The organism is Pantoea sp. AG702, from assembly GCF_003182295.1.
Lineage (GTDB): Bacteria > Pseudomonadota > Gammaproteobacteria > Enterobacterales > Enterobacteriaceae > Pantoea > Pantoea ananatis.
This window is the reverse complement of sequence record NZ_QGTU01000003.1, coordinates 57672-173014: the sequence shown is the minus strand read 5'-3', so window position 1 is coordinate 173014 and position 115343 is coordinate 57672. Positions and strand designations below refer to the sequence as shown.

At 54.3% G+C, this 115343-nt stretch carries 106 protein-coding genes, 1 other RNA gene and 1 pseudogene (2 of these 108 cut by a window edge); 42 read left to right on the top strand and 66 right to left on the bottom strand.

The features are described 5' to 3' along the window. The 3 genes from DFO57_RS10310 to DFO57_RS22590 all read right to left on the bottom strand — a co-directional run. A protein-coding gene (locus tag DFO57_RS10310; RefSeq protein ID WP_110015325.1) for a SulP family inorganic anion transporter crosses the window boundary here: on the bottom strand, positions 1 to 1398 show its 5' portion. It extends 81 nt beyond the left edge of the window; only the first 1398 of its 1479 coding nucleotides appear in the window; it begins with the start codon at positions 1396 to 1398; its stop codon lies off the left edge, out of view. 455 nt (positions 1399 to 1853) lie between these two features. Further along, positions 1854 to 3398: a methyl-accepting chemotaxis protein gene (locus tag DFO57_RS10305; protein WP_013027297.1), complete on the bottom strand. Its 1545-nt coding sequence runs from the start codon at positions 3396 to 3398 to the stop codon at positions 1854 to 1856. A gap of 198 nt (positions 3399 to 3596) precedes the next feature. After that, positions 3597 to 4070 (bottom strand): hypothetical protein, encoded by a 474-nt coding sequence (locus tag DFO57_RS22590; protein WP_146206686.1) that lies wholly within the window; start codon positions 4068 to 4070, stop codon positions 3597 to 3599. 500 nt (positions 4071 to 4570) lie between these two features. Between DFO57_RS22590 and DFO57_RS10295 the strand changes: the two genes are divergently transcribed. Both DFO57_RS10295 and DFO57_RS10290 read left to right on the top strand, forming a co-directional pair. Continuing rightward, positions 4571 to 6499, top strand: a complete 1929-nt coding sequence (locus DFO57_RS10295; RefSeq protein WP_110015323.1) for a methyl-accepting chemotaxis protein — start codon at positions 4571 to 4573, stop codon at positions 6497 to 6499. Between the two features lie 314 nt (positions 6500 to 6813). Then, positions 6814 to 7071, top strand: a complete 258-nt coding sequence (locus DFO57_RS10290; RefSeq protein ID WP_024471114.1) for a hypothetical protein — start codon at positions 6814 to 6816, stop codon at positions 7069 to 7071. A gap of 66 nt (positions 7072 to 7137) precedes the next feature. Here DFO57_RS10290 and DFO57_RS10285 read toward each other — a convergent pair whose 3' ends face one another. From DFO57_RS10285 to DFO57_RS10265, 5 genes are all read right to left on the bottom strand, one after another. Continuing rightward, positions 7138 to 7395 carry a hypothetical protein gene (locus DFO57_RS10285; RefSeq protein WP_019104875.1) on the bottom strand — a complete coding sequence of 86 codons (258 nt, stop codon included), beginning with the start codon at positions 7393 to 7395 and terminating at the stop codon, positions 7138 to 7140. Between the two features lie 88 nt (positions 7396 to 7483). Further along, positions 7484 to 7759, bottom strand: a complete 276-nt coding sequence (locus tag DFO57_RS10280) for a biofilm development regulator YmgB/AriR family protein (RefSeq protein ID WP_015699468.1) — start codon at positions 7757 to 7759, stop codon at positions 7484 to 7486. 142 nt (positions 7760 to 7901) lie between these two features. Beyond that, positions 7902 to 8171, bottom strand: a complete 270-nt coding sequence (locus DFO57_RS10275) for a hypothetical protein (protein WP_110015322.1) — start codon at positions 8169 to 8171, stop codon at positions 7902 to 7904. Positions 8172 to 8312: 141 nt separating this feature from the next. Further along, on the bottom strand, positions 8313 to 8552 hold the full coding sequence (gene ycgZ, locus DFO57_RS10270; protein WP_014604948.1) for a regulatory protein YcgZ: 240 nt from the start codon (positions 8550 to 8552) through the stop codon (positions 8313 to 8315). 269 nt (positions 8553 to 8821) lie between these two features. Further along, complete coding sequence (locus DFO57_RS10265) at positions 8822 to 9130, bottom strand: hypothetical protein (RefSeq protein WP_015699467.1); 309 nt, start codon at positions 9128 to 9130, stop codon at positions 8822 to 8824. A gap of 736 nt (positions 9131 to 9866) precedes the next feature. Here DFO57_RS10265 and DFO57_RS10260 point away from each other — a divergent pair. Beyond that, entirely contained in the window at positions 9867 to 10109 is a 243-nt protein-coding gene (locus tag DFO57_RS10260) for a hypothetical protein (protein WP_014594670.1), read from the top strand. Between the two features lie 617 nt (positions 10110 to 10726). Here DFO57_RS10260 and DFO57_RS10255 read toward each other — a convergent pair. The 3 genes from DFO57_RS10255 to DFO57_RS10245 form a co-directional block, all read right to left on the bottom strand. Then, positions 10727 to 12901, bottom strand: a complete 2175-nt coding sequence (locus DFO57_RS10255; protein WP_110015321.1) for an EAL domain-containing protein — start codon at positions 12899 to 12901, stop codon at positions 10727 to 10729. A gap of 245 nt (positions 12902 to 13146) precedes the next feature. After that, a complete protein-coding gene (locus DFO57_RS10250) occupies positions 13147 to 13386 on the bottom strand; it encodes a hypothetical protein (RefSeq protein WP_014604946.1) in 240 nt (79 codons plus the stop codon). A 422-nt stretch (positions 13387 to 13808) separates the two neighbouring features. Next, complete coding sequence (locus DFO57_RS10245; RefSeq protein WP_110015320.1) at positions 13809 to 15272, bottom strand: methyl-accepting chemotaxis protein; 1464 nt, start codon at positions 15270 to 15272, stop codon at positions 13809 to 13811. Between the two features lie 340 nt (positions 15273 to 15612). Here DFO57_RS10245 and DFO57_RS10240 point away from each other — a divergent pair, with 340 nt between their 5' ends. Continuing rightward, on the top strand, positions 15613 to 17394 hold the full coding sequence (locus DFO57_RS10240) for a GGDEF and EAL domain-containing protein (RefSeq protein ID WP_089517784.1): 1782 nt from the start codon (positions 15613 to 15615) through the stop codon (positions 17392 to 17394). Positions 17395 to 17410: 16 nt separating this feature from the next. On the opposite strand, the gene DFO57_RS10235 is transcribed toward DFO57_RS10240, so the two are convergent. Further along, a complete protein-coding gene (locus DFO57_RS10235; protein WP_014604944.1) occupies positions 17411 to 18988 on the bottom strand; it encodes a diguanylate cyclase in 1578 nt (525 codons plus the stop codon). A 364-nt stretch (positions 18989 to 19352) separates the two neighbouring features. On the opposite strand from DFO57_RS10235, the gene iraP reads away from it, so the two are divergent. Both iraP and ddlA read left to right on the top strand, forming a co-directional pair. Continuing rightward, positions 19353 to 19706: an anti-adapter protein IraP gene (gene iraP / locus DFO57_RS10225; RefSeq protein ID WP_022622436.1), complete on the top strand. Its 354-nt coding sequence runs from the start codon at positions 19353 to 19355 to the stop codon at positions 19704 to 19706. Positions 19707 to 19804: 98 nt separating this feature from the next. Next, a complete protein-coding gene (gene ddlA, locus DFO57_RS10220; RefSeq protein ID WP_029569185.1) occupies positions 19805 to 20902 on the top strand; it encodes a D-alanine--D-alanine ligase in 1098 nt (365 codons plus the stop codon). A gap of 18 nt (positions 20903 to 20920) precedes the next feature. Here the strand turns inward: ddlA and DFO57_RS10215 are convergent, their stop codons facing one another. The 4 genes from DFO57_RS10215 to DFO57_RS10200 form a co-directional block, all read right to left on the bottom strand. Further along, the gene (locus DFO57_RS10215; protein WP_014604943.1) at positions 20921 to 22345 is read right to left on the bottom strand and encodes a GGDEF domain-containing protein; all 1425 of its coding nucleotides are present in this window, start codon (positions 22343 to 22345) and stop codon (positions 20921 to 20923) included. Between the two features lie 261 nt (positions 22346 to 22606). Beyond that, the gene (locus DFO57_RS10210) at positions 22607 to 24082 is read right to left on the bottom strand and encodes a SulP family inorganic anion transporter (protein ID WP_110015319.1); all 1476 of its coding nucleotides are present in this window, start codon (positions 24080 to 24082) and stop codon (positions 22607 to 22609) included. Beyond that, positions 24079 to 24711 carry a carbonic anhydrase gene (locus DFO57_RS10205; RefSeq protein WP_014594678.1) on the bottom strand — a complete coding sequence of 211 codons (633 nt, stop codon included), beginning with the start codon at positions 24709 to 24711 and terminating at the stop codon, positions 24079 to 24081. The genes DFO57_RS10210 and DFO57_RS10205 overlap by 4 nt, the downstream gene beginning before the upstream one ends. 572 nt (positions 24712 to 25283) lie before the next feature. Then, the gene (locus tag DFO57_RS10200) at positions 25284 to 26093 is read right to left on the bottom strand and encodes a 5'-nucleotidase, lipoprotein e(P4) family (protein ID WP_013027315.1); all 810 of its coding nucleotides are present in this window, start codon (positions 26091 to 26093) and stop codon (positions 25284 to 25286) included. Between the two features lie 108 nt (positions 26094 to 26201). Here DFO57_RS10200 and DFO57_RS10195 point away from each other — a divergent pair, with 108 nt between their 5' ends. Next, positions 26202 to 26909 carry a polyphenol oxidase family protein gene (locus DFO57_RS10195; protein WP_015699458.1) on the top strand — a complete coding sequence of 236 codons (708 nt, stop codon included), beginning with the start codon at positions 26202 to 26204 and terminating at the stop codon, positions 26907 to 26909. Between the two features lie 162 nt (positions 26910 to 27071). Then, the gene (locus DFO57_RS10190) at positions 27072 to 29096 is read left to right on the top strand and encodes an NADPH-dependent 2,4-dienoyl-CoA reductase (protein ID WP_110015318.1); all 2025 of its coding nucleotides are present in this window, start codon (positions 27072 to 27074) and stop codon (positions 29094 to 29096) included. Here the strand turns inward: DFO57_RS10190 and rlmG are convergent, their stop codons facing one another. After that, entirely contained in the window at positions 29097 to 30215 is a 1119-nt protein-coding gene (gene rlmG / locus DFO57_RS10185; protein WP_014594681.1) for a 23S rRNA (guanine(1835)-N(2))-methyltransferase RlmG, read from the bottom strand. Between the two features lie 82 nt (positions 30216 to 30297). Between rlmG and DFO57_RS10180 the strand changes: the two genes are divergently transcribed. Then, positions 30298 to 30801: a M48 family metallopeptidase gene (locus DFO57_RS10180; protein WP_014604939.1), complete on the top strand. Its 504-nt coding sequence runs from the start codon at positions 30298 to 30300 to the stop codon at positions 30799 to 30801. On the opposite strand, the gene DFO57_RS10175 is transcribed toward DFO57_RS10180, so the two are convergent. Further along, positions 30798 to 32486: a chloride channel protein gene (locus DFO57_RS10175; RefSeq protein ID WP_110015317.1), complete on the bottom strand. Its 1689-nt coding sequence runs from the start codon at positions 32484 to 32486 to the stop codon at positions 30798 to 30800. The two genes, DFO57_RS10180 and DFO57_RS10175, sit on opposite strands and share 4 nt — an antisense overlap. 135 nt (positions 32487 to 32621) lie before the next feature. On the opposite strand from DFO57_RS10175, the gene DFO57_RS10170 reads away from it, so the two are divergent. After that, positions 32622 to 33602 (top strand): Gfo/Idh/MocA family protein, encoded by a 981-nt coding sequence (locus tag DFO57_RS10170; protein ID WP_105079161.1) that lies wholly within the window; start codon positions 32622 to 32624, stop codon positions 33600 to 33602. Positions 33603 to 33862: 260 nt separating this feature from the next. Continuing rightward, a complete protein-coding gene (locus DFO57_RS10165; protein WP_013027322.1) occupies positions 33863 to 34834 on the top strand; it encodes a TerC family protein in 972 nt (323 codons plus the stop codon). A 54-nt stretch (positions 34835 to 34888) separates the two neighbouring features. Here DFO57_RS10165 and DFO57_RS10160 read toward each other — a convergent pair whose 3' ends face one another. From DFO57_RS10160 to uxaC, 3 genes are read right to left on the bottom strand one after another with little or no spacing between them, the layout of a single operon-like run. Further along, the gene (locus DFO57_RS10160) at positions 34889 to 36379 is read right to left on the bottom strand and encodes a UxaA family hydrolase (RefSeq protein WP_013027323.1); all 1491 of its coding nucleotides are present in this window, start codon (positions 36377 to 36379) and stop codon (positions 34889 to 34891) included. 2 nt (positions 36380 to 36381) lie between these two features. Then, complete coding sequence (locus DFO57_RS10155) at positions 36382 to 37830, bottom strand: tagaturonate reductase (protein WP_110015316.1); 1449 nt, start codon at positions 37828 to 37830, stop codon at positions 36382 to 36384. A gap of 2 nt (positions 37831 to 37832) precedes the next feature. Further along, a complete protein-coding gene (gene uxaC, locus DFO57_RS10150; RefSeq protein WP_019104886.1) occupies positions 37833 to 39248 on the bottom strand; it encodes a glucuronate isomerase in 1416 nt (471 codons plus the stop codon). Between the two features lie 399 nt (positions 39249 to 39647). Here uxaC and DFO57_RS10145 point away from each other — a divergent pair, with 399 nt between their 5' ends. From DFO57_RS10145 to DFO57_RS10095, 11 genes are all read left to right on the top strand, one after another. Beyond that, positions 39648 to 40952 carry an MFS transporter gene (locus tag DFO57_RS10145; RefSeq protein ID WP_013027326.1) on the top strand — a complete coding sequence of 435 codons (1305 nt, stop codon included), beginning with the start codon at positions 39648 to 39650 and terminating at the stop codon, positions 40950 to 40952. 87 nt (positions 40953 to 41039) lie between these two features. Continuing rightward, positions 41040 to 41816, top strand: coding sequence for a transcriptional regulator ExuR (gene exuR, locus DFO57_RS10140; protein WP_019104887.1), 777 nt, complete (start codon positions 41040 to 41042; stop codon positions 41814 to 41816). A 312-nt stretch (positions 41817 to 42128) separates the two neighbouring features. After that, positions 42129 to 42803: a DedA family protein gene (locus DFO57_RS10135; RefSeq protein WP_014594688.1), complete on the top strand. Its 675-nt coding sequence runs from the start codon at positions 42129 to 42131 to the stop codon at positions 42801 to 42803. After that, a complete protein-coding gene (gene mzrA, locus DFO57_RS10130) occupies positions 42800 to 43147 on the top strand; it encodes an EnvZ/OmpR regulon moderator MzrA (RefSeq protein WP_013027329.1) in 348 nt (115 codons plus the stop codon). Before DFO57_RS10135 ends, mzrA begins: the two co-directional genes overlap by 4 nt. A gap of 187 nt (positions 43148 to 43334) precedes the next feature. Next, complete coding sequence (locus DFO57_RS10125) at positions 43335 to 43709, top strand: DUF1090 domain-containing protein (RefSeq protein WP_013027330.1); 375 nt, start codon at positions 43335 to 43337, stop codon at positions 43707 to 43709. A gap of 35 nt (positions 43710 to 43744) precedes the next feature. Then, positions 43745 to 44050: a YqjD family protein gene (locus tag DFO57_RS10120; protein ID WP_014604934.1), complete on the top strand. Its 306-nt coding sequence runs from the start codon at positions 43745 to 43747 to the stop codon at positions 44048 to 44050. Positions 44051 to 44052: 2 nt separating this feature from the next. Then, positions 44053 to 44448, top strand: coding sequence for a phage holin family protein (locus DFO57_RS10115; protein WP_013027332.1), 396 nt, complete (start codon positions 44053 to 44055; stop codon positions 44446 to 44448). Next, on the top strand, positions 44448 to 44732 hold the full coding sequence (locus DFO57_RS10110; RefSeq protein ID WP_013027333.1) for a YqjK-like family protein: 285 nt from the start codon (positions 44448 to 44450) through the stop codon (positions 44730 to 44732). The genes DFO57_RS10115 and DFO57_RS10110 overlap by 1 nt, the downstream gene beginning before the upstream one ends. 202 nt (positions 44733 to 44934) lie before the next feature. Next, positions 44935 to 45345 (top strand): DoxX family protein, encoded by a 411-nt coding sequence (locus tag DFO57_RS10105; protein WP_024471122.1) that lies wholly within the window; start codon positions 44935 to 44937, stop codon positions 45343 to 45345. Positions 45346 to 45550: 205 nt separating this feature from the next. Beyond that, positions 45551 to 46111 carry a cytochrome b/b6 domain-containing protein gene (locus DFO57_RS10100; protein ID WP_024471123.1) on the top strand — a complete coding sequence of 187 codons (561 nt, stop codon included), beginning with the start codon at positions 45551 to 45553 and terminating at the stop codon, positions 46109 to 46111. A gap of 65 nt (positions 46112 to 46176) precedes the next feature. Next, positions 46177 to 46869, top strand: a complete 693-nt coding sequence (locus DFO57_RS10095) for a VIT family protein (protein WP_013027336.1) — start codon at positions 46177 to 46179, stop codon at positions 46867 to 46869. A 33-nt stretch (positions 46870 to 46902) separates the two neighbouring features. Here DFO57_RS10095 and DFO57_RS10090 read toward each other — a convergent pair whose 3' ends face one another. Beyond that, a complete protein-coding gene (locus DFO57_RS10090; protein ID WP_052656059.1) occupies positions 46903 to 47823 on the bottom strand; it encodes a formyltransferase family protein in 921 nt (306 codons plus the stop codon). Positions 47824 to 48080: 257 nt separating this feature from the next. Between DFO57_RS10090 and DFO57_RS10085 the strand changes: the two genes are divergently transcribed. Further along, a complete protein-coding gene (locus DFO57_RS10085; RefSeq protein WP_014604930.1) occupies positions 48081 to 49055 on the top strand; it encodes a glutathione S-transferase family protein in 975 nt (324 codons plus the stop codon). A gap of 89 nt (positions 49056 to 49144) precedes the next feature. On the opposite strand, the gene tdcC is transcribed toward DFO57_RS10085, so the two are convergent. From tdcC to rsmI, 5 genes are all read right to left on the bottom strand, one after another. Then, the gene (tdcC, locus tag DFO57_RS10080) at positions 49145 to 50473 is read right to left on the bottom strand and encodes a threonine/serine transporter TdcC (protein ID WP_013027339.1); all 1329 of its coding nucleotides are present in this window, start codon (positions 50471 to 50473) and stop codon (positions 49145 to 49147) included. Positions 50474 to 50483: 10 nt separating this feature from the next. Further along, positions 50484 to 51473 carry a bifunctional threonine ammonia-lyase/L-serine ammonia-lyase TdcB gene (gene tdcB / locus DFO57_RS10075; protein WP_014594692.1) on the bottom strand — a complete coding sequence of 330 codons (990 nt, stop codon included), beginning with the start codon at positions 51471 to 51473 and terminating at the stop codon, positions 50484 to 50486. 731 nt (positions 51474 to 52204) lie between these two features. Beyond that, the gene (locus DFO57_RS10070; RefSeq protein ID WP_013027341.1) at positions 52205 to 53815 is read right to left on the bottom strand and encodes a glucan biosynthesis protein; all 1611 of its coding nucleotides are present in this window, start codon (positions 53813 to 53815) and stop codon (positions 52205 to 52207) included. 474 nt (positions 53816 to 54289) lie between these two features. After that, positions 54290 to 54665: RNase P RNA component class A (rnpB, locus tag DFO57_RS10065), an RNA gene on the bottom strand. 63 nt (positions 54666 to 54728) lie between these two features. Next, on the bottom strand, positions 54729 to 55589 hold the full coding sequence (gene rsmI / locus DFO57_RS10060; RefSeq protein WP_014594693.1) for a 16S rRNA (cytidine(1402)-2'-O)-methyltransferase: 861 nt from the start codon (positions 55587 to 55589) through the stop codon (positions 54729 to 54731). Between the two features lie 62 nt (positions 55590 to 55651). On the opposite strand from rsmI, the gene DFO57_RS10055 reads away from it, so the two are divergent. From DFO57_RS10055 to dolP, 4 genes are read left to right on the top strand one after another with little or no spacing between them, the layout of a single operon-like run. Beyond that, complete coding sequence (locus DFO57_RS10055) at positions 55652 to 57685, top strand: penicillin-binding protein activator (RefSeq protein ID WP_014604929.1); 2034 nt, start codon at positions 55652 to 55654, stop codon at positions 57683 to 57685. Next, entirely contained in the window at positions 57643 to 58038 is a 396-nt protein-coding gene (locus DFO57_RS10050) for a YraN family protein (protein ID WP_014604928.1), read from the top strand. Before DFO57_RS10055 ends, DFO57_RS10050 begins: the two co-directional genes overlap by 43 nt. A 14-nt stretch (positions 58039 to 58052) precedes the next feature. Beyond that, positions 58053 to 58640, top strand: coding sequence for a DnaA initiator-associating protein DiaA (diaA, locus tag DFO57_RS10045; RefSeq protein WP_013027345.1), 588 nt, complete (start codon positions 58053 to 58055; stop codon positions 58638 to 58640). A 14-nt stretch (positions 58641 to 58654) separates the two neighbouring features. After that, a complete protein-coding gene (gene dolP, locus DFO57_RS10040; RefSeq protein WP_014604927.1) occupies positions 58655 to 59227 on the top strand; it encodes a division/outer membrane stress-associated lipid-binding lipoprotein in 573 nt (190 codons plus the stop codon). A 199-nt stretch (positions 59228 to 59426) separates the two neighbouring features. On the opposite strand, the gene DFO57_RS10035 is transcribed toward dolP, so the two are convergent. Continuing rightward, on the bottom strand, positions 59427 to 60131 hold the full coding sequence (locus DFO57_RS10035) for a pirin family protein (RefSeq protein ID WP_013027347.1): 705 nt from the start codon (positions 60129 to 60131) through the stop codon (positions 59427 to 59429). Positions 60132 to 60260: 129 nt separating this feature from the next. On the opposite strand from DFO57_RS10035, the gene DFO57_RS10030 reads away from it, so the two are divergent. Further along, on the top strand, positions 60261 to 61184 hold the full coding sequence (locus DFO57_RS10030; RefSeq protein ID WP_013027348.1) for a LysR family transcriptional regulator: 924 nt from the start codon (positions 60261 to 60263) through the stop codon (positions 61182 to 61184). 3 nt (positions 61185 to 61187) lie between these two features. Here the strand turns inward: DFO57_RS10030 and DFO57_RS10025 are convergent, their stop codons facing one another. From DFO57_RS10025 to yihU, 17 genes are all read right to left on the bottom strand, one after another. Beyond that, entirely contained in the window at positions 61188 to 63098 is a 1911-nt protein-coding gene (locus tag DFO57_RS10025; protein ID WP_019104891.1) for a transcription antiterminator, read from the bottom strand. A 126-nt stretch (positions 63099 to 63224) separates the two neighbouring features. Beyond that, the gene (locus tag DFO57_RS10020) at positions 63225 to 63965 is read right to left on the bottom strand and encodes a KDGP aldolase family protein (RefSeq protein ID WP_013027350.1); all 741 of its coding nucleotides are present in this window, start codon (positions 63963 to 63965) and stop codon (positions 63225 to 63227) included. 1 nt (position 63966) lies between these two features. Next, a complete protein-coding gene (locus tag DFO57_RS10015; protein ID WP_024471127.1) occupies positions 63967 to 65082 on the bottom strand; it encodes a DgaE family pyridoxal phosphate-dependent ammonia lyase in 1116 nt (371 codons plus the stop codon). Beyond that, the gene (locus DFO57_RS10010; protein WP_072139073.1) at positions 65066 to 66199 is read right to left on the bottom strand and encodes an amidohydrolase/deacetylase family metallohydrolase; all 1134 of its coding nucleotides are present in this window, start codon (positions 66197 to 66199) and stop codon (positions 65066 to 65068) included. Before DFO57_RS10010 ends, DFO57_RS10015 begins: the two co-directional genes overlap by 17 nt. A gap of 54 nt (positions 66200 to 66253) precedes the next feature. Next, positions 66254 to 66898 carry a DUF4310 family protein gene (locus tag DFO57_RS10005; protein WP_013027353.1) on the bottom strand — a complete coding sequence of 215 codons (645 nt, stop codon included), beginning with the start codon at positions 66896 to 66898 and terminating at the stop codon, positions 66254 to 66256. A 13-nt stretch (positions 66899 to 66911) separates the two neighbouring features. After that, a complete protein-coding gene (locus DFO57_RS10000; protein WP_072139074.1) occupies positions 66912 to 67688 on the bottom strand; it encodes a DUF4311 domain-containing protein in 777 nt (258 codons plus the stop codon). A gap of 33 nt (positions 67689 to 67721) precedes the next feature. Further along, a complete protein-coding gene (locus tag DFO57_RS09995) occupies positions 67722 to 68018 on the bottom strand; it encodes a DUF4312 family protein (RefSeq protein WP_013027355.1) in 297 nt (98 codons plus the stop codon). 3 nt (positions 68019 to 68021) lie between these two features. Further along, entirely contained in the window at positions 68022 to 68378 is a 357-nt protein-coding gene (locus DFO57_RS09990; RefSeq protein WP_013027356.1) for an SFCGS family glycine-rich protein, read from the bottom strand. 27 nt (positions 68379 to 68405) lie between these two features. Then, positions 68406 to 68750, bottom strand: a complete 345-nt coding sequence (locus DFO57_RS09985; protein ID WP_110015315.1) for a glycine dehydrogenase — start codon at positions 68748 to 68750, stop codon at positions 68406 to 68408. Positions 68751 to 69044: 294 nt separating this feature from the next. Further along, positions 69045 to 70481: an MFS transporter gene (locus tag DFO57_RS09980; RefSeq protein ID WP_014604920.1), complete on the bottom strand. Its 1437-nt coding sequence runs from the start codon at positions 70479 to 70481 to the stop codon at positions 69045 to 69047. A gap of 45 nt (positions 70482 to 70526) precedes the next feature. Continuing rightward, complete coding sequence (locus DFO57_RS09975; RefSeq protein WP_014594701.1) at positions 70527 to 71921, bottom strand: MFS transporter; 1395 nt, start codon at positions 71919 to 71921, stop codon at positions 70527 to 70529. A gap of 46 nt (positions 71922 to 71967) precedes the next feature. Then, positions 71968 to 72861 (bottom strand): sulfite exporter TauE/SafE family protein, encoded by an 894-nt coding sequence (locus tag DFO57_RS09970; RefSeq protein WP_014604919.1) that lies wholly within the window; start codon positions 72859 to 72861, stop codon positions 71968 to 71970. 14 nt (positions 72862 to 72875) lie between these two features. After that, entirely contained in the window at positions 72876 to 74933 is a 2058-nt protein-coding gene (locus DFO57_RS09965) for an alpha-glucosidase (protein WP_024471131.1), read from the bottom strand. Positions 74934 to 74967: 34 nt separating this feature from the next. Further along, the gene (locus DFO57_RS09960; RefSeq protein ID WP_110015314.1) at positions 74968 to 75816 is read right to left on the bottom strand and encodes an aldose-1-epimerase; all 849 of its coding nucleotides are present in this window, start codon (positions 75814 to 75816) and stop codon (positions 74968 to 74970) included. Between the two features lie 33 nt (positions 75817 to 75849). Next, positions 75850 to 77091: a sulfoquinovose isomerase gene (yihS, locus tag DFO57_RS09955; protein ID WP_028721941.1), complete on the bottom strand. Its 1242-nt coding sequence runs from the start codon at positions 77089 to 77091 to the stop codon at positions 75850 to 75852. 13 nt (positions 77092 to 77104) lie between these two features. Next, the gene (gene yihT / locus DFO57_RS09950) at positions 77105 to 77980 is read right to left on the bottom strand and encodes a sulfofructosephosphate aldolase (RefSeq protein ID WP_110015313.1); all 876 of its coding nucleotides are present in this window, start codon (positions 77978 to 77980) and stop codon (positions 77105 to 77107) included. 23 nt (positions 77981 to 78003) lie between these two features. Next, positions 78004 to 78900, bottom strand: coding sequence for a sulfolactaldehyde 3-reductase (gene yihU / locus DFO57_RS09945; RefSeq protein WP_024471133.1), 897 nt, complete (start codon positions 78898 to 78900; stop codon positions 78004 to 78006). Positions 78901 to 79065: 165 nt separating this feature from the next. Here yihU and DFO57_RS09940 point away from each other — a divergent pair, with 165 nt between their 5' ends. Further along, on the top strand, positions 79066 to 79962 hold the full coding sequence (locus DFO57_RS09940; protein ID WP_013027367.1) for a sugar kinase: 897 nt from the start codon (positions 79066 to 79068) through the stop codon (positions 79960 to 79962). 34 nt (positions 79963 to 79996) lie between these two features. Further along, on the top strand, positions 79997 to 80794 hold the full coding sequence (locus tag DFO57_RS09935) for a DeoR/GlpR family DNA-binding transcription regulator (RefSeq protein ID WP_128574250.1): 798 nt from the start codon (positions 79997 to 79999) through the stop codon (positions 80792 to 80794). A gap of 36 nt (positions 80795 to 80830) precedes the next feature. On the opposite strand, the gene cybC is transcribed toward DFO57_RS09935, so the two are convergent. Both cybC and pmbA read right to left on the bottom strand, forming a co-directional pair. Beyond that, complete coding sequence (gene cybC / locus DFO57_RS09930) at positions 80831 to 81217, bottom strand: cytochrome b562 (RefSeq protein WP_013027369.1); 387 nt, start codon at positions 81215 to 81217, stop codon at positions 80831 to 80833. A gap of 95 nt (positions 81218 to 81312) precedes the next feature. Further along, on the bottom strand, positions 81313 to 82653 hold the full coding sequence (gene pmbA / locus DFO57_RS09925) for a metalloprotease PmbA (RefSeq protein WP_014594708.1): 1341 nt from the start codon (positions 82651 to 82653) through the stop codon (positions 81313 to 81315). A 113-nt stretch (positions 82654 to 82766) separates the two neighbouring features. Here pmbA and yjgA point away from each other — a divergent pair, with 113 nt between their 5' ends. Then, positions 82767 to 83312, top strand: coding sequence for a ribosome biogenesis factor YjgA (gene yjgA / locus DFO57_RS09920; RefSeq protein ID WP_014594709.1), 546 nt, complete (start codon positions 82767 to 82769; stop codon positions 83310 to 83312). Between the two features lie 85 nt (positions 83313 to 83397). Here yjgA and mpl read toward each other — a convergent pair whose 3' ends face one another. Continuing rightward, positions 83398 to 84753 carry a UDP-N-acetylmuramate:L-alanyl-gamma-D-glutamyl-meso-diaminopimelate ligase gene (gene mpl, locus DFO57_RS09915; RefSeq protein ID WP_110015312.1) on the bottom strand — a complete coding sequence of 452 codons (1356 nt, stop codon included), beginning with the start codon at positions 84751 to 84753 and terminating at the stop codon, positions 83398 to 83400. Positions 84754 to 84920: 167 nt separating this feature from the next. Between mpl and fbp the strand changes: the two genes are divergently transcribed. Beyond that, positions 84921 to 85928 carry a class 1 fructose-bisphosphatase gene (fbp, locus tag DFO57_RS09910; protein ID WP_006118345.1) on the top strand — a complete coding sequence of 336 codons (1008 nt, stop codon included), beginning with the start codon at positions 84921 to 84923 and terminating at the stop codon, positions 85926 to 85928. Positions 85929 to 85962: 34 nt separating this feature from the next. Here the strand turns inward: fbp and DFO57_RS09905 are convergent, their stop codons facing one another. Further along, entirely contained in the window at positions 85963 to 87522 is a 1560-nt protein-coding gene (locus DFO57_RS09905; RefSeq protein WP_014594710.1) for a methyl-accepting chemotaxis protein, read from the bottom strand. A gap of 179 nt (positions 87523 to 87701) precedes the next feature. Between DFO57_RS09905 and DFO57_RS09900 the strand changes: the two genes are divergently transcribed. The 3 genes from DFO57_RS09900 to ppa all read left to right on the top strand — a co-directional run bounded on the left by DFO57_RS09900 (position 87702) and on the right by ppa (position 89253). After that, positions 87702 to 88112 carry a lysozyme inhibitor LprI family protein gene (locus tag DFO57_RS09900; RefSeq protein WP_024471137.1) on the top strand — a complete coding sequence of 137 codons (411 nt, stop codon included), beginning with the start codon at positions 87702 to 87704 and terminating at the stop codon, positions 88110 to 88112. Between the two features lie 60 nt (positions 88113 to 88172). Continuing rightward, entirely contained in the window at positions 88173 to 88622 is a 450-nt protein-coding gene (locus tag DFO57_RS09895) for a DUF441 domain-containing protein (protein ID WP_022622414.1), read from the top strand. A gap of 100 nt (positions 88623 to 88722) precedes the next feature. Further along, a complete protein-coding gene (gene ppa, locus DFO57_RS09890; protein ID WP_013027376.1) occupies positions 88723 to 89253 on the top strand; it encodes an inorganic diphosphatase in 531 nt (176 codons plus the stop codon). 423 nt (positions 89254 to 89676) lie between these two features. On the opposite strand, the gene DFO57_RS09885 is transcribed toward ppa, so the two are convergent. Genes DFO57_RS09885 through DFO57_RS09875 form a run of 3 tightly spaced genes read right to left on the bottom strand, consistent with a single transcriptional unit; the run spans position 89677 to position 95515 of the window. Beyond that, the gene (locus DFO57_RS09885) at positions 89677 to 90033 is read right to left on the bottom strand and encodes a gamma-glutamylcyclotransferase (RefSeq protein ID WP_013027378.1); all 357 of its coding nucleotides are present in this window, start codon (positions 90031 to 90033) and stop codon (positions 89677 to 89679) included. A gap of 2 nt (positions 90034 to 90035) precedes the next feature. Next, positions 90036 to 93803 (bottom strand): translocation/assembly module TamB domain-containing protein, encoded by a 3768-nt coding sequence (locus DFO57_RS09880; RefSeq protein ID WP_110015311.1) that lies wholly within the window; start codon positions 93801 to 93803, stop codon positions 90036 to 90038. Further along, positions 93800 to 95515, bottom strand: a complete 1716-nt coding sequence (locus tag DFO57_RS09875; RefSeq protein WP_014594713.1) for an autotransporter assembly complex family protein — start codon at positions 95513 to 95515, stop codon at positions 93800 to 93802. The genes DFO57_RS09880 and DFO57_RS09875 overlap by 4 nt, the downstream gene beginning before the upstream one ends. Positions 95516 to 95678: 163 nt before the next feature. Between DFO57_RS09875 and DFO57_RS22670 the strand changes: the two genes are divergently transcribed. Further along, positions 95679 to 95846, top strand: a complete 168-nt coding sequence (locus tag DFO57_RS22670; RefSeq protein WP_158279690.1) for a hypothetical protein — start codon at positions 95679 to 95681, stop codon at positions 95844 to 95846. 182 nt (positions 95847 to 96028) lie between these two features. Next, entirely contained in the window at positions 96029 to 97348 is a 1320-nt protein-coding gene (locus DFO57_RS09870; protein WP_013027381.1) for a hemolysin family protein, read from the top strand. 32 nt (positions 97349 to 97380) lie between these two features. On the opposite strand, the gene DFO57_RS09865 is transcribed toward DFO57_RS09870, so the two are convergent. After that, positions 97381 to 97587, bottom strand: coding sequence for a DUF1107 domain-containing protein (locus DFO57_RS09865; protein WP_003855513.1), 207 nt, complete (start codon positions 97585 to 97587; stop codon positions 97381 to 97383). Between the two features lie 313 nt (positions 97588 to 97900). Between DFO57_RS09865 and DFO57_RS09860 the strand changes: the two genes are divergently transcribed. Then, on the top strand, positions 97901 to 98458 hold the full coding sequence (locus tag DFO57_RS09860; protein ID WP_024471139.1) for a YtfJ family protein: 558 nt from the start codon (positions 97901 to 97903) through the stop codon (positions 98456 to 98458). 37 nt (positions 98459 to 98495) lie between these two features. On the opposite strand, the gene cysQ is transcribed toward DFO57_RS09860, so the two are convergent. Beyond that, entirely contained in the window at positions 98496 to 99239 is a 744-nt protein-coding gene (gene cysQ, locus DFO57_RS09855; RefSeq protein WP_110015310.1) for a 3'(2'),5'-bisphosphate nucleotidase CysQ, read from the bottom strand. Between the two features lie 294 nt (positions 99240 to 99533). Here cysQ and DFO57_RS09850 point away from each other — a divergent pair, with 294 nt between their 5' ends. Then, on the top strand, positions 99534 to 101474 hold the full coding sequence (locus DFO57_RS09850; protein ID WP_042677605.1) for a bifunctional 2',3'-cyclic-nucleotide 2'-phosphodiesterase/3'-nucleotidase: 1941 nt from the start codon (positions 99534 to 99536) through the stop codon (positions 101472 to 101474). A 36-nt stretch (positions 101475 to 101510) separates the two neighbouring features. On the opposite strand, the gene fklB is transcribed toward DFO57_RS09850, so the two are convergent. Then, on the bottom strand, positions 101511 to 102131 hold the full coding sequence (fklB, locus tag DFO57_RS09845; protein ID WP_014604905.1) for an FKBP-type peptidyl-prolyl cis-trans isomerase: 621 nt from the start codon (positions 102129 to 102131) through the stop codon (positions 101511 to 101513). Positions 102132 to 102351: 220 nt separating this feature from the next. On the opposite strand from fklB, the gene DFO57_RS09840 reads away from it, so the two are divergent. Then, on the top strand, positions 102352 to 103017 hold the full coding sequence (locus tag DFO57_RS09840) for a LysM-like peptidoglycan-binding domain-containing protein (protein WP_024471140.1): 666 nt from the start codon (positions 102352 to 102354) through the stop codon (positions 103015 to 103017). A 34-nt stretch (positions 103018 to 103051) separates the two neighbouring features. On the opposite strand, the pseudogene DFO57_RS09835 reads toward DFO57_RS09840, so the two are convergent. The 6 genes and pseudogenes from DFO57_RS09835 to yjfP form a co-directional block, all read right to left on the bottom strand. Then, positions 103052 to 104014: pseudogene (locus tag DFO57_RS09835) on the bottom strand (DMT family transporter). 122 nt (positions 104015 to 104136) lie between these two features. Then, a complete protein-coding gene (rplI, locus tag DFO57_RS09830) occupies positions 104137 to 104586 on the bottom strand; it encodes a 50S ribosomal protein L9 (protein WP_013027389.1) in 450 nt (149 codons plus the stop codon). Positions 104587 to 104624: 38 nt separating this feature from the next. Continuing rightward, complete coding sequence (gene rpsR, locus DFO57_RS09825) at positions 104625 to 104852, bottom strand: 30S ribosomal protein S18 (protein ID WP_000135199.1); 228 nt, start codon at positions 104850 to 104852, stop codon at positions 104625 to 104627. A gap of 4 nt (positions 104853 to 104856) precedes the next feature. Then, positions 104857 to 105174, bottom strand: coding sequence for a primosomal replication protein N (priB, locus tag DFO57_RS09820; protein WP_199226576.1), 318 nt, complete (start codon positions 105172 to 105174; stop codon positions 104857 to 104859). 6 nt (positions 105175 to 105180) lie between these two features. Beyond that, positions 105181 to 105576, bottom strand: a complete 396-nt coding sequence (rpsF, locus tag DFO57_RS09815; RefSeq protein ID WP_013027391.1) for a 30S ribosomal protein S6 — start codon at positions 105574 to 105576, stop codon at positions 105181 to 105183. A gap of 273 nt (positions 105577 to 105849) precedes the next feature. After that, on the bottom strand, positions 105850 to 106599 hold the full coding sequence (yjfP, locus tag DFO57_RS09810; protein ID WP_014594719.1) for an esterase: 750 nt from the start codon (positions 106597 to 106599) through the stop codon (positions 105850 to 105852). Between the two features lie 156 nt (positions 106600 to 106755). Here yjfP and DFO57_RS09805 point away from each other — a divergent pair, with 156 nt between their 5' ends. Beyond that, entirely contained in the window at positions 106756 to 108687 is a 1932-nt protein-coding gene (locus DFO57_RS09805; protein ID WP_013027393.1) for a methyl-accepting chemotaxis protein, read from the top strand. A gap of 57 nt (positions 108688 to 108744) precedes the next feature. After that, positions 108745 to 109071, top strand: coding sequence for a biofilm peroxide resistance protein BsmA (bsmA, locus tag DFO57_RS09800; protein ID WP_014594721.1), 327 nt, complete (start codon positions 108745 to 108747; stop codon positions 109069 to 109071). On the opposite strand, the gene DFO57_RS09795 is transcribed toward bsmA, so the two are convergent. The 5 genes from DFO57_RS09795 to DFO57_RS09775 all read right to left on the bottom strand — a co-directional run. Continuing rightward, positions 109045 to 110673, bottom strand: a complete 1629-nt coding sequence (locus DFO57_RS09795) for an isovaleryl-CoA dehydrogenase (protein ID WP_110015308.1) — start codon at positions 110671 to 110673, stop codon at positions 109045 to 109047. The genes bsmA and DFO57_RS09795 overlap by 27 nt on opposite strands. A gap of 85 nt (positions 110674 to 110758) precedes the next feature. Continuing rightward, positions 110759 to 111493, bottom strand: coding sequence for a 23S rRNA (guanosine(2251)-2'-O)-methyltransferase RlmB (gene rlmB, locus DFO57_RS09790; RefSeq protein ID WP_028715853.1), 735 nt, complete (start codon positions 111491 to 111493; stop codon positions 110759 to 110761). Between the two features lie 68 nt (positions 111494 to 111561). Continuing rightward, positions 111562 to 113997 carry a ribonuclease R gene (gene rnr / locus DFO57_RS09785; RefSeq protein ID WP_013027397.1) on the bottom strand — a complete coding sequence of 812 codons (2436 nt, stop codon included), beginning with the start codon at positions 113995 to 113997 and terminating at the stop codon, positions 111562 to 111564. Positions 113998 to 114013: 16 nt separating this feature from the next. Next, positions 114014 to 114457 carry a nitric oxide-sensing transcriptional repressor NsrR gene (nsrR, locus tag DFO57_RS09780; protein ID WP_014604899.1) on the bottom strand — a complete coding sequence of 148 codons (444 nt, stop codon included), beginning with the start codon at positions 114455 to 114457 and terminating at the stop codon, positions 114014 to 114016. Between the two features lie 221 nt (positions 114458 to 114678). Beyond that, positions 114679 to 115343, bottom strand: the 3' portion of a protein-coding gene (locus DFO57_RS09775) for an adenylosuccinate synthase (RefSeq protein ID WP_014604898.1). 634 nt of this gene lie beyond the right edge of the window; 665 of the gene's 1299 nt are visible here — the last part of the coding sequence; the start codon falls outside the window, past its right edge; it ends in the stop codon at positions 114679 to 114681.

Genomic DNA, 115343 nt, shown 5'->3' with positions numbered 1-115343 from the left:
GTTCATGCCACGAATCTCGACATCCGCCCCTGTCCGACGGAATTTAACCACCACCCGATCAAGCGCGTTAACAGACGTGATGTCCCAGAAATGGGCATGGGTTACGTCAATCACCACCTTTTCCAGATCCTCCTGAACGTCAAAGCTGCGGACAAAGCGATCGGCGGAGGCGAAAAATACCTGCCCGGTAACGGCGTAATGGCGACAATCGCCTGATCGCGTGGAACTGACCGTCATGAAGCGTGCCACTTTGGTGGCAAAATTTAATGCAGCAATCAGCACGCCCACGATGACGCCAAAGGCAAGATTATGGGTAAAAACCACGACCAGGACGGTAGCTATCATGACGACGCTGCTTGAGAGAGGATGGGTGCGTAACGTCGCCACCGAACGCCAGGAGAAGGTACCTATCGAAACCATTATCATGACCGCGACCAGTGCCGCCATGGGAATCTGAGATACCCACTGGCGCAGAAACACCACCATCACCAGCAACGTGATACCCGCCGTGAGTGTGGAAAGCCGTCCACGACCGCCTGATTTTACATTGATCACCGACTGACCAATCATCGCGCAGCCTGCCATTCCGCCGATGAAGGAGGTACAGATGTTGGCAATGCCCTGCCCCTTACATTCGCGGTTTTTGTCGCTCGCGGTGTCCGTCATGTCATCAATAATGGTCGCCGTCATCATCGACTCCAGCAAGCCAACCACGGCCAGACCTGCGGAGTAAGGCAAAATGATCAACAAGGTGTCCATGTTCAAAGGCACGTCGGGAAGCAGAAAAATGGGCAGGCTGTCAGGCAGTTTGCCCATATCGCCCACGGTTCGCACATCCAGGTGCAGAAACAATGAAACTGCCGTCAGAATCACAATGCAGATCAGCGGTGACGGCAGTGTTTTGTCGAACAGTGGATAAAGATAAATAATCGCCAGGCCGGCGGCGGTGAGCGCATAAACATGCCAGGTGACATGAGTGAGTTCAGGCAACTGTGCCAGGAAAATCAGAATGGCCAGCGCATTAACGAATCCCGTGACCACCGAACGCGACACATAGCGCATCAGGTTGCCGAGTTTACAGTAACCCGCAATGACCTGAAGTACGCCGGTGAGCAACGATGCGGCAAGCAGATACTGCAGCCCGTGCGTTTTGACCAGCGTCACCATCAGCAACGCCATCGCGCCGGTGGATGAGGAAATCATCGCCGGACGCCCACCAAAAAAAGCCATGACAACCGGAATACAGAAGGCGGAGTAAAGACCCACTTGAGGATCGACACCCGCGATGGCAGAAAAAGCGATCGCTTCAGGAATCAGCGCGAGCGCGACAACAATACCAGCCAGCACGTCACCACGGACGTTACCCAGCCAGTCCTTACTCGTCGAGGACAGCAACATAGTATTTTCTCAAATTTTGAATGCAGTTCGCCCAAAAGGGCAGATTTCAGACAGAAAGCGTCACATCCACAGACGGGATGTCAATGAGGTGCGTCCGAATGGGATCGGGACGACAGGGAAGGGATAAAACTCAGGGTGGCGTGATACGCATGACGGTTAAAAACTCCTTATCAGCATGGGCTGGCTGCAGCAAGGCACTGCAGTAACATTGCCGGGTCATCTCAGGCAACGCCCTGTTCAGCTGACTACTTTACACAAAAAATCACCCGCACTGGAAGCCTGAATTTGCCTTACAGCCCAGGCCCTCCCGGCCAGCGGCGGGAGAAATCCTCAATAAGCGCTTGTAAAACTGCTGTTTATTGATTTTATAACATTGCGTGCCGCAGGCGCATATAGCCTGACTGACCGCATAAATGAACGGTCAGCCAGGCGTGACGCATCGCTTCGGCGCGTCGTTACACTCTGAATGCCTCAACCATACCGCGTAATGAATGTGCCTGTTCAGACAGGGACTGCGAAGCAGACGAAGACTCTTCGACGAGTGCCGCGTTATTCTGGGTGACCCCGTCCATCTGGCTGACCGCAATGCTGACCTGAGAAATGCCCTGCATCTGCTCCGAGGACGCCATCGAAATCTCATCCATTGCGCCCGCCAGTTCGTTCACCATGCCCACGACTTTTAAGATGCTTTCACCCGTACCGGCCGCGACGTGCACGCCGCTGTCCACCTGCTCTACGGCACGTTCGATAAGTTCTTTAATCTCTTTAGCTGCGGTGGCGCTTCGCTGCGCCAGCGTTCTGACCTCGCCGGCAACAACGGCAAATCCGCGTCCGTCTTCACCCGCCCGCGCCGCTTCGACAGCGGCGTTCAACGCCAGGATGTTTGTCTGGAACGCGATACTTTCAATCACGCCGGTGATGTCACGAACCTTGGTAGCACTGGATGCGATTTCATTCATGGTGTGAGACATCAACTGCACCTCTGACTCACCAGTGCGTGCCAGGGTTGCAGCCTCTCTGGCAACGGTGGCGGTATGCTGAGCACTGGCAGTATTACTTTTCACCGTCGCGGTCAACTGTTCCATACTGGCCGCCGTTTCCTGCAGGGCTGCGGCCTGCTGTTCAGTGCGTGATGACAGCTCAGTATTGCCCTGGGCGATCTCGTCCGAGGCGGAGGCGACCGAACCTGCCGATTCTTTGATTTGCGTAACCAGACTTCGCAGGCTGGACTGCATGTTAGCCAGCGAGGCAAGCAGGCTGCTGGAATCGTTGTGGCGGAGTATGACTGGCGCTGTGAGGTCGCCGCTGGCGATGGCCGCAGACAGTGCCTGGGCCTGGGCCGGTTCCCCGCCCAGTTGGCGCATCAATACTCGGGTAATGATGAAGCCCGCCGCAATTGAAATCGCCACGGAAAGCGAGGCCAGAATCATTAAGATTGTGGTTGCTCTGTGAACGTTTTGACTGGTGTTTTCAACCGACCGCTCACTGTCTTCCATTTGAATGTTCGTCATTTCCTTGAGGGCCTCCAGCAACTGGCCCTGCAGCGGCCTGACCGTTTTTATCAGGTAGCTTATCGCTTCTTGCTGTTTATTTTGCAGGCCTAACTGCCCTGCGTGATCCAGCACGGCGAGAACGGGGCCTTCGCTGCTGACGATCTTGTCGAAGGCTTCCCGGGCCTGCGGGGTTGAATCTTCGGCGACCATGGCAGCAAGCCGTTCGCGGTTTTCAATATAACGGGCTTTTTGCGTGACAATACGCTGCCATTCCTTCTGCATCTGGTCGGCTTCGGTCAGCAGGGCAAGGTTACGAACGATGACGGCCATATCACGTAACCCGCCGTACATTTCCATCCCCAGACGGTATTTCTTCATTTTGACATTGACGGCGTTGTCCATGCCATTACGGGCATTATTCAGGCCGTTATAGGCCACCGAGGTGCAGATAATGAATAACGTAATCAACAGGCCAAAGCTGATAGTGAGACGCGTAGAGATTTTCATGGGGACTCCTGTTTATGTTAGGAAACAGGTATCGGTTGAAATAATAAAAACCACAGTAAAAAAATCATAAATAATAGTTATAATAATGTAAGTCATTGATAATTATGTTATTATAATAATTTCCTGTAATAATTTGACGAATGCGAATTTATATTCTATCGCGCCATGAAAAAATAAATATCACCAACCAACCCTTTATTAAAAAATATTCCATGCTTCCTTTTCGATTAAGAAAAATAATATAAAACGTCGTTGCTGCGGCATACTCTGCTGATTGATGGGCTTAACGCTATGGATTTTTGCTGTCAGCCGCGATTGTCCGGTCAGGAAGACCCGCAGACTGTCCAGGGAGTGGGTTTGTGCAACGGACAGGATAACGAAAGGATAAGTTACTGGCTGTGCCTGACGATCACCGCTGCGATCATGGCAACGAAACCGGTAGCGATGACGGTTTGGGTTTGGGTTTGGGTTTGGGTTTGGGTTTGGGTTTGGATTGAGGTTTGGATTCGGATTGAGGTTTGGATTCGGATTGAGGTTTGGATTCGGATTGAGGTTTGGATTCGGATCGAGGTTTGGATTCGGATTGAGGTTTGGATTCGGATTGAGGTTTGGGTTTGGATTGAGGTTTGGGTTTGCGGGTGAGATAACAGGAGCCAGACTGCCGCCATTCATAATTAGCGCTGCGCGAGAGAAACTGAGTCGCGTTAAGCGTTATCACTTTAATTTTTATGCATGCGCATGCCAGCATCCCGACAAGGGCGCTTTTTTAAAACACACAGAATAATTAAACGGGGATATTATCGGCACATTTTTTAAAAACTTTACTGTTTTTGTATTTTTTAATAAATGAAAAGGTTTTCATTTATCACAACCCCGGACATACCTATTTATGATTAGCCTGAGGTTATCGAAAAAATATTAATTTGGCTTAACCGGATCCAAAAGAAAATATTGTGCATTTCTAACGTGGAAAATAACACACCACATTCTATAATCTCCTCTACTATGGAAAGTAGAATTTCCCCTGCGCATTTCAACAGACACATAGTGACCTAGAGTCACGCGCAAGGCCTTGATAAATAGAAATTTAACAAAGATTATTATAAATAAATTACACAAATAATATTTGATGGCATTCATCAAAAAACACCATTTCACCTGGAATTCAATAAATGAAAAACATTCTCAATAACATTAGTCTGCCGACTAAATTCCTGATCCTGGGGATTTTCGCGTTGGTATTATTTGTCTTTCCCACCTATTTATTTATCCAGACGGGTAATCAGGCTATTGATGCGAAGAAACAAGAGCTGCAGGGCGTACCGGTCGAAAAAGATATCCTGACGTTGCTTAACCTGATTCAGCGTCACCGGGCTGAAAGTGCAATCGCCATTTCATTGAATAAACCTGATAATGCGCCGCGCCTGGCACTTGCCTCTCAGATAGATACCCTGACAGATACTATTGCCGCAGAATTACGCCAGTATGATGCCAGTGCGCAGCCGACCCAGCGCTTCAACGGCGTCAAAGCCGCCTGGTCTCAGCTTCAGCAAGATGTTGCATCGGGTAAATTGACGCTGGCTACCAGCCTTTCGCATCACGCGCTGCTGATTCAGAACTTACTGGACACCAACCAGGACATTCTTGATTTATATGGTCTTTCTTTGGACGCGGACCTCAATACGTATCAACTTATCATGAGTATCTATGGTCGGTTACCTGAACTGACCGAGACGCTTGGACGCATCAGAGCCAGCGGTACCTCTGTGATTGCCGCGGGTGACAACGCATCCGATTCTTCACGCGGCACGATGGAGTACCAGATTGAAGGGGGTAATGCGGCGCTGGAAAAATTCAGTAATGTGTTAAATAAAGCGTTTGCCGTAGAGCCGGATCTCAAATCTGAATTTACCGCGCTGGCGAATGATGCCTTCCAACGTTCCGCCAGCGTCCTTAAACTGGCTGAAGATGTCTTTATTACAAAACGTGTTCAAATTACCCCTGTTGAATATGTCAAAGACTTCACCCAGGCTATTAACACTTATAACGATCTTGGTATGAAACTCAGCCAGCAGCTGGGAAAAACACTGAACGACCAAATCGACCAACGTCGTCGTTCACAATATATATTGCTGGCTTCACTGATCGCCGTGGCCTTGCTGGCCGTATGTGTGGCGGTGATGATCAGCCGGTCCGTTACCCGTCCGGTAAAAGAAGCGGTTTTACTTGCCAGTAAAGTGGCCGCCGGTGATTTAACGACGACGATTACCGTGTCAGGTAAAAATGAAATTGCTGAGTTGCTCAATGCGCTCTCGCAAATGCAGCAACGTCTTGCGCTTCTGGTATCGAATATTAAAAACAATGCGTCAACCATCGCAAACTCCTCTGAAGAGATTGCGATGGGGAATAACGACCTCTCTTCCCGAACTGAAGAACAAGCGGCCTCACTGGCGGAAACCGCGGCCAGCATGGAGCAGCTCTCTTCAATCATCAAGCAGAATGCTGACAACACGCGCTACGCATCAGATATGGCGGTTTCAGCCACTAACGCAGCGCTGAAGAGCGGCGAAGCGATGACTTCTGTAATGACTACTATGCAAAAAATTCGCAGCAGTTCGGGGCAAATCGAAGAAATCACCTCCGTTATTGACAGCATCGCCTTCCAGACGAATATTCTGGCGCTGAATGCGGCCGTGGAAGCAGCGCGTGCGGGCGAGACGGGCAAAGGTTTTGCCGTGGTTGCCGCTGAAGTCCGGGCGCTGGCCCAGCGTTCGGCCAGCGCAGCGAAAGAAATTAAGGGCCTGATTGAGCAGTCTGTTGGGCATTCGAATGAGGGCTTAATGCTGGCGCAGGATGCCGGCAGCAAAGTAAAACAGAGCGTCGAAGCAATTGAACAGACGTCTCAGTTGATTCGCGATATCTCCTCATCCTCTGAAGAGCAAAGCAGCGGCGTAAGCCAGATAAATATTGCGGTTAATCAGATGGACCAGGTCACGCAGCAAAACGCCGTGCTGGTTGAACAGTCGGCGTCTTCTGCTGACGAGCTGGCAAAACGTGCGAGCGATCTGCGCGACATGGTCTCTGTGTTCCGGACCGCTTAATCTTCTCCTTTTGCCACTGCCGTCAGCCTTTGGCTGGCGCAGTGGCCGTTATAATCCCTCATGCCCGGCGTTAGCCAGGCAACTTTCGACCAGAAAAACAGCGAAATCACACGGATGATTAATTGAATGATTACCGAAAGAAACTTATTCTGTTCGCCGTAAAAAAACAGTAAGCGGTCAACGGCACTCTGCTAATGTCCGAAGGCTGGGGTTGTTGCGGTCCATCGGTGCATTCTCATTTTGATATAGAGCACCTACCCGTTGGGCTAAGCTGTGCTAACCTTCCGGTCTGAGAATCGCCATTCGGGGAGAATATGAACAACGTTTTTGACGAAAAAATGACGGACATCATCATCGGTGAGATGGTGACGCAGCTACTGAATGAGGATGCGGCTATCTCGTGGAGCATTCTCCTTGAGAGGCTGCAACAGTTTCTGGACATCGAGCGGGATGAAACCCGGCTCAGAGCGGCTTTGCGGGCGATGGAGGAGATACGCGCCGAAATGCTGTTACATCCGGCCGAGAACAACGGGGTTGAACCTCATCCGGCAAATCTTCATCAGCTTCACTAAGTATTGAGCAACACGGCTGGACATTCCGTTTACACGTTGTGAGTGGTCTACCGTCTGAACGACAATTTATAATATCGAAACAATGACAGTAATAATCCAGAAGCCACTGCTCTGGCGGATAACCGCCCCATGAGCGACGAGACCGCCACTGAAGATATCTATACCCTGATTGGCAGGATAGTTGCCCATCTGCTCAGGCCAGATGGGGAAATACACCTGCAGGACATACTCAGTTCGTTGCACCACTTCAGCCAGCAAAGTTCCGATAAAGGTGAAAAGCGAGCCTGCGAGGAAGCCATCCGTTTGCTCTCCAGACAGCTCCACTGAGAGACAGTCACTCAGCTCGCTGCCGGGTGTTACCTTATATCGCCAGGCCTGCTAACGCCTCAGAACAGAACCCGGTTTTTTGCCCTTATGCCTGTTCTTCCTGAGAGCACGTGCGGCCGACCACAATCTCAAGGCAACTCCGCAATACATCCAGCTGTACAACATCTTCTGTACTCTCCAGCTCGGCAATCAGATTGATAATAATGGCCTTGCTGGTCACTTTTTGTCCCTGAATGACAATATTACGGATCACTGCATCCAGCACTTCACTTTCAGCCTCAAGTTTATCGCCCGCACCGCGAAAGAGGCGCATAATTTCCGCTTCGGTCGTGCTTTGCTGAGTGTCGATGGTGTTCTGCATGATGCTCTTCTTAATCAATGTCAATTTAGTGGACACGTGGTAATGCCGCGAAGCGGGCAGAAATACAGACGTGTCTGTCCTGGGTAGTGATGATTGCACTACGCATAGTAAAAAAGTTTTTTGAAAAGGCGTGAGACGAGCCTTAATGCTTGCGACTGTTGTCCGGGACGCTTTGACCGAATGCAAGCGCCGCAGAATCAACGGGATCACGCGCGGAGGCAAACTCGCTCTGCACTTCGGCGAGCACCTTTTCAATGGCCTCTTGCCGCCCGGCATCCTTTTCATCTCTGAGCATAGACTTTAGCCTGTTAGCCAGAGTTGCACCGCTGATTCTGTCATTGCTGTCCAGTAGCGCAATCACCGCCTCGCCCATAATGTGCTCTGTCAGTTTCTCAAGTTTGTCTTTCAGCATACCCGCACCTCTGATGACATTGTGCCCATACAACCGGGCAAACCAGCCTCAAACGCTCAGGCTTCTAATGACCTGCTAATTTGGCCGATCAGATTGATGCTGCGAGACGTTATTACCCTTTAACGCAACGCGGCACGAATCTCAGCGGTCAAAAAGCATGCCGATAAGTTTCTGGTAATGCTGCTCTTCTTGAGGCCCGGTCGACTGGCTAAGGCGACGGATCAGCGCGCTGCAAATGGCCTTACGGTTAAGGCTTTTACCTGCATGCAGGATCTCAAGAATGACCTGACCCAGCGTCTCTTTCTCAGAAGGCTGCGTGTCATTGCCGAAGTAGCGCGCAATATCACGGACGGTGTTTGTAGTGGTTTCGTTCTGATGCATGCTAAACCCCCAGATGTGAAATTGAGTGAACTATAACCAAGCCTTGCCCACTAAACTTATACAACATCTGGAAAATTGTACAGGAATTCCGTTTATTCCCTGCGCTGGGAATTGTGCATAAAGTGCTATGCCCTGTATAACAATTACTTGCGTGAGTATCAGATTCTTAACCTTTAGAACGTTACCCACTCTTTAACAGGCAAAGACTGTCTTAGACATTCCTGTTTCATGTCGCAAGGTGAACCTTGTACAAGTCTCTGGCAGCGAAGCTATCTGTCATCGTCCTCATCCGAACGGAATCGGATGACATCATCATTGCGCTTCGCGTTTTCATTCTGGTTCGCCGACATAAGCCACCTCAGACTCGCATTGGGGCGGGCATGCGACTGCCTGAACTGTTTCAGCCAGCTACGGGCAGCAAAAATCTCTGCCAGTCTGTTGTCACAGGTTTCCTCTTCGGCCATCTGGTTGAGCTCTGTGATGAGCGTATCAAAACTTATTTCTTTCTCACCGAGAGCCAGGCTGACCACGGCTTCACCAAGAATGACGTGCTCTTTCTCATCGTCATGAAATAACACTGTATCCTCCTGCTTTATAAATTACATCGTTACTACATAAGCTATTTTAGTGACCCGAGGCCAGATGACAAAAATATTTCCTGGCCATCAGAACAATATTTTACAGGTGCGAATATCTTATATTTTAAATGCTTTTTTTAACCTGATGAAAAACAATCATTTTGTGGGTTAATTTACTTACTAAAATCCTGTAAAAGACTATTCTTAAAGCGCAGCCTGGCTGAAAATGGTCGAACCAAGCCTGACGCTGCAAGGCTTGCGGGTCGGTGGTCATTAACGTCTCGACATCTTTAAAGAGGCAATCTGCGCAGCATTTAACCCTATAACCTGCTTTATTTTATGATTTTCATCTGATAATTTCACTTGTCACTTTTTAAGCGCCCGCTTATCACAGTTTACAAAACCACACTCAATGCAGTGTTATTTTTTTACCGATGCAGAAGACAGGATTTATTGCGGATAACATTTCCCGACGAGGTGACCAGCCCAATTTCCCCCTCCTGCAACGTTCAAAAAATCAGGCAGGTTTCGCGGTGAGTTTGAAAAAAAAATATGCGCGGGTATGCCGGTATTCGTGTTTCTCAGCGTCGTGCAGACATTGTCACACCGGGCCCAGAGAAAGTAAGCCAAACGGCACAGATTTTTGTTAGGGCACGATCGGTAATACTGCTGTACAGCAGCCCCCAGGATCGGTTAACTTGCGCACAACTCTTCCTACTTTACTCAAGGGAACACTATGCGCCAGAACGGTTTACCACCTTCGGGGAAAACCAGCAGTCTGGCCCACTATTTCAGCCAGATTGATCATCCCCACCAGCTCGAAACGCTGGGCAGGATAGCGGTTGAAATACTTCGCGAGAATAAGCCCGTCAGTCGACGGATCATCTGTCTTAAGCTCATCGGTTATCTTGAAAAAGCCACCTGTGAGGAAGACGCTTTGCATTATCGTGAACTACTGGCCATGCTATTCAGTCAATAACACCTGCTAAACCGTGCTTCCATCAATGAGCACGTCAAACCCAACACCGCCCTCTACGTAACATCACGTCGGAATCCGTCTCTCCCTCGCTGCGCTCTGCTGTAAAGCACAGTGCGAGTAGCGGTTTTCAGATGCGCTACGGAGGGCGAGCTCCCCCCTTACGCTTTACGACAAAATGCAAACCCCCTGACGCCGACAAAAAAAATGCCCGCACCTCGTTAAAGGGTCGGGCCGGAGTTCTCAGGGAAATCCTAAATGACTTCCAAACAGCGTTTTTAAATTAGTTCACCATCTGAATTGTCGCCAGTCGAAATCGGACAAATTTTTTCTATAGCTGAAATACGTCTCTAATTTTTTGCTGATAAGTGCCGTCTGACAGTAAGAATTAAGCTTCATATCACATTTTTGCAAAGTCTTATCGGGCCGGTTCCATGTTCTGCCTGGCAAGCCGATAAGGGTAATGTGAGTTGATTATCACAATGATTGTCCTGACCACATGTTGCTTACTTCGGCACCCTTGCGGTGCCGGTTTTTTGTCATGCGTAGGGTCAATAAGTGCCTGGCGGGGTTTGCCAGGCACAGTGAAACGCTATCCCTGGCGGGAACACGGCGAAGGCTTAATTCAACGGGGTGAGATAGAGTTGTTCAAACCGGGGTGCGCTGACCGGAGAGCCCGTCTGATTCCCCTGCAAAACGTCGCATTCAGCCGCGCAAATCAACGCGTGCTGTGCGTCGTTCTCAATGCCCTCGGCGGCCACCGTAATCCCCATATTTTTAGCCAGTGACGCGATAGCGTTGATTAACAGCCGGGTTTTGTTGCTCTTCTCCAGTTGCAGAGTCAGTGATTTATCAATCTTAAGCCCCGCGACGCAGCGATGTTGTAACAGGCTCATTGAGGCAAGGCTTCGGCCAAAGTGATCAACGATCAATAATGCTCCCGTCGCCTGAATGGCTTCTAAAACCTGCGATTTGATGTCCACAGTATTGGTCAGCAAGGGTTCGTCCACTTCCAGGTCGATAAAACCTGCGTCATCGCCGGCACACTGACGGATCACCTCTTCAAGGCCAGCCTCCATTAGCTGGCGCGGAAACAGGTTAATACTGACCCGCAGGGACATATTTTGCGCACGCCACTGCTTAACCTGACTGACGGCAGACTGAACAATCCACGTCCCCAGAGTAATGGACAAAGGGCTTTTAATCAGCATATCGATGAAATCAGCGGGAAACAGCAGGCCCCGCGCCGGATGCATCCAGCGTACCAGGGCTTCACAGCCGATTAACTCGCCATTCTGGGCATCAAACCGCGGTTGATAATGCAGAACAAACTGCTGCTGGCGAACGGCGGCTTCCAGCTCACGTTCAAACCGACGCCGCCCCAGTTCCGCCTCACGAAACTCAGACTTAAACAGCACTGACTGGCCTTTGCCGCCTGCCTTAGCCCGGTACAACGCCAGATCGGCTGCTGACATCACCGATGAGGTATCCGTCGCGTGATGGGGAAAACTGGCCACCCCGGTGCTGGCACCGACCGCTATAGTCGAATCCATGTAATGAAAAGGCGTCTGAATCGCGGCGGTGAGTTGCTGGGCAATCTTCATCGCCTCATCGCTACCGCAGGGCAGTAAAACGATAAACTCATCGCCCCCCAGACGAGCGGCGGCGATAGCCTGAGTGCAGACAGCGCGGATTTGCTCAGCCACATGGCAAAGCAATGCATCACCAGCCGCATGACCGCGGGTATCGTTAACGTCTTTGAAACTGTCTAAATCTGTCATCAGCAGCGTATAAGGTACGCCTGATTCAGTTAGTTTGCTGAGCTGCGTCATGAAGGCGCTTCGGCTGGCAAGCCGTGTCAGCATGTCCAGTGAGGCCAACTCGCACAGACGGGCTTCGCTCTCGTAACGAAGCGTCACATCCCGAATGATCATACCGATGTAACGCTCAATGCCCTCCCGCCAGCCGGAAAAAGAGACTTCCGCCGGAAACTCTTCCCCATTACACCGCTTGCCCCAGATCTGCAAGGTACGCGGCGCAGAGATAGCCGCCTCTTCATGTTCAAGGCGCTCAAGCTCATTGCGGTAATCCGTCTGGCAGCGCTCCGGAATGAGTCCGGCAACGTATTTACCCGCCATCTCTTCAGCATCATAGCCAAACATGTTGGTCGCTGCAGGGTTCCAGAAGGTAATCCCCCGGTTCAAATCCGTACAGATAATGGCATCGGGCGAGGTTATCGAGATGGCTTCGAGGCGCTGCTGACTGGCATGACGCAGCACCTCCATACGATGAACTTCCATGCGATCCATGACCAGTGCGGCAAGATCGGTCAGATTCTGACGGTCGGTCGTACTCATCGCGGGGCGTGGATGATTATCGGTCAGACAGAGCGTACCAATGCGATGCCCGTCCGGCGTAATCAGCGGCACACCCGCATAGAACCGGATAAAAGGATAACCCTGCACCAGCGGGCTGTTTGCGAAACGGGGATCGTCGAGCGCATTGGGAACGCAAAGGATATCGTCACTTTCGAGCGTGTGGTGGCAGAACGCGACGCTTCGCGAGGTTTCTGTGATTTGCAAACCATAACGCGACTTAAAAAACTGCCGTTTTTCATCAATCAGCGACACAAATGCGACCGGCACGCTGAACAGTCTGGCCGCCAGGATAGTCAGTCGATCAAAGGCTTCATTGGGCGGCGTATCCATCAGATGGTACTGGGCAAGCGCACGCAAGCGTGCGACTTCACAGCCGCTTTCAGTTGAGTGCTTCAGAGTTTGTCCTCCTGAGGTCATATACTGTGGCCGGGCATCTCACAGTAAAAAGAGGACGCCTGCAATCAGACAGAACCAGGTAACGCACTACACATCAACCTGAAGCCGCAACATAGGTCCGCCTGTACAGCATAATGTCTGAGATCAGAAACCTGTACTGATAACGACATCTACTCTTACATAGTGCCCGATGTTGCAATTATCGTCCGTTCAGGAGCGAACTTCATAGCTAAAACCGTGTTTACGCTTTCAAAGGGTAAAAATCGTCATTTTTTCTGTTGCGGCACCAGTTCGTAATGGGGATGGCGCCCTGCAAGCAGCAGCAGAAGCTCATACTCCCCCTGACTCAGCAGGGCGACCTTGGCGGTGGCCTCTTTGGTTTGCCATGCCCGCAAACTCAGGTCGAAGCGTTCGGCAGCCCCTTCCTGCGACAGGCCAGCGGCAATCCGCAGTTCACGCACGTTATTCTGGACGGTAACGGGCCGTCGGACGATTGAATTTCCCAAACCAGGCTCCCTGTGGATAAAGTAGGGTAACAGGTCGTCAGCCGATCCCTTCGGTGTCCGCTGACACATCTGTCTGCAACCGTTGCAGCACACATTTCATAAGGATTTTTAATCTTATCTGTTGAAATGTCAAACAGGGGGCAGCTCGTCTGTAGGGATTATTTATCTCTAAAAGGAGGGTCAGTTCAGCCCGGCTTATTTTGATTAAGCGAAACGCCTTTATATTTAACTGGCTCAAAATTTTGGTTTTTATTCTGTGTTGTTATTATGTAAGTAAATATTTATCACGGAATGCTCTATTTAATGCAAACAAAAAACCCCGCATCCAATACGGGGTTTTAAAAGGCATCGCGGCAGGTTAGCGCGTTTATAAGGTATCAGGTTGTTCCCAGTCCCTTAATATCTTATGAGACAGGCACGAATTAACGGCCAAACGCGACCCACGCATCATCATCTTTGGTCGGTGCAGAGACGATGTGACGCTTCGCCGGTGCTGGCGTGACTGGGGAAAACTGAGCTGGGGACGTCGCGGGTAGCGTAAACCGCGTGATCACGCTGGTCAGCGTTTCCGTCTGATTATTCATGCTCTCTGCTGAAGCCGATATCTTATGAACCAGCGTGCTGTTTTGCTGCGTCACACGGTCAATCTCGGCAACGGCGATCGTCACCTGAGAAAGGCCCTTGCTTTGCTCTTCGGATGCCAGCGCTATCTGGCTAATCAGCTCGTTAACGCTGCTCACGCTCTGCAGGACCTCTTCCATCGTGCTGCCGGCGCTGTCGGCTGCTCCGCGCCCTTCACCAATGCGCGCGACCGTGTCCGCAATCAGCCCTTCTATCTCTTTCGCCGCTTCGGCACTGCGCTGGGCCAGCGACCGAACTTCGCTGGCAACAACCGCAAAGCCACGCCCCTGTTCCCCGGCACGTGCGGCCTCAACCGCGGCGTTGAGGGCCAAAATGTTGGTCTGGAACGCGATGCCATTAATAGTGGCAGTAAACTGGCGGATTTTTTCAGCCCCCACGGCAAGTCCCGTCATCGCGGTCACTACCGTTTTAACCAGCTGCTCGCCTTTCTGCGTTGTCTGGGCTGTTATACCTGCCAGCTCACGCGCTTCACGACTGTTTTCAGCATTGTGCCGAACGGTGGCCGTCAGTTGCTCCATGCTGGCAGCCGTCTCCTCCAGCGCCGCTGCCTGGGTGGCCGTTCGGTTCGACAGGTCAGCATTCCCTTTCGCAATATCTCCCGCTTCAAAGTTCAAAACAGAGGCGTTATCGCGAATAGCCAGAACGGTATTTAACAAACTTTGTTGCATTTCTTTTAATAAAGGAACCATTTGCCCGACACAATTCCTGCCAAGATCTTCGGGTTCACGGGTCAGATCACCTTCGGCAATCACGCGGAAGTGAGCGCGCAGTTTCGCGACCGGTCGCACCAGGTGCACCACCAGATAACGGTCGCAAAAGAGCAGCAGCGCGGTGACGGCGGCCAGCGTCACCAGAAAGAGATCGACCAGCTTCTGATGCTCATTGCGCAGCGGTGCCTGATCAGCGGAAAGCTGCTGTTCAAGTGCCGTAAGCCGTTCCTGAGCCGCTGCGGGATAATCCTGAGGCGCGCTGGTGAGTGCGGTACGATACCGCTGCCAGTCAGCCTCTGCCGGTGCCTGGGCGGCGATGTCTGCATGCGTAGCCGTTGCGTTAGCCTGCACCTGCAAGCTGGCGCGATTAAGAAAAACCAGCTGCTGAGTCAGGCTGTTACTGCGGCTGGCCTGATGGTCGATTTCATTGATGATGAACGATCCATATGCGCCTGCTAACGCGATAATCATGACAGCAGCGATAAGGATCCAGAGGACAACGCGTCTGATTGTAAAATTTTTTAGAATATTCATGGTATTTCCCCGGTGTGGCGACGTAAAAAAAGCTAAAATAAAATATTCACGGCTAATAGTTGCGAGCAAAACAATAGCGCGCTACTCTTATCTGAGTATTGTGGCAGCGTTATTGAAAAAATAAAAATCAAAAATTGATTAAATGTATGCATCGTCGATAACTAATAAATTCATTAAAGAAAATAAAAAGAGACATAAAACCAGAACGCGCCTATTATTTACCGAGAAAAAAACTATTTTTTATTTTCCTTTCGCCGAGTCCGGCCTCATTCCGGTGTTTTTATTCGACATTTTTTCTTTTTAATTTCGCGCCGTGAGCAATCCGGAGCGGAGGACACACATGCTTATGAATCTCGACGGCGATCATGAACGCCGCACGCGTGCCCTTGAGGCCCTTCGCTACCCCGATGAAAGTCGGGATGATGTGCTGAGAAAATTCGTCAGGCTTGCCAGTCAGGCGCTGAATATTCCCGGAAGCTTTATTTCGGTCATTGATGACGAATTCCAGTACATTCGTGCCTCACACAACTTCAAGCTGGAGCGCTCCTCCCGCGAGGACTCCCTTTGCCGCTTCGCGGTAGACAGCGATGCTGCGGTGGTGGTGCCAGACACGTTTCTGGACAGCCGGTTCGCGGCCCACCCGCTGATCATTGGTGCCCCCTTTATTCGTTTTTATGCGGGCGTACCGCTTAAAAACCGCGATGGCATTAATCTGGGCACGCTGTGTGTGACCGATATTCAGCCGCATCCTTTCACCCCGGCACAAATCACGACGCTGACACTGCTGTCATCACTGGTGATGTCATTTCTGGAAGCGTGGCATTCTGCAGGATTTATCGATCCGGTGACGAATCTGCCAAATCGTCAGCGCCTGATCCGCGACATGCATTATCTGGCGGCTGCCGGTGACACCACGCTGCGTCGCCTGGTCCTGATTGACTGTATAGATATGCCCCGTGCCTATGAACTGGCCCGTTCAATGGGCATGGCCCCGGTCGAAAGCCTGCTTAAAGATGTTGCGACACTGCTGCCTTTACGCCTGCGTCCTGCACCCAGCGATATTCTTTACACCGTGGCGACTGGACGTTTTGCCGTGCTGACCCGGGCGGACAGCCGCATCAGTGCTAACTGGGTGGCCTGCCAGATGGCGGGCATCAGTGCGGACCTGGGTGAAGGCCTCTCGGTGGGGCTGAGTACACACACCGGTGAAGTCGATTTTGTCTCCGGCATTTTCCCCCCTCACGAAACGCTGCGTCAGGCAGTCAGTGCCTTGCATGAAGCCATCGATCGGGGATTGCCCTCTTTACGCTTTAGCGAGGCCACCGACAACAAACGTACCCAGGACTTCACCCTGGTAAACGATCTGGCGAGGGCGTTGCGGGAAAATAGCGGCCTGTATCTGGTTTACCAACCCAAAATTTGCTTACAAAGCGGCAAGCCTATTGGGCTGGAGGCGCTGATTCGCTGGCGCCATCCCGTACACGGTGAACTCTCCCCTGCCTCATTTATTCCGCTGGCCGAGCAGACAGAGATACTCACGAGCCTGACCACCTGGGTCATAGACAACGTGATTACGCGCCTGAAACGTCTGCGCAATAGCTGTATCCAGTTGCCGATCACGATTAACGTTAGTGAGCGTGATTTCTCGATTGATGGCTTCGCGGACGTGCTGGAAGAGAGAATGTTAAAGGCGAAACTCCCCACGTCGCTGCTGGGAATTGAGTGCCTGGAAACAGAGCGCATTGTGGAAAGCCCTTCCGCCATGCGCGGACTTGAAATGCTTAAACTGCGCGGCTTCGGTATTTCTCTTGATGATTTTGGCACCGGCTACAGCAATATCAGCTATCTTCGCCGTATGCCGCTGGACGTGATTAAACTGGACAGGTCGTTGATCAGTGAGCTGTCGTCAGATACGGCGTCACGCATCATCGCCCGCAACATCATCGCCATGCTGAAAGAGCTGGATTATGTCGTGCTGGCTGAAGGCGTAGAATGCGTCGATACCGTCGAGGCATTAACAGAATATGGTTGTGACCAGGCGCAGGGCTTTTTCTACTCCCGGCCGCTGGCAGACAGTGAACTGGATCACTGGCTGCACTGGAAACTGCGTGAGATGTGCTGATACACGGCGCGCAGGCTTATCCGGCCGGATAGCGAGAGATCGCGCCCTCGTGGCTTATCATCACCCGATTACGGCCATCCCCTTTGGCCGCATACAACGCTTCGTCTGCCCGTCTTAACAGGGCGTCTTTGTCCTCCGTTTCACTTAGCGTCGCGACGCCGAGAGAGACAGTCATCGCACTGATAAACGGAAATGACGTTTTGCTGACGGCTTCACGGATGCGTTCCGCCATCGCGGCCGCGTCGTTCAGTGCCGTACCGGGAAGCAGCAAAATAAACTCCTCCCCCCCAAAACGGCTTATCACATCCAGCGTGCGGCATCGCTTACGCAACAACCCTGCCAGGCTTACCAGAACCTCGTCTCCCGCATCATGCCCGTAGCGATCGTTGATCTTTTTGAAGTGATCGATATCAATAGCGATGGCGCTTTGCACAGGCTCTTCGCTGTGCTGCGCCGCCTGAATATAAAAGCCGCGCCGGTTATTCAGTCCGGTCAGCGGATCGGTCATGGCTTTATCATTCAGGTCGGCAACGTGCCCGGCGACCGCCCGACGATGCTGCTGAACCGCCTCTCTCAACCTGTCCGCTTCGTTATACCAGGTGTTAACCGATGAGAGCAGCTCCGGGCTGGCATCGCTACCACCATCGCGCACCATTCCGGCCAGTTTTTCCAGCGGATAAGAGATGCGCGTCGCCAGAAAGGCCATACAGGTTGCGGTGAGCACGATAACACCGAGGATAAACCAGAACGCGCTCCTGGCCGTGTGCGCCATCAGGCTACCCACGGTTTCTGAGGTGCCTGACATAAAAATATTCCAGTCGGTTTTTTGCAGGCTGGCATAGCCGATGAGGTATTTTTTGCCCTCCTCCTGAATCATTAACTGACCACTCGTGGTTGAGGCCAGCCGCTTTTGCAACTGTGGGCTTAGCGCCATGCGTTTGCCAACCTGGGCTGGATCGTGACTGAAAATAACGGAGCCGTCATCACTGACAATACTCACCGAGGTGCCATCCCCGTAATAATGCTGGCTCAGCACATCACTCAACATGCTCTGTTTCTTCAGGTAGATGGTTCCACAGATAAAACCAAGATAACGACCATCCGCTGCAAACAGGGGCTGTGACAGCAGCACGACGTAATTGCCTGAAGGGGAGTTGAAAGGCGAGGAAATAAAGGGCTTACGGAACGTAATAGCCTGCTCTGTCTGCGGAGTGTCTACTTTCACGCCCACGAGGCTGAGGCTTTCAGGCGAAACGGAAGCGATAACGGCATGACGATCAACAACAGCGACCGAATTGAAAAAGCCGGACTGCTGCAGTAAACGCGTGGTTTCGCGATGCAGCCTGTTCAGATCGTTGAGATCGGTGATCTGATTAGCACTCCAGGCCAGTTCGCGCTGAGCAATAGTCAGGTAATGATCGGTCGTATCCGCCAGCTTGCGCGCGTAGGCGATGTTACTGTCTAACAACGACTCTTCAATATTGCTCTTTTGAAAAATAAACAGCGCGCCCAACAGCAGACCTGAAGTCAGTATGACGCTTCCAATGGATAACGCGGTAAGGAGCGTTCGTAGATGTATTTTTCTGCGATACATATTGGGTTGCGCTGAGGATGAGTTAGTCAAATTTTAACCGCCGCAGCGCCAGACAAACGCGAGAATAAACGCCTGTTTACTTGTCTTTCATACTGAATGACGTTACGCATTGCTGTAAAAGCAGCCTGATACTCTTTTTTTTGCGTTGTGCAGCATTTAGGCGCCGTGAAGGTGTAATCTGGGCCAGCGGTTACCCGGGCGTTTTTGGGTTTACCCTTGCCAGGCATTCCAGCCAGATAACGCCTCTGGCGGCGGCGCAAAGCCTTTCGTGATAAGCGGAATCATCCGATCACGGCACGGTTGCCTGTGCTTTTCTCTGCGCTAATAATGTTCAACACCAACACAGACTCTGAGGAAGACCATGATGAAAAGCGCTGTTCTTAGCATGCTGGCCAAAATTTCAAAAATGGATGCTGAAACGAAAGAACTGGTTGCTCAGACAGAAGCGCAATCGCTGTTGCTCAGCGCGTTGACGCTGACCGTGGGCAAAAGCGGCGGTGTCGAAGAGCTGATTTCAGCGATCAGTCAGGCCATCAATACGGTTCTGGAGTCCTCTGACGGCCTGATTAAATCCGATGCGGAGCTTCTGCTGACCAAATTTCAGGAGCAGTTAACGCTGACCCGGCTGGTGGATGAGGAGTCAAAAGAGTTTCTGAAAAGCGTTCCTCAAAAATCGCTTCCCTCCGTCTCCGGTAATGAAAAAATTACCGACTGCTAGCCACCGCCTCTGAGGGCGATGCGTTAAGCGCGTCTGTCTGTCTTTTATCGTCACGCCTGTGGTAGGGTATTTATTTGCCTGTACGTGGATAAGGTTCGATGAAAAAACAGCGAGTTGGCATCGTGTTCGGTGGCAAATCTTCTGAGCATGAAGTGTCATTGCAGTCGGCTAAGAATATTGTTGATGCGATTGATAAAACCCGGTTTGAGGTTGTGCTGCTGGGGATTGATAAGCAAGGCCAGTGGCATCTTAATGATGCCTCAAACTTTCTGCTGAATGCGGAAAATCCGTCGCTGATTGCCTTGAACCGCACGGCAAAACAGGTCGCACTCATCCCCGGCGAACCCCAAAACCAGATCATTGACCGAATGGACGCCCATCCGCTGTCGCAGCTCGACGTGATTTTTCCCGTGGTTCACGGCACGCAAGGCGAAGACGGTTCCCTGCAGGGTTTGCTGCGTATGGCTTCGCTCCCCTTCGTTGGCTCGGACGTGCTGGGCTCTGCCGTCAGCATGGATAAAGACGTCACAAAACGCCTGCTGCGGGATGCCGGTTTAAAGGTTGCCCCCTGGCTGAGCGTGACGCAGGCGCAGATGAACAAACTGGACATCGAAGCCGTTATCGCACGCTTTGGACTCCCGCTTTTTATCAAGCCAGCGAATCAGGGATCGTCCGTTGGCGTCAGTAAGGTCACCACCGCTGCAGCGTTTCGTGCGGCGCTGGAGCTGGCGTTTAGGTTTGACAATAAGGTTCTGATTGAAAAAGGGATTAAAGGTCGCGAGATCGAGTGCGCCGTGCTGGGCAACGATTACCCAGAGGCCAGCCCCTGCGGCGAAGTCGTGGTGAGCGATGCCTTTTATTCCTATGACACCAAGTACATTAGCGAAACCGGCGCACACACGGTGATTCCGGCGGACATTCCTGCGGCTGTCGATGAGGCGATTCGTGAGGTGGCGCTCACCGCCTTCACCGCGCTGTCCTGTTTTGGTCTGGCCCGTGTTGACGTGTTCCATACCGAAGACGGTGAGATTATCGTGAATGAGGTGAATACCTTACCCGGCTTCACCAACATCAGCATGTATCCTAAGCTTTGGCAGGCGGCAGGTCTGAGCTATCAGGATCTGATTACCCGCCTGATTGAGCTGGCACTGGAACGTCATCAACAGAACGCGTCGCTCAAAACCAGCGTTAATTAATCGCCGCCAGCGGCCTGCTCAGGCAACGTCGCTGGTCATCTCACTGCGCGCATTGCCGGGTGAGGTCTGATTACGGCCGTTTCGCTTAGAGATATAAAGGTTTTTATCCGCGGCAGAGATCAAACGATTAACCGTTTCGGCCCACTCCACACCGGGTTGCGCCTGGCCGTATGCCAGCCCCAGGCTGACGGTGACGGTGACCGCGTTGCCATGCAGTAAGAATTTCTCTTTAACGATGCTCTGACGAATGCCTTCAGCCAGTGAATAAATCATTTCCGGCGAGAGGTCGAACTGCACAATCACAAACTCCTCTCCGCCAAACCGGCAGATATGACCGTGGTTGCCCACCAGCGGCGAAATGCGCCGCGCGATCTCTTCCAGTACCCTGTCGCCCGCATCATGGCCAAAATTGTCATTGACCGATTTAAAGTAGTCCACATCCAGCAGGATCACCCCAACCTGGCGTTGCTCAGAACAGGCTTCATTGCGGAGATGTTCATACAGCCCCGAACGCGACAGGAGCTGGGTCAGAAAATCGTAGTCCGCACGTAGCGCCAGACGTTCATTGAGCTGGCGAATCGCATCCATGCTTACTGCCACAATTAACGGACTCAGGGCAATCGTGGCTACGCCGAGGCGCGCTGAGGTCAGATGGCTGATGGGCAGCAGACTGTTATCGCCCTGAATATTCATCACACCGTGAGAAACCAAAATAATTTGGCTAATCCCGGTTATCAGGGTGATCAGGCTGGTCAGCGGCACAGGCAACACGATGGCACACCAGATTAGGGCTGGCACCGGTAAGGTAAGGCTGCCTGCCCCGCCCATTAACGCCCCGGCGACCAGTGACAGCACGACGGCAATTAACGGGACAATTTTGCCCATCTGCAGCCGCCGGGCTGAAATCCTCACGCGCCAGCTTGAGGTTAACAGAAACGGCAGCAGCATGAGTCCGGTCGAAAACTGCTCGCTGAACCAGTTCATCCACGCATCGGCAAATTCGGCATTTATGCTGCCGACCTGCGCCAGGCCGCCCCAGGTGGCGCAACCGAACGCCGCCAGCAGGCAAGCCGGAAAAATGCGCATGGCGTTAGCGATACGCTCGCTGCTGGAGTCGTGCTGATACTGCCGCCCCATCACCACGACGCAAATCAGGATAAACAGAATATTGGCAACGTTCAGTGTGAACGCCGGTAAGGTCCAGCCTGAAAACACCGCGTCGTTAAATACCATGGCGCTGAAACAAACAAGATAAAAACGGGTGCGATGAAGAAAGGGATAGCGCAGCATCATACCGGCAATAAAGGCGTTAACCGGCCAGAACAGGGATAAGTCATGGGGAATACGCAGATGTCCGCCGACAAAACAGAACATCAGAGTAATCATAAACAGCCAGAGGGCACTTTTTTTAGCATTGTGCTCTTCAAACAGCTTAACGCGCATACGTCTGGACCTTGTCACAAAGAGGCTTACCATCACGCCGCTTACGGGGTATATGGCGTTATGATTATTTAACCCTGAATCTTGTCTGCGCCATTCAAAGAAAAGCACCCTTAAATGAACGAACGTTAGCGATTTGAAGCCCGTTACTGGGTATAAGCATGCACGCAGAGATCCCCATTCATTATGTCTTACAAATAAAAAAATCGGATATCCGAGATATCCGATTTTTCACGTTTTGTCTGACTGTTTTGGTCTGAACGGTTATTTCACCGCCACCGGCCATTGACTCAGACGGATTCCCCGCTTATCCGCATTCTCACCAAAATCCTTCAGGACGGCTTTAACGTCCGGATCGATGTATTCTGCATTATCGTTATCGACGATTACCACGCTATTTTCGGGTATTTTATCAAGCAGCCCCTGCAGTTTAGGATTGTGCATAAACGTCAGATTTTGCTGGAAACGTAAAACGTAGTGGTCGTCATAACGTGTAAGCTGCAATGCGTTACGGTGGCTCTTGTAGATGCTGTAAAGGATCTGGGTGGCAATACCGATACCGATACCGACCAGCATCCCCAGCGTAATAATCCCGATAATCGTGGCCAGGAACGGTACGTACTGTTGCGCGCCCATGCGGAACTGCTCAATAAACAGACGGGGTGCGGCCAGCTTGTAGCCGGTGTACAGCAGCACCGCCGCGAGGCTGGCGAGCGGGATAGCATTCAGCATTTCACTGAACCACATTCCGCAAATCAGCAGCATGACGCCATGCAGCAAAATGGACAGTTTAGTTTGTGCGCCAGCGTTGACGTTAGCCGAACTCCGGACGATCACCGCCGTAATGGGCATGGCACCAAGGAAGCCGGCCGTCAGGTTACCTATGCCCTGGGCAAACATTTCTCTGTTGGGTGACGGCGCTGGGGTTTGCGGCCGCAGCTTTTTCAGGGCTTCCTGGCTTAACAACGTTTCCAGACTCGCCACCAGCGCCAGGGTCAGGGCCACGACCCAGACCTGTGGTTTTTTCCATGCCATCCAGTCCGGGGTTTCCAGCTCCGCCATCATCGCGGAAACGCTGTCAAAAGCGGGCAGTGAAATGCGCGGTAGGGCACCGGTGAGTTCAGGGAACAGTCGCGCGCCTGCAACGGTCACCACACAGCCAAACAGCACGGCGAACAAGGGGCCAGGTATCCATGCCAGTGCCTTGATTCCTTTAATGGGTCCGGTTGTCCATACAAACAGAATGAACAAGCCCACTAAAGAAACCAGCAGCGCGGACAGCGAGAATGTCATTTCCCCGTTGACCAGCGACACTAACTTCACGCTGCCGCCCGCGCCCAGCGCGACCGGTATCTGCTGCATAATCAGCAGCAACCCAATCGCCGCCAGCATGCCCTTGATGACGCTGCCGGGCACCAGGGCGATGAAACGCCCGGCGCGTAACAGGCCAAACAGACATTGCAGCACCCCGGCGATAATCAGGGCGGTCAGAAACGCGGAGAAGCTGCCCAGCGTCGCCATAGAGGCCACGACGATGGTCACCAGGCCCGCGGCCGGTCCGCTGACCGCAAAACGTGAAGGGCTCAGGGAGGTCACGAGTATCCCGCCAATCACCCCCGTCAATAAACCGGCAAACGGCGGCAGTCCGCTGGCCTGTGCGATGCCCAGGCAGAGCGGCAGTGCGACCAGAAACACAACCAGCCCTGCCGGCACATCGCGGCGTAATGTATCCAGATTCATGGTGAAGACTCCTCTGCAGATTGCTGAATCAACTCTTTAAGATGACCCGATTGCAGGTCGTAAACACAGCCAAACACGTCCAGTTCCTGACCAGACTGCCAGGCCTGCCGTACCGGTTCGGCCGCCACCAGATTGGCAAACTGCACCAAAACATTGGCCTCAACCAGACGATTCAGTTTCTCGCTTTCCGTCTCCTGCGTGGCTTCGCTGTGAAGATGACTCGCTAACCCACGCCGCAGAAAAGTAATACGCCGTGCCAGTGCCGAATCCTCAGTGGCCAGCGGGCTGTCGGGCAGCGATAAGGCCGCCTGAACGCCTCCGCAGCCGTAGTGACCGCTCAGCACGATTCGCTTTACCCCAAGGTAAAAAACGGCATATTGCAGCACGCTTAGCAGGTTATCGTCCTCTGCCACGACCATATTGGCGATATTACGGTGAACAAACAGTTCACCAGGATGCGACCCCGTTAATACCTCCGCCGGTACCCGACTGTCTGAACAGCCTATCCATAATGAATGCGGTTTTTGCTGATATAAGGATTTTTCAAAATAGGCGGGGTTACGCTGGCGGCGCTGAAGTGCCCAACTGCGATTTTTCGCTAATAAGGGTTTAAGTGTCGTCACAATCATCTTCTCTCTACGACCGGGAACAGGACGTTCTGGCTGACCACGGAGTGGACCCGCTCACTTAATATCTGCGAATGGGTTACGAAACCTGAAGCTCATCACATTAAAAGGTTATAGCTGCTTATCATTATCAATGCACACGGAATATTTCAGCCCAGAAAAACAGGGCGTTTTATGTAAGCACTTATTCAACAAACGTCATGGTTACGTAAATAAAATTAAGAGGTCATACCACTGAGGTATCTGGTTACTTTAATTATTTATCATTAAAATCATTTAGTTAAATATTTATCAGGAAAAGCAAAACTGACAAATAAATACAAAACGCTTTCCGGGCGAGAATGAAAAAAAACAGAGGTCGCGCATCAGACCAGGATTACTCTTAAATGCAGAATTTATGAATAGCACAATCCACCGCCTTTATTCGAATTAGGCAGTTAAATGAACTTTGTTAAAGGGAATATTAAAGCAAGAGATGGTTAATTTAATTTGCATGAGAATAGTGACGACAGTAAGTAAATGCCCACAGCGATGTAAAAAGAGCCTACTCATTGCAGGCTCTCTGTATTGACACATTATTTACCGTTCCAGGCCCTCAGGCGCGCTTCACGGACGGAGAGCTGCTGTTCAGGCGTCAGTTTATTGTAATTCTCGGCCATCCCGCTCTCCCAGTCGCCGTAGAGCGGGTTCGGCAACACAATGAACTGTGTACCAAACTGTGCATGGTTACGCTCAACAAACGCCTGGCGCTGTGCATTCCCCTGATGCCAGGTTGCCCCACCAAAATCGTTCAGGTTGTCACCGATATACAACACCACGTTGTAGCCCGCATTTTTGATTGCATCGAAACGTGCCTGTTTGTTTGATGAGTCCGTTTTCAGGCTCACCGTTTTTTCGCTCACGCCGCTAAAACCAAGCTGTTCAAGGTTAGCCACCGTCGCAGCGTAATCTTTCTGATCGCGGTTGGAGACATAGAATACGGTGCCGCCATGGCTGTTGACATAACGGGCAAACTCCACCGCGCCGGGAACGGCTCTGGCCTGACGCGCCTGGGTCCAGGCTGACCAGGTTTTATCGCTGAAAGGCTGTCCATTTTTTGCCTGCCAGGCACTGTAGGCGCTGTTATCGAGCATGGTTTCATCTAAATCGACGATGACCGCCTTAGGCTTGCCGGTCAGCGAAGCCGATTGATCAAAGGCCAGACGGGCGCTGTTAAATGCCTGCCAGCTGAGCGCCTGATATTCGCCGGACTGCTGGAACCAGTCTAACGCCAGCACCGATTGCTGCCCCAGTTGCTGCTGTGCCTGCTGCCGGGCAGGTTGCGCACAGCCCGCCAGCGCCAGCACAACCATGGCTGACAGCGCGACATTCACTGAATTTTTCATCGTTTCATCCTAAGGTGTGAAAGATTTGAGTGGGTAACGCTTCAAAAATGTAGCAGTTAACGTAAGCTGAGGGCAGCAGATTGCACGCTGACCTGACAGGAGAAGAGGATGTCCGCCATGCCGCGTTCGCCATTACTTGATGCACTCGACTGGGTCGATTACGCTTTTCAGCCCGCAGGTGAACCGCCGCCCGAGGATGCGGCCTATGGTCATCAGCGCCACAGCGCCGTGGTCGTCACCGATATCCATAATTTCCCCCCTAAAAGCTGTGATGCAGATGGCGTGATTGCCACCGGACACCGACCCGTCGCCGTGTACACGGCCGACTGTTTACCCGTATTGTTTGCCGACCGGCAAGAGAGACAGGTGGCCGCCGTGCATGCCGGCCTGCAGGGCACGCTGGCCGGGGTGCTGTACCGCGCCGTGGAGCAACTCTGTGAACGCGGCGCAACGCCCCAGAGCCTGACCGTGGCGATTGGCCCGGCGCTGGCGCCCTGTTGTTTTGAGCTGGATCGGCAACGCCTGGCAGATATTGAGCGGTTGCCAGGTATCCCCCTGCCGCTGCGCTATCACGAGCAGCAGCCTCGTAATCCGTTCGCACTGCGCCCCCAGGCCGTTGCCACCCAGGCAGGCATCTGGTTCGATTTACCGCAGCTGGCTAAGCAGATGCTGGTCAATACAGGCATACCGGCAGCACAAATCGACCTGATTCCTCTGTGTACTTACTGCGCCACCGAATCTGGCTCCAGCTACCGTTTCAATACCCATCACGGCAGCGGCTATCGTTCGCGCTATTCCTGGATTCGCCGCCGCTGAATTCCACTGAGTCTGCTCTTCTGCGGCGTGTTTAAGGGGCGGACTGCCGCGCCGGGTAGTGACGCTTTTATGATGTTTCTCACACCCTGATGCCATTTCACTTTTTTTTAACATAGAAATGGTTGAAGCTAACTCATCCGACCACTTTATCTGTGAGTGATTATGACAGCGCTGCCCTCCCACTATCCTGCTTTATTCACCCCGCTCGATCTGGGCTTTACTCAGCTCAGAAACCGTTTTCTGATGGGGTCAATGCATACCGGCCTTGAAGAGCGTGAAGAGGGCGCGGCCAGGCTGGCGGCATTCTATGGCGAGCGGGCACGGGAAGGCGTGGCGCTGATCGTCACAGGCGGTGTGTCACCGAATCCCCAGGGCGTGACCGCCGAACACGGCGCGGTGCTGAACGAGGAATCACAGTGCGACTGGCACCGACAAATTACCGCCGCGGTGCATCAGCATGAGGGGAAAATCGCCCTGCAGATATTGCACACCGGTCGCTACAGCTTTCAGCGCGATCTGGTTGCCCCCTCTGCGATACAGGCCCCCATCAATCGCTTTACTCCGCGTGAACTGAGCGATGCCGAGATTGAACAGACCATTGCCGATTTCGCCCACTGTGCCCGGCTCGCCCAGAAGGCGGGCTACGATGGTGTGGAAATCATGGGTTCCGAAGGTTATCTGATTAACCAGTTTCTGGTGCAGCATACCAACCAGCGCCAGGATCGTTGGGGCGGTGATTTTACCGGGCGCATGCAATTTGCCCTGGCAATTACTCGTGCGGTACGCGCGGCCACTGGCGAGCGCTTTATTATTATCTTCCGGCTGTCGATGCTGGATTTAATTCACCACGGCAGCACGTTAGAAGAGACGCTGCAGCTGGCCAGCGAGCTGGAACGCTGTGGTGTGACGCTGTTTAATACCGGCATCGGCTGGCATGAGGCGCGAATTCCAACCATTGCCACCTGCGTACCCCGCGCCGCCTTTGCCTGGGTCACGCGCCGTTTGCGTCAGCACGTCGCGGTGCCGGTGGTGGCGACTAACCGTATCAACCACCCGCAGGTGGCCGAACAGCTATTACAGGATGGCTGTGCAGACATGGTGTCGATGGCGCGACCTTTTCTGGCCGATGCTGCCTTTGTCAGCAAGGCGCAGCGGGGGGATGACAACAGCATCAACACCTGTATCGCCTGTAATCAGGCCTGTCTGGACCAGATTTTTGCCGGTCATGTGACCTCCTGCCTGGTTAACCCCCGCGCCTGCCATGAATCCCTGATGCCCGTTACGCCGACGCGCGCAGCTAAACGGCTGGCCGTGGTCGGTGCCGGACCGGCGGGCATGGCGTTTGCGTTGCAGGCGGCAGAACGGGGGCATCAGGTAACACTTTATGATGCCGCGCCAGACATCGGCGGGCAGTTCAATATCGCCCGTCAGATCCCTGGCAAAGAAGAGTTCAGCGAAACCCTGCGCTATTTTCGTCATCGTTTACCTGCGGCAGGCGTGGTCATTAAAACAGGTTGCCGGGTGGTCAGCGCCGCTATGCTGGCTGACGTCGATGAGGTTATCCTGGCAACCGGCATTAAACCCCGCACGCCAGAGATTCCCGGTATCGATCATCCCAGCGTGCTGAGCTATCTGGATGTGCTGGCGGATAAACGTCCGGTTGGGCAGCGCGTGGCGATCATTGGCGCAGGCGGGATCGGGTTTGATACGGCAGAATACCTTTCTCAACCGCATCAGACCGAAACGGTGGACGACTTTTATCGTGAATGGGGCATCGATCACAGCCTGACGCAGCGCGGAGGTCTGATCGCCCCCGCGCCGCTGCCATCCCCTCGCCAAATCTGGCTGCTTCAGCGTAAGGCGGGCAAGCCCGGCGCAACGCTGGCGAAAACCACCGGCTGGATCCACCGCAGCAGCCTGCAGTCACGCGGCGTTGAAATGTGGGGCGGGATTACGTATCTGGCGATTGATGATGAAGGACTACACATCAAACGCGACGGCGAACCGCTTGTCCTGCCGGTTGATAATGTGATTATCTGCGCCGGTCAGGAGCCGCAACGCGAACTGGAAGCGGCATTGCGGGCAAACGGCAAACCGGTGCAGGTAATTGGCGGGGCCGATGTGGCGCAAGAGCTGGATGCCCGTCGGGCAATCGCCCAGGCCACCGCACTGGCGTTAACGCTTTAGTTAACGCATTTTTACGGCGCGCAGCACCACAAATTTTTTGTTGGAGGCCACCAGCGTGCAGTTACCGAACAGCTTTTTCAGCTTGTGGTGGTAATCAAGGTGGCGGTTGCCAACGATGCGCAGTTCTCCACCATATTGCAGGCAGCGTTTCGCATCGCGGAACATCTGCCAGGCCAGGTGGTCGGTGACCGCGTGCTGCTGGTGGAAGGGTGGATTACAGAGCACGGCATGCAAGGTATCGGATGGATAGCCACTGAGCACGTTGTTGACCCGGAACTGGCAGCGCGACAGATCGTCTGGGCGGTTGACCTCAACGTTTAACCGGCTGGAGGCCACTGCCATATAAGACTCATCAAGGAAATGCACCTCTGCCTCAGGATTCTGCGCCAGCGCCATCAGCCCGATAACGCCATTGCCACAGCCCAGATCGACGATTTCGCCCTCAATATTTTCCGGCAGATGCTGCATGAACAAGCGCGCACCGATATCCAGAGAAGATCGGGAAAACACGTTGGCATGGTTGTGAATCTGGTAAGGCGTTCCGTCCAGCGGCCAGACCTGCGTTGGCGCTTTTTCACGCAGCGCGGGTTGGGTGAACTGACTGTATATCACCCGCGCTTTTTTTACGGCCAGCGAGGTTTTGGTTTCACCAATGATCTGTTCAAACAGTTGCAGCGTGGAGGTATGAATCTCTTTCGCACGCCCCGCCGCCAGCACTACGGTTTCCGGGGTAATCACCTGACGCACCGCACGCAGTTGCTGCTCCAGCAGGGCCAGCGTTTTAGGAACTTTAATCAACACCAGTGCGGGCGCCGCCGGTAAGTCAGAGAGGCTGTCGAGGAAATGGACGTCGCTGTCATCCAGCGCATTCAGGCGCAGGTTCTGGCGCGTTGCCTGCTGGCTCAGCCAGGAATCACTAATATGCCACACCGGACGCGAATGCAGCGCGCAGGTTAACGCCCCGAAACTGTCGTTAAAAATCAACGCCGGACCCGATGGCAGGCTTTGCTGCAACAGATATTCATCAGCGGCATCCCAGGCTTGTAACGGACTCTCGTCACGCATCTGCGGGAAACGATGCAGGGTTAGTGCGCGATCGTTCAGTTCAAGTTGGCTCATGAATTCTCCGGCGTGGTACACTTTGGTTGATTTTCGCCCCAAAAAGGGGGCGCAGTATACTGTCTTTCGCCGGGAATCTCTAATGTCCTCACTTATCTATCTTCAGGGTTATCCTGAGTCCATCCTTGAGCAGGTGCAGACCCTTATCGATCGCCAGCGTTTAGGCCCGGTGCTGCAACAGCGCTATCCTGATATGCATGACAGAGTGAGTGATAAGGCGCTGTACGACTTCACACTGGCGCTGAAAAACCGCTACATGCGAAATGCTCCGCCGATCAATAAGGTGGTATGGGATAACAAGATTAAGGTGATGAAGCATGCGCTGGGTTTGCACACCGCCATCTCCCGCGTGCAGGGCGGCAACCTGAAAGCCAAAGCCGAGATCCGTATTTCGACGTTTTTCCGCCAGGCGCCCGAACCCTTTTTACGCATGATCGTGGTGCATGAGCTGGCACACCTGAAAGAGAAAAACCACGACAAGGCATTCTATCAGCTGTGCTGCCATATGGAGCCGGACTACCACCAGCTCGAATTCGATGCGCGCCTGTGGATGACGGAACAGGCGATGCGGGGCAACGCAGCTTAGAGAAATTGCTGCGCTTGCTGAATCAGGCTGGTTTTGGTGAGCGCCCCCAGGAAACGGCGCTCCTGCGGGTTATTCAGCACCGGCAGGCGCTCCAGCGTCACGGCCGCAAAGGCTTCCCACCCTTCCCGTAGGCTTTGATTCTGATAGGCGACCGGGAAATCCTGATCCATCACGCACTGCACCGGCGAGTCCAGATTAATCTCCTGTGCCAGCACACTGCGCGATATCTCATGAATCGAGACAACGCCCAGGAATGCACCTTCCGCGTTGATCACGTAAACATAGCGTTCGCGCTTAAGCGAACTCACCGCCAGCGCTTCGCCCACCGACGCTTCAGGCTGGAGCGCCGCGCCCGGAATAATCAGCTCGCTGATGCGCATATTATCGAAGTCATATTTGGCTTCAGAGCGGTTGAAGTGGTGAGTCACGACCGGATAGGTACTTGCCATTTGCAGGCGATAAACCACCATTGTCGCCAGCACGGAGGCGATCATGACCGGGAACAGCAAACTACTGTTGAGCGTCATTTCCAGCACCATCAGCATCGCCATCAGGGGAGCCTGACTCACGGCAGCCAGCACCGCCGCCATGCCTACGGCGGCGAACAGCAAAACGTTATCTAGCGGAAGATGCAGCGCCACGCCGCCGAGTGCAATGACCATGCCCAGCAGCGCGCCAATGAGCAGGGACGGCGTAAACAGCCCGCCCACCGCATTGGACCCCACGGAAAGAGTGGTTGCCAGGGTTTTTAACACCAGTAGCAGCAGTAACCCGGACAGCAGATAATGACCCGCCATCACCTTCACAATCACCTCGTAACCATTGCCGAGGATATCGGTTGAGATCAGCGCCAGCAGGCCCACGGCAAATCCCCCTGCCCCAAGGCGCAACGGCAAGGACTTGACCCGACTGAACAGCGTTTTAGCGCGCGCAATCAGCCGAATAAGGAGTAAGCCGGCCAGACCAGACAGTAAACCGATCAGGATGGTAATCAGCAGGCTGTAACTATCCATCGTGAAGCTGACATCGGCCAGCGGATACAGCGCATTACGGAAGCCTAACGTCCACATGGTCATAACCGCCACAGCGGACGACACCACCAGCGGAATCAGCCGTTGTAAAGCCGACATGCCAAAAGCAATTTCCGCCACGAAGATAGCCGACGCCAGCGGCGCATGATAAACCGACGAAAGACCGGCGGCGGCGGCCATGGCGACGACGTCACTGTTTTTTAACTGCAACGCGCCGGGCAACACGCGCCCAATGATGCTGCCGCACAGGGCGGCAAGCTGAACCATTGGGCCTTCTTTACCGATTGACGCGCCGCTGCCAATACTGGCTATCGACGACAGTGCCCGGAAGAGCGAGGTTTTGGTGGGCACGACATCAAGGCGCGCGTTGATGACTTCCAGATAATCTGTTTTTACGGTTTGCTGCTGCTCGATTGCCACCGCATAGCGCAGGAAGAATCCCGCCAGCAGTCCGCCGACACCGACCAGAACCGGCCAGAATATCCAGGGCCAGAGATGCAGAGATTCGGTAATGTCGTTGCTGCGGCCAAACAGCAACTGATTGATAAACTCGATCGTTTCACGAAATAACAAGGTAACTAACGACGCCGCACAGCCAACCGGGATGGCGATAAGCAATGTGGTCCAGTTTAGTGCATGTTTACTTCCTTTCACCTGCGCTCCCCGTCTTGTGCTTAACGTGCGTTATCGAGACATATTATTGGAATGGAGATCTCAGGATCAACGTCTGGCGTTGCCTGCCCGGTTTCAGATGCTACTCTGCGTTTTTATCTGTGCAGGAGGCTAACCGTGATTCGCTTTGCCATTGTGGGAACCAACTGGATTACGCGTCAGTTTATTGAAGCGGCACATGAAACCGGCAAGATGACGCTCTGTGCCGTCTATTCGCGCACTCTGCAGCAGGCAGAGGCATTCCGTCATGATTATCCCTGCGACCAGCTTTTTACGTCGCTGGAGGCCATGGCCGCCCATCCTGAAATCGATGCCGTGTATATCGCCAGCCCCAACGCCCTGCACTGTCAGCAGGCCATGCTGTTTATGTCGCAGGGTAAACACGTGATTTGCGAAAAGCCGCTGGCCTCGAATCTACAGGAAGCTGAGGCGATGATCGCCTGCGCCTTCCGGCATCAGGTCGTGCTGTTTGAAGCCTTTAAAACCGCCAGCTTACCGAACTTTATTCAACTGCAACAGGGGCTGGCAAAGACTGGCACACTGCGCAAGGTGCTGCTGAACTATTGCCAGTATTCCTCTCGTTATCCGCGTTACCTGAATGGCGAGCGGCCTAATACTTTCGATCCCCGCTGGTCCAACGGCTCCATCATGGATATCGGTTACTATTGCCTGGCGCTGGCCGTCACGCTATGGGGCGAGCCGCAGCAGGTTAACGCCTCCGCCACCCTGCTGGAAAGCGGCGTCGATGCGCACGGCACGGTGATCCTCAATTATGGTGAGTTTGATGTCACGATTGTGCACTCCAAGGTCAGTGACTCCGTGCTGGCCAGTGAAATTCAGGGTGAGGCGGGATCGCTGGTGATAAACCGCATCGCTGAGTGCCAGTCAGTGACCTTTATCCCGCGTGAAGGGGATAAACAGGCGTTAACCCAGCCGCAGCATATCAACAGCATGTTGTATGAAGCAGAGACCTTTGTGCGGCTGGTTGAACAGCGCCATGTCAGCCATCCGGCGCTGGCGGTTTCTCGTTGCGTGGCCGGATTACTCACCGAGATCCGACGTCAGACGGGCGTCGTTTTTCCGGCCGATGCATCCTGAATGTAAATATTTCAAAATATGACTGGCAATGATTGATTCCTGAGCGCCAGCCACGTAACTTACCCGCTTGCAAAGGGGAGTAACTTGTAAGCTGATTGATCGTCACTACGTTGCGCACGCATCCGGTCATCAGGCAACCCAGAATCAATTCCTGAGTTGTAAGTGAGACCTTGCCGGAAGGCGAGGTTTGCTTACACTGAATAAGCGGCTGACGTCTTCTGACTTCAGCCGTTTTTTTATTTTTCAGACAGGATACGATTATGCAAACTGTAGGTACGCCACTCCTCTGGGGCAGTTTTGCGGTTGTAGTAGTTATCATGCTGGCGATTGACCTGTTCTTACAGGGTCGTCGCGGTTCGCAAACCATGTCCTTTAAACAGGCTGCGGTCTGGTCGCTGATTTGGGTTTCCGTCTCGCTCCTGTTCAGTGCTGCATTTTGGTGGTATCTGGACGGCACCGCCGGACGCGAAGTCGCCACCAGTCAGACGCTGGCTTTCCTGACCGGCTACGTGCTGGAAAAATCCCTCGCGGTCGATAACGTTTTCGTCTGGCTGATGCTGTTCAGCTACTTCTCTGTTCCTGCCAACCTGCAACGTCGTGTGCTGATCTACGGTGTACTGGGCGCTATCGTGCTGCGTACCATCATGATCTTCGCGGGTAGCTGGCTGGTCACGCAGTTTAGCTGGATCCTGTATATCTTCGGTGCCTTCCTGCTGTTTACCGGTATCAAAATGGCGATGGCGAAAGAGGATGATGCGGCGGTGGGCGACAAACCGGTGGTGCGCTGGTTGCGTAAACACCTGCGCATGACCGACACGCTGGAAGGGGAGAAATTCTTTACCCGCAAGAACGGCGTACTGTTTGCGACACCGCTGCTGCTGGTACTGATCATGGTCGAATTAAGTGATGTGATCTTTGCCGTCGACAGTATCCCGGCCATCTTTGCCGTCACCACCGATCCCTTTATCGTTCTGACCTCAAACCTGTTTGCGATTCTGGGCCTGCGCGCCATGTACTTCCTGCTGTCTAACGTCGCGGAACGCTTCTCAATGCTGAAATACGGCCTGGCTGTCGTGTTGGTGTTTATCGGTATCAAGATGCTGATTGTCGATATTTACCATATCCCGGTGGCGATATCGCTGGGCGTCGTGGGCGCGATTCTTGCCTCAACCCTGATGATCAACGCCTGGGTGAATCACAAGAACGACAAGAAGAAGCTGACTAAGCCTTAACGACAGGGTAAGGAAACACAGTGAAAAAGGGCGGCAGACATGCCGCCCTTGCGTTTACAGCGTCACGCCGCTTTTAAAAATAGCCAGCTCACGGAAATCATTCTTTTCATTGTTGGTTAATTGCCCGTTGGCAATCGCCACGATGGTGTCAACAAAGTCGGCTAACAGCGCGTCCATGCTCATGCCTTCGACCAGCCTTCCGGCGTTGAAATCAATCCAGTGCGGTTTCTTTTCGGCCAGCGGCGTGTTGGTGGCCAGCTTGACCGTAGGGACAAATCCGCCGTACGGCGTGCCGCGCCCGGTGCTGAACAGCACCATATGGCAGCCCGCACCGGCCAGCGCACTGGTCGCCACCGCATCGTTCCCCGGCGCGCTGAGCAAGTTAAGGCCCGGCGTTGTCAGACGTTCACCATACTTGAGCACGTCCACCACCTGACTTTGCCCCGCCTTTTGTGTACAGCCGAGTGACTTCTCTTCCAGCGTGGTAATACCGCCTGCTTTATTACCCGGTGACGGGTTTTCATAGATGGGCTGATGATGATCGATAAAGTACTGTTTGAAGTCGTTAATCATCGACACGGTTTTGTCGAAGGTAGCCCGATCCCGGCAACGGCCCATCAGAATCCGTTCGGCCCCAAACATCTCCGGCACTTCCGTCAGCACCGTGGTACCGCCGTTGGCGATCATCTGATCGGAGAAGCGCCCCAGCAGCGGATTCGCCGTAATGCCTGAGAAGCCATCGGAACCGCCACATTCCAGACCGAACTTGAGCTCGCTGAGTGTGCCGGGCGAGCGGCGATCGTGACGCATTTTTTCATAGAGTGCGTGCAGCCGTTCCAGTCCGGCTTCCACTTCATCGTCGTGCTGCTGGCACACCATAAACTCAACGCGATCGCTTTCAAACGCGCCCAGGGTTTCACGAAACACATCCACCTGGTTATTCTCGCAGCCCAGGCCGATGACCAACACCGCGCCGGCATTGGGATGGCGCACCATGTTTTGTAGCATGGTGCGGGTGTTGTCATGATCCTGGCCCAGCTGCGAACAGCCAAAGGTGTGACTAAACAGAAAAGCGCCGTCTGTACCGGCGGCCTCCTGCGTCTCCTTCAGAAAGCGCTGTAAAATCTGTCGCGCAATGCCATTTACGCAGCCGACGGTCGGTAAGATCCACAGCTCGTTCCGAATACCGACATCGCCATTGGCGCGACGGTAAAGTTGTACCTCACGGTCGCCTGGCTGGGTGGCTGACGCAATCTGGTCGGGCTGATATTCATAGTGATCCAGGTCGCTAAGATTGGTGCGCGCATTGTGGGAATGAATCAGCTCCCCTGCCCCAACGGCCTGAGTCGCATGCGCAATCGGCAAACCATATTTTATGATCAACTCGTCCTTGCCGATGGCGCGCAAGGCAAACTTGTGCCCCCGTCCCACGTCCTGAAGCAGCGTGACGGGCTGGGCGGCGAGTTCAATCGTGGTGTCGGCTTCCATATCATGCAACGCCACGGCAACATTGTCCTGCGGATGAATTTTTATGGCGTCTTGCATGGTTATCTCCGTTGGCTCAGCGCGTCACGTATACCGTGCGCGAGGATGCGTTGCAGGTGCTGGCTGACCGTTTCGGCCAGGCCGGGTTGCTGTGTTAAATCTTGTCCCCAGTGCTCGGCATCACTTAATACGCGATTGACCAACGCTAAAGGAGAGATCTGCTCTGCTGCCACGGCGGCCCAGCCCTCTGAGTAGCATTCCAGCCAGTGCGGCTCATCCTGCAGAGGCCAGCTTTTATCCGCCGATTCCCCGCGATAAAACGCAATCAGGGCTGCCAGCGCAAACGTCAGGTGCTGTGGCCACTGCCCTGTTTTCGCATGCGACATCAGCAAAGGTTGTAGCAAGCGCGTACGGAACTTGGTCATGCCGTTCAGGGCGATGGAAAGCAGTGCATGGCGAATAAACGGATTGCGGAAGCGACGCAGTACCGCATCGGCAAAAGCGTTAAGCTCATCAGCGGGCAAATCCAGCGTGGGAATAATCTCTTTGTGCAGCAGCGCATCCACGTACGCCGAGATTTGCTCATCGTCCATCGCCTCTCCTACGCTCTCCAGCCCCGCCAGATACGCAACCGGCACCATGGCCGTGTGAGCGCCGTTCAGAATCGCGACTTTTTGCGCTTTGTACGGGGCAATATCGTCAACGTGGCGGACATGCGGCGCCAGTGCGGCAAGCTTCAGTTCGTCAAACAGCGCAGCTGGCCCCTGAAGAACAAATTGATAATAAACTTCACCGGCCACCAGAAAGCGATCCTGATAGCCCAGTTGGGTTTCAAGCGTGGCGCTCTCTGACGGGAAGCCGGTTACAATGCGATCTACCAGCGTGTTATAGAATGCGCAGCGCGTATCAACCCAGCGTTGAAATTCCCTGGGCAGTTGCCAGAGATCGGCATAGCGCAGCACATGTTCACGCAGCATATCGCCATTGTGATCGACCAGCTCACAGGGCACGATGAGCCAGCCTTTCTCTTTATCACCGTCGAAATGCTGGTAACGCGCCCACAGCAGTTGCGTCAGCTTGCCCGGAAAGCTGGATGCAGGCCGATCGTCCAAGCGATCCGTTTCGGTAAACGCGATGCCGGCTTCGGTGGTATTGGAGAAAACGAACCGCATAGCAGGCTGACGTGCCAGCGCCATAAAATCGTCAAACTGCTGGTAAGGCTGAATCTCACGGTTAAGGCTGCGGATCAGGCGGCTTTCGCTCACCTGTTCGCCTTGCGCGTTCAGCCCGCGGATCAGCGTGGTATACAGACCGTTCTGCTGATTCAGATTGTCGCTGACGTCGCGATTACGCGGCCTGACCACCACCACACCGGCGTCTGTGCCCTGATGTTCATTGAGCCAGTCAAGTTGCCAGTCGATAAAGGCACGCAGAAAGTTACCTTCACCGAACTGAATCACGCGATCGTGGTAGACCGCGCCGGGAAAGTCGTGGCGGTTTAGCCGCTTCATGGTCAGGCTCCCAGCTCAATGCCAAAATAGTCACGGGCATTGTTGAAGCAAATGTTTTGTACCATCTGGCCCAACAGCGCTTCATCTGCAGGCGCTTCGCCCTGTTCGACCCAGCGGCCAATCATCTGGCACAGCAGACGACGGAAATATTCATGACGGGTATAAGAAAGGAAGCTGCGGCTGTCGGTTAACATCCCGACGAAGCGGCTCAGCAGGCCAATTTGCGCCAGCTGCGTCATCTGGCGCTGCATGCCATCCAGTTGATCGTTAAACCACCAGGCGGAACCAAACTGCATTTTCCCGGCCTGGCCTTCGCCCTGGAAATTTCCGGCCATGGTCGCCAGCACTTCATTATCCCGCGGATTCAGACAATAGAGGACGGTTTTAGGCAAGGCGTTATTGAGGTTTTGCGCACCGAGTAAGCGGGCCAGCGGCTCGGCGACGGGTTGATCGTTGATGGAGTCAAAGCCCACATCTGCGCCCAGAAGTTGGAACTGGCGTTGGTTGGTATTGCGCAGCGCGCCGATATGGTACTGCTGCACCCATCCGCGACGAGCATATTCCCCCCCGAGCCATACCAGCACTGCGGTTTTAAACTGGGCGATAGCCTGGGCATCCGGCTTTGCGCCTCCGCGACGATGCGCCAGAATGCTGTCCAGCGTGGTTTCATCGGCATCGGCATAACATACGACGTCCAGCGCATGGTCGGAAATCTTGCAGCCGTGTGCCGCAAAGTGATCCAGACGTTTGCTCAGCGCCTGACGTAAATCATCAAAGCGCTGCACGCTGATATCGGTCAGGCTTTCCAGTTTTTCAATCCACGGCAGGAAGGTGTCGGCTTCGATATTAAAGGCTTTATCCGGACGCCAGCTTGGCAACACCTTCACCTTGAAGCTGCTGTCTTCTGCCAATACGCGGTGATGTGTCAGATCGTCCAGCGGATCGTCGGTGGTCCCGACCATCTTAACGTTCATCTGCTGCATGATGCCGCGCGCGGTGAAATCGTCCTGCGCCAGTAAATCGTTGCAACGCTGCCAGATCTCATCAGCCGTTTTTTCGGACAGCAGCACGCCGGTAATGCCGAAGGGACGCCGCAGCTCCAGATGCGTCCAGTGGTAAAGCGGATTGCCAATGGTTTGCGGCACGGTGCGCGCCCAGGCATTGAATTTATCCCGATCGCTGGCGTCGCCGGTGCACAGCGCCTCAGCCACACCGTTAGCCCGCATCGCCCGCCACTTATAGTGATCGCCTTTCAGCCAGATATCGTAAAGGTTGGCAAAACGATAGTTTTCAGCAATCTGCTGCGGCGGTAAATGGCAGTGATAATCATAGACAGGCTGGTCTTTGGCGTAGTCGTGATAGAGACGACGGGCGAACTCAGTGTCCAGCAAAAAATCCTCGGTCATGAAACGCGACATAAAAAGCTTCCTTATGGGATGACCCCTGAATGGCTCAAAGTTATCATACCAATTTTGGCTGACTGCAGGTTTTTTTACGACTCAGGTCACATTTAAGCAAGATGATCACATCCCATATGGACCTTATTGTCGCCCGCAGCGCGCTAACTGGCTGTGTTCTCGTCTGTTTGCAGTATCCCACAAGCTATTGCGGGTTTTTGTGATGGCTTTCAACTTTTAAAGTTGTATAACAAGTTAGGCTCTCGCTTTACCGCAAGGTAACAACTTTCTTACACAAGGCAAGGCAGATAACGGTCGCTGGTGCAGGGCCGGCGGGCGTGAGCAGAGCTGTATCACGAGATGTCCCGCTCCAGATAACAACAGCGGTAAGACCGCGCAAACAACTGGAAGAGGTACAGAATGCGTAAGATCAAAGGATTACGCTGGTATATGATTGGCCTGGTTACCCTGGGTACGGTACTCGGCTATCTGACGCGTAACACGATTGCCGTGGCAGCCCCGACGCTACAAACCGAACTGCATATCACCACCCAGCAATACTCCTATATTGTGGCGGCATACTCTGCCTGCTACACCGTCATGCAGCCTGTCGCAGGTTACGTTCTTGACTTACTGGGCACCAAAGTGGGCTACGCGGTGTTTGCTGTGCTGTGGGCGATCTTTTGCGCCGCGACGGCGCTGGCGGGAAGCTGGGGCGGTCTGGCCCTGGCGCGCGGCGCAGTGGGTGCCGCAGAAGCCGCGATGATCCCTGCCGGGCTAAAAGCCAGTAGCGAATGGTTTCCGGCGAAAGAACGCTCGGTAGCGGTGGGCTATTTTAACGTCGGCTCCTCCATCGGCGCGATGCTGGCACCTCCCCTGGTGGTCTGGGCGATTGTTGCGCACAGCTGGCAGATGGCCTTTATTATCGCGGGCGTACTGAGCATGATTTGGGCGCTATGCTGGCTGGTGTTTTATAAGCATCCCAAGCAGCAGAAAAAGCTGAGTGACGAAGAGCGCCACTACATTATTTCGGGTCAGGAGCTGCAGCATCAAACCGGCAACACCACCAAAATGTCGGCCCTGCAGATCCTGCGCAATCGCCAGTTCTGGGGCATCGCCCTGCCACGCTTTCTGGCTGAACCGGCATGGGGAACGTTCAACGCCTGGATTCCGCTGTTTATGTTTAAAGTTTACGGCTTTAACCTGAAAGAGATCGCGCTGTTCGCCTGGATGCCCATGCTGTTTGCCGACTTTGGTTGTATCCTGGGCGGTTACTTGCCCCCGCTGTTTCAGCGCTGGTTTGGGGTCAACCTGATTGTGTCACGTAAGATGGTGGTCACCATGGGCGCAATCTTAATGATCGGCCCGGGCACCATTGGTTTATTTACCAGCCCTTATATTGCTATCGCGCTGCTGTGCGTAGGCGGCTTTGCCCACCAGGCGCTGTCTGGTGCGTTGATTACCCTGTCTTCCGATGTATTTGGTCGTAACGAAGTTGCCACGGCGAACGGCCTGACCGGGATGGCGGCCTGGACAGCCAGCACCCTGTTTGCGCTGGTCGTCGGTGCGTTGGCCGATACATTAGGCTTTAGCCCACTGTTTGCCGCCCTGGCCGTGTTCGACTTGCTCGGTGCCGTGGTGATCTGGACAGTGTTAAAAAATAAACCCATTTCTGAACTGCAGACCGCCCCTTCCCCTTCTCAGGCTGCGCCGATACGTAGCTGATCCTGAGGGCTGGCCCGTGCCAGCCCTTTTCTTCTCTTGCCGCAAAGTGGTATAACAACTTATCTGCTCGTTACTTTGGATTGCCTCATGGACCTCACTGAATCTCGTCGACTTTATCAACAGCTGGCCAGCGAGTTAAAACGCCGCATTGAAAACGGGGTTTACCAGGTGGGAGAGAAACTGCCCGCAGAGCGCCTGATCGCTGAAGAAATGGAAGTCAGCCGCACGGTGGTGCGCGAAGCCATCATCATGCTGGAGGTTGAAGGCTACGTTGAGGTGCGCAAAGGCTCGGGCATTCACGTGATTTCCAGCCAGCAGCAAAACCGGGTCGCCGAAAGCAGCAGCCAGCTAGAGTTTGCCGCCTTTGGCCCGTTTGAACTGTTGCAGGCGCGCCAGCTTATTGAAAGTAACGTTGCCGAGTTCGCAGCAACCCAGGTGACACGTCAGGATATTGTCGATTTAATGGCGATTCAGGAGAAAGCGCGACAGGAGGACCATTTCAGGGACTCTGAATGGGATATGAGGTTTCACGTTCGTATTGCTCAGTCGACGCAAAACAGCGCCCTGGCCGCGATTGTCGAGAAGATGTGGCTGCACCGTTTACACAACCCTTACTGGCTTAAGCTGCATGAGCATATCGATCAGCGCAGTATCGTAAGCTGGTGCGACGATCACGATCAGATTCTTAAAGCATTAATCCGCAAAGATCCCGCCGCCAGTAAGCTGGCAATGTGGCAACATCTCGAAAATACTAAGCAGATGTTATTTAACGCCACCGCCGACGATTTTGAGTTCAATGTTGACCGCTACATGTTCAGTGAAAATCCGGTTGTCCTTCCGGATGCAGATACGATTCAGCGTTAATTTGACTGAAAAACAGTCAGTTAATCTGCAATAGTGTCAGGACATGTAAAACTCCTTTTTACATCGAGATACAGAGGGTAAAACTCCTGTTCGTTTAGGAGTAGTTCTGTCTCCGAAGCTTGATTTTTGTTACAGTTATCATCCTTTTCTTACCTTTTGCGATAAGGGCTTATCAAATCGCTGATTTAACAATCAGTTCTGGAAGGATCCAGAAACGCTTGCTCAGACTACGCTCTCAGAATCGATAAAAAATGTCAGTCTGCGCTGAGGTCCCTGTGGGACATGTTCAACGATGATGTTCGGGAATGATTGATGGAAATTTTGCAAGCGCTGCTGCATGCCTTGTGGCAACAGGATTATGAAACGCTTTCCGATCCAACACTGGTGTGGGCAATTTACGGCGTCTTATTTATGATCCTTTTTCTGGAAAACGGCTTATTGCCTGCCGCTTTCCTGCCCGGTGACAGCCTGCTGATTCTGGTGGGCGTGCTGATTGCCAAAGGAACCATGAGTTTTCCGCTGACCATTCTGGTCCTCACCACCGGCGCCAGCCTGGGTTGCTGGGTGAGCTATATTCAGGGCCGCTGGCTGGGGAACACGCCGACGGTGCAAAACTGGCTATCACACCTTCCTGCCCGCTATCATCAGCGTGCACATAATCTGTTTCACCGTCACGGCTTATCGGCACTGCTCATTGGCCGTTTCATTGCTTTCGTGCGTACGCTGCTGCCTACAATTGCGGGCCTTTCCGGTTTAAGCAACGCCCGTTTCCAGTTTTTTAACTGGATGAGTGGCTTTCTGTGGGTCGTCATTCTCACGGTTCTGGGCTTTGCCTTAGGCAAAACGCCGATCTTCCGCCGCTACGAAGATGAACTGATGTTTTTCCTGATGATGCTGCCGCTGGTGTTGCTGGTGATTGGGCTGGTGGGCTCGCTGATTGTGCTGTGGCGTAAACGCCGCGCAAACCAGCGTGGTGAGGGCTCATGAAACCTTTACACGCTTTTCCTAAACGCTGGCTTCCCTGGTTAATTGGCGGGGCATTTGCGCTGGTAGCGGTCAGCATGATGCCCAGCCTGATGCGCCATGAAAACGTGGTACAGATTCGCGTTTCGCACGCGGGTGCCCCGATGCCCGATGGCTTCTATCTCTATCAGCAGCTGAGCGCCCAGGGTATTCGAATCAAAAGCATCACGCCCTCAGGGGATGCGTTGATTATTCATTTTGACAACGAAGAGCAAAGCCTCGCCGCGCAGAAAGTTCTGCGTCGATTGCTGCCGGACGGGTTTATCGTCGCGCAACACGACCAGGCGGCTCACCTTTCACTTGCTTAATTCGTCGCCCTTCTTAAACGCTTAGCGCACTTTCAGGCTGTGCTAAGCGTTTCTCTGTATATCGGTGATCTTTGGACTTTTTCCACCTGATGTCTATGCTTAAACTAAGGCGCGTTATCAGCGCACTGCGGAGGGTTCTTGCAGTGCGCTGAATTAAGTCAGGCAACAATGGAAGGTACAAAGCCGAATGAAACATACGTTACTACTGGGAATCACGCTGTTTTCTCTTTCAGGCTCCCTGATGGCGGCACAGTCGCTGTGTCAGCAAAAAGAGCAGGACATTCAGCGTGAAATCGAGATGGCTCAGAAGCACAACAATCAGCGCCGTGTGAACGGTCTGGAGCGCGCCCTTACCGAGGTGCGCGCGGGATGTACTGATAAAAAGCTTAAAGCCTCGCATCTGGAAAAAATCAACGCTCAGAAAGAGAAAGTGGCTGAGCGTGAGCGCGAACTCAAGGAAGAGCGCGACGAAGGTCATGACAAGGACAAGATTGCAAAACGCGAACGCAAGCTGGAAGAAGCACGCCAGGAGCTTAAGAAGTTACAGGCGGAGCCCTATTAATCGGATTCAATCTACTGATGTTAAAGGAGTATTTTATGTCTAAAGACACATCATCGGAATATTTGCGTGCTGAATTGAAAAACCTGGCGGATACGCTGGAAGAAGTCCTGAGCAGCGGGACTGAAAAGTCCAAAGGTGAACTGGATAAGCTCCGTCACAAAGCGCGCGTTGCGCTGGACAGCTCTCGTGAGCGTTTAGGTGAATCGGGTGAGCGCCTGGCGGCGACTACGCGCGAAGCGGCGCAGAAAGCAGATGGTTATGTGCGTGATAATCCATGGCATGGCGTGGGTATCGGTGCCGCCATCGGCGTTGCCATCGGTATGCTGATCTCGCGTCGTTAATCATGACGGATTCACAGCAGAACCACGGACCGGCCAAAGGGGTCATCAATATTGGTCAGCGTATCGTCACCACGCTGGTTGGTATGGTCGAAACACGCGTTCGTCTTGCAGTGGTAGAGCTGGAAGAAGAGAAGGCCAATATCATCCAGATGCTGTTGATGCTTGGCCTGACCATGCTGTTCACGGCTTTTGGCCTGATGAGCCTGATGGTGCTGATTATCTGGGCAGTTGATGCGCAGTATCGTTTAATGGCTATTGCCATCACCACTGGCGTGCTGTTCTTGCTGGCGTTGATCTTTGGGCTATGGACACTGCGTAAATCACGTCAGTCAACCCTGCTGCGCCACACGCGCAAGGAACTGGCTAACGATCGTGATCTGCTTGAGGATAACCGGTAATGAGCCGCCGCGAGCGTGAAGCGCGTATCGATGAACTGCTGAAACAGGTTCAGCAGCAGCGTCTGGACCTGAGTGCCGCGCGGCGTAGCTGGCTGGAGATCACCGCGCCCTACGATCGTGGCTGGTTTACGTTTTTGAGTCTGAAACGCTATCTGGCCATTGGCAGTAGTGCATTAGCTATCTATTCCATTCGCAGTCCTAATCGCCTGCTACGCTGGGCGAAACGGGGCTTTGGCCTGTGGAGTACCTGGCGCATGGTTAAATCAGCCCTTCCCCCGCGTTGAATCCCCAAAGCCAGTCCAGTGCGACTGGCTTTTTCTTTTTTCAGTTTTACTGAATAACATCGACAGTTTATATCGCTTACAACTGTCACTTCGCGCGACTATCATCTCCAACTATCAGCCCGGCCAATTGCAACCATGCAGTTAACGGGAATATTCACCGCGGGCATCGCTGCCTTGCAAACTTTTAGCGTTGGAGTAGATGATGAAAAAATTCGAAGACAGTGGTTTGTTAGCCGCCCGTATCCTGATGACTATCCTGTTTATTACTGCAGGCTGGGGCAAAATCACCGGTTACGCCGGCACTCAGCACTATATGGAAGCCATGGGCGTGCCCGGCTTCATGCTGCCGCTGGTTATTCTGCTGGAGTTTGGCGGCGGCCTGGCCATCATGTTTGGCTTCCTGACCCGTTTTACCGCGCTGTTTACCGCTGGCTTTACGATTCTGACCGCGTTTCTGTTTCACAGTAACTTCGCCGAGGGCGTGAACCAGCTGATGTTCATGAAGAACCTGTCTATCGCTGGTGGTTTCCTGGTGTTAGGTCTGGTAGGTCCGGGTGCGTACAGTATCGATCGCCTGATCAGCAAAAAACCTCAGGGTGCTCTGGCGCGCTAACTGACGCCTGACTACACCGCTTTTCTGACGCACCGGTTGCTTTCTGCCGGTGCGTTTTGCTTTTATGAGCAAAATCCTTTGCCGGGCGGTTTGAAGCGATCATGTCCTACCATCCCGCAGAGCCCCAGGCCCACCCGGTGCTTAAGGTAAGCCTAATCTAGTCATGGAAATATAGCGTTCCGTCCCTCTTCTTTTTGGCAACGCTATGAAAGTATCTTATGGTCAGTGGCTTCCCCATCACGATGCACCCTTTTTTCGACGGCTTCATCTTTTGGTCGCCGTGCTGATCCTTTCGCAGATCATCAATTCCAATTTTACCGCACGTGAAGCGCTCGGCGAGCACAGCCTGGAGACGCTGATAACCTGGCTACATATACTCTCAGGACTGTTGCTGATCGCTGCGGGCGTTATCATGCTCATCTGGATGCTGGTTCAGCGAGGTTTTCGCTGGTACTTCGCCTGGCTCACGCTGGATTTTCGGGGTATTCGAAACGATGTCGTACAGCTGACCGGCCTGAAACTCCCACAGGCACATGGCGGTGGCATAGCCGCGACGGTGCAGGGCCTGGGGGTTATCGCGTTGATCGCCGTCGCCTGTTCTGGTGGGCTATGGTTTTTATTTAACAGTACGTCGCTCGCCACGCCTGATTTGACGCGTTGGGTATTGCACTGGCATAAATTCCTGACCACCTTTGTAGAGATTTATTTTTACAGCCATGGCGCGATGGGCGTGCTTCATATCCTGCTATCCCGCTATGAAAAATAGCAAAGGGCACGCATGCAGGCTGTCGCCCTCCTGATTAAACGAATCGCTTATCACTGGAAGACCCGATGCTACATAGTGAATCGCATAAAATTGAACACGCCGGATGGCTACGGGCTGCCGTATTGGGCGCGAATGATGGCATCGTTTCGACCGCCAGCCTGCTGGCCGGCGTCGTTTCTGCCAGCAGCAGTCATCACAATGTTTTGCTCGCCGGGCTGGCAGGTATTGTTGGAGGCGCAATGTCGATGGCGACGGGAGAATACGTCTCGGTGTCCTCGCAGTCAGATACTGAAAAAGCTTCTCTGCGGCAGGAGAAAGCCGAACTCGAGGCCGATTTTGCGGCTGAAACGGTGGAGCTGTCAGCCATATACAGGGCGCGTGGCCTGTCGCCCGAGCTGGCTCGTCAGGTCGCAGAACAGTTGATGGCCCATGATGCCTTAGCCGCTCATGCCAGAGATGAGCTGGGCATTACCGATTTCAGCAGTGCCAAACCCCTTCAGGCCGCTCTGTTTTCTGCGGTCAGCTTTGCCTCAGGCAGTATTTTACCCTTCGCCGTTGCCATGCTGATCACCGGCCCCTTCGCCTTGCCCGCCATTGCGGTCTCGGCGCTCCTGGCATTGACGCTTCTGGGCGCGACGGCGGCCAAAGCCGGTGATGCGCCGGTGAGGAAAAGCGTCACGCGCATTTGCTTCTGGAGCCTGCTGGCGATGACGCTGTCTGCATCAGTCGGCTATCTTTCAGGTATGGCGCTTGGCTGACGCGCTTACTGGGTAAGGATGCATCTGCCGCCCTCAGCGCGTCAGATGCTGCCCGACAATCAGCCCGAGCTGGCCTGCCAGCGTCGTGCCCGTGACAGATTCGCCGCCCGCAGACTGCCCCTGCAGAATTTCAAGTTGTCCCTGCCCACAGCCAATAACCAGCGGTGTAACTGAAACAACTTCACCCGGCTGGCTGGCTTTACGCGCATCAATAACGCGGGTTTGCCAGACGGTGAATCGCTGTGAGTCTGCCAATGTAAAAGCGCCGGGCCAGGGAAACGCCAGCGCCCGAACAAGGTTATGGATATCGCGGGCGGGCGCCTGCCAGTGAATTTGGCCATCTTCCGGCTTACGGCTGCCAAAACAGCTTGCTGCACGCTCGTCCTGAGGGGTTTCGGTAAGCTCGCCCGCCACCAGCGCATCAAGCCAGGTCGGTAGCATTTGCGCCGTGGTCGCAACCAGTCGGGTATGCAGTGCCAGGGCATTGTCCTGTGGATGAATTTCAACGGCCTTCTGCGCCAGAATCGGGCCGGCATCAGGACGTTTAATCATGCGGTGTAGGGTCACACCGGTTTGCGTCTCGCCTTTAATAATTACCCAATTGAGATGGGCACGGCCCCGATAAGCCGGCAGCAAGGCGGCATGCACGTTATAGGCCCCTTTTTTAACAGAGGAGAGGATGGCTTCGCTGAGAACCTGACGGTAAGAGAAGCAGAACAGATAATCTGCCTCAAGGCTGGCTATGCGGGCTTGCCATTCGGCGGTATTGACATCCTCGGTGATAAAAACCGGGATGTTGTGGCGCTCAGCCAGGCGGGCGACGGAGCCGTAAAACTGCGCGCCGGACGCGGGATCTGCATGGGTAAACAGGGCACTAACCGTGAATCCGGCATCCATTAACGCCTTCAGGCCGGTACAGGCCATTTCGTGATAACCAAAGAGTACCGCTTTCATTCCGCTTTCCTTCATCTTTTTTTCGCCTGATCCTGCGGGACGGGCGTGATGGACGGCTTGTTCGTTACAGGCCGTAGACAGCCCCATGATAAGGCATTCTTAGCCCGATTACGCCTCTGGCCCGTTCGCCGTATAGCGCGCATTTATGCGGGTGGGCGAAATGTTTGGCAACGCACGTGGTGCGCTGTCGAAGTTATCCATAACCGCCTATGGTTAAAGTCGGAAATATTCTTTTTATCGTTTGTACGGGAGACAAGATGGGTCAGCTAATTGATGGTGTCTGGCATGACACCTGGTATGACACGAAATCAACCGGTGGGCGCTTTAAGCGTTCGGAATCCGCATGGCGTAACTGGGTTACGCCCGACGGTAGCGCAGGACTGAGCGGCAAAGCCGGATTTACGGCGGAACGCGATCGCTATCACCTCTACGTGTCGCTTGCCTGCCCGTGGGCGCACCGCACCCTGCTGATGCGTCAGCTTAAAGGTCTGGACAGCATGATTGATGTCTCGGTGGTGCATCCGCTGATGCTGGAAAACGGCTGGACGTTTGATGACAGTTTTCCGGATGCAACTGGCGATAAACTGCACCAAAATGAATTTCTTTATCAGCTCTATCTCCATGCGGATGCCGACTACAGCGGGCGTGTCACCGTGCCCGTGTTATGGGACAAACAGCAGAACACCATCGTTAGCAATGAGTCTGCCGATATTATTCGCATGTTTAACAGCGCGTTCGATGCAGTCGGGGCGCGGGCGGGGGATTACTATCCGGCTGACCTGCGAGAGAAGATTGATGCGCTCAATGGCTGGATTTACGACACCATTAACAACGGCGTGTACAAAGCCGGTTTTGCCACCTCTCAGTCCGCTTACGATGAAGCCGTAACCGCCCTGTTCCACTCACTGTCGCGGGTAGAGCAGATCTTGGGTCAGCATCGCTATCTGGCTGGCGACAGGTTAACCGAGGCCGATTTACGCTTATGGACCACGCTGGTGCGCTTTGATCCGGTTTACGTCACCCATTTTAAATGCGATCGCCACCGTATCAGCGACTATCTGAACCTGAGCGGTTTCCTGCGCGACATTTACCAGATGCCGGGTATCGCCGACACAGTAAACCTGCCTCACATTCGTCACCACTACTACTGCAGTCATAAAACCATCAACCCGCACGGGGTGATCTCTGTCGGCCCGGCCTTTGACTGGGATGCGCCGCACGGTCGCGGTTAACAACAGAACACCGCGTTGAATTGGATGTGAAAAGACCTGACGTGCGCTGACTAACAGCACATGTCAGGTCAAACAGGGCTGAATGACGGTCAGAAAAACTTATAAGCGATATTTAAAATGGTGAGTAAGCCAATCGCGCTGACAAAAACGTTGTCAGCCCGGCCTTTGTATTTTGCCAGTGCAGGGACTTTGCTGATGGCATACATGGGTAACAGGCAGAGCAGCGAGGCGATAATCGGCGCGCCCATCGCCTCAATCAGGTCGAGAATATTGGGGTTAAGGTAAGCTACCAGCCAGGTCGAGCCCATAATAAAGACCATGCTCAGCGTATTCAGCTTACGGCTGGACACAGCGTCTTTATCGCCCTTATAGCGAAATTTGATAATCAATCCGTTTAACCCTTCCAGCGTGCCCAGATAGTGCCCAAAGAAGGATTTGAAAATAGCGACCAGAGCAATCACCGAGGCGCTGTATTCCAGTACCGTAGAGAAGGTGGACTTCTCACCCGACAGGGCGGAAAAGTGATTCGCCAGGTAGGAGAGCACAGGGATATTTTGAGCCTTCGCGTCCGCCATATCCTGCGGGGATAAGGTAAACAGACAGCTAAAGGCAAAGAACATCACTACCGCCACCATCAGTATGCTGGCGCGGGAGATGATCTGGCTGCACTTGTTTTCGGTATAGGTCCGGCCCATTTCCGGCTCGTATTCTTCCCGCTTTGACACCACAAAAGAAGAAACAATCGGCGAAAAATTGAACGAGAACACCATAATAGAAATGCCTAACCACACGGTAACCAGAATGCCATCGTGCCCGGTCAGGGCGATGTCGCTCAGGTTAACCTGATCGATCACGGCGGTATTCCAGTAGGGGATTAACGACAGCGAAATCAGCACCAGGCTGGCGATAAACGGAAACACCAGCCAGCTCATCACCTTTACCATCAGGTCTTTACCAAACCAGATCACAAAAGCCATCAACAGCAGCAGCAACAGCGCCACCACACCGCGATTGAGGGCCGGCAGCAGTAGCTGATATTGCCAGAACGCCATGAAGGTATTGGTGATGGTGACGCCATAAATCCAGAGCAGCGGGCAAATCGCGAAAAAGTAGAGAAAAGTAATGACCACCCCGCCCGTTTTTCCGAAATGCTCTTCTACCGTTTCGGTAATATTGCCCGATACGTTACTGCCTGACAGACACAGTCGGGCCAGCGCCCGATGGCAGTAAAACGCGATGGGCCAGGCCAGCACCAGCATGATCAAGATAGGGATCAGCCCACCGTAACCGGCCCGAATGGGAAAGAAAAGCACGCCGGCGCCAATGGCCGTGCCAAACAGTCCGAGTGTCCATGTGGTATCGGACTTACGCCAGGTTGAGGTTTTTTCCTGGTCGAGAATATTTTCAGAATTACTCATAACTTATCCTTTATGCGTCAGCAAAACCCGTAATCTGGGAAACCCGGGACAAATCAATATTGCCGCCTGAGATAATGCACACCGTTTTCCGCCCCTGAATGTAGTGGTCGACTTTGCCGCTCAGTAACGCGGCGCATGCCAGCGCGCCGGCACCTTCTGTGACCACTTTGTTTCGCTGAATCAATGCAATCATACTTTTACGAATGTCGTCTTCACTCACTAACACCATCTCATCGACCAATTCTCTCACAATCGCGAAGGTGAGATCGCCCGGACAGGCGACATCGCAGCCGTCCGCAAGGGTGCCGGTAAGACGATGGCGCGTAATGGTATCAGCAAAAAAGGAGGCTGCCATACCGTGAACGTTTTCAGACTGCACGCCGATGACGGTAATCGTGGGATTAATGGACTTGATCGCCGTGGCAATCCCGGCAATGAGCCCGCCGCCGCCTACGGGAACGATGACGTTATCGACATCAAAGAGATCCTCAAGAATTTCCAGACCGATGGTGCCCTGTCCGGCAATGATTTTCACATCATCATAAGGCGGGATAAATATGCGGCCTTCGCTGGCCACAATGTCTTCCACTTTGGTTAGCGTGTCATTAAAGTTTTCACCATAAATGACCACCTCCGCGGAGTAATCGCGCGTCGCCGCTTCTTTGGATTTTGGCGCACCCGCAGGCATGACCACTTTGCCGTCAATATGCAGCATGGCGCACGACAGTGAAACGCCCTGCGCATGGTTACCCGCTGAGCAGGCGACAACGCCCTGACGTTTTTCTTTCTCCGTCAGTGAGCTCATTTTATTGAATGCACCACGAATCTTAAAAGAACCCGTTCGCTGCATATTTTCAAATTTAAGGAATATTTCTCCGTCGCAGCGCTCGCTGAGATAGTTTGAACGTGGCATGCCGGTTTTATAAACTTTCCCTGTGAGTCTCTCTCTGGCAGCATAAATTTCATCAAGGCTAACGGGAAGGTTTTTATTGATATTCATATCGACTCCTTTTTCAGGCAGGGTTTATTCAGCAAAATTCCCCGAAGAGAAATGCGATCGTATAAAAGCTGAAAAAAAGTAATAAACTTACCGTTTTCGCTTCGCAGCATGCTGTAACAGCATGAGCTTACGCAGTTGATTTAAAAAGAAACGGGCAGCGAGAGGATAGGAAAAGGATGGCGATAAAACAGCGTATTGTGTGGAAGAAACTGTATTACTGACGGAAGGGATAAAACGTATTCTTGCAGAAGAGACGGGGTTAAAGCGATTCGTTAATAGGGGGCGAACAGTGCTCTGATACAGTGTTAGCCGGGGCGTTCGTCGTTGCGTATACCTGTGCATGATGTCATTCCTTTACGTCGCCTTTATCCGCTACGAATCTTAATCATCATAAAAAAATGGGATTGTGCTGTTTCTCACACTTCACTCTTTTCTTATGAGAACCAATGCTTTTATTTATACTGACTTTGTGAAGATCAATAAAATATCTTTTTTTCACTTAAGAATATTTCGCCGAAAAAAGCAGAGCGATGAAACAGCCGTTAACAGAACAAGGATAAGGGAAGACAATCACGCTATTTAAGACGGGCTTAGCCGGGAAAGGGGGAAGGTCATTATTATCCCTGAAACGCTGAAGATAACGCATCCAATAGCATTTTAATGCGCGACGTTTGCCGATGAGTCGCGTTAAAAGATTAACGCCCATCTGTTCAATGGGCGTTATTTAAAAGTTATTTCGTTTCGCACGCGACGGGCCAGGGCTTCGCAGGGGAGTTGAACGGATGGTACTGGTAGCACCAGGTTTCCGACACCACCTTGTCTTGTGCTTTCAAATAGAGCTTAAGCTCTACCGGATCGCCTTCGCCGGCGACCAAATCAAACTGCGCCAGCCAGTTGCCTGAATCGTCCGGCAATTTAGACACGAGCACGTTCTCAAAAGTACCACGCGATGCAGAAAGCACGGCTTCGGGGGAAACGCCTGACGGCAGATGATTAAGCACATCGCCACGGAACTCGACGGCAAACTTACGGCTGTCATGCGGACGATCGGAACCCGGTACACCGCCCCGGCCCAGTCGGGTAGCCCCACAACGCGCCAGAGGAGAAGGATAAGGCTCATCGGCCAGCCAGTGCAAACGATAATGGAAATGATGCTGATCGCCCGCTTTTGCTGGCGCATCCGGTACCCACATGGCGACGATATTGTCGTAGATTTCATCGTCAGTCGGGATTTCCATCAGTTGAACTGAGCCTTTGCCCCATTCCCCTCGCGGTTCCACCCACAGATCGGGACGTTTCTCGTAGTGCGCAGCGTCCAGATAGCTGTCGAAATCCCGATCTTTCTGCAGTAAACCAAAGCCGCGCGGGTTCTCATCATGAAAACTGGACGTGACCACGCGTAATGGGTTATTTAACGGCCGCCAGATATGTTCGCCGCTGCCGGTCCACATCGCCAGACCATCGGAGTCATGCACTTCCGGGCGCCAGTCTGTCGCCGCTCCTTTAACCGTTTTTGAGAACCAGTACATGGAGGTCAGAGGCGCGATACCGAAACGCTGAATGTCCTTACGCAGGAAAAGCGTACATTCGACATCCTGTATAACCCCTTTGCCGCGCTGCAGGATAAATTTGTAGGCGCCCGTGATACTCGGCCCGTTGAGTAGCGCATAGACCGTGAGATGTTTGCTGTCGTCTTTCGGCGCTTCAAACCAGAAATCCGTAAAGTCAGGGAACTCTTCATCGACACCCGGCTGAACGGTATTCAGCGCAATACCGCGCGCGGATAAACCAAACTGACCCAGCTCGCCGATGGCGCGGAAATAAGACGCGCCCATAAAAGATATCCAGTCATTTTGTGGATTGGTTTTTAGCGTGTCCTGGCTGGCCAGCACTCTAAAACCTGAGAATACGTTACCTTTCAGCGCCGGCAACGTAACGTTTTTATCCGTCGTGGTGAAGTAGTCAATATTTTGAATAATTTCACGCGCGGCGTTATTTTCCACGACGTGCATTTTCACCGGCATACGGTGTAAACCGTTTACCATGAAAAAGGTAACAGGAAACCGTCCGGCATTTTTAAACAGCGCATAGTCCGGCTTGTAGACGGTTTTCATGTAGGCGTCATAGGTTATGTTGGATAACAATGACGGGTCGAATGAGGTGGGTTTTTCATAGGGTTTGGCTGCCAGGGCCTTGGCCTGGGCAATCAAGGTTTCAAAGTTAAATGCTTCGCTGTTACCTAACTTGAGAACGCCTGCTGCGATAGCGCCGGGAGAAATGCCTAATGCAGATAAGGCAGCAAACGCCCCGGAATAAGTCAGTAAAGTCCTTCTTGTAACCATGATCCACCTGTTTTTTTAATCTTCATTCAATGAATTCGCGCCCAATGGGGCAAAACGTAAAATAATGACGTGTGGCAAGCTGCCTTCAACTATAGACGAGAGAAACCGTTGCCTCCCAAACAGATGGCAAGCCATCATCTGACACATCGGATGAGCCTATAGTGCATTGGAAAGAAAATGGATGGGATTTGCCTGAGAAACAAAGCCTCTGGCAACGCGGCCCATTTTTCTTGCCAGATCAGGAGAGTGAATCGCGTTTCCTCTCAGGGTCGCCAGCGCAGAAGCGCCCTGACCGGCTAACGCCACATTGTTTTACAACGGTATCGGGCAACGCCCTTCATCGCGCTGGTCAGCCCGCGTCAGCAAGGAGCCGTGGCCTGCTTGCCGATATCCCCCGCGTCTGGTGGCGGCAGCGACGCCTGCTTTGCCGCGCCATAAAGCAAAAACCCCGCTTGCGCGGGGTTTGCATTAAGAAGTCGAAACTGACCGATAAGCCGGGTTCTGTCGTGGACAGTCATTCATCTAGGCCAGCAATCGCTCACTGGCTCAAGCAGCCTACCCGGGTTCAGTACGGGCCGTACCATGTGAACCCCTATTTGGCCTTGCTCCGGGTGGAGTTTACCGTGCCACGGACTGTTACCAGCCGCGCGGTGCGCTCTTACCGCACCCTTTCACCCTTACCTGATCCCATTACTGGGCCATCGGCGGTTTGCTCTCTGTTGCACTGGTCGTGGGTTTCCCCCCCAGGCGTTACCTGGCACCCTGCCCTATGGAGCCCGGACTTTCCTCCCCTCCGCCCGTCTCCTTCAGAGAAGGACGACGACGAAGCGGCGACTGTCTGGTCAGCTTCGGCGCGCATTATAGAGGGTTTAGCCCGCGCTGTCACGCCCGGCGCGCAGGCAACTCAACAGGCTCAGGCCTGCTGCTCAAGCGCATGTTTATAGAGCGCATTCTTTTTCACACCGTGTATCTCAGCCGTGAGCGCCGCCGCCTTTTTCAACGGCAGTTCCTGCTGCAACAACGCCAGCGTGCGCAGTGCATCTGCGGGTAATGCCTCTTCGTCAGGATGATGGCCTTCAACGATGAGCACCATCTCACCTTTACGGCGATTTTCATCCTCTTTCACCCAGGCCAGGAGTTCCCCCACCGGTGCGCCATTCAGGTTTTCCCAGGTTTTGGTTAATTCGCGCGCCAGCACGACGTAACGGCCAGCCCCCAGCTCCGTGACCATATCCTGCAGGCTGTCCAGCAAACGGTGCGTGGATTCGTAAAAGATTAAGGTACGCGGCTCCTCGGCCAGCGCCCGAAGCGCATCACACCGCGCCTTTGTTTTGGCGGGTAGAAATCCTTCGTAACAGAAACGATCAGACGGCAATCCCGCTGCGCTTAATGCTGTTATCGCTGCGCAGGCACCCGGTAAAGGAACGATGCGAATACCGGCCTCACGGCAGCGGCGAACCAGGTGATAACCCGGATCGTTGATCAATGGCGTGCCAGCATCAGAAACCAGAGCTATGCTTTCTCCCTGTTGCAGCCTGGTTAGCAGGATTTCTGCTTTCTGCTGTTCGTTGTGGTCATGAAGTGCGAAGAGTCGCGCATTGATGGCGAAATGTTGTAGCAACAGTCCGGTATGACGTGTATCTTCCGCTGCGACCAGATCGACGCTGGAAAGTACCGCTAGCGCCCGCTGGGTAATGTCAGCCAAATTACCTATTGGGGTTGGCACGATGTAGAGCGTGCTGGCGGAAATGTCTGCCCGATCGAGTTGTTTCATTGTTTCATCCGAATTGCCGATTTAATATTGAGCATCTTGAAAAAAACATCACTGGATACAGTATGCTTCCTTCAAAAATCGTTCGTCATAAAGCAGGACGCTTTGTGCCTGTCCTTCTTGCTGGTCTGATTTTAGCCGCGTGTAGTGGCCAGGGCCCGAAAAGCCAGTCCGTAGACATCCAGGCACCCGTTACTAATAATTCCGCCTACTATCTGCAGCAGGTGCAGCAAAGCAGCGATGATAGCAAGACCGACTGGCAATTACTCGCAATCCGCGCCCTGTTGAAAGAAGGAAAATATCCGCAGGCTGCTCAGGCGATCGGCGAACTGCCTAATCAGCTTTCTGATAAACAGCAGCAAGAATTACTGCTGCTGAAAGCCCAGTCTCTGGTTGCTCAGCAAAAGATTGCCGATGCCCAACCGATATTGAGTCAGGTGAAAACCAGCGAGCTGTCTCAGGATCAGCTGGCGCGCTACTACGGTTTACAGATTGCCAGCGCACAGGGTAAAACCTCGCTGGCCCTGCTCCGCGCCTATATTGCTCAGGAGCCATTGCTTAAAGGCGATGAACGCCAGCAGAATATCGATGCCACCTGGCAGGCGCTGACCCAGCTGTCGCAGCAGGATATGAATTCGCTGGTGATCAATGCCGACGAAAACATTCTGCAGGGCTGGCTGGATCTGCTCACGGCGTGGCATGCCAACGCGCAGGATGCCAACATGCTGAAGTCAGCCATTAAAGACTGGCAGACGCGCTATCCCGATAACCCTGCTGCAAAAACCTTACCGACCCAGCTGAGCCAGGTGCAGAACTTTACCAAAGCGTCCACCAGCACTATCGCGCTGCTGCTGCCGCTGAACGGTCAGGCTCAGATGTTCGCCAGCGCTATCCAGAAAGGCTTTAACGACGCGAAGAACGGCACCCTCGCTACTGCGCCTCAGGCGACGCCGGGCAGCGCCCAGGATCCTATCGCGATAAATCAGCAGCAGCCTGCAGATGCGAATGCGGTCGTCAGCCCGTCAGCTAACCCGGCGGCTGCGCAGCAGAGCGGCACGGCGCAGCAACCGGCAACGACGCAACAGCAGCCTCAGCAACAGCCGGCCGCCGAACCCGCCAGCAATGCGCAGGTGAAGGTTTACGACACCAGCAGTCAGCCCATCGCGCAGGTGATGCAGCAGGCCCAACAGGATGGTGCCACGCTCGTTGTTGGACCGCTGTTGAAAAACAACGTTGAAACGGTCGCGAACAGCCAGACACCGCTGAATGTCCTGGCGCTGAACGAGCCAGAGCAAATCCAGAACCATCCGAATATGTGCTATTTTGCGCTGTCGCCTGAAGATGAAGCGCGCGATGCGGCGCATCATATCTGGGACCAGGGCAAACGCCAGCCGCTGCTGTTAGTGCCTCGCAACGGCCTGGGCGATCGCGTAACGGCGGCCTTTACGAAAGAGTGGCAGTCACTGGGCGGCGGCACCGTGCTCCAGCAGCGCTTTGGTTCTGTTTCAGAACTCAAGCAGGGCATCAATAGCGGTGCAGGCATCAGCATGAGCGGTACGCCCGTGGTTATGCCCTCGTCTTCTCAGCCGCAAAGCGTTTCCGTTGCGGGCCTGAACATTCCGGCACCGCAAACCAGCACCCCGGCCGCCAGCAGTGGCGGAGCCATTGATGCCGCTTATATCGTCTCGACTCAGGATGAACTGCAACTGATCAAACCGATGATCAGCATGCGCACCGGTAGCCGCAGCAACGTTGCGCTCTACGCCAGTTCGCGCAGCGCGCAGGCGGGCGCAGGGCCGGATTTCCGTCTGGAAATGGAAGGGCTGCAGTTCAGCGATATCCCCCTGCTTTCCGGCGCAAATCCGGCGTTGATGCAGCAGGCCGCGAAGTCGTTCAATAACGATTACTCGCTGGTGCGTCTGTACGCAATGGGGATTGATGCGTGGACGCTGGCTAACCACTTTAACCAGATGCGTCAGGTGCCGGGCTTCTCGCTCGACGGCAATACCGGCAAGCTGAGCGCCACCGCTGATTGTGTGATCAACAGGAAGTTGACATGGAACCAGTATCGCCAGGGCAACATCGTACCGGCCAGCTAAACCGCCGCCGTACGGGTGCCGAGCACGAACAACTCGCCCGCCGCTATCTTGAGCGGGCGGGGTTAACATGGGTCGCCAGCAATGTTTACTATCGCGCAGGGGAACTAGACCTGATAATGCGAGACAACCAGTGTTGGGTGTTCGTCGAAGTGCGTTACCGGCGTAACGCACGCTTCGGCGGCAGTCTGGCCAGTATTACCCGACAGAAACAACACAAGCTGCTGCGTGCCGCCTCTCTGTGGCTGGCGCAACGCGGCGGCAGTTTTGAAACAGTGAATTGCCGTTTCGACATCATTGCCATTACCGGCACGGCGCTTGAATGGTTGCCGAATGCCTTTAATGCAGACGTTTAGAACCAGGTGGTCGTGTGCAGGAAAGAATTAAAGCGTGTTTTACCGAAAGTATTCAAACTCAAATCGCTGCTGCAGAGGCGTTACCCGATGCCATTTCGCGTGCAGCAATGACAATGGTGCAGTCGCTTCTCAACGGTAACAAAATACTGAGCTGTGGTAATGGTGCGTCATCCGCCAATGCTCAGCACTTTGCCGCCAGCATGATCAACCGCTTTGAAACCGAACGCCCCAGCCTGCCCGCGCTGGCCTTAAGTGCGGACAACGTCATGCTGACGGCGATCAGTAACGATCGTCTGCATGACGAAATTTACGCTAAGCAGGTGCGTGCACTGGGACAAACCGGTGACGTTCTGCTGGCAATCTCTACACGCGGGAATACACGGGACATCGTGAAGGCCGTCGAAGCCGCCGTCACGCGCGATATGACTATCGTTGCGCTTACCGGTTATGATGGGGGCGAATTAGCCGGATTGCTGGGACCGCAGGATGTGGAAATTCGTATTCCTTCACATCGTAGTGCTCGCATTCAGGAGATGCATATGTTAACACTCAACTGTTTGTGCGATCTGATTGATAACACCTTGTTTCCCCACCAGGAATGACGGAAGGAGCACCAATGAAAGCATTGAACGCTATAGCCATTGTTTTAACCGCCATGCTGCTGCAGGGCTGCGTCGCGGTGGTTGCCGGTAGCGCCGCTGTGGCGACCAAAACCGCCACCGATCCCCGCTCTGTCGGAACGCAGGTCGATGACGGCACGCTGGAATTACGCGTCAGCAACGCGCTGGCAAAAGATCAGCAAATCAAAACCGATGCTCGCGTCATTGCTACCGCCTATCAGGGTAAAGTCCTGCTAACCGGTCAGGCCCCGAGTCAGGAGATTGCCAACCGCGCGAAACAGATCACCATGGGCGTTGATGGCGCAACCGAAGTCTATAACGAGATTCGGATTGGGCCGAAAGTCAGCCTTGGCACCTCGTCGTCTGATACCTGGATTACCACCAAGATTCGCTCGCAGCTGTTGGGCAGCGATCAGGTGAAATCATCAAGCGTCAAAGTCACCACGGAAAACGGTGAAGTGTTCCTGCTGGGCCTGGTGACGCCAGAAGAAGCCAAAGCCGCCGCGGACATTGCCAGCCGGGTCAGCGGCGTGAAACACGTCACCACCGCGTTTACCATGGTGAAGTAATGCTGAGTTAACCCCAGGACAGCTGTCCGGGTTGTTACTGGCGCAGACAGAAAAGCCGCACCCTGTTGGGTTGCGGCTTTTTTATTGCGGGTTTAGCCGTGACCGGGTCAGAGCCAACAAACGCTTTCCGGCTTGCCGCCCAGCATTATCGCGCCGCCCGAGGTTGTCTCCGCTGGCGGCGGCGTAACGAGAGAAGGCCTCAGACCGGAATATCGATCACCAGTGCGCGGGTCGGGGTTTTCGCTGACAGCCACAGCTGTTGCTCTTCCTGCAAAAATGCGCCATCGCCACAGCCCAGCTGTTCCTGATGAGCGCCCCCGGCCGAGGCCTCAAACGCGCCATGGATAGATTGCAGATAGGCGCGCGCGCCCTGAAGCGGCACCAGATGCTGCTCGCCTGCCGCCAGCTCAACCTGATGAATCCAGACCTGCTGACGCAACTGCAGGCTGCTGTCGCCGCCATCTGGTGAGGCCAGCAGTTGCGAACGCATGCCGCCCGACAACGTCATTTTCTGCATACGGGGATTTTCACGTTCCGGGCAGGCCGCCAGCCAGAGCTGCATACGGGTTAACGGGCGATCTTTACTCGGATTAAGTTCGCTGTAGCTCACGCCGGGCTGAGCGGAGAGCAGCAACGCCTCACCTTCACGCACGCTGATGTGATTACCCTCGCTGTCCCGGTATTCCGCCTCACCCTGTAAAACGATATTCAGCACATCCACCTGAGGATAGGTGCGCGGCTGAAACGCCGCGCCGGGTGCCAGGACTTCCTGATTCAAAACGCGTAAGGAGGCATAACCCATTAATTTGGGATCGAAATAGTGGCCAAAAGAGAAGCTGTAGCGCGCCTGTAACCAACCGTAATCGGCCTGACCACAAGCGGATGCACTGCGTGTCGTAATCATTATGTACCTCCAGCATCCGTCGGCAAGAATCGACGACGGGAAATATGCCTTTATGGTAAAAGTCTGGACGCCGGATTGTTAGCCAGTTAATCTGCCGTGCATATTCAAATTTCCTGACAGAGAACCGGGATGGCCAAAGACCGTGCGTTAACCCTTGAAGCTTTACGTGTGATGGATGCTATCGATCGCCGCGGCAGCTTTGCCGCCGCCGCCGATGAACTGGGCCGCGTGCCCTCAGCGCTTAGCTACACCATGCAGAAACTGGAAGAAGAGCTGGATGTGGTGCTGTTTGACCGTTCGGGCCATCGAACGAAGTTCACCAATGTCGGAAGAATGTTACTGGAGCGCGGTCGGGTGTTGCTGGAGGCTGCCGACAAGCTCACGACCGATGCCGAGGCGCTGGCACGCGGCTGGGAAACCCAGCTGACTATCGTGACGGAAGCGTTAGTGCCCACCGATGCGCTGTTTCCGTTGGTCACGAAGCTGGCTGACAAAGCCAATACTCAGATCGCCATCATCACAGAAGTACTGGCTGGCGCCTGGGAGAGACTGGAACAGGGGCGGGCTGATATTGTCATTGCACCGGATATGCATTTTCGCGCCTCGACCGAAATAAACACCCGCAAACTTTACAGCATCATCAGCGTTTACGTTGCCAGCCCTGACCATCCAATACACAACGAACCCGAGCCGCTTTCAGAGGTCACCCGGGTAAAATATCGCGGCATTGCCGTGGCAGATACGGCCCGCGAACGTCCGGTTCTGACCGTGCAACTGCTGGACAAGCAACAGCGCCTGACCGTCAGTACGATGGATGACAAACGTCGCGCGCTCCTGGCCGGTTTAGGGGTCGCCACCATGCCTTATAACATGGTGGAGCAGGACATTGCAGAGGGCCGCTTGCGGGTGGTCAGCCCGGAGTATTCGCGTGAGGTCGATATCATCATGGCCTGGCGGCGTGACAGCATGGGTGAGGCAAAAGCCTGGTGCCTGCGCGAAATTCCTCGCCTGCTGGCCCGGAAAAACTCACCGACGCCGGGCGCCCATCCCTGAAGATTACAGCCGGCTCAGACAGTCCAGCGCGACGCTTTTAAAGCAGGCAAAGTCACTGCTGTCGCGCAATCGCGTCATCGCCCGCTCGCGCATAAAGGTCACGAACAGGTCATAGATAGCCATCGCTTCCTCATACTCGTTTTTGCTGATTGCCAGCAGGAAAATCACGTAAGCCGTGTCCTCGCCCCAGGGGATCCCCTGCGGGGCCAGCACGGTGTACACCACCGTTTTTTTCGCCATCAGCCCCAGCGAATGCGGAAGCGCAATCCCTTCGCCCAGCATGGTGCTGACAATGGCTTCACGCTCCTCAACGGAAGCATAAAACGCGTTGTCCACCACGCCTTCTGCCTCCAGCCGATCGCATAACAGCCGAAACAGCGCAGACTGACTCATCGGCCGATCGATGATGCAGAAATGGCGGGCATCAAAAAATTTCTCCAACATATAGGGCCGGGTGCGGTCCACCAGCACCAGCTTGCCTATCTGCTCCCGTTGAAATTCCGTCGGGAAAGGCGCGACCACGACAACCGGTTTCTCTTTTTCACTCAGCCGCGTAGTGGAAATCACAAAATCTTCTTCGATGCGCTGGCGGGCCTCATATTCACGCTGCGACAGGCACTGCGTCACCTGCAACTGGGGATAGTTGCGCATTAACATGGCTTCGATCATGCGGAGCGTCGAAGTACCGCTGTCGCACACCAGCAGTACCTGAGGGCGACGCTGGTAACCCACGTTATAATGGCGCTCCAGCCCGACGCCGATATGAAGCACCAGAAAACCAATTTCATTTTCGCTAATCGTATAGGGCGAATATTTTCCCCAACTGGACACCGCCGCCAGCGTCACATCGTAGGCCATTGGATAGTGCTGCTTGATGTTGCTTAATAACGGGTTAGGAATATGGATCTGATAACGCACGCGCGTGATCATCGTTTTAATATGGGTAAGCAGATCGGCACGGAGTTGAGGATCGTTCTGCAGATCGTAATAGTAGTGAGTGTTAATAAAGCTGAGCAGGTAGTTAACCAGCGCCTCCGCATCGTCAGCATTAATGGCGCTGGGGGCAACGTCCTGAATGCGTCGGGCGGCGATATTCACCCGCAGCCAGCTCTCTTCCGCCGGAGAAACCGGTTTAACGGTAAGCGGCCGCAGCGCATGGATCAGCGTCTGCGCAGACTCGCGCACGTCCTCCCCGATCTCTTCCACCTGCGGATCGCTCAGCGGATAGCCTTCATTGATGCGACGTAGCGCCACCGCGCAGTAAAAACGCAAATAGCGTTCGCCTTCATCACTGAGGCGGATATTGTGCTGGGCAAGGCCGTTTTGCAGCAGCGGCTGAAGAGTTTCCAGCAGGCCGCTTTCCAGCGATTCGGGCACGATCAGCGGGCTGTCAGGCTGCTCCTGATCGATCTCAAACAGCAGATCGGTTAAGCAGGTGCGGATCGCCACTTCACTGCCAAACAGCTTCATGCCGTGATGGGGTTTGCTTTCGATACTCAACTGATAACGGCCGAGCCATTCGCGCACGTCGGCCATGTCATTCTGCAGCGTGGCACGGCTGACAAACCACTCCTCTGCCAGGGTTTCCAGCTTCAGGGAATAGGCGGCGGTGAGGAAACGCACCAGCAGGTAGCGGATTCGGTCGTGTGAGGTGCGCGGCACCCGCAGAGGCGCACGCGTCTGCTGCTGCAGCACGTTAAAGCGCAGCGCATCAATAATTTTAAGCTGGTAGCCCGCACCGCGATTCAGGACAAACTGCGCGCCGTGCTGCTGCAGCATGGCGTTGAGCGCGGTAATATCCGTGCGTACGGTGCGCGTGGACACCGCAAACCGCCGTGCCAGTTCGTCCTGGGGGAGCGTTTCGTTTTTCAATGCGTCGAACAGTTGCGCAAGGCGCTGATTCGGGAATCTCACGTCGGGTTACCTGCTTCAGCGGTTAACAAGAACAAAGTAAACGTCAGACTGCCGGAAAACAGGCGGCAGGTCTATTATGCCCTGCGCGCCCGTAATCTGTCCTTGAAGTGGCGCACAGGCCTGGGCTCAGTCCAGCAGACTTTTACAGATGGCCAGCAGTTGGCGCACGTCTTCCACGCGGGTTTCGCCACTGGCTTTGTCGATGATCGAACTGTATATGTGGGGAATGATCTTGCTCACGCCAGCGTCCAGGGCAATACGCAGGATCGGCCCAACGTTTTGCAGATCGATCCCGCCGGTCGGCTCCAGCCAGAAATCCTGTTTCGCACAGGCTTCGGCCACCGCGCGGTACTCGTCCACCGTGTCCAGACCGCCCATTGGAAAATACTTCACGGAACTGCCGCCCATGTCCTTCAGTAACGCAATCGCGGTATCAATGGGCACAATTCCGTCGCTGCTCTGTGAACTGAGGGGACCGGTGGAAATTTTCACCTTGCCCGGCGTGCCGGTTGGTGAAATCAGCCCGTTGACTACCGTTTGTGACTGACCGAGCAGCGCGCGGCTGGTGCCGACGCCGGTAAACACCTGATTAACATGTTGCGGCTGTAGCACGGCGGCCAGTTCGCTGACCATTCGCGACTGCCGGGGATCGCCCGCGCCCAGGCCGATGGACAGCGCGTTATCAATCAGCGCGGCGTACTCGCGCATATCCGCAATAGCGGCCTCGTTGCTGGGGTAGTTTTTTGATAACACGCCGACCAGTACGTGGCCTTCTGCGGCCTGCCAGATGGCTCGCGCGTTCTCTTTTGAACCCGCCAGCACGTTAAGACACAGGCGATCCTGATAAAAATTGGGGGTTAGCGTCATGCTATTTTTCTCCTGTTAACAGCGCCTGAATGCGGGTGAAAATAATCTGCAGCTGCTCAGCGCTGACGCTGCGCACGTCGGCTTCAATAATGCCCTCATTGGCTTTGTATCCACGGAAGTAAATGGCGATATCACCGTTTTTTAGCGCCTGCACCAGATCGCCGGTCTGATGCCCGATTGTGGTCTCATCGAATTTGATCTCTGCCCGGGCAATGTCGCGCCCGGCGGCATCCCATACAACGCGCGCACTGACGCCATCCAGACCGTTAAGGTTGTTGATGAAAGGCGTCATTTTTTCCACCATCTGGGCGCCGGTGGTTTTCGGCAGGGTCAGGTAGGATTCAATGGCCTGGGTCAGTCCCAGAATCCCCTCTTTGCCCACTTTCATGGTGCGGCCAATGCCGTTGCTCTGGCGCTTCACCCACTCGACAAGCTGATGTTTCCCGATAACCAGGCCGCTGGTGGGGCCTTCAATGGCTTTAGCCCCGCTGTAAATAACCAGATCGGCACCCGCCCGGTAATAGCACTGCAGATCTTCCTCAGCGGCGGCATCCACGATAAGCGGCACGCCATGCTTACGTGCCACCTCGGCGGCCTGCGCGACGCTCAGGTGGCTCTTTTGTACGCAGTGATGGGACTTCACATAGAGAATGGCCGCCGTCTGGGCGGTGACTGCGGCGGAAAGCTGCTGGGGCGAGCACTCGTTACTGTAACCCGCCTCAACCGTCCGACCGCCGCCCAGCGCAATCATGCTGCCAACGGGCGCGCCGTAATTCACGTTATGCCCTTTTGGCACCACGATGTCGTGCGGCACGGTCAGCGGTGCGCTATGTAAATTATCCAGCAGCCAGTCGTCATCTTTCACAATGACGGCAGCCACGCTTTGGGCGATGCCCGCAGAAGCACAGGACACCACCAGCGCATTTTCCACCTGCAGCAAATTAGCGATGTAAGCCCCGGTCTTATCAACCAGGTCCTTCACTTCAAAATAGTGCTCCAGGCCGTATTTAACCGTATCAACCACGTCGCTGGCCGGTGTAGACACGCCAAGAATGGTCATGCGGCCAGAGGCATTAATGACCTGCTTCAGGCCATATTTCTCATACAGTGAAGACATTGTGTTTTTTCCCTTCTTCAGTCATCCAGCACTCACCGGCGACGATAGCCGCCAGAGGAATCAATTGGCGATCGCCCTGCTCCGCCAGCCCTTCCGCATCCACAAACGACACGGATTCGTGCGCCACGGTAAACAGGGTAAAGTCGGCATCAAGTCCGGGCTCAATAGCACCTTTGCTGCGTAATCTCAGCCCGCTGGCCGCCTGATGCGTTACGCAGGCAATAATCTGTGGCAGCGTCATGCCTACATTGAAAAATTTCGACATCACGTGCGCCAGGGTATAAACCGGTCCGTTCAGACGATTGCGGCAGTAGATGTCTGAACTGATGGTGTCAGGCAGAATGCCTTGGGCAATCGCCGCGCGCGCCACCTCAAAGCTGAAGCTGGCACTGCCGTGGCCAACATCAAGCCGCACGTCCCTTGCCAGGGCCTGTTTTACCGCTGCACGCAGTTGCCCTTCGGGCGTCAGGATGCGGTTTGGCTTGCCGTTGTAGCAGTGCGTGATGATGTCGCCGGAGGTCAGCAACGCGGCGATTTCATCGAGGTTGGGGGGATTGTTACCAATGTGCACCATCAGGGGCAGGTTGCCATTTTCCTGCTGAATCGCCTTCGCCAGCACCAGCGGCTGAATGCCGTTTTCGCCCACTACGCTGCTGCTCATCCGGGCTTTAAGCCCGACGATAAAATCGGGATGACGTCTTACCGCGTCGGCAATCGCCGGGCGATCAATCTGCGTCATGTCCGCCAGTTCATTTTGGGTAACGATGCCGGTGCGGGCGATATTCAGCAGCGCAAAAACCTGGGTGGTGACCGCTTGCGTGCGCTGTCTGAAATCATCAATGTCGTCTGCACCTGTACTGCCTGCATCGACAACACAGGTGACGCCGCTTTCCACGCCAATCCGGTCGGGATGATCGTGGTAGATGGGCGATTTTTCATAGCAGTGTACGTGGGAGTCGATCCAGCCCGCACTGAGATAGCAGTTCGCCGCCAGGGTTTGTTCCACTCTGGCCCTACCGGTTACCTCACCCACGGCGGCTATTTTTCCGTCGAGTATGGCGATATCGATCAGACGTTCATCCGGCAGTCGCGCCCGACGCAGAATCAGATCGTACATAGGAATCTCCTTTGACTGCCCCGATCGGCCTTCACCGATCGGGCATTAACGCGATCAGATCGCGACCGGAAAAATCGCGCCGAGGATCATGGCACCGAGGATCGCCCCGCCGGTGATCGGTTTGTTCCACAGATAGAACACCAGCGCACCCAACAGCGAACCGAGACCGATAGGAATGGAGGCGCCCATGGCGGCCAGGATAATCAATGGCCCCAGGAAGCGTCCTGATGCATTGCCCGCGCCCATCATCACGTCCGCACCATAGGTGCTGTTGCTTTGATTAATGGTGAACTTACGCGCCAGAATGATGACGTAGCCTATCGCCACACCGATAACCAGACCGGTGACCAGCGAAGCCGCAAAATTCGCCACCGGGAAGACAAAACCGGCGCCCAGCAGCAGCGCGGGCACGCCCAACCCGACGCCGGTCTGGATGGCACCACCGATATCCAGAATCCCGACCAGCGATCCTTCAATGATGCGGGCGAACAGAAAGCTGGCACCGAAAGCGGCCACCGCGCCGTAAACGCCGGTATCGATGCCCGCCCGTAACATCGAGACGAAGGCCACTTCGTTAAAAGCGCCGATACCGTACAGGTAGTACATATGGGTCCCGGCAAACACGCCGGAGGAGAGCAGACCGACAAAAATCGGGAATGACCAGTCGGCATACCAGAAACCTTTGTTTGATTCTTCCATTGCAGACGCTCCGTTATTTGCCGCTCAGGCTGTTATGAATACTGTCGAGCCAGCCAGGAATGCCGAGCTGGAAGGATTGCAGCATCTTCATATCGAAACCGCGGAAGAAGGCGCTGAGAACAAACAGGGCGACGATGGCGGTCATCATGATTTTGGTCACTTTGTTCCAGCCGCTCTCTTCAACCCCTTTACCAATCAAAATGCCCAGCACCAGGCCCGGTACGGCATTGCCCATAATCAGCTGTGCCAGACCGCCGAAGATGGTGGCCCAAAAGCCCGATTTCTTACCGGCGTCAATTGCCGCCAGCCAGAAGATCACCGGCATGACCGTGTTCACCAGCAAATTAGCGGCCGGTACCAGCACCTTTACCGCCGTGACCTGCAGGGCCGCCGGAACGGCAGAGGCGGTCGAGTTGAGAAAAGCCACCACCACCATGCCGATGATGCCGCAGGCGATAGCCATCTTTTTCGGGTCGTATAGCGTCTCTGCCACATTGCGGTTTTTGATCATGATCGCCGCCGCGCCCCAGTTGGGGATGATGCGATGATCCACGTCCTGCGTGAACGCACCCGCCGCCACGGAGGAGGCCCAGGCGTTAAAGAAGAATCCCAACCCAAAAGAGAAGTGAGAGGCAGGATCGCCTTCACAGGAGTTAAGTTCACCCAGTGTGCGAAAGGCGCCCATACCTTGTGTCGTCGGGGCATGGAACATGCGGGCGGCACCGGCGCCCACACCGACGCCCACGAGGCCGCCGATAATTAACGACTTGAGCAAAATGATGAGAAACATCCTCTTTCCTTATATGTGTTGTTTGAGGCTGACTTACACGCGGGTGAACTCGACCTTATCGCCGTCCAGGCAGGTCACGTTAATGGTGACCTCCAGGTCGACGCTGAAGAGCCTGCGCTCGCGTGCCAGGAAAAAGAAAAGGAATTTTTCGGTTGTGACGCGTTCCCGCGCGCGCACCACCTTTACGTCCTGCGGTTCAATGCGCAGCAGAATCTTATTGGCGTTGCGCAGGACTTCGTGCTGTACACGACTCAGCGCATCTGCGAAGGCTTTCGCCTTGGTGTCGCCCTTACCGCTTACGGCAACCGAGGTTGTAAAGGTCTCTTTCATTCCTTATCCACCGTGTTTTTTGTTCCAGGCCTGAACCAGACGTTCACCCAGCTCTTCTTTGTCCATAAAGCCGAAGCCCAGCACGTTCGCGCCTTCATTAATGGCGGTCACGCCTTCATCCACAGAGCGCATACCATGTTTGGCCTTATAGCCGTATTTGTTTTGCGCCGTAATCGCGCCTGCCCCTCCGCTGCCGCAAAAGGAGATACCGAAATCGGCATTCTCTGCTTTCATGACGTCGCCCAGCTTCATGTCTGCCGCGACGCCCGGCACCACAACGGCACGGCCACCGGCTTTTTCTACGCCAGCCGCCACTTTTTGTCCTTTACCTAAACGATCGCCGATCACTACGGTTACCATATGTCTGTTCCTCTCAGGGTTGGAAAATTAGTCGTTCTTCGCCACTTCAAAGTGGACAGAAAGCAGCCAGGCTTCTTCTGGTGGCAAATTGCCAAACAGGTCCACCACCTGCTGTGCCAGCGCCATCGACTCTTTGGAAATTTCGTCAAACAGCTCAGCCTCAACCTCTGGCACACTCTCGCCGGTGACGGATCGCAATGCCATTGCCCGCACGTGCGAAGCCAGCATTTGTATCTGCACGGCATTCGGCTGGATGGCCCGCTCGGCAAAAAGCACCTCAATCTGCGCCATCACGCGATCCGTCAGGGCCTGAATCCTTTGCTGTTCATCTTGTGACGCATTCATCGCTACCGCTCCCTTACCCGTACTCATCGTCTGCTTCCCATTTCGCGCTTAGCGTGATCTCAAACTAACCAGAGGCGGCAGCGCTGTGGAGAACGACTTTTTCCGTTTCGAAGTGGAAATCCGGCCCTTGTGAGTGATCCGGAACGCAAACTTGCGCGTTCGCTTAGCGGACGGATTATTTTTACCAGATTAAACAGTGAGTTAAAAAAGGGATATCACACAGGAAAGGCGGCAGATGAGGAATAAACAGAAAACCGGGTTGCTGGTCAGCCGTCACAAAACTGGCAAACAGCAACCCTGAGGGCAAGGTAACAGAGAAACTTATGACTCAGCGTCAGTGGGCTGACGTAATGGCGTAACGCGGTTTTTGTCGTCAACGGGCTGGAGGCGATGCGTTTTACGTCGGCTAATGGCGGCCACGATCAGGGCAAAACGCGCTTCATTCAGCTTGTAGCAGAAGCCCATGATCAACGCCGCCGCAATCGCCAGCGAACAGGGCCAGATAAAGATCAGCTGCCTTAAACCTGCCAGCGTGCCATCGCTTTGTACGGCATTGGGCACGTAGCCTATTTGCGTCAGCATCAGACCGGGCAAAAATCCCGCCAGCGCGGCGGATATCTTGCGAAAGAAGGTGTAGCCCGTGTAACAGGCACCTTCTGCCCGAATGCCGGTTTTCCACTCCCCGTACTCGACGGTATCCGGCACCAGCGCCCAGTTAAGGCTGTTAACGAATGCCGTACCGAAAAACGCCACGCAGGAGAACATGACGAACAGCAGAGAGCTGCTTCCCCAGAGAAAGTTACCCAGATCGCCCAGGGCCCAGAGGATGAGTCCCCCCAGATAAACCTGTTTCTTACCAAACTGTTTTACCGCTGTGGGCACCAGCAGTACGCCCACCAGAATACAGCCCATGCTGAAGAAGCCCATCCAGGAGAGCAAATGAACATCGTTCAGCACGTACTGCGTGTAGTAGACCTGAATGGCCAGCTTGATATTAAACGCCGCCAGGGTACAGAGGTTCGCGAGGCACAGAACCAGCAACGGCGGATTGTGAAAGATGGCGCGGAAGGCCGTTGCCACACCGGGTTTATGATGCGTCGGGGTGAGCTCAACATAGCGCTCTTTAACCCCGCTGTAACAGAACCACATGCACAGCAGCCCGGCGACCACAAAGACGGCGGCGGCAACCTGATAGCCCAGCGCACTTTTGCCAACAAACAGCGACTGAATGGGCATAAAGCACACGGTGCAAACCAGTAATCCCACCGTTGCCCCGCCCTGCCGCCAGGCGGCGAGGTGGGCGCGTTCGTGGGGATTTTTGGTTATGGCTGGCACCATTGCGCCATAGGAACAGTTCATCAGGCTGTAAAACAGACCAAACGTCATAAACAGGGCGGTCGCGATCGTTGTCTTTATCGTCAGGCTAAAGTCGTTAGCAACAAACTGTGCCGCAGCCACCAGCGCTACCGGCAGCGAGAAATAGAGAATAAAAGGTCTGAATTTTCCTCTCGTGCCAATATGGCGGCGTGAATCCAGCACAATGCCGGTGAACATATCGGTTAGGGCGGTAAAGAATTTCGCCACCAGGAAAATCACCCCGCCGTACCAGGCTGGCATGCCCAGCTCATCGGTGTAGAACTTGAGTAAATAAAGCGTCCCGATAGTCAGCATCAGGTTGGAGCCAAAATCACCGACGCCGTAAGCCACCTTCTCACGCAGCGGGAGTTTCAGCGTTAATGGATCGGAGCCTGTCTTCATAAGTGATCCTTTTAGCGCCGCGACCGGCGCAGTCACAAAGCCAAATTAGCGCTGACGCTTACGTGCATCGATCTCCTCAATGATACGGACATACATCTTCTCATTGAGATTGTAGAAGCACCCCATGGCCACGATGGTGATCACGGCCAGCGCACCGGGATAGATGAACATCAGCTGCTTCAACCCTTCTACCGTTCCGGACGACTGAATCACGTTGGGCACGTAGCCGATTTGTGTCAGCATCCAGCCGGGGAAAAAGCCGGCCAGCGCCTGTGAGACCTTACGGAAAAAGGTAAAACCGGTATAAACCGTACCTTCAGAACGAACGCCCGTCCGCCATTCCCCGTACTCCACCGTATCGGAAACCAGCGCCCAGTTAAGGCTGTTGACAAAGGCTGAGCCAAAAAAAGCCAGACAGGAATACGCGACAAAACTGACCGAACCGCCGCCGAAGAAATAGTTGAGCAGATCGCCCGCGACCCAAATCAGCAAACCGCCGATATACACTTTTTTCTTACCAAAGCGCCTGACCGCGCCGGGCATCATAAATACGCCAATAAAAATGCACCCCATGCTGAAGAATCCCATCCATGACAGCAGAATGGGATCGTTCAGCACGTACTGGGTGTAATAAACCTGGATCGCCAGTTTGACGTTAAAGGCGCCCAGTGTGCATAAGTTGGCAATGCACAGGATAAACAGTGGACGGTTGCCCGCGATGGCACGGAACGACGCTAACAGTCCCGGTTTCTGCGTGGGGCTGCTGGCGGGTTGCTCGACATAACGCTCTTTTACGCCGGCATAACACCACCACATAAAAAATAAGCCAAACGCCGAGAACAGCGTGGCCGCAACGACATAACTCAGCTGCGGATTGCCTTCAATCAGGTTCATGACCGGTACAAAACCCACGGTACAGATCAGCAAGCCCAGCGTTGCGCCGCCCTGCCGCCAGGCGGCCAGTGCGGCACGCTCGTCGGGGTTTTTCGTCATCGCGGGCACCATCGCACCGTAGGAACAGTTCATCATGCTGAAGAACAGGCCATACATCATAAACAGCACTGTGGCGACGATCGTTTTTCCGGTGACGTCAAACGGCGTACCCACAAAATTGGCGATAGCTAACAGAGTTACCGGAAAGGCCGCGTACAGCACGAAGGGGCGGAACTTGCCTTTCGGGCCAATCCGACGCCGCGAATCCAGCATGATGCCGGTACCCATATCGGTAAAGGCGGTAAAAAACTTGGCCACCAGGAAAATGATGCCGCCGTAGGTTCCCGGCAGCTCCAGCACGTCGGTATAGAACTTCAGGAGGTAGAGCGTACCGATATCTAATAAAATATTTGAACCCAGATCGCCGATGCCATAGGCGACTTTCTCTTTGAAGGGCAACCGTAACGTCGCCGGTTCACTGCCGGAAGCAAGATGGTGTTGGCTCATGATTTCTCTCCGCTGCCCCACTGAACCTGTCAGCAGGGCCGCTTTTTCAGGATGGTTTTGAAGCGTTTTGTTGCTCGATTTCAGCGCGAATAGCGGCCACTTTTTTACCAAACAGCAGCTGCATGACGGCCAGCAGGCCAAATGAGGGCACCAGTACCTGCCAGGCCGGGATATCCAGAGCGCCTTTGATCAGCATGGAGCCCGAAGCAATCAGCAGGAGAAACACCATCAGTCGGAAAGCCCGCACGGAGATACGCTTGTGCACATACTGGCCCACTAACGATCCCAGGATCATGGTAGGAATGCAGAACATCACCAGCTTGACCGTTGAGACCGTTAAAATGCCGCTGGTGGTCAGGCCGCCAATAATGGCGATGTTATTCGCGGTAAAAAATGCATTGAGCGTGCCGCGAAAAGCAGCGGGTGCCAGATTCCTTAACATGCCGTAGATCACGACGGGCGGACCGTTGGTGGCAAACGCCGAGCCGAGCGCCCCGGCGATAATACCGGTGGGCATCACTATCCAGTTTTTGTCATAGACAGGCAGACGAGGAATAAACAGGCTGTAGAACGAATAAAGGATCAGGAAAACGCCCAGCCCGGTTTTCATCACGTCGTCCGGAAAATTGGACAGCGCGTAAATGCCCAAAGGGATACCGGCAAAGGAGAACAGGATCAGCACCAGGGCTGACTTCCAGTTGGTTTCCTTGCGAGACAGCCAGGTGGCATACAGCGCCGTTGCCGTCCCCACAATCACCGACATCGGTGCAGCCATTTTGACCGGCAGCAGCAACGTCACCAGCGGCATCGTAACCAGCGCGCCACCAAATCCCGCACAGATGCCAATAAAGGTGTACAGAAACATAATGGCAATAATGATGCAGACGACCTCAGTGGTGATTTCCAGACCTTCAGGTGTAAGTAGCGTAAAGAAATCCATAATCCTTTCTCCCGCTACTGTGGCAATATCTGACTGCCAGCAAGCCGTAATGAAGCAAACAATGACTGCCATTCGCTGTCTGCCCGATAAAATACCGGCGGCTGCCCCATCGGCGCGGCGACAGTGATATCCCCGCCGTTTAACGTTTCTCCGGTCCACATGTTGACCCAGCGGTCTTCAGGCAGATAGAGCGACCAGTCGCGGCGGCCCTCTTCATAAACCGGTGCCACCAGCAGGTCACGCCCCAGCAGATATTGGTATTTGAGCGTGTAGGTGCGGGCATCCGCTTCATAGTGCAAAAACAAAGGGCGCATAACGGGTAAGCCCGAGTGGGCATTCTGCGCGACAGCCTGCTTGATATAAGGTTTTAAGGTGGTGAAGATCGTGGACATGCGGGCAAAGTGGGCAATGGTTTCTTCATCGCTGTCAAACTGCCAGTTATCGCCAGGACGGTTCCCTTCATGGGTGCGCATCATCGGGGTAAAAGCATTGAAGTCACACCAGCGAAGCAGCAGTTCTTTACTGCGTTTCATGCCGTACAGCGTGGTGTAGCCACCGATGTCGCTGTGATGCAAACCGTGGCCGCTCATCGCCAGTGACAGCGCGGCGGGCACCACCGAGGCCAGGCCATCGTCCAGGCTCCAGTCAACATTTTGATCCCCGGCCCACATCATCACGGAGTATTTCTGACTGCCGGTGTAACCCGCACGCATAAAGAACAGCACGTCACCGAGTTTGCCGGTTTCTTCCAGCGCCTCGTAGTTACACTTCGCCCACAGCGCGGGCCAGGCATTGTGCATGATTTCGGCGCTGACGCCGTTGTGCAGATACGTGTCCGTTGGCAGGTACTCCCCAAAATCCGCCATCCAGCCACGACAGCCCAGGGCAATCAGATTGTCTTTGATGACGCCTTTGAACCAGTGGTAAGCCTCCGGATTCGTGAGATCGACGACGCCCGCATAAAACTCACCAAATTCGACGTGGTAATCGTCCCCAGCCGCATTTTTGGTCAGATATCCTTTCCGGGCGGCCTCTTCGCACAGGTTACGGTCGCTGGCGACGTAAGGGTTGATATAAGACAGGAACTGTACGCCTTCCGCTTTCCACTGCTGAATGCGCGCGTCCAGTTGGGGATAAAGCTCGCTGTCCCACTGCCAGTTCCACATCACGCGTTTGCCGAAGGAGGTCATCCGGATGCCGGACCAGTCCTGCGCCCAGATGCCATTCACTTTCACGCCCGCCTGACGCATTTTGTCCAGCTTCTGCTGGCAGACGTCGGTGCCGCCTTGGATCCCCAGCGTGACGCCATCGTAAACCCAGTCCGGTAATACCGGCTGACGCCCCAACAGGGCACTCATTTTTTCCAGCAGGGCGATGTAGGTATCGGCACATTCAAAACGTAACGTGGCGTTATTTTCCCAGAAAGCCAGTTCATGATAATCCGCTGCGCTGAAGTCAAAATTCATGTAGCCGCTGTTATCCACATGGCAGTAATACTTCTGGCTGCTGACAAAGGTCGGCTGTGGGAAAAAGGTCCAGTAGTAATCTCCGCCGGCATTCTCTGCACAGTCAGCCTGCCAGGTGACCACGCTTTTCTTATTGCGCCCGACGCCCTGTTCGCTGGTCCAGAGTGGAAAAGGTTTCCCGCGCAAATCAAAACAGGAAAACTGCTCGCCACAGCCGTAGATATGATCGTCGTCCAAGGCTGACAGCCTCAGCCAGATACGGTTAAGCCTGTCGCTGTCGTTTGTCAGCGTAAGCAACAGGCGGCCGTTTTCATCTGTGCCGATGATCAGCGTGGCGCTAAATACCTCTCCGCGTGAGAAGCGCACCGTCCAGCCGGTGTCCTGCGCGGTCACAACGGCCGAGGTTAACGCCAGTTTTTCATTCAACCGGTCTTTAATACTGAAATTGCCGCGAAACATGTCGATATCGGCGTTGCCATTGCCTATCCACAGACAGGGTTTTTCCTCGCTGTGGCTAAGAATCTGTCGGTTTTGATAAGTCAGTGAAAAGCCGTTACCGGCGGCAGTCAGCTTTACGCCTGCCGTCTCAGGATGTTGTAAATGCATTCTGACCTCTGCGTTGTAGGATAAAAAATAAGGTTTAGCGTGATTCGTACTGGTCACAGCCAATCGTGAACGTCATGAGATGGCGCGCCTGTGGCGCAAGAAAAATCACATCAATGCCAGAATTGAACGCGTCAGGTGGACAACTCATCGGCTCGGCTGCCAATCCCGTGCGGCCAAGTTTTTCGCCGCTGTAAATTTGCAACCAGGGTTGATCGCTGCGTAAGAAAACCGAAAGTGCCTGCTGTGGACAGGTTAATCTCACCTCCCATTCGCGTCCGGCTGCGCGGGTGTTAACACTGCAGTCGATCTGCGTCGACGCCAACCGACGCGGGGTAAGAAAATCCCCTTCTGCAATCGCGGCCGGCAGCGTAAGCAGGCAGTGATCCACCAGGGTCATGTTGCAGGTCAGATAAGGATGCGAACCGACACCGTAGGGCGCGGGTTGATCGCCTACGTTCTGGCTGCTGATACTGACCTGCAGGCCCTGTGCGGCATCAAGCCGGTAAGTCACTGCCGATAGCAACGCAAACGGATAGCCGTAACTGGGCGGCAGGAAAACCGTTAAGGTCGCCTCGCTGTCGGTGTGTTTGACGATCTGCCAGTCACGCCAGGCCAATAAGCCGTGAATGGCGGTAACGCCTTCGTGGTCATTGATGGGTAGCTGAAGCAGCTTGCCGTTATGTTTCCAGGTTCCTTTCGAGACGCGATTCGGCCAGGGAATCAGGACTTTGCCCATATGCGCCAGCGGCATTGCCTCCGGAGGATGTGGGAGCACCAGATGGCGGCCCGCGTGCGTCAGCTCAGCCAGGCCAGCGCCTACGGTGACGATTTTTGCCTGATATTCTCCAGCGTGAAGAACAAGGGTTTGTCCGCTGCTGTGCATAGCTGGTACTCCCGTTAGTCTGTTTTTCGGGGGTTATTTCGCATTACAGTCCAGTAATCCTGCCGCTACGGCGGGTGCCAGCCCCGGTGCCAGAGGAAGGCGCGGGATCACCAGGCAATGCAGCAGGTGATAGATATCCTGTTTGCCGTCCCACACTTTGGTGGTCACCTTGTTTTCGCAATCCAGCTCTTGCCACCATGAGCCATTCTCGAAATCCATCATGTAAGTGATGCAGTAATCCCACCATTTCTGGTACCAGGCTTCGTATTGCGCCTCGCCAGTGACGGTATACAGGGCGTAAGCCGTGCCCATTGCCTCAACCACGGGCCAGCGCACTCTTTCGCTCACTACGGGCTTGCCATCCCAGTCCACGGTGTAAACAAACCCGTCTGCGCCATCGGGCGCCCAGGCATCGCGGATAGTGGCGTGGAATAAGCCTTTCGCATCTTCAATAAGCCAGGCCGGCGGCGTTTCGAAGCGCGCTTCCAGCGCAGCATGCAGATGCAGCATCAGACGTCCCCATTCAATCCAGTGTCCGGGCGTGCCGCCATAAGCCCGGAAGCGGTGAGCGGGATTCTCTTTGTTGTAATCGCGTAATGGGTTCCAGTCAGTGTCGAAGTGTTCATTGACGCGGTACTCACCGTTGCGCGCGACGTCGTGAATAATCACCGAGGTGACACGCAGCGCGCGATCCAGCCATTTCTTGTCGTGCGTGACGTCATAGACAATCAGGAAGGCTTCAACGGCGTGCATATTGGCATTGCCGCCGCGGTAGTCTTCTGTCTTGCTAAAGGCTTCATCCCAGGACTCCAGGCACATCTGTTCGTCTTCACTCCAGAAGTAGCGATCGATCACGTCGATCGCGTCATCCAGCAGCTGGCGGGCGGCAGGATGCCCCGTAGTGACCGCACTGGCCGCGCCCAGCAACACGAAAAAGTGCTGATAACCCTGTTTGGACGCATCAACGACGCCTTCATCGTTTACGCAGGCATACCAGCCGCCGTACTGTTTATCGCGCAGCGCACCATTCAGGGCGCTAATGCCGTGATCGACCAGTTGATAAGCTCCCGGCCGTCCCATCGAGGCCGCAACGGCATAGACATGCAGCATGCGTGCGGTAATCCACAGGTGCGTGCCCATCTCGGGTTTTACCTGCCCGGTATTCCCCAGCCAGCCAAATCCGGTGGCGACCGCTGCGTTTTTACCAAAGTCGAGAATCCTGTCCGTTTCCTGTTCGAGCCAGCGGTTATGACTCAGCGTGTTAAACCATTTCATTTACGTTGCCCTCTTAGCGTTTAGCCATCATTTCATCTACGATCTCACCCAGCCGTTGCAGCCTGGGGACGGAGACATCCCGCAACATCAGGTCGGTATCCGGTAAGCCAATGACGGAAGACCAGACGGCTCGCCCGGCCAGGAAGCCCGATGCGCCCGCCTGCATCGCCACCCGCACGGCGCGCGGGAATAATTTTTCATCAATGCCGGACGAGAGAATGACCCACGGCATCGCGATCCGATCGTTGAGCTTTTGCGCGGCCGCCAGCAGATCCGACTGTGTACCTTTGCCGTACAGGGGCATTTCCACCTTGTAGAGATCCGCGCCGCTGTTGCCCAATTCTGTGGCCGCGTCCAGGATCGCCTGCTCGCGATCAAAGCGATCGCCACGGCGCGGTGGCCTGACTACCGGTTCGATAATGCTGAGCAGGCCATGGCGGTGGCAGCGGGTGTTGAAGGCCTTAACCATGTCGAGACGTTGCTGCGGATCTTCATCGCTGCGCCACAGCACCAGCAGCTTCAGCGCCTTCGCGCCGTCACGCTTCATCGCCACCGGATCGACGTTGTTATCGATCGCCACGCTGTCCACCGGAATGCCATTGCCCGGAATGAATTCATCCGCCGCGACGATAAGGCCGCAGCCGGGGGCAACCGCTTGCCGTTCGACGATGTGCGGGAAACAAAACTGTTGATCAATCAGGATCGCCGAGGCATAGGGCGATAACACGCTGGCGGCATTGACTTTAAACTCGGTCAGCACGCGATCGCTGACGGGTAGTGACGCGACAGCGGCCGCGAACATCAAACGCATGGCCTCACGCTGATCGACTGCGAGCATGGCGAAACCACCTGAAGGTCGGGTGATGTCTTTAAGGGTGTAATGAGTCATGCTTCTTTCCTCTGAATTAAGCGTCACACTGTGTGGGGAGAAATGAGGCCCGCGCTGGCGCGAACATGTTCAAGGATGGCGGTCCAGTCCTCGCGTCCGCGTCCGGCAGCGCGGGCCTGGTTGTAAACTTCACGTGAGGCAGCCCCGAGCGGCATCGGTACATGCAGCTGGTTGGCAACATCCAGCGCAATCCCCAGGTCCTTATGCGCCAGATCGATCATGAAGGCCGGTGAGCGATCCCCTTTCAGTACCTTGTCAGGCCAGGTCGTGGTGAAATGCCCTTTGCCCGCAGGCGTGCCGTTCATCACCTGCAACGCCACGTCAAACGACAGCCCCAGACCTTCACACAGCACCGCCGCTTCCGCCGAGAGGGCATTCAGGGCGATGCTCATGTAGTTGTTGATCAGCTTGACGCGAATCCCCATACCGGGGCCGCCTGCCACGACCAGCTCATTGCCCATCGCCATAAGCACGGGTTTTGCTCGTGCAACCTGTTGCGGCGTGCCGCCTGCCAGTAGCAGCAGTGAACCGGCTATCGCATGGTCTGACGTGCGGCCGACGGGCACGTCCATCATGCTGAAACCGCGAGCGGCCATCTCACCGATCAGCCGATCGGTTTGCAGCGGATGGATCGTGGACATATCAATCACCAGCGCAGTGGATGCCAGCGTGGTACACACACCTTTGTCGCCAAGCAGTACGGAACGCACTAACTCGCCGTTGGGCAGCATGGTGATAACAAACTCGGCCCCGGTTGCCGCCTCCGCAGCAGAAACGCTCGCCCGGGCGCCCTTATCAACCAGACGCGCGACGGCCTGAGGATCCACATCAAAGACGTTGAGCTGATGGCCCTGCTTCAGCAGATTGCTCGCCATCGGCGCGCCCATTTGTCCCAATCCAATAAACGCAATTACCGACATACCGCTCTCCCAACCCCGTTATTGTCATATTTTGTCATTAAAGACGACCTTTACTGTCTTTTTTAGATCATATTTGTAATTTCTGGTCAAAAAATTGACAGGTGTCACTTTTAAAACATTTGATGAAATTAAAATGACAACACCAACAAAATGTGAGGAAGCGTTATGACGCGTATTGCTTGTGTAGGGATCACCGTATTAGATCGCATTTGGTATCTGGATACCTTGCCGTCTCAGAGCGGAAAATATGTGGCAAACAACTATCGGGAAGTCGGCGGTGGTCCGGCTGCTACAGCGGCCGTTGCCGCAGCTAAACTGGGTGCAGAGGTGGATTTTATTGGTCGGGTTGGTGACGATGACACAGGGAAGAGACTGCTGTCTGAGTTAAATGAGTACGGCGTAAAGACCCGATATACTAAGGTTTTTGAGGCCGCCCGCTCTTCACAATCCGCGATTCTGGTGGATGCCGAGGGGGAACGGATGATTGCCAACTACCCTAGCCCGGACTTAGCAGAATGCGCAGACTGGCTAACAGAGATCGACTTCTCACAATGGGATGCGGTGCTGGCAGATGTTCGCTGGCACCAGGGTGCCAAGTGCGCGTTTACCCTGGCCCGCCAACAGGGCGTTCCCACCATTCTGGATGGGGATGTGACCCCGCAGGACATTGGGGAGCTGGTGGCGTTAAGCGATCATGCGGCATTTTCAGCGCCGGGTTTACAGCGCTTAACCGGGCTGGAGGGGGAAACGGCGGCGTTAAAAAAAGCACAAATGCTCACAAATGGTCATGTCTATGTTACCCAGGGCGCTCAGGGCTGCGTCTGGCTGGACGCCGGCACGCTCCAGCATCAGCCCGCCTTTGAGGTACAGGTCGTCGATACCACCGGCGCGGGCGACGTCTTCCACGGGGGGCTGGCCGTGAAACTGGCGCAGAAGGGCTCTGTCACAGAGGCCGTGCGCTTTGCCAGTGCGGTCGCGGCGCTAAAATGTACGCGACCGGGCGGGCGAGACGGGATCCCTGATTATGATCAAACCTGTTCTTTTATGTCGGTAAATGTATAAACTGTGTGCCATGGTGGTATTCAGAGAACAATCCATGATCCTCACGGACGTAACCGGTAATCCTCGCCACGATCGTTTGCTCAGGCTGATCGCTGAACGTGGCTACATGAATATTGATGAACTCGCCTTGCTGCTCGACGTTTCCACACAAACGGTCAGGCGCGATATTCGTAAACTCAGCGATCAGGGATTAATCACGCGTCATCATGGTGGTGCGGGCCGTGCATCCAGCGTAGTGAACACCGCTTTTGAACAGCGCGAAGTCTCACAGACTGAAGAAAAACGTGCGATTGCGGAAGCCATTGCGGACTATATTCCCGATGGATCAACGGTATTTATCACTATTGGCACTACGGTTGAACACGTCGCCCGGGCGCTGGCAAATCATAAACATCTGCGCGTTATCACCAACAGCCTTCGTGTCGCCCATATTCTGTACAAATGCCCACAGTTTGAAGTGATGGTGCCCGGCGGCACGCTGCGTCCCCACAACGGTGGCATTATTGGCCCGGTCACGTCCGCGTTTGTGGCCGGTTTTCGGGCAGATTATCTGGTTACCAGCATGGGCGCCATTGAGAGCGATGGGGCGCTACTGGAATTTGATGTTAACGAGGCCGCCGTGGCGCAAACCATGATGGCGCATGCGCGTCATATTTTGTTAGCGGCAGACCACACCAAGTTTCAGGCATCGGCAGCGGTAGAAATGGGCAGCGTTACCCAGGCGACCGCCCTGTTTACAGATCGGTTGCCGGCAACGGCGTTGCAGAACGTGCTTAAAGCGCATCAGGTGGAAATCATTCAGGCGACGCCAGGCGGCGATGAAGAGCCCTGAGCAATTAACCCCGGCAAGCCGGGGCTATCGGTAAAATTAGCGGAACTTCTTGTGGTTTTCGTTACGGATAGCCGCCAGCTTCTGCGCTTCTGCTTTGGCTTCATCCAGTTTACCCTGCTTAGCCAGCGCATCCGCTTTATCAATCTGGGCGATCAGGTCATCCATACCTTTGTGAAAGTCTTTCATTTCCGGGCTGTCCGGGGCTTTGCCTTCCAGCTTGTCCGGCGTGCCTTTTTTGGCATCCTCAGCTTTAGCACGCAAATCACTTAACATCTTGTGCAACTGGTCGGCGCTTTTCGCCCCGTCCAGTGACTTATAGATACCCGACATATCTTTCATATCGTGCTCAAGAGAGGCAGCACCGGCGGTCACGCTCACGGATAACACGGCTACAGCTAACAACGACATAAGCTCTTTACGCATGCTCAGCTTCCTTTTTATTGTGGGAATGCTTTTTATAAAAAAACGGAGGGTCGATGCCCTCCGCTTGCTATCGCATAAACAACTTAAAAGAGATTTTACTGTCCGGCAATATACATTTCGGGGAGTAAGACCGAACCGCACTGAATATTGCTACGGGTTTCAATGTCATCGCCCACGGTGACAATGTTCCGCCACATGTCGCCTAAGTTACCGGCGATAGTAATTTCGCTTACCGGATACTGGATTTCACCGTTTTCTACCCAGAAACCGGCTGCGCCACGTGAGTAGTCGCCCGTGATCGCACTGACGCCCTGCCCCATCAGTTCTGTCACCACCAGGCCGGTGCCCATCTGCTTCAGCATAGCGTCGAAGCTGTGCCCCTGACCGGCGATGCGCCAGTTGTGGATACCGCCCGCGTGGCCGGTGCTGGTCAGGCCCAGCTTGCGCGCCGAATAGCTGGTCATCAGCCAGGTTTGCAGCACGCCATCTTTGATAATGTCGCGAGCCTGGGTGCGAACGCCTTCGCTGTCAAACGGCGTTGACGCTAAACCTTTCAACAGGTGCGGCTGCTCCTGAATGGTCAGCCACTCAGGCAGAATCTGTTTGCCCATGGCATCCAGCAAGAAGGTGGATTTCCGATACACGCTGCTACCGCTGATGGCGCCCACCAGGTGACCGAACAGACCCGTTGCCACTTCGGGGGCAAAGATCACCGGCGCTTTCATGGTGTCGAGCTTGCGTGGCGCAAGACGCGACAGCGTTCGGCGCGCGCATTCTGCGCCGACCCAGTCCGGGCTTTTTAAATCGTCGATTGCCCGGCCGATGGTGTAAGCATAGTCACGCTCCATATTGCCGTCCTGCTCAGCAATCACGCAGCTGGAAAGCGAATGGCGGCTGGAGCAGTAGCTCTGTAACATGCCGTGGCTGTTGCCGAAGACTTTAATCCCGATGTGGCTGTTAAAGCTGCCGCCTTCGGTGTTGGTGATGCGTTTGTCCGCCTGCAGCGCCGCCTGTTCTGCCTGGGCCGCCAGTTTGATGGCGTAATCGGCATCGATCTCCCACGGATGGTAAAGATCGAGATCCGGAGCCTCATAAGCCAGTAATTCTGCATCCGCCGGTCCGGCAAAAGGATCGGGTGACGTATAGCGTGCAATATCGATCGCCGCCTGCACAGTCCGTTTGATCGCGTCTGGGCTGAGATCGGTCGATGAAGCACTGCCTTTACGGTTTTGATGATAAACGGTAATACCCAGTGCGCCGTCGCTGTTGAACTCAACGTTTTCTACCTCGCCGTAGCGGGTACTCACACCAATACCGGTCGTCTTGCTCACCGCGACTTCCGCGCCATCCGTACTTGCTTTTGCCAGTTCAAGCGCCTGTGCAATTGCCTGTTCCAGTGCTGTTCGCTGTTCTGCAACTTGAGTTGATACGTTCATCGACCTGCCGTCTAATCTTATGGTTGAATAATTTGAGTCTATCAGAGTCAGAGAACAATTTCGCAGTCACCCGATAAACTGGTAGGATTAGCCTCTTTTTTTTGGAGCCAGATATGACTAAGCAGCCTGATGAGTGGCTCGACGATGTACCCGATAATCACGAAGAAGAAGATGAAGAGATTATTTGGGTTAGTAAGAGCGAAATAAAACGTGATGCTGAAGAGCTGAAACGCCTGGGTGCCGAGCTGGTCGATCTGGGTAAAAACTCTCTGGATAAAATTCCGCTGGACGAGCGTTTACGTAACGAGATTGAACTGGCACAGCGCATCAAGAAAGAAGGTCGCCGCCGTCAGTTACAGCTTATCGGTAAACTGTTGCGCAGTATGGATGTTGAGCCGATCCGCATCGCACTCGACAAACTCAAGAACCGTCACAACCAGCAGGTCGCCCTGTTCCACAAACTGGAAATGCTGCGCGATCGTCTGATTGATGAGGGTGATGAGGCGATGGCGGACGTGATCGCCCTTTATCCGCAGGCCGATCGCCAGCAGCTGCGTAGCATGATCCGTAATGCGCAGAAGGAAAAAGCCGGTAACAAACCGCCAAAATCTGCCCGTCAGATTTTTCAGTATCTGCGTGAGTTAGCCGAAACCGTCTGACCTTTCCGCTGATTTGCGGCTGAGCAGCGCCCAGCCGCAGGGTTTTCTTCTCCCGTCTGAGGGAGAGGAACGGGTCCGCTAGTGATCAGCGCGCCAGACGATCCAGCAGCTTCTGATGAATCCCACCAAAGCCCCCGTTACTCATGACCAGGATGGAATCGCCCGGCTGGGCCGTTTTCGCGATCGTCTCTACCAGCGTATCGATATCCGCGCTGCAGTGAGCGGGCTGCATGCAGGCTTCTGCGACGTCCGCGACCTGCCACGGAATATGGCTCGGCTGGAACAGGAACACTTCGTCTGCGCGCGCCAGCGACGGCGCCAGCTCATTTTTATTCACGCCCATTTTCATGGTGTTTGAACGCGGCTCCAGCACCGCCAGAATGCGCGCGGTGCCGCCCACTTTACTGCGCAGTGCGCTCAGCGTGGCCAGAATCGCCGTCGGGTGGTGGGCAAAATCATCATAGATCTTGATGCCGTTGACCTCACCGCGCAGCTCAAGACGGCGGCGGGCATTAATAAAGCTGTCCAGCGCCTGGCTTGCGTCCTCAGGTTTTACGCCGACATGGCGCGCTGCCGCAATCGCCATCAGGCCATTGTGCATGTTGTGCTCGCCTACCAGTCCCCAGTCCACCTCGCCCACTTTTTCACCCGCCAGCAGCACTTCCCAGCGGGAGGCATCCGGCGTCAGCTTCTTCGCCTGCCAGTGACCGCCGTCGCCCACATGCTCCTGTTCGCTCCAGCAGCCCATTGCCATCACCTGCTTCAGGTTATGATCGTGCTCTGGCAGCAGGATCTTGCCCTGACCCGGCACAATGCGTACCAGATGATGAAACTGTTTCTGGATGGCCCGCAGATCGTCAAAAATATCGGCATGATCGAATTCAAGATTATTCAGAATCAGCGTACGTGGGCAGTAATGGACGAATTTCGAGCGCTTGTCGAAAAACGCGCAGTCGTATTCATCAGCCTCAATGACAAAGAATGGGCTTTTTCCTAATTTTGCAGAAACATCGAAGTTACCGGGTACGCCACCAATAATAAAGCCAGGTTCAAGGCCGCAGGCTTCCAGAATCCACGCTGCCATGCCTGCTGTGGTGGTTTTACCGTGCGTGCCCGCCACGGCCAGCACCCAGCGATCGCGCAGCACAAAATCGTGCAGCCATTGGGGGCCAGAGAGGTAAGGAATGTTGCGTTCCAGTACCGCTTCCACGCAGGGGTTACCGCGCGTCATGGCGTTGCCAATAATGACCAGGTCCGGTACGGGCTCAAGCTGGCTCGCATCGTAACCCTCTGTTAATTCAATGCCTTGCTGCTCAAGCAACGTGCTCATCGGTGGATAGACATTGGCGTCAGAGCCTGTCACCTGATGACCAAGGGAGCGGGCCAGCATAGCCAGTCCGCCCATAAAAGTGCCACATATCCCGAGGATGTGAATGCGCATAACGAGGTCCATAACTCAAAAGTTCGGCGCACAGTGTAACCTCGCTTGCACACGGAAGAAACGGATTAGGACTATGGTTTTTAAAGTTCAATCGGCTAAACTGCGTACGCATCCACGGGCAGTTAAGTATGCCGCTGCCACTCCATCGATGATTCAGGGAATGTGTTATGAAAACGTTGGGCGAATTTATCGTCGAGAAGCAACACGACTTTCCGCACGCCACAGGTGAACTGACGGCACTTATCTCAGCCATTAAGCTGGGTGCTAAAATTATTCACCGTGATATCAACAAAGCCGGCTTAGTCGATATTCTTGGTGCCAGCGGCGTTGAGAATGTTCAGGGTGAACAGCAGATGAAACTGGATCTGTTCGCCAACGAAAAACTCAAAGCCGCACTGAAAGCACGCGGCATTGTTGCCGGTATCGCTTCTGAAGAAGAAGATGAGTTTGTTATCTTTGAAGGCGAGGAAAACGGAAAATACGTCGTATTGATGGACCCGCTCGACGGTTCGTCGAACATCGATGTTAACGTCTCCGTCGGCACCATTTTCTCCATCTATCGCCGCGTCAGCGAGCCAGGTACGCCAGTTGTCGAAGCCGACTTCATGCAGCCAGGCAACAAACAGGTTGCCGCCGGTTACGTCGTTTATGGCTCATCCACCATGATGGTGTACACCACCGGCTGTGGCGTCCATGCGTTTACCTATGATCCCTCTCTGGGCGTGTTCTGCCTCAGCCATGAACGCATGACCTATCCGGAAGTGGGTTACACCTATTCCATTAACGAAGGTAACTACATTCGTTTCCCACAGGGCGTGAAAAAGTACCTGAAATTCTGTCAGGAAGAGGATGTGGCGACTCACCGTCCTTACACATCACGCTATATCGGCTCTCTGGTCGCGGATTTTCACCGTAACCTGCTGAAGGGCGGTATTTATCTTTATCCCAGCACCGCCAGCCATCCAAAAGGCAAGCTGCGCCTGCTGTATGAGTGCAACCCAATGGCTTTCCTGGCGGAGCAGGCCGGCGGTAAAGCCAGCGACGGTCAGAACCGTATCCTGGATATTCCCCCGGTCACGCTGCACCAACGCTGTCCGTTCTACTGCGGTAACACCGCCATGGTTGACGATGTAGAGCGTTTCCTGGCTGAATTCCCCGAGTGCCGTCAGGGCTAAACATCAAGGGCGCGCGTGACGCGCCCTTTTTGCGTTACGACTGCTGCAGCCTGAACTGCGCCATCGCCGCCTGGAGCTGCTCGGATTGCGACTCCAGTGAATGGGTCGCCGCCGTTGCCTGTTCTACCAGCGCCGCGTTCTGCTGCGCCGCTTCATCCATCTGCGTGACCGCGTGATTCACCTGATCGATTCCCCGGCTCTGCTCTTCTGACGCCATGGAAATCTCTTTCATCAGGGCCGTAACCCGCATAACTTCAGCGGCAATCTCATCCATTGTTTCACCCGCACGCGTCGCCATTTCACTGCCCTCTTTGACGCGCGTTTGTGAATCACCGATCAGCGTACGGATCTCTTTCGCCGCACTGGCACTGCGCTGTGCCAGCGTACGAACCTCGTTGGCGACCACGGCAAATCCGCGCCCCTGCTCTCCGGCACGTGCCGCTTCCACCGCCGCGTTCAGTGCCAGGATATTGGTCTGGAAAGCAATGCCGTCAATGACGCTCAGGATATCGCCGATACGGTTAGCGCTGTCGGTGATTTCATGCATTTTTTCCATAACATAATTCACCACCTCTGCGCCGCGATCGGCACTGTCAGACACGGCGTTAGCCAGTTGATGGGCCTGCTGGGCATTGCTGGCGTTAAGACGGACCGTTGCAGTTAGCTGCTCCATGCTGGCCGCCGTTTGCTCCAGCGATGCCGCTGACTCTTCGGTACGTTGGGAAAGATGGACATTGCCGGCGGCCAGTTCACGGCTACCGATATCAATTTTCAGGCCGGCTTCGCGCACCTGATTAACCGATTCGCGCAACGCATGCTGCATGCCCGCCAGCGCATTGTTCAGGCGCCCCAACTCATTATTGCCCGCCAGCGGCAACGTCTGGGACAAATCGCCCGCCGCAATCTGCTCAAGATGGATGATCGCGTTGTTTAGCGGAATCAGCAGCATGCGGCGCAACAGCACCCAGGCCAGCACCAGCAGCAACAACGAGAGTCCGACGGCCACGGCTATCAGCACTTTCATCATGATTTCATTGCGCTGGGCTTCAACTAATTGCGCCTGGGTAATCTCATCGGCTTTTTTACCGAAGGTTTCTACCGCTTTGCTGTATTTCGCCGAAAGCGGCTCCAGCTTGCCTTCCAGCAGCTGGTAGTATTCATCGTTGTACTGTTTATCCAGCGCCTTCATCATTGGCAGGATGCCCTGATCGAGGTAGTCCTTATAGCTGGATGCGATGGCATCGGCCATAATTTTCCCTTCAGCGGTCACGGTACCGGCATCGACAAATCGCTTAAGATTCTGCTGCGATGCCGCGACATCAGCCTGCGCCGTTTTGGTGACCTGCGCGCCCTCATCCAGTAAACCAATCTCAATTTTACGCACCGCCAGCGCAGCACTGGCCCGTGCGCGCATTAAATCGGCATTACTTTGATACAAGCTGTTTAACTCGATTCCCTGAATGCGGTTGATCACATCCAAAGAACGGTTACCTTTATTAATGGCCACAATGCCCATCACACTCACCGCCAACAGCAGCAGTGTCATGAATGCCAGCAACGCCAGCAACCCCGTGCGTAGTGATAACTGTTTCATCTTGATCGTTTCCGTATGAGTAGTAAAAGGCGAAAAAAATTTCGACAACCCTTAAACGGAGAAAGTATCGGCACTGCGATTCGTAAACTTTAGCGCCAGTGAATGATTAACCCATCCATTACCGCTAATCTGTTAATGAATCTGAAGGTATTGTGTTAAAAAAACAAAAGGTGAAATCCATGAAAAGAAGATGGGTGTTGCTGTTACTCTTCAGCTGCAACGCGGCAGTTGCGGAGCAGTCCACTATTGATGTCACATTAAATCAATGCCTTAATCAAGCTGATACCACGTTGGCCTTGATGCAATGCCAGGATGCGGCGACCCAGGAATGGGATAAGGAAATGAACACGCAGTACAGTGCATTGATGAAAAAATTAAGCGGACAGCCCAGAGAAAAACTGCGTGCCGCACAGCGCGCATGGATGAAATACCGTGAGGCATGGTTAGCGGCGAGCCGCAGCCAACTGAATACGCAGGGCACCCTTGGTCCCGTTGCGCTGGCGGCGCAGAGTACAGCCCTGGTACGCAATCAAACGTTACAACTGCAATCTTTGGCCAATGGCAGTTGCGCTAACCCCGACGATTGTTGATTAATGTCAGTCCGTTGTTGGCTTTTTGCCAATGTTGTCTTTTACCTGCAGGGAAAAATCATGGCTGCTTATGCCTCTACGCTGATATTAATCGGCCTTGCCATACTGAGCTATTTTGTCCACAACACCGCCGTCACCCTTTCTATATTGATTCTGCTGGCCATCAAACTGACCCCGTTGGCGCAGTTCTTCCCTTACGTGGAAAAACAGGGCATTACGATAGGCATTATCATCCTTACGGTGGCGGTCATGGCCCCGCTCGCCAGCGGTTCGTTGCCCGCCTCCTCCCTGATCAAGTCCTTTGCCAGTTGGCAATCCATTGTGGCGGTGCTGGTGGGTATTTTTGTCGCCTGGCTGGGCGGCCGTGGCGTCAGCTATATGAGCGTGCAACCTTCGGTCATTGGCGGGTTGTTGATGGGCACGGTGATTGGTGTGGCGTTTTTCCGCGGCGTCCCGGTAGGGCCATTGATTGCTGCGGGCATTGTTTCCCTGTTCATCACGGCCAAATAGCGTCGAGGAGCATTCCGAAACGCCAAAAAGGGGGCGTACTTTCACAGTCAGTTGGCTATAATAGCCAACACTCAACACACGACGACTGAAGGAATTCCCGATGAGTTTGAACCAGGTGCCAGCAGGTAAAGACCTGCCAGAAGATATCTACGTAATTATTGAGATCCCGGCCAATGCCGATCCGATCAAATATGAAGTTGATAAAGATTCTGGAGCCCTGTTTGTAGATCGCTTCATGTCCACTGCGATGTTCTATCCGTGCAACTATGGTTACATCAACCATACCCTGTCACTGGATGGTGATCCGGTAGACGTGCTGGTTCCTACCCAGTACCCACTGGAGCCAGGCTCAGTGATCCGTTGCCGCCCGGTTGGCGTATTAAAAATGACCGACGAGTCAGGTGAAGATGCCAAGCTGGTTGCCGTTCCGCATACCAAGCTCACCAAAGAATACGATCACATTAAAGATGTGAACGACCTGCCAGAGCTGCTGCGTGCGCAGATCACCCATTTCTTTGAGCACTACAAAGATCTGGAAAAAGGCAAATGGGTTAAGGTTGACGGCTGGGATAACGCTGAAGCAGCGAAAGCTGAGATCATCTCTTCTTTCGAGCGTGCGGCGAAGAAATAAATCCCCTTGCGCTGAAACGCCCTACCGCTTTTCAGCACAGGACAAAAGGCAAACGACATTTCCTTTGTCATACATACAGGCCCTGCTACGGGCCTGTATTTTTTTGTCGTTGTTCAGCTGCTTCGTTGCGGGCTGGCCGCCTGTTAGTGCTGGCATCCCTTTAATGTGAAATCGACGGTTAAACGATCGCGATACTTATACAGGTCATAGTCCTGATTATGCGCAATGCGTTCTCCATGGCACATCGACATGACCACATCCTCATGGCTTACCGTAATATCGTCCTGTATGGGAACCCTGTGAAGAAATGATAATGAGGCAGGCTGGAGAGTCGCCTGAAAACAGGAATAAAAGGGTTCATCAAGATCATGAACCCTTTTATCTGAATGGCATTCAGCTTAACTGGCTGGTGAGTCCAACGAATTAATCGCTTTCCTGCTCCTCTTCACGTTTCAGCCAGTCGCCGCTCATAATGCGCTGACGTCCTGAAACTGAACGTTGATAAACATAAAGCCACGCGCTCCCAAACGGCGTCTGAATCAGAAAACGTTTGTATTCTCCGCCTTTGGTGCGAAGCGCATCTAACTCGGCGAGGATGGAGGCATCAATTCGGTATACTTCGCAATATACCGTTCCTTCGCCAGTAATCACGCCGGGATAGTGACCCAGACTGTAAAGCTCATAGCCCTCAATCTGATGGTCACCCAACCATTGCGCGTGTGTCATCCAGTGACTGTTTCCCTGTTTGCGCCGTAAACTGCCATAGACAATTATTCGCATTGCTAAAACTCAAACTGATAAAGCAAATCAAGAGCCTGATCCACACCGGACACGGCTTCCAAATAGAGTTTGGGCATCAGGCGGTAACGCAAGGTTAACGTTGCCAGTGAATCAAAAATGCCCACTCCGTATTTTACTTGTAGACCCGGCAGTACATAGCCGCTGACCTGCACCTGTTGACTGTCGCCAACGCCGGTGGTGTCGAGAGCAAGGTTACTTACACCGAACGTCTCGCCGATTTTACCCACAACCTGCCCACTTTGTGCAACCCCTAAGCCGACTAACGCCGAAGTTAGTGCGTTACCGTCACCGTCGCTTTTCAGTCCCTGACCCCGTAACAGGTATGAAAGGGCTTCCTGCTGTGACATCGCCGGATCGGAGAACACTTCTACTTTTGGCTCGTCTGCCAGCCCCGTGACGCGCAACCCTGCGGTGACGCCATCCTCTGTTGCATCCGGATTACGAATCGCCTCCAGGTTGAGATAAGGCTGGTCTGGCGGGCCTGCAAACTGCAGTTCACCTTTGCGTACGATCAAGTCCTGACCATAGGCATGGAAACGGCCGGATGGAATGTTGATCTGTCCATTAAGCCCCAGTCCGGATTTATCCTGCACCATTTTCAGATCGCCATTGAGCCGGGCTTTTAGTCCAAAGGCCGACAGACGTACGTCGTTTCCGACGTGAATGGTCAGGTTACTGTTAATCGGTATTGAGGCGGTTTTAGGCTCAATCGGTTTGAGGTTCTTATCCAGCATCACCTCGTCAGAGGAGACGCCCACGGCGCTCTCTGGCACCTCTTGTACCGTGATGCGCGCCCATGGGATATCCACCCGGCCGTCAAGGTTAAAGGCGGCTGGCGTAGCCTCAAAGACCACATCCGGGGAAACGTCCATGCGCACCATGGGCGGCACGGTGACGCGAACCCGACTGCCTTTAGCGGCAACGCGCGCACGCCAGTTATCCAACTGACTCCAGTCCGCATCACCACTCAGGTTAATGTTGCCCTGTGCGGTCTGGAGCAGGCCATTCAGCGTCGAACTCATGCCGTTAAACACCATATTCAGGCTGGCACTGGTGAGATCCACCGGCATGAAGTTGCCTTTTACATTCACATCTTTGAGGCCGAGTTGACCAAAAATCTGCGGCTGCTGTGCCGTTCCTCCCAGACGCAGATTACTGTTCAGATTGCCTTTGATGCTTTCGCCCTGCATCAACGCCGGGTTGATCATTGCCAGGGAGATGTTGCGGATATTCACGTTGCCGCCCAGCGTACGGCGCTGCTGCGGATCGGTAATCTGCACATTGCCGTCCAGTTGACCGTTATTCACGATGCGAATCAGCCAGTCGAGCTGAGCCCGTCCGTCCCGCAGTGCCGCATTAACGTTAATCGTGTTAAAGGCGATGGGCAGCGTATTGCCCTGCACATCCTGCGCGACTTTCACGTTGTTACTCTTCAGCGCCAGCGTGCCGACGGGCAGTTTACCCTCCGCCGTCCAGTTGACGCGGGCATCACCGCTGAACACGCCGCTCAGCTGCGTTTGATCGGTCAGGAAGGGTTTCAACATTGCCAGATCGAAGCGGTTTAACACCACGTGAGCATGACCACTGGGGCCGGCTTCAATGGGCTCTGGCACACAAAGCTGTGCATTGGGGTTTTGCCAGCAGTGGGGGCCGATCGTCGCGCTCTGTTTCTGATTAAAATAGTCAATGGTCATCGCACGCGTCAGTCGCCATTCACCCACCGGCGTGTCAAAACGCGTATTATTAAGGCTGCCTTTCCACGTCTCTGTCTGACGGTCAAAGCTGCCGTTGAGCGCAAGCTGTCCTGATACCGGCTCACCCTGTACGTTGAGTTTGAGCTGGTGCTGCTTTTCATCACCCTCGGCATTGAGCGTCAGCAGGCTGATGTTGAGTGCATCCTGTTTTAGCTGTTCAACCCGCAATTGAAGTTTACCGGCGATCTGATCGCTGGAGCGCACGTCGCTTTTCAGGGTGATGCGGCGGACAAGCAGTTGCTGCCAGCGTAAACCCGTGGCGGTAAGATCGGCCAGCAACTGTGGCGCTTTCAGCGTACCGCGTGCTTTGATATCCCCTTTCACCACGCCGCCCAGGCCTGGAAGTGCATTATCAAGACGGGGCGCATCAACGTTGGCATCCAGGTTCAGGCTATCTGCCAGACTGCCTTTTATCTCCAGGTGATTGCGTCCCAGCGCTATTTTGATGCCGGGGATATCCCATTGGTTGTAGCTGTTGCCCCTTAAGGTCCCCTCTGCGCTGACCGCATTCTGCTTAACGTTACCTTTTAGCATCAGTTGCGGTACGCTGACCTGCCAGCTGCCGCCATACAGGCTGCCGCGCGTGGTAATGTTGCCGTTCAGCTTTGCCGGCCAGTCAGGATACTGGCGTGCGGTATTGATGCCGTCCAGCGTCAACTCACTGCGCCAGCTGATCGCTTTGCTCCAGTCCACCAGCGCTGTCAGATCAACGTTGCCCTGTAACACCGCCACACGCAGCTTATCCAGACTGAACTGCTGAACGTTGCCTTTCCCCTCCAGGGCGACCGTCGCAGGCGGCACCGACTCCCCTTTGACCGACGTACGGAGCGACATGACATAGTCAGTCGCCTTGCCGTTGAACTGGTAGTGAAGATCGTCGGCCTGATACTGAACCGGCCCGGTCAGGGGCCAGCGTAACTGCGGACTGGTCAGGTTGAGCGCCAGCGGAAGCCCAATAACGGCGGGCTGGGCGCTGGCATCGAGCTGCGCGCGCACCGGGCCTGAAAGCGTTAGCGCCAGTTTCAACTCGTCGCGCATCGCGCCTTTTACTGTCAGATTTAGCTTTTCGCCTTTCACCGGATCAACGTTCACGTCACCGTTTAGCGCCAAATCAACGGGCCAGTTGTCGGCCAGCGTCGCCTGACCGCTGCCGTTCAGCTTGCCCAGGTTTGAATCCACCGCCAGCTTTTGCAACTGCATATGCCGGTCGAGGGTTTTTGCCTTCACCTGCAATCGGCTCACCGTAATATCGGTATCCCCAGTAATCCGCAACTGCTCGCCCACAATGTCCTGTACATCAATGTCCAGCGGAAGCTGAAAGTCGGGCAGTTCAGGCAACAGCGGTTTGGCAAACATCGCCTGTAAGGTTTCGCCCAGCGGCTTCTCGTCGGGCTTCGGCTGCTGTATTTTGGGCTGCACCACCTGCTCTTTTGCCACCTGCGCCGCTTTCGGCAGCGCAATCAGCAGGCTTTGAATATGGGTGGGATTGAGCGTCAGCGCACGATCCTGCCACTGCAGGCCGGTGGTAAAATCCACCAGCGAAATAGCGGTATCATCCACTTTCACGTTTATATTGTGCAGGCCCACGTGGCGCAGGGCGATCGGATAGGGCGTGCTGAGGTTTGTCTTGCCGCTTTCTTCTTCCGGCGGCGCGGTGGAGGGCGTCATCTTTTTGCTGTCGACCACCACGCTGATATCCTTCAGCGTAAGATCGTTCACACAAACAGACGAGTGCAGCAGGCAGTTAAGATCCACGGCCAGATGGATATTGCCCGCGTTAACGCTGACGCCAGGCATCTCATAGCGCAATCCACTGAGGGTAAGATTACGCCAGCCACCGTCCACTTTGTTGATGGATAGCCCCGGCACCCAGCGCGTAGCGCCCTTCAGCACCAGATGTAATCCCGGCGTTGTACCAATCAAAAATGCCAGGCCGGCAAACAGCAGCACTAAAAAAATCAAAAAGCCAATCAGGACCTTTTTCCAGCGCGTCATAATTCAGGCCCCAATCCTACGTAAAATTGCACACCATGCTCCTCGCTGTCGCCAATAGGGCGGGCAATATCAAACTTAATGGGCCCCACGGGTGATGCCCAGCGTACGCCGATGCCGGCACCGGTTTTGATATTGCTTTGACTGATGTCATTAACGGCCTCACCGGAGTCAATAAACACCGCACCCCACCATTTGCCGCTGACGTTGTATTGATATTCCAGCGAACCGGTGGCCATTTTTGAGGCCCCGGTCAGTTTGCCGTCACTGTCACGGGGCGAAACGTTTTTGTATTTATAACCGCGAATGCTGCGATCCCCGCCGGCGAAGAAACGCAGGTCCGGCGGCACCCTGTCGAAGTCGTTGGTTTCAATCCATCCCACTGTGCCGCGCGCGATAAAGCGGTTCTTTTCGCCCAGTGTGCGGATCCAGACGTTTTGCGCCTGCAGGATCAAGAAATCGACATCCGATCCCCAGGTGGTATCGGACACATCGGCGGAATAACGCTGCGAGTCGCCCCAAGTGGGCATTAAGCCCCCGCGCGAACGGGTGCGGTTGAGACTGACGCCGGGATAGAGCAGCATCGTGGTGTTAGTGACGTTACCCTGTGTAAAGTGGTCCAGGCTCCAGCGCAGATTAAGGGCTCTTTGCCAGCCGCTGCTGCTGTCCCAGTTACGTGATACCGCCAGCGTACTGGTGTCCGCCTTGGTATCGTTGAGGTCGGTACGCTTCAGGCCGCCCGAGAACGTGTAGTACTGCTCCAGGGGGCTTTTCAGCAAGGGGACTTTATAACTGAGATCGACCTGCTGCTCGGGGGCAGAGACATAGGCACTGGCGACCATGCTGTGACCGCGATCGTTAACCCAGGGCTTTCTCCACGTTCCTTTCAGGCGCGGTCCGACATCGGTTGAATAACCGACACCGGCTTCGATGGTGTTTTTAGCGCGGGGCGATACCACCGCATTCAAGGGCAGGACTTTGGTTTTACGTCCCTGCTTAAACTCAGGCGCAACCACAACTGACTGGAACCAGCCGGTCGCAGAAAGACGGCGGTTAAGCTCCGCCAGATCGCGCGAGCTGTAGTAATCGCCCTCTTTAAAAGGGACTAAATTTTGCAAATAGGCTTCGCGAATCTGCGAACCTTCAAAGCTGACATTGCCAAAACGATAGCGCGGGCCGCTGTTGTAATCGAGATCCCAAAAGGCTTCGTGGCGCGCAACGGAAACGCCCAGCTCGCTTTTCTCAAACTCACCGTCGAAATAGCCGTTACGGAGGGCAAGGTTAGTGAAGCCGCTTTTGAATTTGTCGTACTGCCCGTGATTCAGCACCGTTCCGACTTTGGGGCGCCCCTGCGCGATCCAGTTTTTATAGTCCGCATCGTTTTTAGCCTGGCCGGTGACGATAATCGTACTGCCCGCAATTTTTACCGGCTGACCGGGCGTGACGCGGGCGATTAACACCGGACGGCCGCCCTGAGGTGGCGCGGGCCGGGATACGAAGTCGATATCCGGCTCATAATAGCCAAGCGCACGCAGCCCCTCTTTTATTGCCGCGGATACGCGGGAGCGAAAGCGGCCATCGTTGGTGACTTCATCGCTGCCAATAGTCGACAGGCGTGCCCTGACGTTTTTTTGCAGTTCTCCGGTTAGCCCTTCCAGCTGTAGTCGAACCGGCGCTGCCCCGAAGGCGGGCGCGACGAGTAGCAAACCCGCCATGCAATAAACATAAAATCGTGGCACCTGTACTCCTGTCTGTCATGCCTGCCCCATTCCACAGGGCGCGTGTTAATCCTCGTTACCGATACGATCGCGACGGCAACTCACTCATCATAGCCGCACTTTTTGCTAACTGGCAGTGTACAACGAGTTATAAGTCAAATTGAGCATTATTGTCGGCAAAACCCACTTACGTTACAACGATGTTGTTACGTCGCAGGCGCCATTGCCGTTTGTCCGCCTGACCGGGCGGTTGATGACAGACTGCCCGATGGCCTCACAGGACGCCACCGATTGCCCTCTGGCGGCGGCATCGTCGCTGCTGCTATAATCACCCACCACAGGCATCCCGCCTGTCTTCATTTCTGCCCCGACGCTCACGCATTGTGTTAAATGGGCGCAGACATTTTTGGCACGGATAGCTCCCCTTGCGTCACCAGCACAGGGAATGACCGCCTAAACCGCACGCTGCCCAGGCCAAAAATGACAAGTGAATAACTCTTTGGATCTCATATGCTTGATAGCTTACTTGTCATTCTGCTACTGATCGTAATCAGTGCTTTTTTCTCTCTTTCAGAAATCTCGCTGGCCGCCGCCCGCAAGATTAAGCTGAAACTTCTGGCCGACGAAGGCAACATCAACGCTCAGCGCGTTTTGAAAATGCAGGAAACACCCGGCATGTTCTTTACCGTGGTGCAAATCGGCCTGAATGCCGTGGCGATCCTCGGTGGTATCGTCGGTGATGCGGCGTTTTCGCCCGCGTTTTCCAGCCTGTTTAACCGCTTTATGTCGCATGAACTTGCCGAACAGCTTAGCTTTATCTGCTCGTTTACCATCGTGACCAGCCTGTTTATTCTGTTTGCCGACCTGACCCCGAAACGCGTCGGTATGATCGCGCCCGAAACCATCGCCCTGCGCATTATCAATCCCATGCGCTTCTGCTTGCTGGTGATGCGCCCGCTGGTGTGGCTGTTCAACGGTCTGGCCAACGTCTTCTTTCGCATTTTTAAACTGCCGATGGTGCGTAAAGACGATATTACCTCTGACGATATTTATGCGGTTGTCGAAGCCGGTGCGCTGGCCGGTGTGCTGCGTAAGCAGGAGCACGAACTCATTGAGAACGTGTTTGAACTGGAGTCGCGTACCGTCCCTTCCTCCATGACCTCACGCGAAAACATTGTCTGGTTCGATCTGCACGAAGATGAAGTCAGCCTGAAAACCAAAATCGCTCAACATCCTCACTCTAAATTCCTGGTCTGTAATGGCGATATTGACCATATTGTGGGCTATGTCGACTCTAAAGAGCTCCTGCTGCGCGTGCTGGGAAATCAGAGCATGGCGCTGAACAGCGGGGTTCAGATCCGATCGGCGCTTATTGTGCCCGATACGCTGACGTTATCTGAGGCGCTGGAAAGCTTTAAGACGGCGGGTGACGATTTTGCGGTCATCATGAACGAGTACGCGCTGGTGGTGGGCATCATTACGCTTAACGACGTCATGACCACGCTGATGGGCGACCTGGTGGGCCAGGGCATGGAAGAGCAAATCGTCGCACGTGACGAAAACTCCTGGCTGGTGGAAGGCGGTACGCCGATAGATGATGTCATGCGCGTGCTGGATATTGATGATTTTCCGCAGTCAGGTAACTACGAAACCATTGGCGGCTTTATGATGTATATGCTGCGCAAAATCCCGAAGCGCACAGACTTTGTGAAGTTTGCCGGTTACAAGTTCGAAGTGGTGGATATCGACAGCTACCGAATTGACCAGCTACTGGTGACGCGGATTGATGAACGCCCGCCGATGCTGAATGTGGCAAAAACCGAAGAGTAGAAACACTAAGGGCGCCAACGGCGCCCTGTTATTTAGTTGAACTCTAGCTTGAGACGAACGACCTGGCGGTTAATTTCTGACATCACGCTCAGGTGCTGTTTGTCTTTGACCCGTGGGATCAGGACTTTACCTTTATCAAACTCGAATGCGCCAACATCCTTGATGTACAACCTTCCTTTAAACAGCGTCTTAACATATTTTGCTATCTGTAGTGGATTATAGCGCTGGAAGATTTTCATAGTGATTAACTCCTTAATTTTTAAGCACGCTTCACCGTTGCCAAATTCGGTACGGATCCATGAAGCGCGAATTCGAGATAAACTATAGAACACTCTGTTTGCTTCGCACGATAAGAAATAAATTTTTTTACCGTTCTGACACAACATTACAGAATACTCTGTTATTTACTTTTCACTATTCAGTGTAAACCTTCATTGGTTAAAGAATTGTGTTGTCGATAGCAAAGCTGACAGCTTTTTGAGACAGCCGCATCATCCCTACTTAATATGACAGTGGAATGACTAACTGGTCTGATCACTGGAGAGAATAATGATGCGTGCAACACTGGCAGCACTGGCTTTATCGTTGTTAATTCCCGTTAGCGCGCTGGCGCATAACATTGAGCTGGGCAAACGTGTGCCAGCAGTGGGCGTCAACGACAAAGGCGAGCTGATTTTACAGCAGGAAAAATTCAGTTATAAAAACTGGAACAGCGCTCAGCTGAGCGGAAAAGTCCGCGTAGTACAGCATATTGCCGGGCGCTCATCCGCGAAAGAGATGAACGCGGCGCTGGTTGAAGCTATCAAGGCAGCGAAATTGCCTCACGACCGCTATCAGACCACCACCATTGTTAATACCGATGATGCCATTCCTGGCACCAGCATGTTCGTACGCAGCAGTATTCACAGTAATAAGCAGCAGTATCCCTGGTCGCAGTTTATCGTCGACAGCAATGGCAATGTGCAGCACGCCTGGCAATTACAGCAGGGCGGCTCGGCTATTGTGGTACTGGATAAAACGGGTCAGGTTAAATACGTTAAAGACGGGGCGCTCTCTCAGCAGGAGGTGCAGCAGGTGATGAGCTTATTAAAATCGCTGTTGCAGGACTGAAGGCGGGAAGCGGGAGGGCTGCGCCTCCCGCACTGGGTTAAAACAGCGAGACGCGAAAGCCGGGATTAAGAAAAGATTCACGCGGTGCATAGTCCAGTGTTCTTCCCTGCCAGTCGTGAACGTGAGCACCCGCGGCCGCGGCAACGGCATGACCCGCTCCGGTATCCCAAATATTGGTTGGCCCAAAGCGCGGATAGAGCTGTGCTTTCCCTTCTGCCACCAGGCAAAACTTCAGTGATGACCCGGTTGCCACCGTCTGATGTTCCCCCAGTTGCTTGAGGTACTCTTTCATCTCGTCGTCGTCGTTGTGCGAACGGCTCACCACCACTAACGGTGGACGCGCATCAAGCACATGAATCTGTTGTCGCTCGCCGTTCTCTTCTTTCCAGGCTTTGCCCTCTGCGGCGGAATACATCACGCCCAGCGCGGGGGCATAAACCACGCCCATTACCGGTTTGCCCTGCTCAATCAGCGCAATATTCACGGTAAATTCGCCGTTACGTTTGATAAATTCTTTGGTGCCATCCAGCGGGTCAACCAGCCAGTAACATTGCCAGTGCTGGCGAACCTCCCAGCCGGGCGGATCTTCCTCTGATAGTACCGGAATATCCGGTGTCAGCTGTTTTAAGCCCGACACAATCACATCATGAGCGGCCAGGTCTGCCGCCGTGACAGGAGAATCATCCGCTTTGTGAGAAACGTCTGTCGGAACGGAACCGTTGTAGACCTGCATAATCGCGTCGCCTGCTTCACGCGCCAGTTGGCTTATTTGCTCTAACATTTTCCACCTCATGTATGAGAATGCTACGCGTTAACTGTCATACCCGTTGGAATACAGTCTAGCAGCTTCACGTTCATCTCTGATTTCAGGCAAACATTCTGAATCATTTTTCAGGTATATCAACATAATAGAAAAAAATGGCAACGATATCCTTTTACAAAGCCTGCAACGCGTTTCGCCCGACCCCAGCGTGCGGCTGACTCAAAACGTTATCTTCATCACGATTTAATCTGCCCTTTCATCAGAGTTTTACATTATTTTTGTAGCCTTGATCTATTAGCTTTGGGAGCGAGCATGTTTAAGGCGGGAATGATGTTACTGGCGTTGAGCGTTTCAGTTGCAGCACAGGGAGCCACCGTGGATTTACGCGTGCTGGAAACGACCGATCTGCACAGCAATATAATGGACTTCGACTACTACAAAGATACGCCCACGGAAAAATATGGTCTGGTGCGCACCGCCTCGTTAATCCATGCAGCGCGTCAGGAAGTCACCAACAGCGTTTTGGTAGACAATGGCGATCTTATTCAGGGCAGCCCGCTGGGCGACTATATGGCCGCAAAAGGGCTCAAACAGGGCGACATCCATCCTGTCTATAAAGCCATGAATACGCTTGATTACAGCGTCGGTACGTTGGGCAACCATGAGTTTAACTACGGCCTGCCGTACCTGCAAAAAGCGCTGGCTGGCGCGCGCTTCCCCTATGTGAATGCGAACGTTATCGATCTGAAAAGCGGTAAGCCTCTGTTTACGCCCTACCTGATTAAACCGACCCGCGTGACCGATCGTGAGGGTAAAACACATACCCTGCAGGTGGGCTATATCGGCTTTGTCCCGCCGCAAATTATGGTGTGGGATAAAGCCAACCTGCACGACAAGGTGCGGGTGGATGACATCACAGAAACCGCACGTCGCTATGTCCCAGAGATGCGCGCTAAAGGCGCGGATGTTGTTATCGCCCTTGCCCACTCCGGTCTGAGTAGCGAACCTTATCAGGCCATGGCTGAAAATTCTGTTTATTACCTCAGCGAGGTCGCAGGCATTGATGCCATTATGTTTGGCCATGCGCACGCCGTTTTCCCGGGCAAGGAGTTTGCACGGATTAAAGGTGCGGATATTGAGAAAGGAACCCTTAACGGTATTCCTGCGGTGATGCCGGGCATGTGGGGCGATCATCTGGGCGTGGTGGATCTGGCGCTGAGCAACGCAGGTGGCCGCTGGCACGTTACTCACGGCACCGCACAGGCGCGCCCTGTCTATGACACCGCAAACAAGACATCGCTGGCCGCAGAAGATCCGGCACTGGTTAACGTCCTGAAAGACGATCACCATGCCACCCGCGAGTTTGTCGCTCAGCCCATCGGAAAATCCGCCGACGTGATGTACAGCTACCTGTCGCTGGTTCAGGACGATCCCACCGTTCAGATTGTGAATAACGCTCAGCGCGCCTACGTGGAGCATTTTATTCAGGGCGATCCCGATCTGGCAACGCTGCCGGTGCTGTCGGCCGCTGCGCCGTTTAAAGCCGGTGGACGTAAGAACGATCCTGCCAGCTACGTGGAAGTGGAGAAAGGTGACCTGACGTTCCGCAATGCGGCGGATCTTTATCTCTATCCCAATACGCTGGTGGTGATGAAAGTGAGCGGCGAGCAGGTAAAAGAGTGGCTGGAATGCTCCGCAGGCCAGTTTAATCAGATCGATCCGACCAGCACCCGAACGCAATCGTTAATCAACTGGAATTTCCGCACCTATAACTTCGACGTGATCGACGGTGTGAGTTACCAGATTGATGTGACACAGCCGGCCCGTTATGACGAAGAGTGCCAACTGATTCATCCTGATGCCTCACGTGTTAAGGATCTTCGCTGGCAGGGGCAACCCATCGATCCTAAAGCGACCTTCCTGGTGGCGACCAATAACTACCGGGCCTACAGCGGTAAATTCGCGGGCACGGGCGACAAGTACATTGCTTTTGCCTCACCGGATGAAAACCGCGCTATCCTGGCGGCCTATATCAGCGCAGAAACCAAAAAGCAGGGTGAAGTGCGCCCTCAGGCTGACAATAACTGGCGGCTGGCGACGATCAAGGCTGCACAGCCCCTTGATATTCGCTTTGAAACCGCGCCCGGTGATAAAGCCACGCACTTTATTCAACAGCATGCGCAGTATCCAATGAAGGCAACAGGGAATGACGAGACGGGATTTGCTCTCTGGCAGGTAAATTTACAGCAGTAAGAGGGCTAAGGGCGGCATCGCGCCGCCCTTTTATCCTTACAGGATTTCCAGCAGCTCAACTTCAAAAATCAGGGTGCTGAATGGCGGGATGGACGCACCCGCACCGCGCTCGCCGTAAGCGAGGTTGTGTGGAATAACCAGTTCCCATTTGGAACCCACCGGCATCAGCGTCAGCGCTTCGATCCAGCCCGCAATCACGCCGGTAACCGGGAATTCAGCCGGTTCGCCGCGAGCGACTGAGCTGTCAAAGACGGTGCCGTCGATCAGTTTACCGGTGTAATGCACGCGTACGCGGTCCTGGCGCGATGGAATCGGACCTTCCCCCTGCGTCATCACGCTGAACTGTAAACCTGACTCGGTGCTGCTGACGCCTTCGCGCTGGGCATGGTCCTGCAGGAAAGCCTGGCCTTCTGCGGCCATCGCTTCCACGCGCTCACGACGCACGCTTTCCGCACGCTCATGGACTTCACGCAGCGCGCGATGGACCACATCAACAGGCACCGCGGGTGAGTTCCCTTCCAGCGCGTCGCGCAGGCCCGCGAGCAGTGCTTCTGGCTGCAGCCCCTGCAGACCAGACTCCAGCAGCTGCTGGCCAACCTGTAAACCAATACCGTAACTTGCTTGTGCTTCGACGCTGTCGAAAGAAGGGGTAGTCATCTTCGTTCCTTTCACTCTCGGATATAGTAAGACGGGCAGCATAGCAGCGCAGGCCGCTGGCGTAAAATCCACAGCGCCGCAGATGACTTTTGCTGGCGAAAGAGAAACAATACGCAGGTCAAATTTATCAATGCTGGCAGGCACTTCGCGTCCACATTGCCCATACTGTATAAGTGACAAGTTTTTCCTTGTCAGTGGCACTATAAGAAAGAGAGAAAATATGGGCCAGATTGCCCCTCGTCGCCGCAGGACGCACGCACTGCGTATTTTAACCCGGTTACAGGCCTGGCTGCCGCAACGAACGCGGCCGCAAGGTGCCGGAGCGGAGGAACCTGATATGCCTTCAAACGTCTCGTCTCGCCTGCCTCACTGGCTTTATCGAATCTGGCATTTCACAGACGATATCCGCTGGATGGACCCGCTGCCGGCTTTCCACCGTCGTGGGATCGTGCTCGCTTTACTCATCCTGCTGCTGGCCTTTCTCTGGCCGTCCAGCACGCCACAGTATCCGGTAGAACGGCCTGTGACGCCTTCGGCAGAAAAAGAGGTGCCGATGCAGGCGGACATCTACAATAACAAACCGGCTCAATCCGCGTCTCAGCCAGAGGCAAAGGCCGATTCTCAGGGTGACTGGCATAGCTACCAGATTGCGTCCGGGCAGACGCTGGCGCAGCTGTTCCGCGACAATAATCTTCCGGTGAATGACGTCTTTGCGATGGCGCGCGTCGAAGGTAACGATCAGCCGCTCAGCACATTAAAAGAGGGCCAACAGGTGAAAATCCGTCGGGATGCAAAAGGCGTCGTGACAGGTTTAACGCTGGATGGCGCGAACGGCCCGGTGCTGTTTACCCGCCAGCCGGACGGCAGCTTTTTACGGGTAGAATAAGCGATAACCGGTGGCTCACGTCACCGGCTGTCCGTTATCCCGCTTTTTTGATTTTATTGACCAGCACGATCCCCGAACAGACCAGCAGCAGGGCAAGCAGATACTTGATGCCCAACATATCTTCACCCTGGAAAACGGCGGAGAGCACCGTGCCTGCTACAGGCATCACGACGTTAAACGGCGCAATCATGCTGACGCGGTTATATTTTAGCAGCACGCTCCACAAGGCAAAGGGCACTGACGAGATCAGCGTCAGATAACCCAACACCGCCCCAGCACCGATACTGTTGATCTGCAGCGTCTCACTCGCCAGGCCACCGCCCATTACCATGACGCCCCGCCCAGAGCCAACTGCCAGCCGGTCATCACCTTCGGATCGATAGTGTGAGAAATGCGTTTTCCCTATCGCGTGGCGGCAGAGAGGAGAAACGCGGCCAGCACCACAAAGCCGTTACCCTGCCAGACAAACTGAAAATCACTCAGTCTACTTTCGAGGTTGACCAGCATCACGCCGCTAAAACCCAGAAGGCAGCCAGGCGATTTGTTGTCGCTGAGCCTGTCATTTTGATAGATAAAATGCGCCAGCATGATGCTAAAAAATGTGTCCGTGGCGTTCATGATCGAACCTTTTACCCCTGTGGTAAACGCGAGCCCGATTTAGAAAAACGTGTATTGAAGGGCGGTTTGCATGCTACCCAACAGGACAAGCTGACTAAACTGGCGGGGGATAAACGGTAAACCGGTTTGCGCTGCACCAGGGCGAAAAGAAACAATATCAGCCCCGCTAACAGAAAACGATAACCGGCAAAAACCCCTTTCGAGGCAATATCGTCTGGGCGATTCGATACAGCACGTAGCCGCTTTTGATCGCGGGGTAAGAACGTCCCCGGAGCAAACAGCACCGCGTTGCGCAGGCAAAAAACCCATTTCGACGGGTGAACACGGATTCGACAGAAGGATATGCATGGACGTAGCCAATAATAAAATCGCGTTTCATTTTATATTGAACATGCCCGGAGGAGCCTGAATCTGCAAGACAGAGAAGGGAATTCTGTTACGTCGTTAAAACAAAAACGCCGACACTAGTGTCGGCGTTCAGGTGTGGCAGGTAACTAAAAATTAGCCTGCTACTACGTTCACGATCAGTTTCGCGAAGACTTCGCTGTGAACCTGGAAGTCCACTTCGTGCTCACCGGTGGTGCGCAGAACGCCGTTCGGTAAACGAACTTCGCTCTTAGCGACTTCAACGCCAGCTGCAGTGACTGCATCAGCGATGTCGCGGGTACCGATGGAACCGAACAGTTTACCTTCATCGCCTGCTTTAGACGTGATGGTAACGGTGCCCAGTGCGTTGATTTTCTCTGCGCGAGCATTGGATGCTGCCAGAACGTCAGCCAGTTTGGCTTCCAGTTCTGCACGACGTGCTTCGAAGAATTCAACGTTTTTCTTGGTAGCAGGAACAGCTTTACCCTGTGGAACCAGGAAGTTACGAGCGTAGCCCGCTTTAACATTAACCTGATCACCCAGGCTGCCCAGGTTTGCTACTTTATCAAGCAGAATAACTTGCATTACCTTATCCTCTTAAAGTCGTTAATGGACAACAGCCGTTACTGATGACGATCAGTGTACGGCAGCAGAGACAGGTAACGCGCGCGCTTGATAGCACGAGCCAGCTGACGCTGGTATTTTGCGCGAGTACCAGTGATACGGCTTGGTACAATCTTGCCGCTTTCAGTGATGTAGTTTTTCAGCGTTGCGATATCTTTATAATCGATCTCTTGAACGCCTTCCGCGGTGAAACGGCAGAACTTGCGACGACGGAAATAACGTGCCATTTGGCTAGTCTCCAGAATCTATCAATTCAATCTGCTCGGCATGTAACACCATTTTACTCTGACCATTTCGCGCCTGATGGCAGCTGATAAAGCCTTCGAGAATGAGTTGCGTGCCGACCGTTATATGTTGAGTAATCACCTGATGGGCGCTGCCGCTAATAATAACAGGCATTCGACACCAGGCTTGCCGGTGAAATCCGGCCTCCTTCTGCACCGAGTTGTGCTCAAGCACGAACTGACAGTGCGGAATTCCTGACGGGCTAATTTTACGGACTGGCGTCTTGCACACCGTGCCAGACAAGCGCAGCCGATTAACCGTCACGATGGATTACTCTTCAGAATCCCCAGCATCTGAGTCATCAGCGGATTCGTTAGCAAAATCTTCGCGGCGCTCACGACGCTCGTCTTTCGCTTTAACCATCGGTGATGCTTCAGTTACCGCGTTTTTAACGCGCATAACCATGCTACGGATAACGGCGTCGTTGAAGCGGAAGTTCGTTTCCAGCTCGTCGATCACTTCCTGCGGCGCTTCTACGTTCAGCAGAACATAGTGTGCTTTGTGCAGTTTGTTGATCGGGTAAGCCAGCTGACGACGGCCCCAGTCTTCCAGACGGTGGATCGTGCCTTCTGCACCAGTGATAGCACCAGTGTAACGCTCGATCATGCCCGGAACCTGTTCGCTCTGGTCAGGATGAACCATAAATACGATTTCGTAATGACGCATCGAAATTGCTCCTTACGGATTATTCAGCCTCCTGTCAGGGTCAGCTGCGGCCCACGGAAGCAAGGAACGTTATAGGTTGTGAGTCACTGTAATGACACACACCTCTGAATGCAGCTGAAAAATTGACGCGTAATCATACTGGCGGCAACGCACAAACTCAAGCGGGGATTTCATTTAAATTGTCGGGAGACGCCCGCTTTCCGCCCTTGTGTGCGGAAAGCGGGAATGCAGAGGCAAACAGAGGCTGAAACGGAAGGCGCTGTCGTTTACGGGCTAGAGTTGGCGCTTAAAAAAGCTGACCAGCGCCGTCAGGCCCGACGGCGTAATTTTGTGTCCGATATGCTTTTCGGATAACGAAACAAGATGGGCATCCAGCCTCTGCTCATGCAGAGCCCGTTCCAGCCGCTGGGTTTCTGCGAAAGGGACGACCTCATCGGCCTCACCGTGCCATAGCAGGAGGGGGCGGTCCGCGAGATTATGTAGCCGGGCAGCGGGATCGTAATCCGCCAGCGGCGCCATCCGTTTTGTGAACTGTGCCTGCTGTTCCGGGCCCGTTACCGTGACAGGCGGGAACAGCGTGTGGCTGAGTTGCATAAAATAGCCGGACCCCATCATGCAGGCGACGCTGTGAATATGCGCATAGCGCGCCATCACCCCTAACGCCGTCATTCCGCCCATTGAGGCCCCGGCGACGGCAAGACGGTCGCCGGCAATCAGGTCATCAGCGCGTAACGCGGCCTCTATCAACGGGAATTCATCAATGTTTTGTTTGAGGATGTCCCAAAAATGGCTAAACCGCGCGTCGGCATCGCCGTTATAGCGTGCGCCATGCATATCGGCGTCGGGCATCAGGGTACGAAACCCCGCCTGGGCCAGGGCCACCGCAAAGTAGGCATAAACCTCTTTCGACGAGGTAAAGCCATGATAAAACACGACCGTTGGCAGCCGCTGCTGGCGCTGGCCTGCGGGTGCTGCATGCAAACATTCAATACCTGCCAGCCTTTCCGTGGTGAGTTCAATCATATTTTCTCCTGAAGCAGGGGCGGCCTTTAGCGCCTCGCCAACGACGATAACCTGGGTAATGGTTTACAACATTACAATAGTAATAATTTCTAAACTAAATATTTCCGCTGCGCTGCCGTTGTTAATGCATATTTGACAAGAAAACAAAGGTAATCTATGAAACGTTTCTCTCTTAGCAGAACGAGCCTTGGAGTGAAGCTATGCGTCATCACTTCCTTCAGCGTAGGCGTTTTGTTATTGGCGTTAACCCTTATCCAAAGCCAGAATGCTTCACGCCAGTTGGAAAGTCTTGCCGTCGATGACATGGTTAATCAGGTGCAGGGCATCACCGAGATGGCATCCATGTTTAATGCGACGCTGACGCAGGAAGTCGGCAACTATACTCAGCTCTTCGTCAGCTTTTTACCTAAACGCTTCAGCCGCGATGAAACCGCACGTGTTCAGGTCGGCGAATTTTCCACACCGACCCTGCGTGCCGGCCTTAAAACCCTTAACCTCGATCAGATCGCCGTCGATGATTTTACGGATCGCACCTCGGCTGTCGCGACGATTTTTGTCCGCGATGGTGACAATTTTATCCGTATTTCCACGTCCCTGAAGAAACAGGATGGCAGCCGGGCGATCGGTACCCAACTTGATCCTGCCAGCGCCGCCTGGAAAAGCGTCATGAAGGGGGAAACCTTCCGGGGCCTGGCCACCTTATTCGATCACCGTTACATCACGCAGTATCAACCGATTAAAGACGACAGCGGTGCCGTCATCGCGATTCTGTTTGTCGGCGTCCAGATCGATAAGCAGTACGGCCTGATGCGCGAAAAAGTGCTGGCTCGCCGCCTGGGCGACAGCGGGCATTTCTATGTGCTCAATGGTTCGCCGGGCGCGGCGCAGGGACAATATCTGTTTGATAAACAAAATGAAGGCAAGCGTCCAGACTGGCAGGATAGCGTCATGAAGCAGATGCTGGCGCAGCCCGAGGGTGTTCAGCAAGTCGAAATCGACGGTGAAACGAAGATGCTCGCCTGGCAACAGCTGCCCGGCTGGAACTGGATTGTGGTCGGTGAAGTTAATCGTGACAGCCTGCTGGCTCCGGTTATTCACAGCCGAAATCTGTTTCTTATCACCGGCCTGATTCTGGTGTTGCTGTTTGCCCCCTGCTTTGTCTGGTACAGCCGCCGCGCCATCACGCGACCGTTACAACAGGTTATTCACTTAGCTGAGCAGTATGCCGCCGGCAATTTGCTGGAGCATCTGGACACCACGCGTCATGACGAAGTGGGTCAGTTGATTAACGCCATTAACGGCATCGGCGAGGGGCTGGAGAAGATTGTTGCCCAGGTTCGCCGTGCCGCGCAGGAGATCAGTGACGGCACGGATACCATTGCAGCCAGCAGCCACAACATCAGTGAGCAGATTGGCCGCCAGGCCAGCAGCGTTGAAGAAACCTCTGCCAGCATGGAGCAGTTTGGTGCGACCGTTGAGCACACCGCCGATAGCCTGCGTCAGGCCATGTCGCTGGTCGCGGAGGCTAGCGGTATCGTGAGTAATGGCAACCAGACGGTGACCCGCTCGGTCAGCACGATGTCGGCCATTAACGTGTCTTCGCAGAGCATTGCCGAAATTACCCACGTTATCGAGTCCATCGCGTTCCAGACCAATATTTTGGCCCTGAATGCCGCCGTCGAAGCCGCGCGTGCAGGTGAGCACGGTCGTGGATTTGCCGTAGTGGCAGCCGAAGTGCGTGCGCTGGCACAGCGTTCGGCACAGGCGGCAAAAGAGATCGATACGCTGATCGCGACCTCGATACGTCACGTTGCGGAGGGACATACACTGTCGGAGCAAACCCGTGACGCGATGAGCGATATCGTGACGCATATTGAGCAGGTTCAGGCATTAATGGGTGAGATTAACGTTGCCGCACAACAGCAGACGGCGGGCATTGGTCAGGTCAATCTGGCGATGAACCAGATAAGCCAGGCTACCCATCAAAACAGTGAGCTGGTTGCACAGGCAGAAAACACGGCCCAGAGCCTGAGCGACAAGGGGCATCATTTGACGCAGCTGGTCAGTGTTTTCTCGATCAAATCGTGAAGATAACGGGCGGGTAGCTTACACTTATCCACTTAACCTGACGGCGAGAAATCTGCTATGCGTTACGCTCTGTTACTGACGTTAAGTTTGTTGTTAAGTGGCTGCTCGCTGTTCCAGGTGACGCCAAAGGCCCCGCCCGCGCCAACAGGTCACGCGCAGTCTATTACCCGTGCCCAGAGTGGTGGTTTACCGAAGCTGGGCACCATCAGCGCCAGCGTAAGAGGCTCGCCTGACGACGCGCAGCGTGCCATTGCTGCGCGCGCGAATCAGGCCGGTGCCGTTTATTATCAGATTTTGATGGTCGACGAAACGGTTACCCCCGGGATCTGGTACACAACTGCCATCCTGTATGGCGCCTCACCTGCCGCTGGCGCGCGCCAGTAAGCGGTCGGTCAGTGGCCCCTCGATTTTGCGCGTGCCGCGCGGGTCGAGCCACTGACTGCACCATGCATCCGCCACTAACGGCTCGGCGTGCTTCAACAACTGTGCCGCCGTCGCCAGTTGCAGCAGCCTGTTGGTAAGTTCACGGGCCTGCGACTCATCCATTTTGCTCAGGTGCAGAGCCAGCTGTCGCCAGCTGCGATCGAAATGGCGGTTACAGCCTTTAACGGCGTCAAACGCCTGCCTGAGCATGTCCAGCGTGCCGCTCTGGCGGCCCACCACTCTTAATACGTCAAGGCACATCACGTTGCCCGATCCTTCCCAGATACTGTTAACCGGAATATCACGATAGAGGCGAGGCAGTTCGCTGTCTTCGCAATAGCCCACGCCGCCCAGTATCTCCATGGCCTCAGCGATAAAGGGGGCACCTGCTTTACAGATCACATATTTCGCCGCCGGGGTGAATAACCGGGCGAAGGCGGCTTCATGGACGTTGGCGGGAGAAGACCAGGCACGAGCCAGGCGTAGCAGCAGTGCCGTTTGCCCTTCTAACTGCAAGGCCTGACGCGCCAGCACCTGACGCATGATCGGTTGATCCACCAGAGTTTTGCCCATGACCTGACGCTGATGTGCGTGGTACAGCGCAACGGAAAACGCCCGGCGCATTTGGCCGTGGCTGCCCAGCGCGCAGTCAAGACGCGTCATGCCCGCCATTTTCAGGATCAGACGAACGCCTTCGCCCTCTTCGCCCAGCAGCCAGCCGGTCGCCTCCCTGAACTCCACCTCACTGCTGGCGTTGGATCGGTTACCGAGCTTGTCTTTTAACCGCTCAATGACGATGGCATTTCGTGAACCGTCCGGCAGCAGCCGTGGCAGAAAGAAGCAGCTGAGCCCCTGCTGCGTTTGCGCAAGAATCACATGCGCATCGCTTTGCGGCACAGAGAAAAACCATTTATGCCCGACGATACGATAGGCTTCACCGCTTCCGCGCCTGTCCAGGGGCTCTGCGCGCGTCGTGTTGGTCAGCACATCGCTGCCGCCCTGCTTTTCAGTCATGCCCATGCCAATCAGCAGACCGCGCTTCTGATCGCCCGGAACCGCATGCGTGTCGTAACGATCGCTGAGTAAGGGTTCAAGCCAGGACTCAAACCGGGCAGGCAAATAACGCTGTAGTAAAGGGATTGCCGCGTGGGTCATGGTCACCGGACAGAGCGTTCCGGCCTCAACCTGAGCATGCAAGATAAAGCGTGCCGCACGGGCCACGCTGGCATTTGGCTGTACGTCAGGCTGCCAGCTGAGGTTATGCAGACGGCTGGCGCAAAGGCCCTGCATCAGTACATGCCAGGCTGGATGAAAGCGGACGTCATCCAGCCTGACGCCGCGTGCATCATAACGGTGGAGTTCAGGCGGACTGGCATTGGCGAGCCTGCCCAGCTCCAGCGATTCTGCACTGCCCAGCTGCCTGCCGACTGACGCCAGCCACTCGCTGTCCCAGCCGCCGCCTTCACGCTGCAGTGCGTCACACAGCGGAACATCAGACAGAAACAGATTGCTGTGACTGAGGGGAAAAGGTTGGTTGAAAACGGTGTGAGTTGTCCAGGTCATAACGGCTCCTCGCGGATATCACTCACTCAGTATGTAAGGTGAGCCACCATTATGACCGGACAGAAAGACTAAATTGCGGCAGCGATCACGCGTTACGCTGACGAACCGCTTCAAACAGGCAGACGCCAGTGGCCACTGACACATTGAGGGACGAAACGCTGCCTGCCATAGGGATACTGATTAGCTCATCGCAGTGCTCACGCGTCAGGCGACGCATCCCTTCACCTTCAGCCCCCATGACAAGCGCCATCGACCCGGTCATCTTGCTTTGGTATACAGTATGGTCGGCTTCGCCAGCGGTGCCGACGACCCAGATGTTATATTCCTGCAGCAGGCGCAAGGTGCGTGCCAGATTGGTTACCCTGATGAGGGGAACGTTTTCTGCCGCACCACTGGCAACCTTTTTCGCCGTCGCGTTCAGCGGTGCGGAGCGATCTTTGGGGACGATCACGGCATGGGCGCCTGCGGCATCGGCGCTACGTAAGCAGGCACCGAGGTTGTGGGGATCGGTAACGCCGTCGAGCACCAGCAGGAACGGCTTTTCCAGGCTCTGCAGCAGATCCGGCAGATCGCCTTCCTGATACTGGCGGCCCGGCTTCACACGCGCCACGATCCCCTGATGTACGCCGCCTTCCACCTGGCTGTCCAGCCATTTACGATCGGCCAGTTGAATCACGATCCCTTGAGCTTCTAACGCGGTCACCAGCGGTTGCAGGCGACGATCGTCGCGGCCTTTGAGAATAAAGACTTCCTGGAAACGCTGAGGATCGCGTTCCAGCAGCGCCTGCACGGCATGGATACCAAAAATAATTTCGCTCATCAATCTGCTCAGTGGTTGGAAATGAATGGATAACAGCCCCTGCATGCACGCAGGGGCTGATGTGCGCATCAGGCCGGCTTCGCCTTCTTCGCGGCACGCTTAGCCTTGGTGGCGGCGGCGATTTTACGGGTTTTCTCGGAAACTTTTTTACTTTTTTTCTCAGTCTTTGCTGCAGCAGGCTGACTGCTGCTGTTGCGGAAGGCTGAATCCGGCTCGAAATTCGTTTTGCGACCGGCCTGGCGGCGATGCTTCGTCGGTGCCTTAGCGTTCCGCTTCGCCTTATCCCGTTCCGTTTTGCCTTCGCCACGTACCTGGCGCTTGCTGGAAACCAGCGCAAAGTCGATTTTACGCTCGTCCATATGGACCGCTTCGACCCGCACTTCAACGGTATCGCCCAAGCGATAGGTACGACCGCCAGATTCGCCAATCAGTCGCTGCCCTACCGGATCGAAACGATAGTAGTCGTTGTCCAGCGTAGAGACATGAACCAGCCCGTCGATAAAGAGATCGCTCAGGCGCACAAAGAAGCCGAATCCGGTCACGCTGGAGATCACGCCGTTAAAGACGTTGCCTACCTGATCCTGCATAAAGTCACACTTCAGCCAGTCTGCCACATCGCGAGTGGCCTCATCGGCACGGCGCTCTGTCATGGAGCAGTGCTGGCCCAGCTGCAGCATCTGTTGCATATCGTAATGGTAGCCGCCGGTAGCCGTGGTCAGGCCTTTTACTTCGCCCTGCTCTTTTGCCAGCAGATACTTGATGGCGCGATGCAGTAACAAATCCGGATAGCGGCGGATTGGCGAAGTGAAGTGCGCATAAGAGGCCAGCGCCAGGCCAAAGTGGCCCCGGTTTTCCGGATCGTACACCGCCTGTTTCATGGAACGCAGCAGCATGGTTTGCAGCATTTCCGCGTCGGGGCGATCGGCAACCTGATCCAGTAGCGCGGCGTAATCGATCGGCTGCGGTTTGTTACCGCCCGGTAAGCTCAGACCCAACTCATTCAATACCGTGCGGAAGCTTTTGATACTGTCATCGCTGGGACGATCGTGATCGCGGAACAGTGCCGGTTCCTGATGCTTCTCGACGAAACGCGCGGAGGCAATGTTTGCCAGAATCATGCACTCTTCAATCAGCTTGTGAGCATCATTGCGTGAGGTGCGCTCGACACGTTCAATTCGACGTTCCGCGTTGAAGATAAATTTCGCTTCTTCGGTTTCAAATGAGATGCCGCCGCGCTCTTCACGGGCCGTTTCCAGCACCTGATACATGTTGTGCAGTTCCTGCAGGTCTTTCACCAGCGGCGCATATTGCTCACGCAGTTCCGGATTGCCCTGCAGAATATTCCAGACTTTGTTATAGGTCAGACGTGCATGGGAGTTCATCACGGCTTCATAATGCTTAAAGCCGGTGAGCTTACCTTTTGACGACACGGTCATTTCGCACACCATACACAGGCGATCGACCTGTGGATTCAGCGAACACAAGCCGTTCGACAGCACTTCCGGCAGCATCGGCACCACCTGCGAAGGGAAATAGACCGAGGTACCGCGCTGCTGCGCTTCGTTGTCAAGCGGTGTGCCGGGACGAACATAGTAACTGACGTCTGCAATCGCGACCCACAGCCGCCAGCCGCCGCCGCGTTTTTTCTCGCAGTAAACCGCATCATCGAAGTCGCGCGCATCTTCACCATCAATAGTGACCAATGGCAGATCGCGAAGGTCAACACGGCCTTTTTTTGCCGACTCCGGGACCTCTTCATTCAGTTTGCCCACCTGAGCCTCAACTTCTGGCGGCCAGCTGTGCGGAATTTCATGCGTGCGCAGCGCCATATCGACCGCCAGACTGGTGCCCATGTCATCGCCCAGAATCTCTGCGATTTTGCCGATCGCCTTCGAACGACGCGTCGGGCGCTGCAACAGTTCAACCACCACCACGGAGCCCATTCGGGCATTCATGGTTTCGTCAGGGCCAATCAGGATGTCGAAGCTCAGACGGCTGTCATCAGGCACCACAAATCCCACGCCCGCGTCCGTAAAGTAGCGGCCGACGATTTGATTGTTACGCGGTTCCTGTACCCGCACCACACGGGCTTCACGGCGGCCTTTGCGATCCGCACCCAGTGGCTGGGCCAGAATCACGTCGCCGTGCATGCAGAATTTCATCTGTTCCGCAGACAGGTAGAGATCGTCTTTTTGTCCTTCTGCGCGCAGAAAGCCATAGCCATCACGGTGGCCAATGACTTTTCCACGGAGCAGATCGAGACGTTCTGGCAAGGCATAACACTGGCGGCGGGTAAAAACTAACTGACCGTCACGCTCCATCGCACGTAAACGACGGCGCAAGGCTTCGAGGTGTTCTTCTTCCTGCAGGTTCATCTCTTGTGCCAGCTCTTCACGGCTGGCCGGTTTTTCTCGTTTTTCTAATAACGCCAGAATAAATTCACGGCTTGGAATAGGGTTTTCGTACTTTTCAGCTTCTCTGTCCAGAAAAGGATCTTTTGACATTACGGTTCCTCCGATGTCATTTAATATTCATTGCCACCGGCGGTTCGGACAATATAATTTCATATAAAGGTGTATTACCTTCTACTAAGTCTGCCAGCGTGTAGCCATCCAGCTCCTGTAAAAACAGCTGCACGGCGTCATGTAAGGCCTTTTTAAGGCGGCAGGCGGGCGCGATAGAGCAGTTCGAGCAATCCACTAACTGTAGTGGCTCCATTTTGCGTACCACTTCACCTATCACGATGTCCCTGGCGCTCATGCCCAGGCGGATACCACCATTTTTACCACGAATGGCGGAGACGAATCCTGCACGACTAAGCTGATTGATAATTTTGACCATATGATTACGCGATACGCCATAGGTATCGGTGACTTCAGTGATATTGGTCAGCCTGCCTTCCGGCAAGGTGGCCATGTAAATCAGCGCCCGCAGGCCGTAATCGGTAAAACTTGTTAGCTGCACAGTGACCTCAGTCAATCATCCGGTGGCACGTCTATGCTCGCCCGTCCTGCTCTTTATTTCAATGTTGAACTGGCTCTTTCGTATCGAGCTACGATGATAAACCAGACTGTTGACGACCGTGTATTTTTTTCAGCCAGTGAAGGGTTTGACAAGCGAAGGGGCGTTTAGTGGCATCAAATTACATAAAAACAAAGGCCGGACAATGTCCGGCCACAGGATGATTATGCGTTGAAGGGATCGCGCAGAATCATCGTCTCGCTACGGTCTGGACCCGTTGAAATAATATCAATTGGCACACCGGTCACTTCTTCTACACGTTTAATGTAGTTACGCGCGGCCTGGGGCAGGCCTTCCAGCGTTTTCACGCCAAAGGTTGTCTCGCTCCAGCCCGGCAGGGTTTCGTAGATCGGCTCAATGCCTTCCCAGTTTTCCGCTGCCAGCGGCGTGGTGGTGACTTCGCTGCCATCAGGCATGCGGTAAGCCACACAAATTTTCACTTCTTTCAGACCATCCAGCACGTCCAGCTTGGTCATGCAGAAACCGGAGAGCGAGTTAATCTGCACGGCACGACGTACAGCAACCGCATCCAGCCAGCCAGTACGGCGGCGACGGCCTGTTGTGGCGCCAAACTCGTTGCCCTGCTTGCACAGGAACTCACCGGTTTCGTCGAATAACTCGGTCGGGAACGGGCCTGCACCGACACGCGTTGAGTAAGCTTTAACGATACCCAGGACGTAATCCACAAAGCGTGGACCAATACCTGACCCCGTCGCCACGCCACCGGCAGTGGTATTTGAGGAGGTCACATAGGGGTAAGTACCGTGGTCAATATCCAGCAGCGTGCCCTGGGCACCTTCGAACATGATCAGATCGCCACGCTTACGCG

Bases quoted from the DNA above. Each gene is read 5' to 3' on its own strand.
- tdcB (WP_014594692.1), bottom strand. From the start codon at position 51,473: ATGAATATCAATAAAAACCTTCCCGTTAGCCTTGATGAAATTTATGCT.
- DFO57_RS09865 (WP_003855513.1), bottom strand. From the start codon at position 97,587: ATGAAAATCTTCCAGCGCTATAATCCACTACAGATAGCAAAATATGTT.
- rpsR (WP_000135199.1), bottom strand. From the start codon at position 104,852: ATGGCACGTTATTTCCGTCGTCGCAAGTTCTGCCGTTTCACCGCGGAA.
- DFO57_RS09975 (WP_014594701.1), bottom strand. From the start codon at position 71,921: ATGAGCCAACACCATCTTGCTTCCGGCAGTGAACCGGCGACGTTACGG.
- DFO57_RS10095 (WP_013027336.1), top strand. From the start codon at position 46,177: ATGCTACATAGTGAATCGCATAAAATTGAACACGCCGGATGGCTACGG.
- yihT (WP_110015313.1), bottom strand. From the start codon at position 77,980: ATGACTCATTACACCCTTAAAGACATCACCCGACCTTCAGGTGGTTTC.
- DFO57_RS10165 (WP_013027322.1), top strand. From the start codon at position 33,863: ATGCAAACTGTAGGTACGCCACTCCTCTGGGGCAGTTTTGCGGTTGTA.
- DFO57_RS10015 (WP_024471127.1), bottom strand. From the start codon at position 65,082: ATGTCTTCACTGTATGAGAAATATGGCCTGAAGCAGGTCATTAATGCC.
- iraP (WP_022622436.1), top strand. From the start codon at position 19,353: ATGAAAAGCGCTGTTCTTAGCATGCTGGCCAAAATTTCAAAAATGGAT.
- DFO57_RS10205 (WP_014594678.1), bottom strand. From the start codon at position 24,711: ATGATTGTGACGACACTTAAACCCTTATTAGCGAAAAATCGCAGTTGG.
- DFO57_RS10215 (WP_014604943.1), bottom strand. From the start codon at position 22,345: ATGCGCGTTAAGCTGTTTGAAGAGCACAATGCTAAAAAAAGTGCCCTC.
- DFO57_RS09880 (WP_110015311.1), bottom strand. From the start codon at position 93,803: ATGACGCGCTGGAAAAAGGTCCTGATTGGCTTTTTGATTTTTTTAGTG.
- DFO57_RS09900 (WP_024471137.1), top strand. From the start codon at position 87,702: ATGAAAAGAAGATGGGTGTTGCTGTTACTCTTCAGCTGCAACGCGGCA.
- DFO57_RS09805 (WP_013027393.1), top strand. From the start codon at position 106,756: ATGAAACGTTTCTCTCTTAGCAGAACGAGCCTTGGAGTGAAGCTATGC.
- mzrA (WP_013027329.1), top strand. From the start codon at position 42,800: ATGAAACCTTTACACGCTTTTCCTAAACGCTGGCTTCCCTGGTTAATT.
- DFO57_RS10275 (WP_110015322.1), bottom strand. From the start codon at position 8,171: ATGCTGAAAGACAAACTTGAGAAACTGACAGAGCACATTATGGGCGAG.
- DFO57_RS09985 (WP_110015315.1), bottom strand. From the start codon at position 68,750: ATGAGTACGGGTAAGGGAGCGGTAGCGATGAATGCGTCACAAGATGAA.
- DFO57_RS10005 (WP_013027353.1), bottom strand. From the start codon at position 66,898: ATGGAAGAATCAAACAAAGGTTTCTGGTATGCCGACTGGTCATTCCCG.
- tdcC (WP_013027339.1), bottom strand. From the start codon at position 50,473: ATGAGTAATTCTGAAAATATTCTCGACCAGGAAAAAACCTCAACCTGG.
- DFO57_RS10055 (WP_014604929.1), top strand. From the start codon at position 55,652: ATGCTTCCTTCAAAAATCGTTCGTCATAAAGCAGGACGCTTTGTGCCT.
- DFO57_RS09990 (WP_013027356.1), bottom strand. From the start codon at position 68,378: ATGGTAACCGTAGTGATCGGCGATCGTTTAGGTAAAGGACAAAAAGTG.
- DFO57_RS10135 (WP_014594688.1), top strand. From the start codon at position 42,129: ATGGAAATTTTGCAAGCGCTGCTGCATGCCTTGTGGCAACAGGATTAT.
- DFO57_RS09995 (WP_013027355.1), bottom strand. From the start codon at position 68,018: ATGAAAGAGACCTTTACAACCTCGGTTGCCGTAAGCGGTAAGGGCGAC.
- DFO57_RS09940 (WP_013027367.1), top strand. From the start codon at position 79,066: ATGACGCGTATTGCTTGTGTAGGGATCACCGTATTAGATCGCATTTGG.
- bsmA (WP_014594721.1), top strand. From the start codon at position 108,745: ATGCGTTACGCTCTGTTACTGACGTTAAGTTTGTTGTTAAGTGGCTGC.
- DFO57_RS10180 (WP_014604939.1), top strand. From the start codon at position 30,298: ATGTCCTCACTTATCTATCTTCAGGGTTATCCTGAGTCCATCCTTGAG.
- DFO57_RS09795 (WP_110015308.1), bottom strand. From the start codon at position 110,673: ATGACCTGGACAACTCACACCGTTTTCAACCAACCTTTTCCCCTCAGT.
- DFO57_RS09875 (WP_014594713.1), bottom strand. From the start codon at position 95,515: ATGGCGGGTTTGCTACTCGTCGCGCCCGCCTTCGGGGCAGCGCCGGTT.
- uxaC (WP_019104886.1), bottom strand. From the start codon at position 39,248: ATGTCGCGTTTCATGACCGAGGATTTTTTGCTGGACACTGAGTTCGCC.
- DFO57_RS09980 (WP_014604920.1), bottom strand. From the start codon at position 70,481: ATGAAGACAGGCTCCGATCCATTAACGCTGAAACTCCCGCTGCGTGAG.
- ddlA (WP_029569185.1), top strand. From the start codon at position 19,805: ATGAAAAAACAGCGAGTTGGCATCGTGTTCGGTGGCAAATCTTCTGAG.
- DFO57_RS10210 (WP_110015319.1), bottom strand. From the start codon at position 24,082: ATGAATCTGGATACATTACGCCGCGATGTGCCGGCAGGGCTGGTTGTG.
- DFO57_RS10260 (WP_014594670.1), top strand. From the start codon at position 9,867: ATGCGCCAGAACGGTTTACCACCTTCGGGGAAAACCAGCAGTCTGGCC.
- DFO57_RS09965 (WP_024471131.1), bottom strand. From the start codon at position 74,933: ATGCATTTACAACATCCTGAGACGGCAGGCGTAAAGCTGACTGCCGCC.
- mpl (WP_110015312.1), bottom strand. From the start codon at position 84,753: ATGCGCATTCACATCCTCGGGATATGTGGCACTTTTATGGGCGGACTG.
- rnr (WP_013027397.1), bottom strand. From the start codon at position 113,997: ATGTCAAAAGATCCTTTTCTGGACAGAGAAGCTGAAAAGTACGAAAAC.
- DFO57_RS10160 (WP_013027323.1), bottom strand. From the start codon at position 36,379: ATGCAAGACGCCATAAAAATTCATCCGCAGGACAATGTTGCCGTGGCG.
- DFO57_RS09970 (WP_014604919.1), bottom strand. From the start codon at position 72,861: ATGGATTTCTTTACGCTACTTACACCTGAAGGTCTGGAAATCACCACT.
- DFO57_RS10085 (WP_014604930.1), top strand. From the start codon at position 48,081: ATGGGTCAGCTAATTGATGGTGTCTGGCATGACACCTGGTATGACACG.
- rlmG (WP_014594681.1), bottom strand. From the start codon at position 30,215: ATGAGCCAACTTGAACTGAACGATCGCGCACTAACCCTGCATCGTTTC.
- DFO57_RS10020 (WP_013027350.1), bottom strand. From the start codon at position 63,965: ATGACGCTAACCCCCAATTTTTATCAGGATCGCCTGTGTCTTAACGTG.
- DFO57_RS10100 (WP_024471123.1), top strand. From the start codon at position 45,551: ATGAAAGTATCTTATGGTCAGTGGCTTCCCCATCACGATGCACCCTTT.
- DFO57_RS10290 (WP_024471114.1), top strand. From the start codon at position 6,814: ATGAACAACGTTTTTGACGAAAAAATGACGGACATCATCATCGGTGAG.
- dolP (WP_014604927.1), top strand. From the start codon at position 58,655: ATGAAAGCATTGAACGCTATAGCCATTGTTTTAACCGCCATGCTGCTG.
- DFO57_RS09860 (WP_024471139.1), top strand. From the start codon at position 97,901: ATGCGTGCAACACTGGCAGCACTGGCTTTATCGTTGTTAATTCCCGTT.
- rplI (WP_013027389.1), bottom strand. From the start codon at position 104,586: ATGCAAGTTATTCTGCTTGATAAAGTAGCAAACCTGGGCAGCCTGGGT.
- DFO57_RS09885 (WP_013027378.1), bottom strand. From the start codon at position 90,033: ATGCGAATAATTGTCTATGGCAGTTTACGGCGCAAACAGGGAAACAGT.
- DFO57_RS10240 (WP_089517784.1), top strand. From the start codon at position 15,613: ATGCTTATGAATCTCGACGGCGATCATGAACGCCGCACGCGTGCCCTT.
- DFO57_RS10200 (WP_013027315.1), bottom strand. From the start codon at position 26,093: ATGAAAAATTCAGTGAATGTCGCGCTGTCAGCCATGGTTGTGCTGGCG.
- DFO57_RS09870 (WP_013027381.1), top strand. From the start codon at position 96,029: ATGCTTGATAGCTTACTTGTCATTCTGCTACTGATCGTAATCAGTGCT.
- DFO57_RS10030 (WP_013027348.1), top strand. From the start codon at position 60,261: ATGGCCAAAGACCGTGCGTTAACCCTTGAAGCTTTACGTGTGATGGAT.
- DFO57_RS09905 (WP_014594710.1), bottom strand. From the start codon at position 87,522: ATGAAACAGTTATCACTACGCACGGGGTTGCTGGCGTTGCTGGCATTC.
- DFO57_RS10195 (WP_015699458.1), top strand. From the start codon at position 26,202: ATGTCCGCCATGCCGCGTTCGCCATTACTTGATGCACTCGACTGGGTC.
- DFO57_RS10190 (WP_110015318.1), top strand. From the start codon at position 27,072: ATGACAGCGCTGCCCTCCCACTATCCTGCTTTATTCACCCCGCTCGAT.
- fbp (WP_006118345.1), top strand. From the start codon at position 84,921: ATGAAAACGTTGGGCGAATTTATCGTCGAGAAGCAACACGACTTTCCG.
- DFO57_RS10295 (WP_110015323.1), top strand. From the start codon at position 4,571: ATGAAAAACATTCTCAATAACATTAGTCTGCCGACTAAATTCCTGATC.
- fklB (WP_014604905.1), bottom strand. From the start codon at position 102,131: ATGACTACCCCTTCTTTCGACAGCGTCGAAGCACAAGCAAGTTACGGT.
- DFO57_RS10010 (WP_072139073.1), bottom strand. From the start codon at position 66,199: ATGTACGATCTGATTCTGCGTCGGGCGCGACTGCCGGATGAACGTCTG.
- DFO57_RS09895 (WP_022622414.1), top strand. From the start codon at position 88,173: ATGGCTGCTTATGCCTCTACGCTGATATTAATCGGCCTTGCCATACTG.
- DFO57_RS10235 (WP_014604944.1), bottom strand. From the start codon at position 18,988: ATGTATCGCAGAAAAATACATCTACGAACGCTCCTTACCGCGTTATCC.
- DFO57_RS10155 (WP_110015316.1), bottom strand. From the start codon at position 37,830: ATGAAGCGGCTAAACCGCCACGACTTTCCCGGCGCGGTCTACCACGAT.
- exuR (WP_019104887.1), top strand. From the start codon at position 41,040: ATGGACCTCACTGAATCTCGTCGACTTTATCAACAGCTGGCCAGCGAG.
- cybC (WP_013027369.1), bottom strand. From the start codon at position 81,217: ATGCGTAAAGAGCTTATGTCGTTGTTAGCTGTAGCCGTGTTATCCGTG.
- yihS (WP_028721941.1), bottom strand. From the start codon at position 77,091: ATGAAATGGTTTAACACGCTGAGTCATAACCGCTGGCTCGAACAGGAA.
- DFO57_RS09960 (WP_110015314.1), bottom strand. From the start codon at position 75,816: ATGCACAGCAGCGGACAAACCCTTGTTCTTCACGCTGGAGAATATCAG.
- pmbA (WP_014594708.1), bottom strand. From the start codon at position 82,653: ATGAACGTATCAACTCAAGTTGCAGAACAGCGAACAGCACTGGAACAG.
- DFO57_RS10070 (WP_013027341.1), bottom strand. From the start codon at position 53,815: ATGGTTACAAGAAGGACTTTACTGACTTATTCCGGGGCGTTTGCTGCC.
- DFO57_RS10245 (WP_110015320.1), bottom strand. From the start codon at position 15,272: ATGAATATTCTAAAAAATTTTACAATCAGACGCGTTGTCCTCTGGATC.
- DFO57_RS10035 (WP_013027347.1), bottom strand. From the start codon at position 60,131: ATGATTACGACACGCAGTGCATCCGCTTGTGGTCAGGCCGATTACGGT.
- DFO57_RS10125 (WP_013027330.1), top strand. From the start codon at position 43,335: ATGAAACATACGTTACTACTGGGAATCACGCTGTTTTCTCTTTCAGGC.
- DFO57_RS09840 (WP_024471140.1), top strand. From the start codon at position 102,352: ATGGGCCAGATTGCCCCTCGTCGCCGCAGGACGCACGCACTGCGTATT.
- rsmI (WP_014594693.1), bottom strand. From the start codon at position 55,589: ATGAAACAACTCGATCGGGCAGACATTTCCGCCAGCACGCTCTACATC.
- DFO57_RS10120 (WP_014604934.1), top strand. From the start codon at position 43,745: ATGTCTAAAGACACATCATCGGAATATTTGCGTGCTGAATTGAAAAAC.
- DFO57_RS09850 (WP_042677605.1), top strand. From the start codon at position 99,534: ATGTTTAAGGCGGGAATGATGTTACTGGCGTTGAGCGTTTCAGTTGCA.
- rlmB (WP_028715853.1), bottom strand. From the start codon at position 111,493: ATGAGCGAAATTATTTTTGGTATCCATGCCGTGCAGGCGCTGCTGGAA.
- yjfP (WP_014594719.1), bottom strand. From the start codon at position 106,599: ATGATTGAACTCACCACGGAAAGGCTGGCAGGTATTGAATGTTTGCAT.
- ppa (WP_013027376.1), top strand. From the start codon at position 88,723: ATGAGTTTGAACCAGGTGCCAGCAGGTAAAGACCTGCCAGAAGATATC.
- DFO57_RS10050 (WP_014604928.1), top strand. From the start codon at position 57,643: ATGGAACCAGTATCGCCAGGGCAACATCGTACCGGCCAGCTAAACCGC.
- ycgZ (WP_014604948.1), bottom strand. From the start codon at position 8,552: ATGCATCAGAACGAAACCACTACAAACACCGTCCGTGATATTGCGCGC.
- rpsF (WP_013027391.1), bottom strand. From the start codon at position 105,576: ATGCGTCATTACGAAATCGTATTTATGGTTCATCCTGACCAGAGCGAA.
- cysQ (WP_110015310.1), bottom strand. From the start codon at position 99,239: ATGTTAGAGCAAATAAGCCAACTGGCGCGTGAAGCAGGCGACGCGATT.
- DFO57_RS10255 (WP_110015321.1), bottom strand. From the start codon at position 12,901: ATGACCTCAGGAGGACAAACTCTGAAGCACTCAACTGAAAGCGGCTGT.
- DFO57_RS22590 (WP_146206686.1), bottom strand. From the start codon at position 4,070: ATGAATGGCGGCAGTCTGGCTCCTGTTATCTCACCCGCAAACCCAAAC.
- yihU (WP_024471133.1), bottom strand. From the start codon at position 78,900: ATGTCGGTAATTGCGTTTATTGGATTGGGACAAATGGGCGCGCCGATG.
- DFO57_RS09935 (WP_128574250.1), top strand. From the start codon at position 79,997: ATGATCCTCACGGACGTAACCGGTAATCCTCGCCACGATCGTTTGCTC.
- DFO57_RS10115 (WP_013027332.1), top strand. From the start codon at position 44,053: ATGACGGATTCACAGCAGAACCACGGACCGGCCAAAGGGGTCATCAAT.
- DFO57_RS10000 (WP_072139074.1), bottom strand. From the start codon at position 67,688: ATGTTTCTCATCATTTTGCTCAAGTCGTTAATTATCGGCGGCCTCGTG.
- DFO57_RS10305 (WP_013027297.1), bottom strand. From the start codon at position 3,398: ATGAAAATCTCTACGCGTCTCACTATCAGCTTTGGCCTGTTGATTACG.
- DFO57_RS10105 (WP_024471122.1), top strand. From the start codon at position 44,935: ATGAAAAAATTCGAAGACAGTGGTTTGTTAGCCGCCCGTATCCTGATG.
- DFO57_RS10145 (WP_013027326.1), top strand. From the start codon at position 39,648: ATGCGTAAGATCAAAGGATTACGCTGGTATATGATTGGCCTGGTTACC.
- DFO57_RS10110 (WP_013027333.1), top strand. From the start codon at position 44,448: ATGAGCCGCCGCGAGCGTGAAGCGCGTATCGATGAACTGCTGAAACAG.
- DFO57_RS10280 (WP_015699468.1), bottom strand. From the start codon at position 7,759: ATGCAGAACACCATCGACACTCAGCAAAGCACGACCGAAGCGGAAATT.
- yjgA (WP_014594709.1), top strand. From the start codon at position 82,767: ATGACTAAGCAGCCTGATGAGTGGCTCGACGATGTACCCGATAATCAC.
- DFO57_RS10090 (WP_052656059.1), bottom strand. From the start codon at position 47,823: ATGAAAGCGGTACTCTTTGGTTATCACGAAATGGCCTGTACCGGCCTG.